92 protein-coding genes are annotated in these 115343 nt (G+C 38.3%); 57 read left to right on the top strand and 35 right to left on the bottom strand.

Going from position 1 to position 115343, the window contains the following annotated elements:
- Positions 1 to 149: 149 nt before the first annotated feature.
- The 5 genes from K5G00_RS02545 to K5G00_RS02525 form a co-directional block, all read right to left on the bottom strand.
- Positions 150 to 920 carry an SGNH/GDSL hydrolase family protein gene (locus K5G00_RS02545; RefSeq protein WP_238764061.1) on the bottom strand — a complete coding sequence of 257 codons (771 nt, stop codon included), beginning with the start codon at positions 918 to 920 and terminating at the stop codon, positions 150 to 152.
- Positions 921 to 1440: 520 nt separating this feature from the next.
- Positions 1441 to 3234 (bottom strand): cation:proton antiporter, encoded by a 1794-nt coding sequence (locus tag K5G00_RS02540; RefSeq protein WP_238764060.1) that lies wholly within the window; start codon positions 3232 to 3234, stop codon positions 1441 to 1443.
- 211 nt (positions 3235 to 3445) lie between these two features.
- Complete coding sequence (locus K5G00_RS02535; RefSeq protein WP_238764059.1) at positions 3446 to 4726, bottom strand: Gfo/Idh/MocA family protein; 1281 nt, start codon at positions 4724 to 4726, stop codon at positions 3446 to 3448.
- Between the two features lie 44 nt (positions 4727 to 4770).
- Positions 4771 to 6033, bottom strand: coding sequence for a 2-oxoglutarate dehydrogenase complex dihydrolipoyllysine-residue succinyltransferase (odhB, locus tag K5G00_RS02530; protein ID WP_238764058.1), 1263 nt, complete (start codon positions 6031 to 6033; stop codon positions 4771 to 4773).
- Positions 6034 to 6049: 16 nt separating this feature from the next.
- Positions 6050 to 8785, bottom strand: a complete 2736-nt coding sequence (locus K5G00_RS02525) for a 2-oxoglutarate dehydrogenase E1 component (protein ID WP_238764057.1) — start codon at positions 8783 to 8785, stop codon at positions 6050 to 6052.
- A 254-nt stretch (positions 8786 to 9039) separates the two neighbouring features.
- Between K5G00_RS02525 and K5G00_RS02520 the strand changes: the two genes are divergently transcribed.
- From K5G00_RS02520 to K5G00_RS02500, 5 genes are all read left to right on the top strand, one after another.
- Positions 9040 to 9657 (top strand): Crp/Fnr family transcriptional regulator, encoded by a 618-nt coding sequence (locus tag K5G00_RS02520; protein WP_238764056.1) that lies wholly within the window; start codon positions 9040 to 9042, stop codon positions 9655 to 9657.
- Positions 9658 to 9733: 76 nt separating this feature from the next.
- A complete protein-coding gene (locus K5G00_RS02515; protein ID WP_238764055.1) occupies positions 9734 to 9940 on the top strand; it encodes a YgaP family membrane protein in 207 nt (68 codons plus the stop codon).
- A 66-nt stretch (positions 9941 to 10006) separates the two neighbouring features.
- Entirely contained in the window at positions 10007 to 11611 is a 1605-nt protein-coding gene (locus tag K5G00_RS02510) for a T9SS type A sorting domain-containing protein (protein ID WP_238764053.1), read from the top strand.
- 8 nt (positions 11612 to 11619) lie between these two features.
- Entirely contained in the window at positions 11620 to 12450 is an 831-nt protein-coding gene (locus K5G00_RS02505) for a DUF5777 family beta-barrel protein (protein ID WP_238764052.1), read from the top strand.
- Between the two features lies 1 nt (position 12451).
- Entirely contained in the window at positions 12452 to 12877 is a 426-nt protein-coding gene (locus K5G00_RS02500) for a QcrA and Rieske domain-containing protein (protein ID WP_238764051.1), read from the top strand.
- Between the two features lie 128 nt (positions 12878 to 13005).
- Here the strand turns inward: K5G00_RS02500 and K5G00_RS02495 are convergent, their stop codons facing one another.
- Positions 13006 to 13272: a cupin domain-containing protein gene (locus tag K5G00_RS02495; RefSeq protein WP_238764050.1), complete on the bottom strand. Its 267-nt coding sequence runs from the start codon at positions 13270 to 13272 to the stop codon at positions 13006 to 13008.
- A gap of 155 nt (positions 13273 to 13427) precedes the next feature.
- On the opposite strand from K5G00_RS02495, the gene K5G00_RS02490 reads away from it, so the two are divergent.
- Positions 13428 to 14330: a metallophosphoesterase family protein gene (locus K5G00_RS02490; protein WP_238764049.1), complete on the top strand. Its 903-nt coding sequence runs from the start codon at positions 13428 to 13430 to the stop codon at positions 14328 to 14330.
- 93 nt (positions 14331 to 14423) lie between these two features.
- On the opposite strand, the gene K5G00_RS02485 is transcribed toward K5G00_RS02490, so the two are convergent.
- The 11 genes from K5G00_RS02485 to K5G00_RS02435 all read right to left on the bottom strand — a co-directional run bounded on the left by K5G00_RS02485 (position 14424) and on the right by K5G00_RS02435 (position 32621).
- Entirely contained in the window at positions 14424 to 14999 is a 576-nt protein-coding gene (locus tag K5G00_RS02485) for an indolepyruvate oxidoreductase subunit beta (RefSeq protein WP_238764048.1), read from the bottom strand.
- Between the two features lies 1 nt (position 15000).
- Positions 15001 to 16611, bottom strand: a complete 1611-nt coding sequence (locus tag K5G00_RS02480) for a thiamine pyrophosphate-dependent enzyme (RefSeq protein WP_238764045.1) — start codon at positions 16609 to 16611, stop codon at positions 15001 to 15003.
- 132 nt (positions 16612 to 16743) lie between these two features.
- Positions 16744 to 17154 carry a secondary thiamine-phosphate synthase enzyme YjbQ gene (locus K5G00_RS02475; RefSeq protein ID WP_238764042.1) on the bottom strand — a complete coding sequence of 137 codons (411 nt, stop codon included), beginning with the start codon at positions 17152 to 17154 and terminating at the stop codon, positions 16744 to 16746.
- Positions 17155 to 17477: 323 nt separating this feature from the next.
- Positions 17478 to 19061: a TlpA family protein disulfide reductase gene (locus K5G00_RS02470; RefSeq protein WP_238764041.1), complete on the bottom strand. Its 1584-nt coding sequence runs from the start codon at positions 19059 to 19061 to the stop codon at positions 17478 to 17480.
- Between the two features lie 263 nt (positions 19062 to 19324).
- Entirely contained in the window at positions 19325 to 21490 is a 2166-nt protein-coding gene (locus K5G00_RS02465) for a HEAT repeat domain-containing protein (RefSeq protein ID WP_238764040.1), read from the bottom strand.
- 213 nt (positions 21491 to 21703) lie between these two features.
- A complete protein-coding gene (locus K5G00_RS02460; protein ID WP_238764037.1) occupies positions 21704 to 23266 on the bottom strand; it encodes a DUF6850 family outer membrane beta-barrel protein in 1563 nt (520 codons plus the stop codon).
- Between the two features lie 76 nt (positions 23267 to 23342).
- Positions 23343 to 24542 (bottom strand): DUF4876 domain-containing protein, encoded by a 1200-nt coding sequence (locus K5G00_RS02455; RefSeq protein WP_238764036.1) that lies wholly within the window; start codon positions 24540 to 24542, stop codon positions 23343 to 23345.
- A 24-nt stretch (positions 24543 to 24566) separates the two neighbouring features.
- Positions 24567 to 27389 carry a TonB-dependent receptor gene (locus tag K5G00_RS02450; RefSeq protein ID WP_238764035.1) on the bottom strand — a complete coding sequence of 941 codons (2823 nt, stop codon included), beginning with the start codon at positions 27387 to 27389 and terminating at the stop codon, positions 24567 to 24569.
- A gap of 53 nt (positions 27390 to 27442) precedes the next feature.
- On the bottom strand, positions 27443 to 29707 hold the full coding sequence (locus tag K5G00_RS02445; RefSeq protein WP_238764034.1) for a HEAT repeat domain-containing protein: 2265 nt from the start codon (positions 29705 to 29707) through the stop codon (positions 27443 to 27445).
- 339 nt (positions 29708 to 30046) lie between these two features.
- Positions 30047 to 30688 carry a response regulator gene (locus K5G00_RS02440; RefSeq protein ID WP_238764033.1) on the bottom strand — a complete coding sequence of 214 codons (642 nt, stop codon included), beginning with the start codon at positions 30686 to 30688 and terminating at the stop codon, positions 30047 to 30049.
- Positions 30689 to 30779: 91 nt separating this feature from the next.
- Positions 30780 to 32621 (bottom strand): sensor histidine kinase, encoded by a 1842-nt coding sequence (locus K5G00_RS02435; RefSeq protein WP_238764032.1) that lies wholly within the window; start codon positions 32619 to 32621, stop codon positions 30780 to 30782.
- Positions 32622 to 32892: 271 nt separating this feature from the next.
- On the opposite strand from K5G00_RS02435, the gene K5G00_RS02430 reads away from it, so the two are divergent.
- From K5G00_RS02430 to K5G00_RS02415, 4 genes are all read left to right on the top strand, one after another.
- Positions 32893 to 33318, top strand: a complete 426-nt coding sequence (locus K5G00_RS02430; protein ID WP_238764031.1) for a hypothetical protein — start codon at positions 32893 to 32895, stop codon at positions 33316 to 33318.
- A gap of 1 nt (position 33319) precedes the next feature.
- The gene (locus K5G00_RS02425) at positions 33320 to 34327 is read left to right on the top strand and encodes a TolB-like translocation protein (RefSeq protein ID WP_238764030.1); all 1008 of its coding nucleotides are present in this window, start codon (positions 33320 to 33322) and stop codon (positions 34325 to 34327) included.
- Between the two features lies 1 nt (position 34328).
- Positions 34329 to 34697, top strand: a complete 369-nt coding sequence (locus K5G00_RS02420) for a YccF domain-containing protein (RefSeq protein WP_238764027.1) — start codon at positions 34329 to 34331, stop codon at positions 34695 to 34697.
- A 96-nt stretch (positions 34698 to 34793) separates the two neighbouring features.
- The gene (locus K5G00_RS02415) at positions 34794 to 36842 is read left to right on the top strand and encodes a S9 family peptidase (RefSeq protein ID WP_238764025.1); all 2049 of its coding nucleotides are present in this window, start codon (positions 34794 to 34796) and stop codon (positions 36840 to 36842) included.
- A 118-nt stretch (positions 36843 to 36960) separates the two neighbouring features.
- On the opposite strand, the gene K5G00_RS02410 is transcribed toward K5G00_RS02415, so the two are convergent.
- Complete coding sequence (locus tag K5G00_RS02410; RefSeq protein WP_238764023.1) at positions 36961 to 38322, bottom strand: MATE family efflux transporter; 1362 nt, start codon at positions 38320 to 38322, stop codon at positions 36961 to 36963.
- The gene (locus K5G00_RS02405) at positions 38306 to 38782 is read right to left on the bottom strand and encodes a MarR family winged helix-turn-helix transcriptional regulator (protein WP_238764022.1); all 477 of its coding nucleotides are present in this window, start codon (positions 38780 to 38782) and stop codon (positions 38306 to 38308) included. Before K5G00_RS02405 ends, K5G00_RS02410 begins: the two co-directional genes overlap by 17 nt.
- Positions 38783 to 38963: 181 nt before the next feature.
- Between K5G00_RS02405 and K5G00_RS02400 the strand changes: the two genes are divergently transcribed.
- The 4 genes from K5G00_RS02400 to K5G00_RS02385 all read left to right on the top strand — a co-directional run bounded on the left by K5G00_RS02400 (position 38964) and on the right by K5G00_RS02385 (position 44290).
- A complete protein-coding gene (locus tag K5G00_RS02400; protein WP_238764020.1) occupies positions 38964 to 39962 on the top strand; it encodes a DUF3500 domain-containing protein in 999 nt (332 codons plus the stop codon).
- Positions 39963 to 39978: 16 nt separating this feature from the next.
- The gene (locus K5G00_RS02395) at positions 39979 to 40431 is read left to right on the top strand and encodes a DUF4440 domain-containing protein (RefSeq protein ID WP_238764018.1); all 453 of its coding nucleotides are present in this window, start codon (positions 39979 to 39981) and stop codon (positions 40429 to 40431) included.
- Positions 40432 to 40520: 89 nt separating this feature from the next.
- On the top strand, positions 40521 to 43322 hold the full coding sequence (locus K5G00_RS02390; protein WP_238764016.1) for a M14 family zinc carboxypeptidase: 2802 nt from the start codon (positions 40521 to 40523) through the stop codon (positions 43320 to 43322).
- A 122-nt stretch (positions 43323 to 43444) separates the two neighbouring features.
- Entirely contained in the window at positions 43445 to 44290 is an 846-nt protein-coding gene (locus K5G00_RS02385) for a hypothetical protein (protein ID WP_238764015.1), read from the top strand.
- Positions 44291 to 44350: 60 nt separating this feature from the next.
- On the opposite strand, the gene K5G00_RS02380 is transcribed toward K5G00_RS02385, so the two are convergent.
- The 7 genes from K5G00_RS02380 to K5G00_RS02350 form a co-directional block, all read right to left on the bottom strand.
- Complete coding sequence (locus K5G00_RS02380) at positions 44351 to 46117, bottom strand: ABC transporter ATP-binding protein (protein ID WP_238764013.1); 1767 nt, start codon at positions 46115 to 46117, stop codon at positions 44351 to 44353.
- Complete coding sequence (locus tag K5G00_RS02375) at positions 46101 to 47855, bottom strand: ABC transporter ATP-binding protein (RefSeq protein ID WP_238764012.1); 1755 nt, start codon at positions 47853 to 47855, stop codon at positions 46101 to 46103. Before K5G00_RS02375 ends, K5G00_RS02380 begins: the two co-directional genes overlap by 17 nt.
- Before the next feature lie 194 nt (positions 47856 to 48049).
- A complete protein-coding gene (locus K5G00_RS02370) occupies positions 48050 to 49447 on the bottom strand; it encodes an RtcB family protein (RefSeq protein ID WP_238764011.1) in 1398 nt (465 codons plus the stop codon).
- Positions 49448 to 49574: 127 nt separating this feature from the next.
- Positions 49575 to 50612 carry a hypothetical protein gene (locus tag K5G00_RS02365; protein WP_238764010.1) on the bottom strand — a complete coding sequence of 346 codons (1038 nt, stop codon included), beginning with the start codon at positions 50610 to 50612 and terminating at the stop codon, positions 49575 to 49577.
- Positions 50613 to 50635: 23 nt separating this feature from the next.
- Positions 50636 to 53842, bottom strand: coding sequence for a FecR family protein (locus K5G00_RS02360; protein WP_238764009.1), 3207 nt, complete (start codon positions 53840 to 53842; stop codon positions 50636 to 50638).
- Positions 53839 to 54387, bottom strand: coding sequence for a hypothetical protein (locus K5G00_RS02355; protein WP_238764007.1), 549 nt, complete (start codon positions 54385 to 54387; stop codon positions 53839 to 53841). Before K5G00_RS02355 ends, K5G00_RS02360 begins: the two co-directional genes overlap by 4 nt.
- 33 nt (positions 54388 to 54420) lie before the next feature.
- A complete protein-coding gene (locus K5G00_RS02350) occupies positions 54421 to 55305 on the bottom strand; it encodes a hypothetical protein (protein ID WP_238764006.1) in 885 nt (294 codons plus the stop codon).
- Between the two features lie 156 nt (positions 55306 to 55461).
- Here K5G00_RS02350 and K5G00_RS02345 point away from each other — a divergent pair, with 156 nt between their 5' ends.
- From K5G00_RS02345 to K5G00_RS02310, 8 genes are all read left to right on the top strand, one after another.
- Entirely contained in the window at positions 55462 to 56319 is an 858-nt protein-coding gene (locus K5G00_RS02345) for a Nif3-like dinuclear metal center hexameric protein (protein WP_238764005.1), read from the top strand.
- A 36-nt stretch (positions 56320 to 56355) separates the two neighbouring features.
- The gene (locus K5G00_RS02340; RefSeq protein ID WP_238764003.1) at positions 56356 to 57561 is read left to right on the top strand and encodes an alginate lyase family protein; all 1206 of its coding nucleotides are present in this window, start codon (positions 56356 to 56358) and stop codon (positions 57559 to 57561) included.
- Positions 57562 to 57955: 394 nt separating this feature from the next.
- Complete coding sequence (locus K5G00_RS02335) at positions 57956 to 59683, top strand: helix-turn-helix domain-containing protein (RefSeq protein ID WP_238764002.1); 1728 nt, start codon at positions 57956 to 57958, stop codon at positions 59681 to 59683.
- Positions 59684 to 59858: 175 nt separating this feature from the next.
- Positions 59859 to 60509, top strand: a complete 651-nt coding sequence (locus K5G00_RS02330; protein ID WP_238764000.1) for a DUF3575 domain-containing protein — start codon at positions 59859 to 59861, stop codon at positions 60507 to 60509.
- A gap of 58 nt (positions 60510 to 60567) precedes the next feature.
- Positions 60568 to 60912 (top strand): heavy metal-binding domain-containing protein, encoded by a 345-nt coding sequence (locus K5G00_RS02325; protein ID WP_238763998.1) that lies wholly within the window; start codon positions 60568 to 60570, stop codon positions 60910 to 60912.
- A 24-nt stretch (positions 60913 to 60936) separates the two neighbouring features.
- Positions 60937 to 61275 carry a hypothetical protein gene (locus K5G00_RS02320; RefSeq protein ID WP_238763996.1) on the top strand — a complete coding sequence of 113 codons (339 nt, stop codon included), beginning with the start codon at positions 60937 to 60939 and terminating at the stop codon, positions 61273 to 61275.
- Positions 61276 to 61291: 16 nt separating this feature from the next.
- A complete protein-coding gene (locus tag K5G00_RS02315) occupies positions 61292 to 62482 on the top strand; it encodes a serine hydrolase domain-containing protein (RefSeq protein WP_238763994.1) in 1191 nt (396 codons plus the stop codon).
- The gene (locus K5G00_RS02310; protein ID WP_238763992.1) at positions 62482 to 63342 is read left to right on the top strand and encodes an alpha/beta fold hydrolase; all 861 of its coding nucleotides are present in this window, start codon (positions 62482 to 62484) and stop codon (positions 63340 to 63342) included. Before K5G00_RS02315 ends, K5G00_RS02310 begins: the two co-directional genes overlap by 1 nt.
- Positions 63343 to 63543: 201 nt before the next feature.
- Here the strand turns inward: K5G00_RS02310 and K5G00_RS02305 are convergent, their stop codons facing one another.
- Positions 63544 to 64206, bottom strand: coding sequence for a TonB-dependent receptor plug domain-containing protein (locus K5G00_RS02305; RefSeq protein WP_238763991.1), 663 nt, complete (start codon positions 64204 to 64206; stop codon positions 63544 to 63546).
- A gap of 239 nt (positions 64207 to 64445) precedes the next feature.
- On the opposite strand from K5G00_RS02305, the gene K5G00_RS02300 reads away from it, so the two are divergent.
- From K5G00_RS02300 to K5G00_RS02285, 4 genes are read left to right on the top strand one after another with little or no spacing between them, the layout of a single operon-like run.
- Positions 64446 to 64709, top strand: a complete 264-nt coding sequence (locus K5G00_RS02300) for a zinc ribbon domain-containing protein (RefSeq protein WP_238763989.1) — start codon at positions 64446 to 64448, stop codon at positions 64707 to 64709.
- 3 nt (positions 64710 to 64712) lie between these two features.
- On the top strand, positions 64713 to 65486 hold the full coding sequence (locus K5G00_RS02295) for an N-acetyltransferase (protein WP_238763988.1): 774 nt from the start codon (positions 64713 to 64715) through the stop codon (positions 65484 to 65486).
- A 35-nt stretch (positions 65487 to 65521) separates the two neighbouring features.
- A complete protein-coding gene (locus tag K5G00_RS02290; protein ID WP_238763987.1) occupies positions 65522 to 66196 on the top strand; it encodes a DUF4332 domain-containing protein in 675 nt (224 codons plus the stop codon).
- Positions 66197 to 66219: 23 nt separating this feature from the next.
- The gene (locus K5G00_RS02285) at positions 66220 to 67740 is read left to right on the top strand and encodes a glycosyltransferase family 39 protein (protein ID WP_238763986.1); all 1521 of its coding nucleotides are present in this window, start codon (positions 66220 to 66222) and stop codon (positions 67738 to 67740) included.
- Positions 67741 to 67751: 11 nt separating this feature from the next.
- On the opposite strand, the gene K5G00_RS02280 is transcribed toward K5G00_RS02285, so the two are convergent.
- The 7 genes from K5G00_RS02280 to K5G00_RS02250 all read right to left on the bottom strand — a co-directional run bounded on the left by K5G00_RS02280 (position 67752) and on the right by K5G00_RS02250 (position 77134).
- Positions 67752 to 68738: a glycoside hydrolase family protein gene (locus K5G00_RS02280; RefSeq protein ID WP_238763984.1), complete on the bottom strand. Its 987-nt coding sequence runs from the start codon at positions 68736 to 68738 to the stop codon at positions 67752 to 67754.
- Positions 68739 to 68753: 15 nt separating this feature from the next.
- Entirely contained in the window at positions 68754 to 70895 is a 2142-nt protein-coding gene (locus tag K5G00_RS02275) for an outer membrane protein assembly factor BamB family protein (protein ID WP_238763981.1), read from the bottom strand.
- Positions 70896 to 70905: 10 nt separating this feature from the next.
- Positions 70906 to 72735 carry a DUF5060 domain-containing protein gene (locus tag K5G00_RS02270; protein ID WP_238763979.1) on the bottom strand — a complete coding sequence of 610 codons (1830 nt, stop codon included), beginning with the start codon at positions 72733 to 72735 and terminating at the stop codon, positions 70906 to 70908.
- Positions 72736 to 72770: 35 nt separating this feature from the next.
- Complete coding sequence (locus K5G00_RS02265; protein ID WP_238763976.1) at positions 72771 to 73472, bottom strand: 3-keto-disaccharide hydrolase; 702 nt, start codon at positions 73470 to 73472, stop codon at positions 72771 to 72773.
- Positions 73473 to 73556: 84 nt separating this feature from the next.
- Positions 73557 to 74648, bottom strand: a complete 1092-nt coding sequence (locus K5G00_RS02260; protein ID WP_238763974.1) for a hypothetical protein — start codon at positions 74646 to 74648, stop codon at positions 73557 to 73559.
- 12 nt (positions 74649 to 74660) lie between these two features.
- The gene (locus K5G00_RS02255; RefSeq protein WP_238763973.1) at positions 74661 to 75929 is read right to left on the bottom strand and encodes a glucuronyl esterase domain-containing protein; all 1269 of its coding nucleotides are present in this window, start codon (positions 75927 to 75929) and stop codon (positions 74661 to 74663) included.
- 59 nt (positions 75930 to 75988) lie between these two features.
- Positions 75989 to 77134 (bottom strand): glycoside hydrolase family 5 protein, encoded by a 1146-nt coding sequence (locus K5G00_RS02250; RefSeq protein ID WP_238763971.1) that lies wholly within the window; start codon positions 77132 to 77134, stop codon positions 75989 to 75991.
- 592 nt (positions 77135 to 77726) lie between these two features.
- On the opposite strand from K5G00_RS02250, the gene K5G00_RS02245 reads away from it, so the two are divergent.
- The 27 genes from K5G00_RS02245 (at position 77727) to K5G00_RS02115 (ending at position 111949) form a co-directional block, all read left to right on the top strand.
- The gene (locus K5G00_RS02245; RefSeq protein WP_238763969.1) at positions 77727 to 80120 is read left to right on the top strand and encodes a carbohydrate binding family 9 domain-containing protein; all 2394 of its coding nucleotides are present in this window, start codon (positions 77727 to 77729) and stop codon (positions 80118 to 80120) included.
- Positions 80121 to 80380: 260 nt separating this feature from the next.
- Positions 80381 to 80959, top strand: a complete 579-nt coding sequence (locus tag K5G00_RS02240) for an RNA polymerase sigma factor (protein WP_238763967.1) — start codon at positions 80381 to 80383, stop codon at positions 80957 to 80959.
- Between the two features lie 151 nt (positions 80960 to 81110).
- A complete protein-coding gene (locus K5G00_RS02235; protein ID WP_238763966.1) occupies positions 81111 to 82115 on the top strand; it encodes a FecR family protein in 1005 nt (334 codons plus the stop codon).
- A gap of 108 nt (positions 82116 to 82223) precedes the next feature.
- Positions 82224 to 85598 carry a TonB-dependent receptor gene (locus K5G00_RS02230; protein ID WP_238763965.1) on the top strand — a complete coding sequence of 1125 codons (3375 nt, stop codon included), beginning with the start codon at positions 82224 to 82226 and terminating at the stop codon, positions 85596 to 85598.
- Positions 85599 to 85616: 18 nt separating this feature from the next.
- Complete coding sequence (locus K5G00_RS02225) at positions 85617 to 87263, top strand: RagB/SusD family nutrient uptake outer membrane protein (protein WP_238763964.1); 1647 nt, start codon at positions 85617 to 85619, stop codon at positions 87261 to 87263.
- Between the two features lie 71 nt (positions 87264 to 87334).
- Complete coding sequence (locus K5G00_RS02220) at positions 87335 to 88726, top strand: glycoside hydrolase family 140 protein (protein WP_238763962.1); 1392 nt, start codon at positions 87335 to 87337, stop codon at positions 88724 to 88726.
- 108 nt (positions 88727 to 88834) lie between these two features.
- Positions 88835 to 89515, top strand: coding sequence for a glucosidase family protein (locus tag K5G00_RS02215; RefSeq protein ID WP_238763960.1), 681 nt, complete (start codon positions 88835 to 88837; stop codon positions 89513 to 89515).
- The gene (locus tag K5G00_RS02210; protein WP_238763959.1) at positions 89401 to 90126 is read left to right on the top strand and encodes a glucosidase family protein; all 726 of its coding nucleotides are present in this window, start codon (positions 89401 to 89403) and stop codon (positions 90124 to 90126) included. The genes K5G00_RS02215 and K5G00_RS02210 overlap by 115 nt, the downstream gene beginning before the upstream one ends.
- A gap of 50 nt (positions 90127 to 90176) precedes the next feature.
- A complete protein-coding gene (locus K5G00_RS02205; RefSeq protein WP_238763957.1) occupies positions 90177 to 91919 on the top strand; it encodes a hypothetical protein in 1743 nt (580 codons plus the stop codon).
- A gap of 6 nt (positions 91920 to 91925) precedes the next feature.
- A complete protein-coding gene (locus tag K5G00_RS02200; protein ID WP_238763955.1) occupies positions 91926 to 93416 on the top strand; it encodes a glycoside hydrolase family 88 protein in 1491 nt (496 codons plus the stop codon).
- A gap of 116 nt (positions 93417 to 93532) precedes the next feature.
- Complete coding sequence (locus K5G00_RS02195) at positions 93533 to 94447, top strand: glycyl-radical enzyme activating protein (protein WP_238763953.1); 915 nt, start codon at positions 93533 to 93535, stop codon at positions 94445 to 94447.
- A 1-nt stretch (position 94448) separates the two neighbouring features.
- Positions 94449 to 96869 (top strand): glycyl radical protein, encoded by a 2421-nt coding sequence (locus K5G00_RS02190; RefSeq protein ID WP_238763952.1) that lies wholly within the window; start codon positions 94449 to 94451, stop codon positions 96867 to 96869.
- 4 nt (positions 96870 to 96873) lie between these two features.
- A complete protein-coding gene (locus tag K5G00_RS02185; protein WP_238763950.1) occupies positions 96874 to 97833 on the top strand; it encodes an ROK family protein in 960 nt (319 codons plus the stop codon).
- Positions 97834 to 98580, top strand: a complete 747-nt coding sequence (locus K5G00_RS02180) for a DeoR/GlpR family DNA-binding transcription regulator (RefSeq protein WP_238763948.1) — start codon at positions 97834 to 97836, stop codon at positions 98578 to 98580.
- Between the two features lie 168 nt (positions 98581 to 98748).
- Positions 98749 to 99333, top strand: a complete 585-nt coding sequence (locus K5G00_RS02175) for an RNA polymerase sigma factor (protein ID WP_238763946.1) — start codon at positions 98749 to 98751, stop codon at positions 99331 to 99333.
- Between the two features lie 245 nt (positions 99334 to 99578).
- Positions 99579 to 100622, top strand: a complete 1044-nt coding sequence (locus K5G00_RS02170; protein ID WP_238763945.1) for a FecR family protein — start codon at positions 99579 to 99581, stop codon at positions 100620 to 100622.
- Positions 100623 to 100712: 90 nt separating this feature from the next.
- Positions 100713 to 104261, top strand: a complete 3549-nt coding sequence (locus tag K5G00_RS02165) for a TonB-dependent receptor (RefSeq protein ID WP_238763942.1) — start codon at positions 100713 to 100715, stop codon at positions 104259 to 104261.
- A 13-nt stretch (positions 104262 to 104274) separates the two neighbouring features.
- Positions 104275 to 106041, top strand: a complete 1767-nt coding sequence (locus tag K5G00_RS02160; RefSeq protein ID WP_238763941.1) for a RagB/SusD family nutrient uptake outer membrane protein — start codon at positions 104275 to 104277, stop codon at positions 106039 to 106041.
- Between the two features lie 97 nt (positions 106042 to 106138).
- On the top strand, positions 106139 to 106870 hold the full coding sequence (locus K5G00_RS02155) for a 3-keto-disaccharide hydrolase (protein WP_238763940.1): 732 nt from the start codon (positions 106139 to 106141) through the stop codon (positions 106868 to 106870).
- A 197-nt stretch (positions 106871 to 107067) separates the two neighbouring features.
- Positions 107068 to 108300, top strand: a complete 1233-nt coding sequence (gene serA, locus K5G00_RS02150) for a phosphoglycerate dehydrogenase (RefSeq protein WP_238763939.1) — start codon at positions 107068 to 107070, stop codon at positions 108298 to 108300.
- Positions 108301 to 108394: 94 nt separating this feature from the next.
- Positions 108395 to 108607, top strand: coding sequence for a hypothetical protein (locus K5G00_RS02145; RefSeq protein WP_238763938.1), 213 nt, complete (start codon positions 108395 to 108397; stop codon positions 108605 to 108607).
- Positions 108608 to 108691: 84 nt separating this feature from the next.
- Complete coding sequence (locus K5G00_RS02140) at positions 108692 to 109207, top strand: DUF6265 family protein (protein ID WP_238763936.1); 516 nt, start codon at positions 108692 to 108694, stop codon at positions 109205 to 109207.
- 54 nt (positions 109208 to 109261) lie between these two features.
- On the top strand, positions 109262 to 109786 hold the full coding sequence (locus tag K5G00_RS02135) for a shikimate kinase (RefSeq protein ID WP_238763933.1): 525 nt from the start codon (positions 109262 to 109264) through the stop codon (positions 109784 to 109786).
- A gap of 20 nt (positions 109787 to 109806) precedes the next feature.
- The gene (locus K5G00_RS02130; RefSeq protein WP_238763929.1) at positions 109807 to 110292 is read left to right on the top strand and encodes a hypothetical protein; all 486 of its coding nucleotides are present in this window, start codon (positions 109807 to 109809) and stop codon (positions 110290 to 110292) included.
- A gap of 3 nt (positions 110293 to 110295) precedes the next feature.
- On the top strand, positions 110296 to 111096 hold the full coding sequence (locus K5G00_RS02125; protein ID WP_238763926.1) for a nucleotidyltransferase domain-containing protein: 801 nt from the start codon (positions 110296 to 110298) through the stop codon (positions 111094 to 111096).
- Positions 111086 to 111442, top strand: coding sequence for an iron chaperone (locus tag K5G00_RS02120; protein WP_238763925.1), 357 nt, complete (start codon positions 111086 to 111088; stop codon positions 111440 to 111442). The genes K5G00_RS02125 and K5G00_RS02120 overlap by 11 nt, the downstream gene beginning before the upstream one ends.
- A gap of 18 nt (positions 111443 to 111460) precedes the next feature.
- The gene (locus K5G00_RS02115; protein WP_238763923.1) at positions 111461 to 111949 is read left to right on the top strand and encodes a YdeI/OmpD-associated family protein; all 489 of its coding nucleotides are present in this window, start codon (positions 111461 to 111463) and stop codon (positions 111947 to 111949) included.
- Between the two features lie 11 nt (positions 111950 to 111960).
- On the opposite strand, the gene K5G00_RS02110 is transcribed toward K5G00_RS02115, so the two are convergent.
- Positions 111961 to 112953: a GlxA family transcriptional regulator gene (locus K5G00_RS02110; protein WP_238763921.1), complete on the bottom strand. Its 993-nt coding sequence runs from the start codon at positions 112951 to 112953 to the stop codon at positions 111961 to 111963.
- 129 nt (positions 112954 to 113082) lie between these two features.
- On the opposite strand from K5G00_RS02110, the gene K5G00_RS02105 reads away from it, so the two are divergent.
- Genes K5G00_RS02105 through K5G00_RS02090 form a run of 4 tightly spaced genes read left to right on the top strand, consistent with a single transcriptional unit; the run spans position 113083 to position 115260 of the window.
- A complete protein-coding gene (locus tag K5G00_RS02105) occupies positions 113083 to 113973 on the top strand; it encodes an SRPBCC family protein (protein ID WP_238763919.1) in 891 nt (296 codons plus the stop codon).
- Positions 113974 to 113985: 12 nt separating this feature from the next.
- Complete coding sequence (locus K5G00_RS02100) at positions 113986 to 114426, top strand: VOC family protein (RefSeq protein WP_238763917.1); 441 nt, start codon at positions 113986 to 113988, stop codon at positions 114424 to 114426.
- Positions 114426 to 114719, top strand: a complete 294-nt coding sequence (locus K5G00_RS02095) for an RNA polymerase alpha subunit C-terminal domain-containing protein (RefSeq protein ID WP_238763914.1) — start codon at positions 114426 to 114428, stop codon at positions 114717 to 114719. Before K5G00_RS02100 ends, K5G00_RS02095 begins: the two co-directional genes overlap by 1 nt.
- 4 nt (positions 114720 to 114723) lie before the next feature.
- Entirely contained in the window at positions 114724 to 115260 is a 537-nt protein-coding gene (locus tag K5G00_RS02090; RefSeq protein WP_238763912.1) for an SRPBCC domain-containing protein, read from the top strand.
- The last annotated feature ends 83 nt before the right edge of the window (positions 115261 to 115343 follow it).

The following is a 115343-nucleotide window of genomic DNA, read 5'->3' as shown; positions in this document are numbered from 1 at the left end:
TAAGATTTGTCCATTAAGATACAAAAAACAATTTATACCATTTATATTTAATACGCTTTATATAAATGTATAACATTGAAAAACAATCGGGAAGCCTGGGTAAGAATATATTTTAAAAGCTATTTTATACCTGCTTATACTATTTTAAGTCATTCTTCTATAAAATTGAGTCTCTTTTTCATCGCTTTTATCCAAAGGCGGGCAATCAACTCATGCCCTGCCGGCATAGGATGAATTCCATCCCAAACCCAATAACTTGCGGGAACTTTTTTACAGGCATCTTTAAAAGGCTGCTGCAATTCAATAAAAACAGCATTATATTTTTCAGCGAGTTGTTTGACAATCTTTTGCATTTTAGAAATAACTTCATGGAAAAGTTCTGTTTTTTCTTCGTCCCAATTGTATGGGAGTACAAAAGGCTCGCAAAGCGCGATTTGTGTATCAGGAAGAGCATCTTTTGTTTTTTCAAGAACGTTGATATAGGTTTTCTTCCAATTTTCTATTGAATTTTCATTTTTAATAATCTGGGACACATCGTTCACCCCGATTAAAATACTCAGCACATCAGGATGGAGATCAAGTGTATCTTCTTTCCAGCGGTCATCCAAATTCTTTATCTTATCTCCACTGACACCCCGGTTATAAAACATTAAATCTTCGCTGATATAATCGAACCAAAGACGGCTTGCAACAAGATAAGCATAGCCATGCCCCATTACATGATTCCAATCATTATTCCGTGTGCGGTTTCCATCAGTGATTGAGTCTCCCTGAAACAACACGGTTAAACCTTTACTCTTTTTCTCCTTTATGCCGGCATTTCCGGCATCGGCAGCCAATATTGTATAAGGGAAATTTACACCGCCTAAAAATCCGGTAATACTCAATGCCTTAATAAACCGTTTTCTCGATATTTTCATAGTTTAAAGCGTTTGTAATAATTCTTTTGTTTTTATTTTATTTCTGTATTACGCCATTTCTCGATAAGTTATAAACCTTTTGGGGAAATAATATACAAAAAAGTTCGCCCAGCCAATTTACGAATTATTGAACGCCGTTTTCCATATGAGTTATAAATTGAGTCTTTTTTTCAATATTCGCCAATGGTATCGATTGCTTTTTCCCACCATAAAAATTTCGAAAGTCGAAATTGCACCAATTCCTTTCAATTCGAGTTATCATATAAGGAACCAACCTTTACCGTTTTTGAACACCCAAATCTTTCAACTCTCCCCTGCTGCACTTTGTTTTCGAATTCTTTTTGTATACGAATCATACGAAATAATCATATCATCATTCGATAATGCAAAAATCACAGACCCTTCCCCTGTTATCATTTTTCTGATCAAATTGAAATATTGAATAGGATATACTTCTGTCAGAGCTTCAAATAATCGTCAAAATCTTTAAACCACCAGAGCGAAAAAGTTAATATATGACCTACTCCCCACTCCTGAGAAAAATAACTTTTTCGCCTGCCATTAATTGACCATCTGAATGAAACAGTCTTAGTGTTTCATCCTGAGTTTCTACAAGCAAAGGAAGTATATTATTATCTGCATACTTTTCAACCCAAAGACTACATGAAGTCTCTTTAACAACAACTTGAGATGTTTCCTTCACTTTTAGGTCTTCAATCAGATGAAACCAGGTATCGAGTCTAACGGGCTTTGCAAATAAAGTGCTTACACTAAATTTTTTCAAAACATCGATTCCAACTCCGGATTTTGTTGTTGCAACTGCTACATACATATTAGGTATTAAAAATGATTCATGCATAAGGCGGCCAACCAGCAAATTCACCTGGCTGTTTGGAGTTAGACCGACGAAAGTATCAATATTCTCCGGATTTGATTCGGCTATTATATCTTCATCCAAGGCATTTCCATAAATACATTTAAAGTTCATTTTCTCCGCAAGGGCAACCATTTCCCGATTATTGTCAACCAAGGTTACCGGCATTTTTTTTGAAATATATTTCGCCATAAGCAGACTCACCGGATTAACGCCCAAAATAAGCAAACCATTACGTTTTTCCAGGTAAACCAATTCACCGCGTCTTCTTAGCCATTTGCTTGTCCAGTTTAACAGAACCGGAACTGTAAGCGTTGTAAAAATGGCCATAAAAACCAAAATTGAAAATATTGTCTTATCTATAATGCCCATTTCAAGACCGATACCTGCAATAATAATTTCAACAGCACCACGCCCATTCATACCTGTTCCAATGGTTATTCCCTCTCGCCAACCATTTCCTGAGGGCAAATAAAATAGCGCTGTACCTGCTATTTTGCCTACTATGGCCAATGTTGTAATTATGAATAACAACAGTAAATCGGTTTTGAATACGGTAGGATCAACAAAAAAACCGGCTGAAACAAAAAAGATAGGTGCCATAAAACCAATGGAAACATCATAAAATGCTTTGTTCAGTTCTTTTGTAATATTTTTGGGAAACAGGTTATCTTTTAAAAATAAACCAGCCATAAATGCCCCCAAAATACTGTGCATTCCCGCGAGTTCAGCCAATTCACAATATCCGAAGGTTACAATTAAAATCATAGTAAAATAAGCGGTGCTATTGTTTAATGTCGATTTTACGAGGTACCGTCCAAGCCGTGGGAGAAGGAAAATACCTACTGATATGGTAACACCAAAAAACAAAATAATTTTTCCGCTTATGAGAAACAGTTCCCGAAGATTGACAGAACTTGACTCAGCAAAATTGGTAATTCCCGAAAAAATAACCAGGGCAAGTGTGTCGGAGATTAGAGCACCAGCCATCATAACCAAAGCAATCCGCGTGTTAAGCAGTTTCAAATCAATAAGAATTCGACTCTTGGTGGCCAATGAAGTTACTCCTATTGCAATTGCTACAAAAAGTCCGGACATGGGTGTACCACCATACCAAATAACAGTAAAATATCCTAAAACAAAAGGAACAAAGAAACCACCCAAAGCAGCCAGTAAACCAGGCCATGATGCCTTTTTTAAGTCGTGGAAGTCGATTTCCATCCCGATGTATACCATAAGAAGAACGATGCCAATCTCAGCCAAAACTTTAATCGACTCGGTATATTCCAGTAAACCAAAAACCGCAGGTCCAAGTACAATTCCAATGAGTAGTTCCCCAAGAATTGCAGGGTAACCGATTTTGCGAATCAATACGCCCCCCAGGTAAGCCGAAAGCAGAACGGCTGAAATATTCAATATGTTTATGTGGAATTCTTCCATAATTGTTTTAATTTTCTTTACTTCAATATAAAGAAATTTCAGCTAATAAAAGACATTAAAGTATTTAATAATTTGTTAATGCAGAGGGCAAAAAACAAACTGTTTCAGATTAACTAAAAGAAACAAGATTGGGATAACTCTTTCCATACAAAAAGAGTATTATCCACAATTAAAAAATTGCAGGAGGTTAGCATCAGCAGAAGATAGTCAACTATACTTCTGGTCTTTGGTAGTTTCCCCGATACTTTCGTGCAAGCAATTTAGCAGCCTGCTCGTTTCCTTTCACCTTCATCTCTGCAGCGTCCCACTGTAGTGGCGCACCTGAATAATACGAAGCCATTGCAAGTTGAACAGTTGCAGTAGATTGAAATGCATCTTCAATAGTGCACGCCAGTTGTCTCTTTTCCTTCGTCAACACCGCATTTACAAAACCGGCGACGTGATTATCCTGCATTTCCGGAGTGGGAATATCCATTACTTCCTGCTCTTTTTTATCTGTTGATGTGATGACCAGCTTATTGTCAGATGCAAATAAAGTACCTTCTTCACCATAAATAAAAATACCGTTGTTAAACTCTTTATTTAAATCGCCTGTTCCCCATAGACGGTGTTGCCAAATCACAGGACATTGTTCAAATTCCATGGTTGCAATCAAAGTATCAGGAGTAGTAATTTCACCCTTTAATATTTCCAAACTGCCTCTAGTATCAAAAACGCCCGGCATATCAAAATCCATAATTGTGCGGATAATATCGATGTGATGAATTCCCCAATCTACAAGATGTCCGTTTCCGTATTCTTTTTCCAGTCTCCACGCTTTATGTGCGATGCTTGGCCGATAATCGAGTTGAGGTGCAGGACCACACCAGGCGTCCCAATCGAGAGTTTCTGGTGGTGTTTGGATGGTTGTATCAGGTACTGACGGACTATAATGAATTTGTGCACCAATCTGGTGAATTTTCCCCAATCGACCATCGCGAATCAATTGTTTGGCTTTTTGAAAGGCTTTGCTTTGCCGACGTTGAAATCCTATTTGAACGATATTACCTGCCTTTTGAGCTGCTTTTACCATTGCCTGACCTTCACGCACATCGTAAGCAAGTGGTTTTTCACAATAAATATCCAATCCTTTTTCACAGGCAGCAATAAACTGTAACGCATGCCAGTGAGGTGGCGTGCCGATAAAAACTGCTTGCAATCCGGGAATATCAAGTAATTCCTGGTATTCCCTAAACTCCTTTGGACTGCTGCCTTGTATTTTGGCAATTTCACGGGAGCTTGTTTTTAAATGCGCAGAGTCAACGTCGCAAACAGCAATTACTTCGACGTTACCCGTTTTTAAAGCGGCTGTGGTTATTACCATACCATACCAACCGCAACCAATTAGTCCTATCTTTAGCTTTTGGTCTGCCTGAAATGCATGCAGGTGTGCCACAGTAGCCATACCTACTGTGGTTATAGACGATTTCCGGATAAAATTTCTTCGGTTCATTTGTTAGGTTTTAGGTTATAATGGTAGAAAATTAATTTAAAAATCTAAATATCCAGCAGTAACTTTTCCGGTTCATGCCCTCCGGTTAACATGCGCTCCGGATTTTCAATAAATTCTTTTACTTTCACCAAGAAACCAACGGAATCTTTTCCATCAATAATCCGGTGATCATATGAAAGCGCCACGTACATCATCGGACGGATAACTACTTGTCCGTTTACGGCAACTGGTCGTTCAACAATGTTATGCATACCCAATATAGCCGACTGAGGTGGATTAATAATTGGAGTCGACAACAGTGAGCCAAAAACTCCACCGTTAGTAATTGTAAACGTTCCTCCGGTAAGTTCTTCTACTGATATTTTCTTGTTGCGGGCTTTTGTTGCCAGCTCTTTTATTTCCAGCTCAATCTGAGGAATTGATTTACTTTCGGCATTTCGCACAATTGGTACCATCAGCCCTTTGGGGGTCGAAACCGCAATCCCCACATCGACATACTGAGGCGATAAAATTTCTTCTCCGTCTATTTGTGCGTTTACCATGGGGTGAAAATCCATAGCCTGAGCAACTGCTTTGGTAAAAAATGACATAAACCCAACTTTAAAACCATGTTTTTTTACAAACTGGTCCTGATACTTTTTACGCAAGTCCATCACAAAACTCATGTCAATCTCGTTGAAAGTTGTGAGCATTGCCGTTTCGTTTTTTACCGCAACGAGACGTTGGCTCAACTTCCGGCGCAGACTCGTCATTTTTTGCCGCTCTTCGTCACGAGACGCTTCTTTGGGTTGCGGCAAACTTGTTCTACTGTCTGATTTTGGCATACTGGCAACTGCCTCAACTTCTTTTTTTCCAATTCTTCTTAACCCTGTAACAATATCATCAACCGAGAGATCGAGGTCTTTCATCATCTCCCTGGCAACCGATGTTACTTTAACTTTATCATGCTCATCAGAGACTTTAACCTCTTTCGCCGGTTCCTGATTTTTCTCTTCTTCCTTTGGTTTTGCTTCTTCTTTTTTCTCAGGCTCCTTTGTTTCCTTTTCCTGCTTTTCGCCTTCAGCTGGAGCAACACTGGTATCAATAGTACACACAACCGTCCCCACTTCCAGCGTATCGCCTTCCTCGGCTTTGAATTCGATTTTACCACCTTCTTCGGCAACAACGGTTAATGTTGCTTTATCCGATTCTATTTCGGCAATTTCCTGATCTTTCGACACTACCGAACCATTCTCAACCAGCCAGGTTCCTACTTCAACTTCTGTTATCGATTCTCCCGGACTGGGAACTTTAATTTCTACTATCATTTTTGGTCTTTTTATTTCAAGCTATTACTTTTTTTTCCTGAAAAACCGTTTCCAACAATTTCTCCAGACTTTGTTTGTGGATTTCCATCAATCCAACTGCCGGGCTTCCACTTTCTTTTCGTGTTACCGGCGTAAGATTCAAATCTTTGAGCTTACGCTCGATGAAAGGCCACGCCCCCATGTTTTCAGGTTCATCCTGTGCCCAAATCAATTCCGAAGCCTTTTTATACTTTTTCAAAATCTCATCGATCTGCTTATGCGGAATCGGATGTATCTGCTCCATTCTTACTACTGCAACATTGCTGCTCCCTTTTTCCACTTTTGCTTTTGCCAAATCGTAATACAAACGACCAGTAGTAAACACCACCTTTTCAACCAAATCAGGTTCAGCCACCGGATCGTCAATTATTTCATCAAAAGCCCCCGTTGCTAAATCTTCAATTTTTGAAACCACCTGCGGATGACGTAATAAACTTTTAGGTGTAAAAACAATAAGAGGCACCCTTGTTTTCATTTTCACCTGCCGACGTAGCAAGTGAAACATGTTTGCAGGTGTTGTAGGAATTACAACTTGAATGTTATGATTTGCAGCCTGCTGAAGGAAACGTTCAATTCTGGCACTTGAATGTTCCGGCCCTTGTCCTTCGTAGCCATGTGGCAACAACAGAACCAATCCGTTCATCAACCCCCATTTTTCAAATGCTGAAGTAATGTACTGATCAACGATTACCTGCGCCACATTATGAAAATCGCCAAATTGAGCTTCCCAAATGGTTAAGCCATTGGGCTGTGCCAGCGAATACCCGTATTCAAATCCCATGGCTGCATACTCAGACAGTAAGGAATTATAAACGTGAAAAGGCGCCTGTTTTTCGGCTATATATTTTAGCGGAAAATACTTTTCATCTGTTCCTTCTACCACAAAAGCAGCGTGACGGTGGGCAAAAGTCCCACGCTCTGTATCCTGCCCTGATAAGCGAACCGGATGACCTTCGGAAACCAAAGTTCCGTATGCGAGCAATTCCCCCATTGCCCAATCGAGGCGATTATCTGAGAGCATCAGCTTCCGATCAGACAAAATGCGATCAACTTTTTTGAAGAACTTTGAACCTTTGGGCAACGAATTTATTTTTTGAGCTACCTCCAGTAAAACATCTTTTTTTATATCCGTAGCGGTCTTTTGCCCAAAAACTTCTTCTTTAGGCATTTTGTAAGGCTCATACTCATTGATTAAAAACTTCCTGATTTTCAGTTTATCAATCTGTTCTGATGCCTTGTATTTTTCCTCCAAAAACTGGTCAAATTCTTTTATTTTCTTTCTCGACTCTTCCTTCGACATAATTCCCAGTTTATCCAGCTTTTCTGAATAAATATCACGAGGGTTCGGATGTTTCGAAATTGCCTTATACAGCATGGGCTGCGTAAAACGAGGTTCATCTCCTTCATTATGTCCGTACTTGCGGTAACAAAGAATATCGATAAAAACATCGGTATAAAATTTCTGTCGAAATTCCAAGGCAAGTTTTATGGTAAAAATCAATGATTCAACATCATCGCCGTTAACATGAAAAACGGGTGAACGCGTAACTTTGGCCACATCGGTACAATACGTACTTGAACGGGCTTCGAGGTAAGGAGTTGTAAAACCAACCTGATTGTTAATAACCAAATGAATAGTGCCCCCCGTTTTATACCCGTTTAACTGCGACATTTGAATCGTTTCGTAAACAACACCCTGCGCAGCAATGGCAGCATCGCCATGTATAATAATCGGAGCGGCTTTTGAAAAATCTCCGTTATACACCGAATCAATCCGTGAGCGGGTCATTCCTTCCACAATCGGTCCAACCGTCTCCAGGTGCGATGGATTTGGCATTAGCTTTAACTTTACTTTTTTGCCAAAATCTGTCTCTACTTCATTTTCATAGCCCAAATGGTATTTTACATCACCTTGCGAAATATCATCCTCATATTCCTTCCCGTAAAATTCTTTGAAAATATTCTCGTATGGTTTTTCCAAAATATTTGACAAAACATTTAACCTTCCACGGTGTGCCATTCCCAATACAAATTCTTCAATTCCCAGTTCCGCTCCACGTTCAATAACAGCATCGAGCGAAGGAATTAAAGTCTCAGCACCTTCCAGCGAAAAACGCTTTTGACCAACAAATTTTTTGTGAATAAAATTCTCAAAACCAACCGCAAGTTTTAAATGGTAAAATATATGTCTTCTGTTTTCCTCAGTAAACTCCTGCGAATTCTTTGTGCTCTCCATCCTTTCCCTGAGCCACTGGATTACCTCGGGATTGCGCATATATACATACTCAACACCAATTGAGCGACAATAAGTGTCTTCCAAATGAGCAACAATATCTTTTAATTTGGCCGGACCAATGCCAATGTCGTTTCCTGCCTGAAAAGTTGTTTCAAGATCCTTCTCCTCCAATCCAAAATTCTTTATATCCAAGGTTGGTGAATAGGTTCTTCTTGCCCGAACCGGATTTGTCTTGGTAAACAAATGTCCCCGCTGACGATAACCATGAATCAAATTCAAAATGGCAAACTCCTTATTCATTTTTTCTGAAGGAATTGCTCCAGTTTTTTCTTCATAATTTTTCCGACCAAATTCAAAGCCTGAAAAAAACTGTTGCCAGCTTTTGTCTATTTCTTCCGGATTTCTAAGGTAAGTTTGATAGAGATCTTCTATAGCTTCCAACTCCTGATTCCCTAATGACGAAAATTTATCAATCATCTATATTTTCATTAACTAATTATCGATACTCAAAAAAACAAAACAAAATTTTTATTGTTTAGCCACATTCGTTGTTTTGCTCAACAAATTTACGCATTCATGAACGATTTTAAGCTTAAATATAATCGTTTAAATTCTTTCCGTAAACAAAGCGAATCCTAAATTACGAATTGAAAACCGAAAATCCTGTATGATTTGATTATTACTCTTGTTTGAAGTAAATTGCATAGACCGAATCGACATGTATTACGATTATGAAAACAGAAAATGAAATTTTTGCTCAACTGACTTCAAAACTGGTTTCTGAGATAAAAAATCACGGGATAAAAAAAGAAATTCCTGCAGAGCTGGAAGTAATGCGCGAAGGCCAGTATATCAAGGCTATTCCTTTTGTAATGAACGGATTGGTAAAAGTTTACACCCGATATGATGAAAAAGAATTACTGCTGTATTACATCAAACCGGGAGAAAGCTGTATTATGTCTTTTGATGCCTGTTTGCAAAACAACCCCAGCAAGGTTTATGCTTCAACCGAAGAAGAGTCAACCATTCTTTTACTACCTGTTGAAAAAGTTTTTCAATGGATGAAAGAATACCCCGAAATGAATACCCTGTTTTTTCTTCAATACAACACCAGGTACAGCGAACTAATAAATATGATCAACCAGGTTCTTTTTGAAAAACTGGACAAAAGGCTGATGGAATATTTGCGGGCAAAAATCAGTTTAACCAATAAAAATCAGATCAATATTTCGCACAGAAAAATAGCCAACGATTTGGGTACTGCGCGTGAAGTTGTAACCCGTATTTTGAAAAAAATGGAGAACGAAAACAAAATTTCACAAAATGCGGATGGAATAAAAATCATTTAATGGTGACCCCGGTCACTGCTTTCCTGTACTTCATTTAGTATATTTCGTTTAATTGATAACTCAAAATATAATAGTTATGAAAAAAAATATGGGAAATGCAGACAGAATTATCAGACTGGTAATTGCTGCAATAATTGTTGTTCTTTATACCACAAGCACCATTACAGGGACTTTGGGAATTGTATTGCTTGTGCTGGCCGGAATTTTTGTTTTTACAAGCTTGTTTCACGTATGTCCGCTTTATTTTCCTTTCGGAATTAAAACAAATAAAAAGCCGAAGTAAAAATTTTCCTTCCATAAAGGAATTATACATCTTAAATTATTTTATAATCATTAAATCTTATCGCACATGAAAACAATTTTTACTTTAATAAAACTTTTTACAACGATGAAAGAATCGTTTATACTTGTAGCGCTGTTGTTTTTATTTCAGCAGTCGATTGGACAACAAAAGCATGCAATTGAAGTTTCGAATAACAAATTTACACCCGACGAATTAACCATTGAGGTTGGAGACACAGTTGAATGGACAAATATCGAGGGGTATCACAATGTAAACGGAACGCAAGAGACTTATCCATCAAATCCCGAATCGTTTGGAAATAGTCCCGGAAACGGCTGGACATACAGCCATGTTTTTTCTACAGCCGGAACCTATGATTATCAATGCAACCCGCATGTCGGCCTGGGAATGATTGGTAAAATTATGGTAAATGACGGAATGATGAGTGATTCGACGAATTATATGCTTACCATGAATTTTTCGGCCATGACCCCACACGTTGGGCAAAACCTTTGGCTTGCTGTGATTGACAAAGAAACCGGAAAAGAAGTGGCCAGAACCATGGATACAGTCTCTGTTAGTTTTGATTTGAACGTTTCAGGATTGGAAATGTATCACTCTTATTATGTGAACTTCTATGCAGATCATAACGGGAACGGAATGTACGACGCACCGCCGGCTGACCACGCCTGGCAAATGGAACTGGATAGTGTAATGAGCGATACAGCACTAATGTTCACCCACAATACCAACTTTACCGACATCATGTGGATGAATAAGCTAATCGTACAATTTATGAATATGACACCACATGTTGGCCAAATGCTTTCGATGGCTGTGAAAGCAGCCGGTGCGGAGATGGAACTCGACAGAGTAACGACACTTATTGACACATCCGATTTTATGATTTATGTATACGGAATAGAGAATGGCATGTCTTACAATATTGATTTTTTCGCAGATTTTAATAAAAACAACATGTATGATGCGCCGCCTACTGATCATGCCTGGAGGATAGAACTAAATGATGTCGAAGGAGATACAACTGTGACGTTCACCCACAATACCAATTTTACTGACATTATGTGGATGAATAAATTAACCGTAAAGTTTATGGGCATGACTCCGCACGTTGGACAAGATTTGTGGCTTGGAGTGACAGAGAAAGATTCAGGTGAAGAAATTGCCTCAGCCAATGTAGTAGTGGAAGAAGATTTTGAGATTGAAATTTTGGGAATCAAAGACAGCATGTCGTACAACGTTGATTTTTATGCAGACTTTAATGAAAATGGCGAATACGATGTTCCACCAACCGATCATGCATGGAGGTTAGAATTAAATGATGTTATGGGCGACACAACTCTAGTGTTTACCCACAACACCAATTTCACCGATATTTTCCTGCCAACATCAACCAATAGCTTAAGTTTTACAGGTTCAAAAATGTATCCCAATCCCGCTCGTGATTTTGTAATACTCGAATTTGATAAAAGCAAAAGTTCGCCTACAGAGATTGCGCTTTACGATCTGAGCGGAAAAATTCAGCAAAAAACAATTACACATAATCTCAATGATATAAACCTGAATATTCAGAAGTTAACGAGAGGAATTTATTTTATTGAGGTCAAAACAAATTCAGACAAAAAAGTGTTTAAACTAGTAAAACAATAATTTTTTATATGAAACATTTGTTAACAACCACAATTTTGTTGTGCATTCTGGGAATCGGAGTAAGTTATGCCCAGGAAGAAGAGGAATCGCAAGATAATATTTTTAAGGGCACCAGGTTTGTCAATGCCCAGTCGGCAAATTTAGTTGAAAAAGGAAAACTAAATCTTTCTATCCAACACCGTTTTGGCGACATAAGTGGAGGTCTCTATGAGCTCTTTGGGCTCGACCTCGCTACAATGAGACTGGGTTTTGAATATGGTTTTGGAGAAAACTTTAACCTTGGAATAGGAAGGAGCACTTATTTAAAAACATACGATGGGTTTGCAAAATTCAGATTTGTGCAGCAAAGCAGCGATTTTCCTTTCACAATTACAGCCACCGCTGAGGGAGCAATTCCAACCCTAAAAAACTATTTTCCTGATTCTAATGATGATTTTTCAGACAAATTTTCAGGTGCTGTTCAGTTGCATTTAGCAAAAACAATACAAAATTTCGGACTACAAATTTCTCCCGGATATCTGAACACAGGGTACCTCAATTCTGAAAATACAAGTTATTCTCTTTTTACTCTCGGCCTCGGAGGTTCAGTTAAAGTTTCAAAAAAGGTGTCGGTTAACCTTGAATACCTGCATAGTTTTAACGACGATTATTCAAATACCAAACCTTTATCGTTAGGAGTAGATTTGGATACTGGTGGACATTTGTTTCAATTGATTGTTTCCAATTCACAGCAAATGTTTGGTCAGTATTTATATACACACACAAACGGAGACTGGGGAGACGGACATGTTTATTTTGGATTTAACCTGATTCGACAATTTAGAATTAAATACTACTAATATGGAAAGAAAAGAATTTATTAAGAAGTTTGCAGTTGGCGGCAGTGTTTTGCTGGCAGCGCCAGCCTTATTTAACGCTTGTAGCGATGGAAATGACGATGTTATCGACGACATGGATGACAAAGACAAAGGAACTACTATTGACTTAACCAGTAGTACTTATGCTGACCTGCAAAACGTTGGTGGATTTGCTTACAAAGGCGACATAATTGTTATCAGGGTCAGCAATACACAATATGTTGCTTTATCAAAAGTTTGTACACATCAGGGATGCACTGTTGAATATAATTCCACTGATACCGCAGTTGTTTGTCCGTGCCATGGCTCAGCATTTAGCACTACAGGAGCAGTAACCCAAGGGCCTGCGGCAACGAATCTGAAATCATATTCCGTTACTGTTGACGGCGATACACTGACAATAAAATAACTTTTCATGCTTTAGACAACCATATTTTCTTTTGAAAATGTGGTATCAACAGAATGGCTTGAAAAAAAATTCCGGATTTATAAAACTACAAATCCGGATTTTTTTTTGACCACCAAAGAATCATGTAATTACTCGAACGTATAATGTTTACTTACAGCTGAATGGATATCCCAAATACACTCCAGTCCTGCCGGAAATACAACAAAATCGCCCGATTTTATTGTAATATTCTCAAACTCGGAAATAATTGTTGCCTCACCTGATACAATATAACATGTTTCTGTTTTATCGTAGTACCATTCAAATTTTTCTTCTTCGTGTTCCCAAACCGGCCACGAAAAAACATCTATCTCCTCCAGTTCCTCCTGCTCCAATTGATCTACGGTTATTCTCATATCAAATTTTTAGATAAAAATACAAAAGAAATTATTTTGAAATTTCTTTTTCCTGACAAAAATTACATTATTATAACAGAATTTTTAATCGTATCTTAATTCTTTCTAAATCATAATTTATTGTATTCAATCTATTTTCACTCAAAATAAAAAACATGAAAAATTTAACTCTTATTTCAATCTTACTGATTACTGTAATTGCTTGTCAGCAACCAAAACCAAATTCAACAGAAGAAAAAAGCAACGATTTCACTTTTGTATTTGCAACCGATATTCATATAACTGAAGAGCGAAATGCAACAGAAGGATTTTTGCAGGCCATTGATTCCATCAATAAAATTGCACCTGATTTTGTTTTAACCGGCGGCGATAATATTATGGATGCATTGGGGCAAACTTATGGCAGAAGCGATACATTGTATAATTTGTATGAAAAAACCGCAGAAAAAATAGAAGCTCCGGTATACAATACAATGGGAAACCACGAAGTTTTTGGCCTTTATGAAAGAAGCGGAGTAGATCCTTCTCACGAAAAATACGGTAAAAAAATGTACGAAGACCGTATTGGAAAGAGATATTATTCCTTCGACCATAAAAACTGGCATTTTATTGTTCTCGATGGAATTGGCTTTACAGAAGACAGGCATTATTACGGACATATTGATTCGGTTCAGGTAGAATGGTTAAAACAGGATTTGGCTCAAACAGGAAAAGAAACGCCGGTTATTGTTAGTACACATATTCCTTTGTTAAGCGTTGGCAAACAAATTATGGCCGGTCCTACTGAAGCATTTGAAAAAGGCTCGGTTGTAACAAATGCACTTGAAATTATCAAAATCCTTGAGCAATATAATGTTAAATTGGTTCTGCAGGGACATCTGCATTTTCTCGAAGATATTAACTACAATGGAATTCATTACCTGACTGGTGGCGCTGTTTCATCAAATTGGTGGAGAGGACAACGGTATGGAATGGAGGAAGGATTCGTTAAAATAAACATTTCAGGCGAAGATTTCAATTGGCATTATGTTGATTTTGGCTGGGAAGTAAACGAATAATACCGACACAAAAAGATAGCCGTGCACCTTAATGCACGGCTAATTAACCCCCAAACACACTATTTTGAGCATGAAGCCCAAAACATTTTCCTTTTACTGACCTGTAAATTTCTTTCCAGCTTCAAATGCTTTCGTATTTAAACAAACAATATTTTCACCTTTTTGTTTAAAAATTGTTTGAATTCCTTCAACAATAATTTCATCGTGAATATTTATAAAAGGAGAAGCAGCACCCAACATCACCATATTCGAAGCTTTGGGATTACCAATGTCACGCGCTATTTTGTCGGCATCTATTTGTACAATCTTAAATTTCTTTCTTAACTCTTCAAATGTTTTATCCAACTCAGGATAATTTGGAATATTCTTAAATTCAGTTGTGTTGGTTACCAAACTTCCCCCTTGGGAAAGATAAGGCAAATAACGAAGCGATTCCAGTGGTTCAACTGACAAAATAATATCCGCCTCTCCCATTGGAATTAAATCGGAATATATGGGCTTATCCGAAATACGCAGGTGAGAAACCACTGCCCCGCCCCGTTGACTCATTCCGTGGGTTTCGGCCTGTTTTAAATAATAGTTTTCGTTTAATGCCGCTGCACCTAACGTAGCAGCAATAGATAATATTCCCTGGCCGCCAACTCCGGCCAAAATTATATCGGTTTTCATTTTATGCTTGTTTTTTGGCTTTGTTTATTTTTTTTGTCCTTGCAATTTTTTGAATACATTCTCTTCGTCCGATAATCACAGAAACTCCGTCATACTCCATTTCTTCTTTTATTATCTCAACAATTTCATCGTGATTCTTTTTCAGAGGAATAAATAAACGGATATGTTCCGGCTGAACTCCAATTCCTTCACATATTTTTTCAATTTTACCTTTTGCAGAAGAATCCTGTCCGCCAGTCATAGCAACAGCTTCGTTATCGACAATGATAATATTTACATTGGTATTTTCAACCACACAGTCGAGTAAACCGGTAATCCCTGAATGTGTAAACGTAGAATCGCCGATAACTGCAAAAACAGGTTTTAAACCGGCATCCGACGCTCCTTTTGCCATGGTTATTGAAGCCCCCATGTCAACACATGTATTAATCGTATTATAAGGTGGCAAAGCTCCGAGCGTATAACAACCAATATCAGAAAAAACACGGCCGTCTCCAATTTCTTCAATAACCTCATTCAAAGCAAAATATGTATCCTGATGCCCACATCCGGCACAAAGCGATGGCGGACGATTTGCAAGATTATCAGGCACTTTGAAAGTCTCAGCTTTTTCTTTCCCTAACGCTTTCGCCACATGATCAGGATTTAGCTCTCCTCTTCTTGGGAGCACTCCGCTCAAACGGCCGCAAACCTTTGTTCCTTTTTCAAAATAATCTTTTAAAAGTTCCTCGACCAGAGGATATCCTTCTTCAATTACCAATAATTCATCACATTCGTTTTCCAGTTTTTTTAACCATTTTTCCGGCACCGGGTACTGACTAATTTTTACTACGGGATATGGACACTTTCCTTCAGGGTAATTTTCCATCAGATAATTGTGTGCAATTCCGCATGTAACGATTCCAAGGCCTTTATCTTTGCCCTCTGTAAACGTATTAAATTCTGACTTCTCAGAAAGCTCCGTCAGCCAACCTTGTTTATCCAACAGATTCTGGTAATATTTCCTTCCGTAAGCAGGCAAAAGCATAAATTGCATTAAATTCTCAGGAAGCTTTAATTCATTCTCAGGCAAAATTTCCTTTTGAACAACACCGGCGCGTGAATGCGCCAGTCGGGTTGTTATGCGTATCATTACCGGCAATTTTGTTTTTTCTGAAAATTCAAAAGCTTCTCTGGTCATATCGTATGCTTCCTGTTGATTTGAAGGCTCAAAAACGGGAATCATTGCAAACTTCCCGTAAAAGCGGGAGTCCTGCTCATTTTGTGAAGAATGTTGCGACGGATCGTCGGCCACCGTAATCACCAAACCTCCGTGAATTCCTGTTATCGCTGCATTCATAAAAACATCGGCGGCCACATTCAAGCCTACATGTTTCATACATGCCATTGAACGCTTCCCGGCATACGACATTCCCAAAGCTTCTTCCAAAGCCGTTTTCTCATTTGCCGACCATTCTCGGTGAATATCTCTTTCAACAGCAACTTTATTGTTCTGAATATATTCGGTTATTTCAGTTGAAGGGGTGCCCGGGTAAGCATATATACCCGAAATTCCCGCGTCGATAGCAGCCTGACCTATGGCTTCAACTCCTAAAAATAAGTTACGTTGCATAAAATTATTTTGATTTTTTTGTTGGCATGAAATTAGGCTGTGTAAACCAGAGAAAAAATATCAAATCTCAGGAAAAAGCCTTTTCAATATTGTTTAAAAACAGTTTTACTATTTTGGATAATTAGTGGATTTTTAACTAAAAACGGTTAAAACCAATTTCCTTGAGCCACCATAATCTCTGAACTCGCAAAAGTATATTCCCTGCCAGGTACCAAGATTTAATCGGTTGTTGGTAATAGGAATAGTTATTTCAGCTCCAATAACCGACGATTTTAGATGCGCAGGCATATCATCCGCTCCCTCATAAGTGTGAACATAAGAAGGATCGTTTTCCGGGATCATTTTATTGATAAACCGCTCAAAATCTCCCCTGACTGTGGAATCGGCATTTTCATTTATGGTTATTCCTGCCGATGTGTGTTTTACTAAAATGTGTAAAAGCCCTTTTTCAGGAAGTTGTGGTAAATTCTTTTCAATTAGTGAAGTTATAAGATGATACCCTCTTTGGTAACCAGAGAGTGTTATTTCGTTTTGCTGAATCATTTTTCAGAAATTTTAGTTCAAAAAAAACGTCAACAAAATTAATATGAAAATAAAGAAATTCACTCTCCCAAAAGAAAAATAAGTAAGAGGAACCTAAGTACAGTGGCAGTGCTTCTCAGATTCTATTTTGGTCCAGACACTTAACAACCAAGGAAAAAAAGAGAGTTTCAAATAAATTTGTTTCCAATCAGGTTAATTATTGAATGCTTAAATGACTGTTTTGATTCTCAAAACTTTCGTTGATTATAAATTTAACGATTCGGGAGACGCTCACTGTCAATTAAAATAATCCTCAGAAGTACTTAATTTTGAACATTTATATTTTATAACTCCTTATCAATGGTATCAAAAATATTCTTAATCACGTTTTCTGAATATCCCTCTGATTTAAATACAGATTGCCCTTTTTTATCAAAAACAAGAAAACTAGGTGTTACGTCCCTCATTTCAAACTTTGAAAGAATATAATCGATTTGCTTTTTATTTAACCGATAATGAATCCCGTCAACCTGGAGCGCTTTATTCTCCCAGACCTGGTATAAAAAAGAATCATCAGTCAGATAAATAAAAGCCACATCTTTATTTTTATATTTCGTTTTTAATGGTTCAATAACATCTAATGCATTGAGAGCCCCCCAGCACCCAAGCGACCAATAGTTAACCATAATTGTTTTCCCTTCATACAAAGAAATTATGTCTTCAAAATAATTTTCTTTTGGCTTTGCTGAAACATCAAGAATAACAGAAGTTGATTTTTCGCGGATTTCCTGTAAACGAATTGATAATAACTCGTTTTTTCTGATTGAATAATCATAATACAAAGGGACTTTTAATTGTTTTAACCTTTCCATTTCCCATTCTTCCAATGTCAGTTGACTTTTTATTTTTGATGAAAAAGACATCACTTCCAGCAAATCGAATGCTGGGCCATTGTCTTCCTTTAAAACACGGGCCAAATAATCTTTTTGTCTTTTTATCATTTCGTAAGCCAGTGGTTTCGGAGGCATGTCGCTTTTATCCATTAATTCGTTTAAAGGCGTTAGAAACCTTTCTATTTGCCGGCAATTAGAAATTACATTAGAAAAAAAACGTCCGTAAAAAGAATAATTGGAATTTAAATTCATCTCTTCCAAAAATGTAAAGTAACCGGTGTCGACAGCAGATGTTGATAAATCCCCCTTATCGAAATGATTTCCCACTATAGTATTATTATTCAGTAAAAGAAGAATTACTGATTGCTGAAGATTTATTGTAATTAATTCTTTTGTTTGTTCTGATATGTTTGAGGTTAACAATTCTTCCAGCGATTTTTCCAAATCAGATAATATATCTGTTTTGTATTGAGTTGGATTTTGGTAGTCATTTTTATAGCGAAAAAATTTTATACTTTTTGACCAAAAACGTATATCATTCAACTCATTATTTACTGTTGCAAAAGCTCCATCAAAACGAACATATTTGTCATCGATGTTGCTTCTTTTTATAGCATCAAACCCATTTATATTTTCAATTTTATCTGCATGAATGTGAACAGAACACGTATCGCCGGGCGACAATAAAATATATTCTCTGTAATAATCCGACATAAAAAGGCAGGTAGCATTTGAAAGGAGCGGGACATTCATAAAAAACTCACCATTCTCTGAAATGTCAACATCAAATGTTTCACTTTCATTCATTATTGGATTCGAATACAATACTCTTACACTGTTGCCTGCAGCAGGGACATATCCAAATACTTTGCCTTTTACAAAAGCTTTACCTTCTTTTAAAGATATTGCGGGAAGAGAAGCTTCTTCAGCTTTTGTTACACCCGGCTGATGTTTTGAGTCGAAACTTTTTTTTGTGTCCGGTTGAGAATAAATATCATCGGTATAGATAAAAACAAATAAAATTACAATGAGCATTTTCATCGTAATTTTTGTTGTGAAAGATTTTATTCTTTTGAATTTAAATTGTGTTTGTTCTGGCATGTTTTGTTAGATAATTAATTTTATGTATAATCCATACATACAATAAACTGACCGATACTGCACATTTAGTTAAGTTGAATTAGGCATCAAAATAGGTTTATCACCTATTTATTTTATGCCTAATTCAAAATATTATTTATCCGAATCGTTGATTCTTCATAATTAAAAGATTATGTAATCTTTTAAAATTTGCATGTTTAACTTAGCCGCAGTACAGTCTTTTCGGCTTCTTGTCTCAACACATCAGGTTCGTTTTCATCAGCTGCCAATTTTTTGCAAAAATCAATAATTTTTTCCGCTTTCACAGAATGAGTAAACCATCCCAAAGCCTCGACCATCATCACCTTGTGTTCCAGGTTGTCGCTGTTTTCGATAAAAGAAAGGAAGGTGTCAACTCCTTGATGATAATTGTAATTGCGCAGGTTTCTTATAGTGTTATATGTTTTTCTCTCCGAGCTTTCCTTGCTGGTTAATGTTTCTTTGACACTATTAAAACGTCTCCCGGAGGCCTCAAAAAATTCCCTGATATGAGGAATTGCCTCATCATGTTTTACAAGAAAGCTTATATCACCGGCTTGTCTATCAAATTCAGCAAGCAATTTTTCATTATCGAAAAACAGAATAGCATTCTGATAGTTGAACTCGACCCTTGACGGAAAATTGATGAAAGCCAGTTTAATCATATCGGGAATAAGTTCATCACTCCCTGAATTTCCGGCAAATTTAACAGCAAAACGCTGGATAAATTCATAATCATCAAACAAGGCAAGTTTTAATAAACGCATAAAATTTTCGTCATTAAGCTTCGACGATAACATAAATGCTTCGGTCCTCACATTAAAAGAACCTGATGTTTTATAGGTATCAAGTAATAACTGCGAAATATCTTCATACTCGTTTTCATAAAGCATTCTTAATGCCAGACACTGGACATCGGGATATTGAGAAGACAACATCCGCTTCCAGAGTTGTACATTTTCGGCCTGATTATCCAATAAGTCCTGCACATCCAGCGAAGGATCAATTGATGTAAAACGAAAGGTTGGGTCGCCAATTAAGTGTGTTTCAAGAAAGCAGACCTGTTTATTCCACTCCCCAACGCGCAAGCCCAACGACAATAGCCCCAACATCTCGCTGGACCACTTATCCTGAATAACGTTGATGGAATTACCCTGTGCCGCAACGGTTTTTCCATCACCGAAAATATACGCTCCTGCCAGATATTTATCCTTGTTAAAAGAGCCGTTGTAGCAGGCATCAAAAATGGCAAACCGCACATTCGGATTGTAATTGTATATAGGAAAATCGTCCACCGTAAGATTCATGTCAGCAGAAAATATACTGTCTTCTTTAATGGTTTCAGGATCGAATGCCCCATCAAACCATGTTCCCGGTATGCCATCATGTTCTTTGAAGTAAGCTTTCAGTCCCTTAATGTCGTTATCCCCGTATTTCTGCTCATAATAAACTTCATCCCTCAAATGCTTCTTAAGCTGTTTTAGTTGCGCTCTGTAGGTGTCAACTAATACATCTCCGCTGAGGTATTCCGTTTCCTCTCCTCCGTGATGATGCAATAAACCGATATCCAAATCTTCGCGTTGCAGTTCTGCCATATACGGAAACTTCATGATAGGTTTCATGGTATGGTCGAGGTAAGAAACAGCCGGATTCCCCGGTAATTGTTCATAAAGGGCCGTTTGTTCATCGAGGCGTGCAACCAAAGATTCTGAAATGTATCCGTGTCCTGAGAAAAAGAAAAATTCATCAACCTTATTCTCTGCGGAATGCTGGGCAACCACTTTTTTCAAATATTTTTTTAGTAATTCATATTTATTCTTCCCCTCCGGCATCTTAATCCTTCCTGAATAAATATCAGGGGAAATGGATTGTGCTGATTGGTAATTTAACGAATAATAGTATTTTAAAGCATTGGCCGAATCTTGTTCTATGTAGTCAAAAACAAGATCAAAATCGTCATAAAACCGGTCGGTTGCAACACAGGCCTCATACATTCCGTATTTTTTCTGGTCCATTTTAAATGCACTGGTCATGTGCTGAGCATCCACCGACATAACAATAGGTATGTCGCCAATAAAAACAGCGCCTTCAATAGGTGTTGAGGATTGATAAAGCTTTATAAGCTCTTTTCTCAAGGTATCCGGACTGGAATAGTCTTTTATAAGCAACGTAGGAACCAATCCCTCGTTTTTCAGTACGTTAACATAGGCATCAATTTCGTCTTGCGCATTCACATAGCTTTTCGTATCTGTAACAATGGCAATCCCTTTTTTTTGCTCGTTGCAGGATGTAAAAAGAAAAATTAATAAAAATCCTGCAAATAAGTTTTTAAGATTTAATTTCATTATTTAATGTTTTATTCTCTGACACTTTAAAAATTTCATTTCTTTTTATTACTGTACCTCGCCACCCGGAAAAAGAAAAAAAGCGTACAATATGCCTTATTATGTAGTTGTTTTTATTCAATAATAGAAATATGCTTTGGGCGATAACGTATATTTAATTTCGGTTGTGCAAATTTATTCCCCCAGATATACTTTTTGTTAAAGCAGACACATTCAATAGTTTAAGCCAATTTTTAAACAATATTTTTCAAAATCTTTCGACTGGGGCCATAAATCATTATTTCCTGAACTGTAATTTACTCCTAATTCCAAATAAATTAAATTCTTCACATCTTTTACAATCGCCAAACTTTGTCCATACCGAATACTGGCTCCTAAGTCGTAAACGTTGCTTGTGGTCAAAATAAAATCCGGTTCAATAATGTTTTCCCAAATAGCTACTTCCTGAGAAGCGGTATACGTTCGAAGCTGTCTTAAAGAATTTTCGAGATTATAATTTAAGGTTCCGGAGGCTGAAAAAACCAGCATATTATTGTTAAAATAAAAGTATTTTGCCAAGTCGATACTTCCTTCAATATTTGTATAGGTCTCTTCTGCCTCAAGCAGATATTCTGCATTAAAATGATCCATTGAAACATCCAGACCTATTTCCCAACTGTTGGAATATTGATTATACGGTTTTGCCAAGGTATAGGAAAAAGAAGGAGTAATTTGCTGAAGCGAATAATTGGTTCGCTCAGCAATCGTACGATAATATGTCACATCGTTGACGGCATATTCTTCCTGTAAAAATTCAATACCTTCGGCATCTAAAAAATCGACTCGGACTAACGCAGAATGGAGTAACTTTCTGCCATAATTAACAACCGTATAAAAGCTGTACTTATTTTCATGAAAATCACCGGCATCAAATTTTCGGGGATTTGCAGAACCATCTTCCGATTCTTCAACCTGATTAAAATATCCCAAAGAAGAAAGGATTTTGATTTTCCCCAAAGAATATTGTGCCTGTAATTCTCCTCCAAGTCCAGTTAAATAATAGTTTCTGGTGTACGACCAACCGTTAACAGCCCTCGGTGCTTTGCCAAGCCCAAACATACGGAAAAACCGATACGTTGTACTGTTTCTTAACGTGGTATATTTAGTCTTTTCCCTTCCGGTAAGAAAGCGGAGGTTTGCCCCCAGTTTTAAGTTATCGAAAGCATAGATTACAGAAGGAAAAACTTCCAATTCAAAAACATGGTTTTGGGGTCTCGGATCCTTTATTCGTGCACCATTACCCACTGAGTAATCAGCATGAATGCCGGCAATCAAACGGTCGGAAATCTGATACCCAAAGCCACCTCCCAGAAAGACATAATCTTTTTTGTATAAACCGAAAAGGCTGTCGGCCAACATGTATGGATTCAACGTAACCGGATTCATTCTGGCTGTCCACCCAACTTCTTCCTGCTCTACATTTTGATAGCCAACATATCCTGAAAAAACAAAATCATTTAACCTAACCGATTTGTTTGTGTTAAAACTATAGATTTGCTCGTCGGGGGAAAGTTGTGACAACTTCAGGTCACCCTTCTTCGATGTATATCCCAAAACAAAATCGCCATCCGATGTAAACGGATTAAAAACCTGGCCTGCAGCATTATTTGTATTCAACCACTGATTTTCAAGCCTTAAGCGGTTGGCAGAATGAATAATGACAGTTGTGTCCTGAGCAGAAGATTTTCTGATGATGGCAACAACAAATAAAAGTACTATTAATGTTTTAAGACTCATCTCATTTTAAATCTATAGTTAAAACCATATAAACCATAGCAGGTAAGTTACCTGCCATGGTTATAAATTACGCTATTTAATTTACTCCAGGTTGACATTCCTGATCATTCAGGAAATCATCTGTTGAGTTATTTGTATCCTGATAAACTGGTCGTCCGTCAATAACTGTTTTTACTTTTCTGCGAACACATTTTCCGGTATAAGTACCATTCGGGTCAAAAGTAAAACCAGCGTCGATTGTAGCATGCAATTTAGGCATCGACGTTTCTGAATCATCACCATATGCCTGGAATCCATCAATCACCATCTCGTTGTCAATTAAAACATACTCGGTTGCAGACGTAGAGCCTGGTTTTGTAGCCTTGTTCGCTTCCACATAAGAATCAATGTCGCCATCAATACGGAAAATGACATAAGCACCTCCAAAAACCGATGTTAACCAGTCGAATCCCATATAGGTTGCATACCCAAGGGTTAAATTAGGAACACCAGGTGCATCAATGTCTCTGTTGTCGTCGCGGGCCACAAAAGTTTCCCAGTCCGCATTGCTCATATCAACTGGTGAATTTGGGTTTCCTAATTCATCTGTTTTATGGTTGATTCCGTCCTGGGCAATAATGATACTTTCCCCTGGATTAATTGGGTACTCTTCTCCGGCTCCGGGGATGTACCAAAAACTTTGAACAGCCGATTTGCTAGGATATTCTTCTAACCAGGGAGATATCGCAGGACTAAATGACCATCCGTCAACTACGCCAATACACAAATTATCGGCATAGATTACGTCTGTTGAGTTGTTGTAAATTTCGTAATACTGATCAGAGAAATAACTTCCGTCCTCAGGTGTTGAAGAACCGGCATAATAAACTTCTTTAAACACCAGGTCTCCGAGAACTGCTCCGGCCAGTGTTATTGTAACTTCGTCATCAGCTAAAACCGACACATTATTTTCAACCGCTGTTAATAACACTTCTTCTGAAATACCGGTTTCTGATTCAGTTTCAGAAGCGCTCATCGATTTTGTAGAAGAAACAGTATAAATACCTGTTCTCAAACCTGTAAAAACAGCCACCCCCGAGGCATCAGCCTGAACTGTATCGGCATTACTGCTGCCTTCTTCCGATAATGCAACCATAGCACCGTCGGCTCCCTCTGAATTATAATTATCCGGATAATTTACTGTAACCGTTAGCTGATAAAGAGGAACTTCTTCTTCGTCACAAGAAATAATAACTATTGCAAATAACAGCAATAAAAGCATTCCGATTTTTTTCATAGTAATAAATTTTTGAAATATGATTTATAATAAAAATGTTAACTCTAGTCCGAAATAAATTGGGATCTCCCGGTCATTTAAAACAATTGTTTCATTCGTTCTTTTAGATTTATATTTTGGATTGTGCATGGTAAGATTGTTAGCAAAAAAGGAGAATTTGGCTTTTGACCCAATTTCGCTGGTCACTTTCAGGTTTAACTGGTAGTGTACAGGTTGTTTTTCCGTATTAAAATACTGGTCATTGTATTTAGTCAAATAATAATCATATTCATATGCCAGGATTTCCTCTTTGGGTATCTCTGTTCGAACACCGTCTTTACTAATTAATGCAATCGGCGCTTTTACCAAATATTCATCGCCGGAAGGGTTTGTGTACTCCCAGGGTTGTGCGCCCCCCAAAAAATATTTCGTAGTATTTTTCCAGATAACCTGCAGAGTAGTTGTAAAAATCAGCCCGAGTTTTGGAATATGCGTAATTCCAATAAAATTTGTATTAAAGCGTTGGCGTTCGGTACCGTTCCCCGAAGGATAGACTGCCACATAAGGCAATTGTGTTGCTCCGTTACCATAAGGCAATAAATAACTTTCAGAGCCGCTATAGTTCTTAGTATATAAATAACCACCGTTAATATTTAACGAGGTTTTTATGTATTTCAACTCACCAAAATCAAGCCGATACTCCACCCCTTTTTTAATCATTACCTGGTTGTTTCGCGGACTTGAATAACTTGCAATAAACGTATCGACTTCTGTCGGGTTTGAAAAATCAACAATGGGTTGTTCTCCTTGATTAAAAATGATGTTGGGATCGGAAATATCCCAGAAATTAAACCTCAAAAATTCGGTTTGGTTCGTAAAATTTAAACCGTTGGTCGATTTCTCAGAATAGCCGGTAACATGAAAGTTGAAATTTTTTATTCTGCCTTCAAATCCGGCCTCAAATTTTGTCACATTTATGGGATCAACATTGTCATATTCTGTATCTAAAACCCTTGTGCTCACCAGCAATAAACGTTCATCGGGATTTTCTGCAAAGTAATTAAAGCTGTTTAGGTCGAAATAAGCTTTGTCCGGATAGAGGTAACCAATTGTGGGAGATTTTGACTGGATGCCATATCCACCAAAAACAGATAGATCTTTATCGGCCGAACGCATAAAATTGTACTTGACATTCACACGCGGTTCAACGGATGTTTTTATTTCACTTGTAAATAATCCATCCGGCTGATAATTGTTGTACCGGACACCAGCCTGGATAAATAACATACTTTTAGTGGTAACCGGAAGGGATAAATTATCTTCCAGAAACAAAGAATATTGCGTTAAAGCCGGAATTTCGTTGTAAGGTCTGGGTCGTGTTGCACTACTTCCACTTGCACGTGGAGGTTTTAATTCGTCGAAAATTTTCCCTTCACCATTATTGCCATTCGATTTATAATCGAAACCGTATGTTATACGGTTTAAGATATGATCCTTTTGAAAGACTGCATCGGCCACAATCTTTGCATAAACATCGAAAGGCCGGCCTTTGATGGTCATTTCCGAATAATACTCTGAGGCCGCATAAACACCTTCCATTAAAGTATCGGTACGGGCATTGGAAATGGGTTGAATGTATCCGAGTGTTACAATATCTTTGGAATAGGTTTCCTGTTTCCGGAGGTTTGTACTGAAATTATAATTCAGGTTCGAAATCAACTTCTTTTTAAGCGCCCATTTTCCAAACAAATTCAGTTTGTAGCCATACTCCGAAGCCTTATATTCCTCGTCGGAAGTAAGAAGGTCGGGATCGGTTTTTTCGGAATCAATGGTTTGGGTATATTTCCCTTTCACATTCAATGAAAAAGGCGTAGTAGCTTTCATAAACGTATTGGAATACCCTAATTGTCCGGACACCCGATCGAAACCTTTATAGGGAGTTATTTTGTCATCGATGGAACTGGTATAATCAATATCGAAATTAATTGCGCCCCGGTTCTTTTGCAGCCTGTAACCCTTTCCCAGGTAAACTTTTTTTATGTTAGGGTTTATCGTAACTTTTGCATTTATCGGAGTAGCACCCGATTTAGTCCTGACAATTACTGCTCCGGAGGTCATATCGCCATAGGCCACCGACGCAATGCCACGAATAACCTCTACCGATTCAATGTTATCGGTTGAAATTTGCCGGACATCCAGCCCGTACCTAATATTGTCTCTCGACTGCAATTCGGCATTGTTACTTACAGGTGCCCCATCAACAATAATGGCGGTTCCCAAAGAACTATTCTCATCATAATAACCATCATCATCCTCTATATCACGTATCGAAATCCTGGCCGGACCTGAAAGGTCGGGATTGGAACTGATTTGTCCCGGAAGAAGTTGCATAACATCTTTTAAAGAAGAAGGCTGCAAGTGTTCGATTGCCGTTTCACGGATGTTTGATGAACTTCCCAGTCCACTTTTTTCTTCGGCTAAAACATTTATATTTTCAAGTTGAATGCTGTTTTCATTCAATGAAATATCCAGTGTATAATCTTTGCTTTCGGTGAATGCAAATTTCTTTTCAAATTGTTCCATTCCAAGGCAGGAAGTAGTAATGGTATATTCTCCTCCGACCGGGATGTTATCAATTTTGTAAACCCCTTTGTCGTTTGCTACTGCCCATAAATTTAACTCGGGAATTACGACTGCACACCCCACTACATCTTCGTTGGTATTTGCATTTGTAATGTGTCCTAACAAACAGGAAGTCAGTTCTTTTTGGGAATAAGCCTTAAGCTGAAATAGATTCAGTATTATCAGTAAAGGAAATATCCGACGGAATAGCTTACTCCTTAAAGTGCTATAAAATTTATTTGCCACTGGTAATTGTTTTTATTTATATTGTTGAAACAAAGCGATAAAAAGCTGAATATTTATTGATAAACTTTTAACCTGCTGATTGTCCTTTTTGCTTCATTTTTTATGTCCGTTGAAAAATGTTCGGCGGCAATAAGCTCATTGCATTTTTCAATTATCAAATCATTGTATACCGAATTCACATACCATCCCAGGGCTTCAATCAAAGCAATTTTTAAACTGTCTTCGATATCTTCGTCCAGCAGGATAAGATAATCCGGGATCATATAGTGATAATGGTAATTTCGCAGGGTGGTAATATTCAACATCTTATACCTTGGTACTCCCTCTTCATCTTTAATATAATCAAACTCTTCTACTACCCCCTTCTGCTGCCTGTTGACACGTTTCAACAGTTCATCTTTCAATTCAGATGAATTGGACATGTACGAATATTTTAACGCGATCTCGGGCAACTGAACTTTGACTTCCTCCGGATCCATAAAATCGAGCGATCCGTAAGCATTGGTCATTGTTCTTTTCGAATATTTATCGTTAAAAATGGAATTTAAAAGCGGACCTACCATTTGGTTATCACCGGTATCTCCAATCATACTTGCCGCAATTCGCCTGATGTATTCATAAGGATCTTCAATGGCTTTTTTAAGTACGTCTTTAAAATTGGTATCGTTGTACTTGTACAATTGTTTCAGGCATTCCATCCTTACAACAAAGGAATTCGAATTCAGATAGATTTGCTTAAGCTGCGAAGCAAATTCCTGATCATCTGGGCTAAAAAGATTGCTGATAGCGAGGCATTGTAAATCAGGGTATTCGGATTGAATCAACTCCCGCCACACTTCCTCATTTTCATTTCCGGCCAGAATAACCTGGTTGTAGTTCAAATCGCTGCCCGACTTAAAATAATAAGTAGGATCTCCAATCAGGTGTGTTTCCAGCGTATTGATCTGCTTTGCCCAGTTTCCAACTCTGACTCCCAGTCCCAAAAGCCCCAACATTTCATCGGGCCATTTATCCTGAAGTGCATTCACAGTATTTGCATGGGCAACCATGGTTGAGCCGCTTCCAAAGACATATTCTCCCGCAATGTATCTTTCCTGGTGAAATGAACCGTTAAAACAGGCGTCGAACATAATAAATTTAGCTTCGGGCTTAATGTTATAAATGTCATCGAGATAAATGTCCATGTTGTAATTGTAAAGGGAATCTCTCTCTTCCATTTCTCTTGTAAAAGTTCCGTCGAACCAATCTTCAGGTACATCGTAGGTATCCATATACCGTTGTTTGGTTTCTTCAAGATCATTTCCTCTGCGTTTGGCATCACGGAGTTTACTCCGCAAATACATTTTTACATTTTCAATAGACAAGGGAACACTTGAAACATCCGGTGTTCCGCTAATTAACTGAAGGTCGTCTGCACCGTGTTCATGCAACAAAGCAATGTCCAGTTCAGGATCCTGTAAACGGTTCAGAAGAAAAGGTTTCATAAATTCATCCATTCCAAACTCCAGAAATTCAATTCTTCCCTGCGGAGTATAAAGTTTTGGGAACTGCTCCCGCAGGGCAATTTTTTCTCCGGTCCAGGCATTCATGTCTTCACTGTTGTAACCATGCCCCGTAAAACTCATCATAAAGTCGAGTTCGGTATTTCTAACCGCAACCACTTTTTCCAAATATTGCCGGATGAGATCATATTTATTTTCGCCTTCTTTTATGCTGGGTTTTATTCTTCCCGAGTAAATATCAGAGTGAATATATTGCGGAGAATCTGCCGAAAGGTTGTAATAATAATTATTGGTACGTATACTATCCTTTTCAATAAAATCAAATACCAGATCAAAATCATCGTAAAACCGGTCGGAAGGAACAGCCGCAATGTGAAGCGGATACCTCTCCTGATTTCTTTTATATGCAGTAGTAAGATGTTGGGCATTCATTATGTGGGGAATAGGCACATCACCAATAAACACAGCCCCTTCCAATTTAGGCTCCCCGTCGTATAAAGATTTGAGCTCTTTTCTTATGTCGTCCGCCGTCTCCCATTCATCGTTCAGTATAACTACATTCATTCCTTCGCCTTCCAGCATATTTTTATAAGCCTGCAAGGATGGTTCAACCTGATCATACGTTTCCTGATCGATAACAATTGCAAAACTGGATTTTAATGTCTGAGTCGACTCCAGGCTATCCTGACAAGAATAAATTATAAAAACGAACAACAAAGCTGAAATTATCCTTCCCCTGTATTTTAAAACATTTATCATACCTCTGTAATAATTATTAAAGACTACAAAAATACAGGAAATAAGAGCCTGAAACATCCCCTGTTATTGGGATATCGTAAAAAGGACGGATTTACGCCAGTGTGTTATTTTAATAATAAACAGACAAGCAAAAACACTAAAACACTTCCAACCAAACACTTAATATGTATACAAATGAAATCAAATTCACATCCAAAAGATGAACAACTAAAATTAAAACAGTGGAATTCCGTTATATGATTTTGTCAAATAGATAACAAACTTCATATAATTATATCAAAAAGAAATTCTTCCCCTCGAAAAAATAACGACAAATCACCAATAATGGGGAGTTAGAAAATTAATGCATCGAAAACAGCCTCAGTATAGATCCCCGGTTGGATGAAAAAGCTGCTTCTATTCAATCAATCCGTTTTTCAAAGCAAACATTACAAGGTTAGGGGTATTTTTAACTCCGGTTTTCTGAATAAGATTTCTTCTGTGCCCGTCAACCGTATGGGTACTTATGAAAAGTTTCTCCGCAATTTCATTATTACTGTCTCCGTCACAAATTAGCTTTAGCACTTCTTTTTCTCTTTCTGATAAATGAACCTGAACCAAAGGCTGCCCAACACTCTTTGTTTTTAGATTTAAATACCCCAGAAATTCTTTTGCAAAATAAGCTTCGCCGTTAAGTACATTTTTTATTGCTTTTTCCAGTTCCGGAATGTCTGTATTTTTCATTAGAAAACCATCGGCGCCTGCATCGCCCATCTTGTTAAAATATTCAATTTCTCCAAACATGGTAAGAGCAATGATTTTTACAGATGGATACTTTTGTTTGATGGTACGGGTTAAATCAATTCCGCTGTAATCGGGTAGTTTTATATCCATAAAAATCAAATCCGGCTGACTTATTTTTAATCCCTGCAACAATGATCCACCATCGGGAAAAGATCCTGTTATATTAAAGTTTGGAATACCATTTATTATTACTTCCATTCCCGTTCGAAAAATCTGGTGGTCATCAACAATGGCTATTTGTACATTTTTATTCATAGCTGTACATCAAATTACTAATGTTTATATTTATTGCCCAATTGTTAAGATAAAGGTCAAAATTAACCGGCTGAATGAAACAGCAGAAACATTATTCTAATTTCTTTTTATCAAGCCATATCTTAACAAGAACCCCTTCCTCGCTCTCAAAATGTATATTTCCACCAATATATTTTACCCGGTTGAATATATTTGTCAACCCAAGTTTGGTGGAGCTTTCTGATAAATTTTCTTTATCCATATAAAATCCTTTTCCATTATCTGAGTAGTTTATATGAAAAAAGTCTTTTTCAAAGTACATCGATATATAAATCTTATTTGCTCCTGAATGCTTAACTGTATTGTTCAACAATTCTTTCAAAACCCAAAAAAGCATTGTTTCAACTTTGCGATTAAAATTAGAAGAATAATCTTTTGATGAATAATCAATCTTAATATTTGTTACTTGCTGAATCTGGTCACAAAATGATTTCACCGCTACATCCAAACCAAAATCCGATAGTAAATTCGGCAAAAGATTATGTGCAACATTTTTTGCAGATAAAATTGCCTCCTCTATAATGTTTTCAGCATTGTTAATTAAATAAGTTCTTTTTTTATGGGAAACCAACGGATCTTTAAGTGCGTTAATAAACAGTTTTATGGTCGACAACAAAGGTCCCAAACTGTCGTGTAAATCCTGAGCCAGTCTTTTTCGTTCTGCTTCTTCGGTGTCAATAGAAACAGTCAACATTTTTCTTTCTACCCGTTGGAGATTATCCAAATTCTCTTTCAGCTTCACTCCCATATTTTCCAGTGATCTCGCCAGAATTCCGACTTCATCTTCATTTTCAATCTGTACTGTTACATTTAAATTGCCTGAAGCTATCTCCTCGGCAAATTTTACACTTTTTGCGAGCGGTACTGTTATCGAACTGGTAATGATGACGGAAAAAATAGTCGCTAAAATTAAAGCAATTACTAACCCTAAAACAAAAATCAATGTAAGGCGGTAAAAACCCAAATAATTTCTTTCAAATACGTCGCTCGACAAACGGATTCCGTCATCTCCCATTGCGCGTGCTTCATAAATAACCACATTGGCTGTTTCGGTTTGCCTTACTGAAAGTGCCTTATTTGCTTCCAGGTTTTTCTGTAAACTGTACAACTCATCTTGAAATGCCTTGTAATAATTCTTGAATTGTTGCATCGCTTCTATTTGATAAGCTTCAACAAAAAAAGTATCAACCGCCTCAATTAGATTAAAAATGTACTGAAATTCGTTGATCGTACTTTTTAAATGTTCAGTTTTTTTTGAAGAAATAGCCTCAAGAGCTGTAATCATACTACTATTTCCTTTTCGCACAAACAAATTTATCCGGCGAATTTCGCGGTGTTTCACTTCAAGGGTTTTGCGTGACACAGAATCATTTCGGATAAAAGTGTACATTAACATTTCCTCTTTCGATATTATATTTTCCGATTCTTCAGAAAGCTCCACTGATATTTCCTGTAGCACTTCCTTATTTCTTTGTAATTTTTCTTGTATTTCGGCTGTTTCATCAACAATTATGTCCAATTCATTTCGCCAATTTTTAATCCTCATAAGTCTCGATTTCAATTGCGAGAGTTCGGGCGACAAGTTTATAATCCGTTCGGTTTCTTCCAATGAATGGGAAAGTTCTGAAAGTGTGCTTTTACTTGTATTGTAATATTCGATGTCGTTGTAAGACATAAACCTCCATAAATAACTCATTGATTGATTGGTGAGTCGCTCGATCTTGTTGGTATTCTCAACCAAAGGGATGTATGCACTGGTGGTAAAAGAAAGTTCCTTTTTATAACGGTTTATTCCAATCCAGATAAAAAAGCCGGCAGCTAAGAATACCAAAATAATAAGAGAATAACTTATTACCAGTTTATGAACGATTAAAAGATTTTTCCACTTAATCATTAGTCTCCTCTAATTTTTTCTCCCTTCACTGAAAAAATAACAAAGTCTGTTTTCGTCTAAAAAAATGATGTCACTTGTCAAATCGAATTTGCTATTGTCTTCAATAAAAAATTGTATGAAGTAAAAATATAATAAAAAAGCACAGTTGAAGTTCAGAGGCGTATCTAAAAAATATTCGCATTAAAGATTAAATATTAAGATAATAAAAGAGATCCTACTTGTATCGATTTGTGTAATTATCCTTTGCAAATAGCTACTTATAAGAATAAAAATGGATCAGTCTTATCTTTTTGTTGGACTTGCAGTAGTTGCCTTTCTCCTGCTTTTTCTGATAATTATATTGATAAAGCAAAACCGGGCCGATGTATCGGAACCGGTGTTCCAAAGCCGGAGAAAAAACCGCGCCGGAAGGAAAAATATGGCTTCAGGAATCGCAGTCGGACTTGGAATAGGTGTAGCAATTGGCGTGTCGATGGATAACATCGCTATGGGAATTGCCATCGGAGTTGCGATTGGCTCTTCGCTGGGGTTGTCATTTGAAACGGCTGCCAGAAAAAAGGAAGCACAAAGCCGGTTTGGCAAAAATCAATCAATCACACATTCAGAAAGTTCAGGTAATAAAATCTTGCTTATTTTAATGGCTCTTATCCTGGGAGTTCTTTTTCTCGGACTAATGCTTTTTTTCAAATCAAAATAAAATGACGAGATTTATTTTATTCATTTCTGCAGCTGTGTTGTTTGGCTGCACTGAATCTTTTCAAAAACTCTCAGGCCCCTATCTGGGGCAGGAACTTCCGGATAAACAGCCCGAACTTTTTGCTCCTGGAATTATTAACACAGGCATTTCAGCACGTGATATTACTTTTACTCCCGACGGAAAAGAAATTTATTTTGGACTCAATATTGGAAATTCAGCTTACTCAACCATCTTTTACTGTAAGGAAACAGAGGAGGGATGGAGCAATCCGGAAGTTGTTCCTTTTGCCAGCGATCCCAGGTTTATTTTTATCGAACCTTTTATTTCTCCCGACGGGAAAAAACTGTTTTTTGTATCCAATAAAGGAAATGAATTTGACGAAACCAACCGTTTTATTACTGACATATGGGTGGCTGAACGCGCAAATGATTTCTGGGCCGAACCATACAAACTTGATTCGACAATAAATACCGAAAAGTCAGAGTTCTTCCCCTCTGTTTCTGAAAATGGTAATCTTTATTTCACGCGCGAAGACCCTAAAAACCAGCGTGGATTTATTTATAAATCGGAATTCAAAAACGGGAAATACCAAAACCATGAAAAGCTACCTGAACAAATTAATGCCGGAGTAGCCCGTTTCAACGCTACCATTGCAAAAGACGAAAGTTTTATTATTATCCCCGTTTTTGGAATGACTGATTCTTATGGTTCAACCGATTATTACATTAGCTTTTACGAAGCAGAAAAAGGCTGGAGTGAGCCGTTAAATATGGGTAAAAAAGTAAACACTTCAAGCAGGCTCGAATACTCCGCAAGTTTTTCGCCCGATGGCAACCATTTCTTTTTTATGTCAGCCCGTGTGGATTCTTCAATAAAAGAAAAACTTACATGGAATATATTTCAAAAGTTCCATAATTCACCTGAGAATGGAAATTCAAATATTTACTGGATGAAAGCAGACTTTATCCATGATTTAAAAGAAAAAGCTACATTTACAAAAAACGAATAAAATGAAAATTCTTGGAAACCTTATCTGGCTGATTTTTGGCGGTTTTGCCATTTTTATTGAATACATTGTAGCAGGTTTGTTGCTTTGTATTACCATTATTGGAATTCCTTTTGGATTACAATCATTTAAGCTGGGTATTCTGGCATTGTGGCCCTTCGGACAAAAGATTGAATATATGGATTACGCCCCCGGTTGCCTTTCAACCATTATGAATGTTCTTTGGCTTTTCATAGGTGGAATCTGGATTACCCTCACCCACTTCTTTTTTGGGATACTGTTAGGAATAACCATTATCGGAATTCCTTGGGCCAAACAACATTTTAAAATGGCATCACTCGCATTAACACCATTTGGAAGAAAAGTAATTTGAAAAATTCTTCCCGGGAATTTAATTATTGAGCTAATTTGAGCAATTTAACATGTTGTGTGTTATATTGTAAATTTAATAACTGCAACAATATTCCTTATGAAAAAAATTGCGCTTCCTCTCCTTGTTATTTTTACCCTTGTCTCATCCAGTGTGTTTTCCCAATCAGAGTCTCCGTTAAGCAGTAACCTTAAAATTACGGATGTTTTTGATATGGAATTTATCAGCGATCCACAAATATCGCCTGACGGTAACAAAATTATCTATGTCCGTAATTTTATGGATATCATGACGGATCAATACCACTCAAACCTCTGGATTATCAATAGAGACGGAAGCAATAACAGACCGCTGACACAGGGGAACCAATCGGATTACGCTCCCAAATGGTCGCACGACGGAAGTAAAATCGCTTTTCTTTCCAACCAACAGGACAAAAAAGTAAAGCTTTATGTGATGTATTTGGATACCAGGGAAATTGTTGCATTGACGAATACAAAATACGCACCCGGAGAAATTAACTGGTCGCCCGACGACTGGCAACTGGCTTTTACAAAATTTGTACCTGCAAAAAAAGATAACTTATTAAATATTCCGTCTAAGCCAGAGGGAGCAAAATGGAACGAACCGCCGGTTTATATCGATGATATAAATTACAGAGCCGATGGAAGAGGCTATTTAAAAAGTGGAAAAAAACAAATTTTCACCATTACCATGGACGGTGGAACTGCACGTCAGTGGACTTTTTCGGCACACAACCATTCGAGTCCGGTTTGGTCGGCAGATTCGAAGCAAATTTATTTCTCGGCCAATCTGCATAAAAACCATGAGCTGGAACCTTTGAATACAGAAATATATCAGCTTCATCTCGAAACCGGAGAAATAGTTGCACTGACCAGTCGATTTGGGCCGGATGATGCGCCTTCTGTTTCACCGGATGGCAAACAGATTGCTTATCTTGGTTTTGATGATTCATTTCAGGGTTACCAGGTAACCAATCTCTATGTAATGAAAGCTGACGGTTCCGGTTCGAAATTGTTGGCTCCCAAGCTGGATCGCGATATCAGCAATATCCACTGGAAAAATGATGGCAAAGGAATTTATTTTCAATATGCCGACAAGGGAGACGACAAAATTGGTTTTGTTGATTTGACAAACAGTAAAACAGAAACACTTGTGAACGGAATGGGAGGGCTTTCTCTTGGTCGTCCGTACAACGCCGGTTCATACAGTGTATCGAAAAATAACAGCTTTGCATTTACCATTGGCTCAACAGAACATCCGGCTGATTTGGGAATGTGGAAAGATGGAAAGAAAAGTCGTCTTACAAAATTAAATGACGATCTTTTCTCGTTTCGCAAAGTTGGAAACGTAGAAGAAATATGGTGGAATTCTTCTTTCGACAACAAAAAAATACAAGGATGGATTGTAACACCCCCCGATTTTGACCCCTCAAAAAAGTATCCGTTGATTCTGGAAATACACGGTGGTCCCTTTGCAATGTATGGAACATCATTCGCTGCCGAGATACAGTTATTTGCTGCTGCCGGTTATGTGGTACTTTATTCCAATCCGAGGGGAAGTACCGGCTATGGACAAGAATTTGGAAATGCCATTCACCACGATTACCCCAATCACGATTATGATGATTTAATGTCGGGAGTGGATGCTGTTATCGAAAAAGGGTTTATTGATAAAAACAATCTTTTTGTTACCGGCGGAAGTGGCGGTGGAATCTTAACGGCCTGGATTGTTGGAAAAACCGATCGGTTTAAAGCTGCCGTTTCAGCAAAACCAGTAATCAATTGGGTTAGTGAAGCACTGTATTCCGATATTCCTATTTGGGCAACTGACTACATGTTTGGAGGAAAACCCTGGGACGTTCCTGACGAATATTTTAGAAGGTCTCCGCTTTCGCTTGTGCCAAATGTAAAAACTCCTACCATGTTATTAACCGGTGAAAACGACCTCCGAACACCAATCGGGGAAGCTGAACAATTTTATACTGCCCTTAAACTTGAAGAAGTAGAAACAGCTTTGGTGCGCATTCCGGGAGCTTATCACGGAATAACAAGTAAACCGAGTGGTTTGGTTTATAAAGTTGCCTCTATTCTAAGTTGGTTTGATCATTATAAAAACAAAAAGTAAAAACATTACGGAAGTAGTATTATCTGCTTCTTCTCAAAAAAATTGCTTCAAATCCACTGCCGGAAACCGGGCTGCCCGGGATATGCGCAAGTCTTTAGAAAAATATAAGACTATCCTATTATTCTCTAGCTTTAGTTGCAAATTTCAATTTATGAACCGTTTTGTGCAAATAGCGAAATGACAGAACTCCTACAACGATATTAGCAATAAAACCGGCCCAGAAAACACCCGATATTCCTATAATTTTTGCGCCCACCCAAGCCAGCGGAGCGTACAATACAACCATTCTTACTATGGAAAAAATAGCCGACGGATAAGGTTTATTTATCCCGTTAAAACTACTCGCACTCAACATAAGTAAACCCTGAAATCCGTAACTGGAACCGACAATGTAGAAGTATTTTCTCGCAATATCAATCACCATCGGGTCATCAGTAAATACGGATGCAATTGGTTTTCCTAAAACAATAAACAATACAAATACCAACATTCCCCAAAGCATTGAAAACTTCATAGAATAATTAAGAGAATGGAAAATTCGTGCAAATTGATTTTTACTGATATTTTGTCCGATAAAAATAATAAGAACTGAACCCAACGAAACAATTACCATCAAAGCAAACATTTCAACACGTGATGCTACACCAAATGCAGCCACTGCTTCTTTCCCAAATCCGGCAATTATCTTGGTAATAAAACCAATTGAAACAGGCGTAATCAGCATTCCTATAGCAGCCGGCCCTGCGATATACAAAACATTTTTCCAGGTCTCCAATATCTCTTTTATTCTTCCAAACCTAACGGTAAGAAGGTTCTCTCTGCGAATAAGAACAAACAAAATAAAAACCAATCCAACGCTTCTTCCAATAACAGTTGCCAGCGCCGCCCCTTTTATTCCCATAGCCGGAATGGGACCAAAGCCAAAAATAAGCATTGGATCAAGAATAATATTTACAACAGCCGACGAAACCATTAACATTCCCGGCAGAAAGGTATCCCCGGTTGCCCTTACAATGTTATTTCCGATCATCGGAATAACAACAAAAGGAACACCAAAATACCACACGCCCATATAGTCTATTACATAATCGAGAATGGCATCACCTGCTCCCAACGAACTAAAAACCGGCCGCATGGTATTTAACCCGATAGTAACAAAAACAGCCACAACAATTACACCTAACAATACAGCGCGACTGGCCATACGTCTCACATTCCCGCGGCTTTCGCTGATAATATTTCGCGACACCAATGAACTTGTCCCAATTCCAATGCCCTGCGATAAACTGTTTACAAACATTACAATAGGGAAACTAAAACTCATCGCAGCTAGCTGATTCACGCCGAGTCTCCCTACAAAATAAGTATCAACCAAATTAAATATCACCATCCCCGTCATTCCAAATAACATGGGCCAGGTAAGTGTGTAAAGTTGCTTTTTTATATTGCCTTCAGTAAGATTTTTACTTCTCCTTCTCATTGGTGTTAAACTCCCCAAATGCTTTATTTGCGTTAGTAATCATTTTTCCTAAAAAGGAATAGATGGATTCAATCTCCTCCTTTGTAAATCCATCAAGCAAAATTTTGCTCCATTCAGAAAAACGTTCATAAAGTTCAGGTTGCAGTGCTTTGGTCTTTTCTGTAATAAATATTCTTCGTCCTCTGAAATCATTCTTATCGGGCTTTCGGATAACATAACCATTCTTCTCCAGAATATTTAGTTGTGAGGTTACTGAAGATTTGTCAAGATTTAAATAATGCCCCAATTCATTCTGGTTTAGCCCGTTATTTCTGCTAATAAAATGCAGGGTCAGTACTTGTGCATGCCCGATAGAATAATCTTTAAAACTATGTTTCAGGTATCGATGCGCAGCCCTCGACAAAAATCCGATATGCTTGCCGACCGACCTCCTGCTATTTTCTTCTTCAGAACCAAACATGTGGCAAAATTACCAAATTAGTTTGAATTCAAACTAATTTCATTTTATCCAAACATAAGTTTTAACAAAATGTTTATCCGCATAGTAAAGTTTCGAAACAAAACGCCATTCTAAACATAAGGGCAACTGCTTTGTTTTAAAAACATTGCACCGTCTGACAAAGAAGTAAAACACATAAGAAGTGAAAACAAAATTTATATTATTTATCATTTTATTCATTCTCATGTCTGCTTTCAAAACGAATTGTTCAGAACCAGCTTTATCCTTTCTGAATTCTTTAACCGGTGAACAGAAAGATAAACTACTGCACGCTTTCAATGATGATTCAAAAAGTGAATGGCACTATTTTCCCGCGACGATGTTTCCGCGGGCAGGAATTTCACTGGGAGAATTAAATCGGGACCAGAAACAATTATTTTTTGAATTCCTTCACTCTTCTCTCAGCGAAACCGGTTATTCCAAAACAAAACAAATCATTAGCCTTGAGGATGTGCTTGCTGAAATTTCAGGGAACTCGCATACCCGCGATCCGGAAAAATATTATATCGCATTTTACGGAAATCCGGAAAAGGACAGTTTGTGGTCCTGGTATTTTCAGGGGCACCATCTTTCGTTAAATTTTGCGGTTATAAATGGAAAAACAGAAATTGCACCTCGGTTTATGGGTGCTAATCCAGCTACTGTAAAAAGAGGAAAACGAAAAGGAACACGGACACTTTTTTTGGAAGAAGATTTGGGATTACAATTAATAAACTCCATTCAGGAAAAACAGAAAGCAATATTTAGTGAGCATCCGCCTTATGATATTGTTACCCGCAATGACGCAGAAGTGGAGCCCCTAAACCCGGTTGGAATTAAACTAAAAGAGCTAAAAAAAACCAACCAGGAATTGCTTTTGAATTTAATAAACGAATACCTGGCAATCCTTCCGGAAGAACTGGCAAAGGAACGAATGCAAAAGATACAAAGTGAAGAGCTGGGGGAAATCAGGTTTGGCTGGGCCGGAGGAACACAGTCCGGTAAACCTCATTATTACCGCGTTCAGGGAAAAACATTTTTAATTGAGTTTGACAATACACAAAATAACGCCAACCATATTCATTCGGTGTGGCGGGATTTTGACGGAGATTTCGGCCGTAATCTAATCAGGGAACATTACCAACATTCTCATCATCATTAAAACAAAACTGGCAGCAATGAAAAAATCTACGCTTTTTATCCTTTTTACACTCACATGTATAGTTTTAGGTACCGCTCAAAATGCCCAAAAAAACGATAAAGAACATGTAACAACAATTAATGCCTTAATTCAAAAATACACCTATTCAAGAGAAAACAAAGACACGAGTTTACTACAAAGTATTCTGACCGCAGATGTAGATCAACTGGTATCATCAGGAGAATGGAGAATTGGTGTTGACATGGCAACAAAAGGGATGATGCAAAGTTCGGGCGGCAATCCCGGAGAAAGAACGGTTGCAATTGACAAAATACGATTTTTAAACTCAGAGAGCGCCATCGTTGATACCCGTTATGAAATCAGGAATACTGACGGCACAAAACGAAAAATGTGGAGTACGTTTATTGTTGTTTTTGAGAATAACACCTGGAAAATTACTGCAATAAGAAATATGCTTCCGGCAAAATAGGCAACTACTTCATTTTTATTATGATAATTTTAATTGATAAGTAAACATCTTTCTATATTTAAAGTTTATATCGGTATAAAATTCAACTTATGAAAAGCAACAATTTCCTGGTCAACAGAATTCTTCCTTTGTTTATTTTTATGTGCAGCGTAATTGTGTTATCAGCGCAATCGTACGATACAAGCTACGAAAACAAAATAAAGGAATATACCACAGATGAGCGCTTTCTCCCTCCAATGCTGGCAAAGATGCCTTTACAAAAAGGGATTCCGTCACCGCTTGATCATTTTGGTTCTATCATCGGTGCGCCGGGCGTCATGCATCATTCCGAAGAAATCTACGGATATTTCAGAAAACTTTCGGAAGTGTCATCCAAAGTAAAGATGGAACAGATAGCAACCAGTGAGGAAGGAAGGCCGATAAATCTGATTACAATTTCAAGTGAAAAAAACATAAAAAAACTGAAGCGTTATAAAGATATAATGGCCAGGCTTGCAGATCCAAGAAACACCGATAGCAAAACAGCTGAAAAACTTATAAAAGAAGGAAAAACCATTTATTTTTTAAATGGCGCCATGCATTCGGGAGAAATGGGTTCTCCTGAAGCACTGATGGAACTGAGCTATCGTCTTATAGCAGATAAATCGGAAGACTACAGCAATATTCTTGAAAATTGTATTGTGCTTATAAATCCTGTTTCAGAACCCGATGGCCGCGACAAACAGGTGGACTGGTACTACCGTTATACCAAAGACAGAAAGGAATACGATGATGGTTTTAGAAGAGTTGCACCCTACTGGGGTAAATATGTTTACCACGATAATAATCGGGACGGATTACAGATTTCGCAGGAAATAACAAAAGCTATTTTTAAAATCTATTTTGATTGGCATCCGAATGTAATGCTCGATTTACACGAATCGGTTCCTTTACTTTACATTTCAACCGGAACTGGGCCATACAACGAGAATATTGATCCGATCACAGTAGGTGAATGGCAAACCATTGCCAATCATGAATTAACAATTTTTTCAGCCCAGGGATTACCGGGTGTTTTTGAATGGGCTTTTTACGACGGATGGTGGCCGGGCTACGGAATATGGGTGGCCAATAACCATAATTCTGTCGGACGTTTTTTTGAAACTTTCGGAAATGCAGGCGCGAACACCTATTTACGCGATATTTCGAAAGCTAAATTTGCGGGCGATCTGGTCACTTCGCGCGAGTGGTATCGACCGGATCCATCAACAGGAAAATTGTACTGGTCGGCCCGAAACAATATCAACTACACCGAAACCGGTGTTCTGGCTTCGCTACAATACGCTGCAAACAATAAAAACATGCTGCTCCGGAATTTCTATCAAAAAAGTGTAAACGGGACCAACTTCTCGAAAATCAATGAAACAAAGATGTTTGTGATTCCTGAGAAACAGCGCGATCCGGTTATGGCTGCCTATTTGGTCAATCAGCTCCGCAGACAGGGAATAGAAGTTCACAAAGTAAACAATTTGAAAAGAGAATATGTAGTTCTGCTTGATCAGCCATACAGTCGTTTTGCCTATGATTTGCTTACCGAACAAAAATACCGTGCCGATGCAAAATTTCCGCCTTATGATGCAATTGCCTGGACTTTAGGTTATATGTACGGTGTGGATCTTCAAAAATCTGATTCATTGAAATACTCAACAGATGAACTTTCGCTGTTGAACAAAAATATCGTTTATTCAGGAAAAGTTACGGGTGATGGTTCTGATTTTATTATAAATTATAAAGCCCAGGCTCCGGTGCTTTCCGGTCTTTATGCCGCCGCAAATCAATACAATGATTTTGAATCCGAAATTCTGGATTCTGTGACTATTGCCGGAACAGATACTTTACAGACCGGTTCTTTAATTTTGAAAGGACTCACCTCAAAACAGGCAAATGACTGGGCTGAAAAGTATGGCATCGATCTTCTTGCAAAAAATATAACCGGCGAAAATTCGAGAGGTATTCAGCTTCCCAAGATTGCCGTTTTCCACAGCTGGACAAATACACAGGCTGAAGGTTGGGTCCGCTTTACCATGGAACAAAAAGGGATTCCTTTCACTTCAATAGACAAAGATGACTTAAAAAATGGGAAATTAAAAAGTCGTTTCGATGTTATTATTATTCCACACCAGGGAGGTGATTTATCTTATTTTGTAAATGGGTTGGACGACCGGTTTGGTCCAATGCCCTACACAAAAACAGCAGAATTCCCTTCACACGGATACCCTGATTCGACGGAAGATATGACAGGCGGCCCCGGACTTGACGGGCTAAATAACCTAAAAACATTTGTAAGAGATGGTGGAATTTTGGTACCGCTGGCAAATTCTGCAGCCATTATCGCCGACGCAGGAATAGGAAAGGAAGTGAGCAGCTTTTCACCCGGTGGCTTGTTTCACCCGGGGTCGATTGTAAGCGCAAAAGCCCGAAATGCAAAAAGCCCGATTTTATATGGTTACCCGGATATTTTCCACCTTTTTAAAGGGAATGGGAAACTTTTAGCTACCGAAAAATATGATCGCGATTTAATGGTGCTTCAATACGGAACAAAACCGCTAAAAGATGAAGTGGAATATACAGGTAAAATATTGGGGCAAAAAAAGATGGAAGAAAAAGAACTGAATAAAACGAAAACTGAAAAAAGTGATACAACTGAGGTAAAAAAAGAGAAAGAGCCAAAGTATGTTTTATCGGGAATGGTAAAAAATGAAGACGCTATTGTCGGCCAGGGCGCTATTTTTAATGTCCCACTCGGAAAAGGAAATGTTGTGTTTTTTACTTTTAATCCGCTAAACCGATATTTAAATCATCACGATTCATCACTACTCTGGAACGTGTTAATCAACTGGGATCATTTGTAAAATAAATTACCTCTGCCGGAATGACACGCATAAGACGAAAGGGATTTGTATTCTTTCATTTAGTTTATTTTCCATTAAAAGCAACTTTCTCAAAACACAAAACGTCTGGTAAAAAAGACCAAATGAAATCAAAAACTTCGTTTTCACTTTTTATTGCTATTCTGCTTTTGGGGTGCGGAAAAGAAATAGATTTCAACAGAAATCTTTCGGATTCCGAGGGGCTGAGTTTGTATTGGGATCATCAGATTTTTGGTGAACAGGGAAGAGGATTTATTTTTGAATTCTATGAAGCACAGCGTCTGGAAAACCAATACGAACTGGTTTTTGACATAAAAGTTGACAACCGAAGAAAAAACATTGATATTTACCTCCGTGATAAAATAGATGAAGGGAAATGCCCATATTTTCCAACTCCAGACCAAACAGATAACCTGTGTATATCAAGCGGAGATTTCTTTATTCCAGAAGATCAATTAAAGGAGGGTGAGTACACATTCTTGGTTAAAACGGCAGATTTTACTATTCAATCTACCTTTTCAGTCAGTAAAGACCAGGTGAAACTAAGTATTCCGGAAAACGATTATTTCTCTTGTTCGATAGAAAATGTATATCCAACTCCCAAAAATTTGTTATACGGTAATGTAATTTTTAACGGTGAAGAAAATACGCAATATGCTGAAGCATTTTTCGCAAAATTAAAATCATTTGGTTTGAACGACACAATTGTCTCAAACTCGCCGTTTAATTTACCAGTCGATGATTCGGGTAAACCAGAGGACCGGCACTGGGACACGGACAAACACAGCCTCGCATTTCTTTACTCTTTAAACTCGGGTTTTCAATCTGTTGTGGATATATCCAAACAATTCTTTGATAATTACGACTTAAATATTTACCTGTTTACAACTAACGGTGACCAGGCGAGCCTGAGTAAGGCACATGGTATAACGGTGTTTTACGCAAAATAGAAATAATGTAAAACAACCTCCGGTATCATTCGATTTCAAAATTTCGGATTGACAAATTTTTCAGCTGGCCATTTTCCCCTTCATTAACATGTCAACAGCATCTTTCAGCGAGCCGGCGCGGGTAACATTACCTGTGTTTACAAAGTAAATTACATCGGCATTGGCAATGGTGTTTAACCGGTGTGCTATAATTACTTTTGTGGTTTCGGTGGGTAATTTCCGAATAATTTCATCCAGCAGTTGTTCAGTAACCGTATCGATGTTTGCAGTTGCCTCATCAAGAATAAGCAGATCGGGTTTTCGCAAAACAGCACGCATAAAAGCGATTAGCTGTTTTTGCCCGAGACTAATCCCATCGCCTGCATCATTTACTTTTGTATCAAGTCCCCTTTCAAAACGTTGTAACAAAGTCTCCAGCCCGGTGTCGTGGAAAATCTTTTCCAGTTCTTTGTTCCTGATGTTTTTGTATTCTTCATTTCCATACAAAATATTGTCGCGAATGGTTCCGCTAAAAAGATAAGGATCCTGTAAAATAAATCCGATTCGTTTCACCCTTTCGGCAGCAGAAAATGATCGGATATCTTTACCATCAAGCAAAACCGTACCTTTTGTCGGATCATACAAACGAGAAATTAGTGATGCGGTTGTTGTTTTTCCTCCACCGGTTGGCCCAACAAAAGCATAGGTTTTTCCTTTTCTCAGGTTGAAGTTAATATTATGCAAAACTTCGTTTCCATTTGGATAAGAAAATGAAACATCCCGGAAAGAAACCAGGGTTGCTGTATCATCAACACTTTTTGAACCAACCCTTGGCAAATTATTTTCCAGGTCAAGAATTCTTCGAATACGATCCCACGCAGCAAGTGCTGTTTGAAAATTTGCCCACAAGGAAGCAAGTTGCCTTAACGGATTATAAAAACTATTTACATAAGCCACAAAACTGATTAATAAGCCTACTGTAAACTGACCAACAGAGATAAAATAAATTCCTAACGTTAAAACGATCATTAAACCGAGGTTCGAAAACAAAGTGTAAACCGGCAAAAATATATTGTTTGCAATCCCCGCTCTCACGGCGGCAGAATAATTTTTTCGGTTTACAAAAGCAAAACGCTGCCGGAAGTAATCGCGCCGATTAAATGCCACAACAACTTTAAAGTTATTCAGACTCTCCTGAACTTCTGAACTCAGATTTCCGACACTTTTTAAACTTTCTGCATTTTTCTTTTTTACCCACGGCGATATCAGTTTGGTAAAAATCCAAATAATAATAGCCGGTGAAAGCGCTGCAAGTCCGAGCTTCCAAAAAATTGAAACCAGAAAAATACCTGCCCCGACCATAATAAGAATTACCCGTAAAAACTGCATCAGCGACTGCGAAAAAAACTGGTTAATTTTGTCCGTATCGTTATTTATCCTCGATATTAAATCGCCGGTTTTATTCTGGTTAAAAAAGTCGTAAGGTAAATCCTGTAATTTTTCAAAAACTGAATTTCGGAGTGTGTACAACATTCGCTGCCCCACTCCGCCCATCAAACGGGTTTGCAAATAACCGGCGACCAACGCAACAATATAGGTTCCCAGTAAAATACTGCCAAAAATTACCAATCCATGGTACTTTCCGGTTTGGATATAGTTGTCGACCGCATAGCCGATTAAAATTGGCCCGGCCAGATTAAGTAAAGCAGCAATAACCATAGCCACAAAAGCAACAAGCAAAATCTTCTTTTCCTCAACCATGTGCGCGACAAGGCTCTTTACCGATGCAAACCCCAGCCGCTTTTTTTCCTTTTTCTCCTCCTGCAGGGTATCAAGATTGTAACTCATAGTGGCTGGTACTTTTTTGTGATTCATAAATCTGCACATATTCAGGAGAAGTGGCCCGCAAGTTCTTGTGCTTTCCTGCTGCAACCAACTCTCCCTCCATCAAAAGAAGTATCTGGTCAAAATCTTTTACAGGACTAATTTTTTGTGTCACCGATATCAAAGTTAAATCCGGATAATTTTCCTGTACATTTTTGAGAATCTTTTGTTCTGTTTGTTGGTCTACACGTGCTGTAAAATCATCGAGCAACAATATCTTTGGATTCAAAGCCAGTGCCCGGGCCAGCATAATCCGCTGCTTTTGTCCGCCGGAAAGACTGGTTCCCCTTTCCGAAACAATTGTATCTAATCCTTTTGAAAGTGTTCCGATAAAATCCTTTAATTCTGCAGTTTCAATTGCCTTTTCCAGAGATTCATCAGTAACGATATCACTAAAAGCAATATTTTCGCGCAAACTCATATTAAACATTACACTATCCTGAAAAACAAACCCAACCTGACGGTGAAATGTCTCTTTCTTAAATTCCGTGATATCTATTCCGTCAAATTCAACTGTACCTTCCCGGGGCTGTATAAGACTTGTAAACAAATATAAAAGTTGTGATTTCCCCGCTGCCGTTGGCCCGATAATCGCTGTGCTCGATCCTGATTTTATTGAAAACGACACATTTTTTAAGGCGGGTTTACCATCATAAAAAACCGATACATTTTTAATTTCAATATTTCCTTCCAAAAATTTATCAACAGTTCCGGTGTCTGCTGTTTCTTCGGCTTTTAAAACCGATTCAATTCTTTCATACGAAGCAGAAGCCTGTGCAATCATGTTACTGATAAAGCCAATTACAATAATCGGGAAAATAAGAATCGCAACATAACTTGTAAAAGCAGCAAAATCGCCAAGCGACATATTTCCTGAAATAACCAGGTGCCCTCCAAGCACAAGAATGGTTAATGTAGCCAGGTTTCCAAAAAAATTTATCAGTGGAATTAATGTAGCAAAAAGTGTAACTATTGAAATTCCAATATCACGGGATTCGGCACTGGCTTTTAAAAATTTTCGGTATTCCAGTTGTTGCGAATTAATCACACGAATAATAGCCGCGCCCAGAATACTTTCATTAATTACTCTGTTCAGCCAATCGATAACTTCACGGCTCCGCACAAACAATACACGCACTTTTTTTAAAATGATAAAAAAGGTAATTCCTACCAAAGGAATGACAAAAAGCACCGGAATTGCCAGTCGCCAATTTATAATCAATAAAAAAACCGATGTGCCGATAATCATTACCGTTGAAGAAACAATGGACGAAACACCAACGGAAACAAACATTTTAACCGAATCCATGTCGGATGTAAGATTCGTAAGCAGTTTTGAGGGATTGGCATCCTGGATAAAAGCATAACTTTGCCTTGAAATCTTGTCGGACAAATTTTTTCTTAAATCAAAACCCACTTTTTCAGATGCAAATGTTTGAACTACTGTTTGCAGCATTGTAAAAAAGAAGATTATCCCTGCCGCAATCGAAAATTCAGTTAAAATAGTCTTCAAAACATAATTCCCCTCAGAGTAAGAATCAATACCATGTGAGATAATTCTTGGGATAACCAGATTCGCCGCATTACTTATTAAAGCAAAAACAATGAGCAGAAAAATCATTCCCTTGTAGGGTTTTAAAAGCTGTAGTAATCCGGCATTACTTTTTTTTGCTTTGTTTCCTCTTTTTCTGCTTTGTTTCATGAATTGTTTAAAAGTTCGCCATACAAAGTAAGTTAAAAACATGGATTGAAAATCAATATTTCCTAAAGTTTAAAGAAGCTGACATATAATTCTTGTTAATTTAAACTGAAGGAATTTGTATTTGAAATCCGGAAGTAAAACTATTCGAAACCCGAAAAGTTCAAAAGATTTTGTTATTATCAGGGAATCGACATTTATTCCATTCTGACAATTTTGGGATGAAAAGTCCCCAACACATTTACTAAATCCTTTTGGTTTTTCATAACTTCCCAGATGTCTTTATATGCAAATGGTGATTCGTCGGTACCACCCCCCAGTAATTCAACGCCTTTTTCCTGAAGGTATTTTTTCATTTGGCTCTCTGTAAAAGTTCTTTTTGCCTGGTTACGTGACATTAAACGCCCTGCACCGTGAGCAGCAGATTGTAATGCATCTTCATTTCCTTTGCCGGAGACAATAAAAGCAGGAGACGCCATTGTTCCGGGTATTATCCCAATATCACCAATTCCTGCTGGTGTTGCTCCTTTTCGATGAATAACAATCTCTTCGCCGGTCTCCAGTTTTTCTTTCCAGGCAAAATTGTGATGGTTTTCTATTAGGACTAGCGGTTTTTCACCCAAAGCTTTTGCCAGCCGTTTATGAATTATCCGATGGTTAGTATGTGAATAATCGCCTGCCAGTTGCATTGCTGCCCAATATTCCTGCCCTTCTTCAGAATCCAAATCCAACCACGCCAAATGCGCTGCTTCACCAGTGAGTTCCAGTTTATCTTTTGCAATGCGGGTGTAATGCTTACACACTTCCGAGCCAAAATTCCGGGAACCTGAATGGCTTAAAACGGCAAAGTAACTGCCGGGTTGCAGCTTTACTTCTTGAGAAAAATCCGAGATTTCTACAAAGCCCACGTCTACAAAATGGTTCCCATGCCCCGACGTGCCCAGTTGAGCTGCAAACTTTTTTTGAAGGGTTTTCAGAAACTTTATCTCTTTAAATTCTTTCCGTTCAAGGATTTCTACATCTTCCAAATCGTTAAATTCTGCCAATCCAAACCGGGTTTCGTTCAGCAATATTTTTTTGATTCTGTCACGTTCACTATCAATCTTTTTGGAAGAAAACGGAGAAACCGACAAACACATCCGGCAACCGATGTCCATTCCAACACCATAGGGAATTACCGAATTATAAGTGGCCAGCACTCCGCCAATGGGCAATCCGTAACCGACGTGAGCATCGGGCATTAATGCGCCTTTTATGGTAACGGGGAGTTTCATAGCCGTTGTCATCTGATCCAGCGCTGCCGGATCGATATTCTCCTCGCCGTAAACCTTAAATTCCAGCGCAGCTTTATTCAATTTTGGTTTCTTCTTTTTGACAGAAGTTCTTTTTGCAAGCAAACTGGCAAGCTCTCCAAATTGAGGCTCATCTAAATATTTTTCCGGCGATAAATTTATCTTCTTGAGCAAATCCAGCACCTCCACTTTATCAGAACGTTTGCAGTGCTTGCTGACCAGATTTATCGCCAATGCAATGACCTGATCGCTAACATATCCAATACGTTTGAGCTCTTTCCCCCGAAGTTTAATCCTCTTCATTATATCAACGAATTTAGCTCAAATTACAAAAAACACGCTTTTATTGTTTATCTGGGCTAAATTTATCGTTGATATTTCACCATCTTTTTTAAAATCGGGCAATATAATTTACAGAATAGAACCGGATTTACCGTTCCCCGCAGGGTAAAACTTTTAATGAATTCTGTGCAATTTGAGCGTGTTTATTTATACGACTTTGTTTTAGTTTATCACCCACAAATCCAAGTAAATAAAACACATCGTTCCCCTCAACTGCTACATAATTAAAAAGTGTACTGTTGTATTCGTAGTCATAATCATAGATTCGGTTTCCATTCACCGTAGTAAATTGCTTTTTTAAAACATCGGCTCCCTGTTCGCTGATAGTTTGGGTATGCGATTGCATGAAACTTTCAAAAGAGCCTTGTTTAAAAATGGTTTGAACAATCATTTTTACGCCTGAGCCATCTTCCCAAATCGATTGTCCTGCCTCCGCCGAAGTTTTTACATAATTTTCCGGGAAAAGGTGTTCCACACAAGCATCATCAGAGACCAACTCAACATATCCGGCAACTTTTGAAGACGACGCAATGGGTGTTGTTGTAACTTCATGCTGAGCTTCTGCTTTATCAGATTCCCTGTTGGCTAAACCGCTCAACAAACCGCCTCCTCTGTTTTTACTCTGTGGATCCAATAACTCAAAACTATCAATAATTCCATCTGCTTCGGCTGAACGCTGGCTGACCAGATTCCGGGGTACGGCAGTCCAGATAATGTAAGCAAAACCATTTTGAACGATATAATAAGTCCCCAGAACAGCTTCATCTCTATCCACCTTCCATGTATAGGCCGAAGCACGGGCTGGAATTCCGTGTAAATCCCCATCTTCATTCATAATCCGTTGTGCTCCCTGAATGATGTTTTGTTCAAAAACACGTTGTAAGATTTCGGTTGTAAACTGGTCGGTTGCCGGCATGGCACGCACACGAACCATCACATTTTCATCCGGGCTCATCAATGTTAAAACTTTGTCGGTGCCATCAAACACCTGATTTTGCCGGTAATTTGAAGGAACCTTAATTTTAAATTGCATCTCTGCATCTTCAAACCATGCGTTTTGAGCGACCAGATTTCCAGTAATAAGTAAAATGCAGGCCATTGAGAATAGACGTTTAAAGCTTTTCATTTTATTTAATATTAGGTTACATACTATTTCCCGCCAACAATTTTTCCTCCTCCACTTACATTCGCAAAAGGATTTGAAAATTGTTGCTGATTGATTTTTATTTCAATTTGATTCCAGTTTTTTTGTTTGTGCTGCTGAATATTAAAACCCCGGGTTGTTATTTCAGCAGCCTCTGAATTTATGCTGGCAGTTTCTCCGGGAACCAAATACGATATTTCCAAACTGTTTCTGAGTTCAATCGCTCCGTCATACAAATGCACATTAGTTTCTCCGGAAGAGGATACATTAACGGTAAATTCGGTACCTCTGGGTCCTGTTACTGCGGTGGGCGTTATAACCAGAAATTTGTCTCCCCTTTTACTTACATTTACATAAACATCGCCTTTTTGAATACACAATTGCTCTTCGTAAATGGTAACTACAGCGCCCGGTTTAATCGCTACATACGAATTATCGTGGCTGTAGGTAAATGATACATTTTGCACATTTTCGCCGGTTTTTATTTTATCGCCCGGATAAACAACCACCGAATTATCTGTTATTTTCTGCCATTCACCTGTTCCGGAAACCATAATCCATACGTCGCCGGAGCCAACATTTAGTTTTAATATTCCAACCTCAAGATAATTGGGTTGCTCCTCCTTTAAAATGGCTTCATCGATATCGGTACCTGCCATTACATTTCTCATGTTTTCGGCTACCGACCATTTCTCTTCAGGAATAGCCGGGGTTTGAGCTACTTTAGCCGGGATGGATTTTTGAGGCGCATTAATTTTTTCAACGGTTTTCTGAAGCTGTGTATTATTTCTGTCCTCACGCAAAGCATAATCGTAATATTTTTTTGATTCTTTGTCGCAATACATTTTATTATACTGATGTTCGCCCCAGGTTGCTGCCTGTGCTAAACTGCGCCAGCCTTCAGCAACTGTTTTATATGCATTCGATTTTAATTTTGAATCCTTTTCCGAATTCACCTGACTTCCGTATTTTGACAATAAACCTCCGCCAAGTTGTAAAAAGTCAGCTTTTGCTGTATACGCAAAAACTCTTTTGGCGTACTCAGCATATTTTCCCGAAAGCATTTTAACCATCGTAAATTTGGTATTGAAATTGCTTTCGCGTGCGATAATCGGTTCACATTTCCGAAGAAAATCAAGGGATTCCTGTTTGGGATTTGAGCTCGCACGAGCACCATTACTTTCATTCCAGTATTTCCGGTTAAAAGCCTCATCGGCCTTTTTTATCAAATCATAAAAATTATTTGAATTGGTTGCTGCCGTCGAAGAATTGGTGTTATCTGTTATATTCCAGTCGGCAGGAATGGGCACGCCACCGGGTAAAACCCAAGCTTCCATGTAACAATGCACATCGGAATACTGGTTTACCTGAAAATCGAGAAACATCGCTTTTTCTGGCCGTTTAGCCATAAGTTCTGCAGTTGAATAAACAATTTGTTTGGTTTCTTCAAACAAAACTTCGCCAAAACTAACACCAACCCAACGCACATAAAACTTAAAAAATGAACCCCCGGTTTGTTTAAAAACAAGCTTGTCGTTTTCCATCAATTTATACACCGGAATTCGTGCTTTTGAACTGGCCCCCGTTACCGGCATTTTATTCACCGCTGAACTTACTTTTTCGGGTATATTTGAAGTGTTTGCTGCTGTGTTTGAAGAAGTAGTATTTGCCTTCCGGGGGCTTGTTGTTTGAGCCGCTCCCGAATTTCCTTCTGATGTTTTGGAAGTTTTACCTGCCCCGGCGAAAAGATCAACGGAGGATGCTTTTGCTGCGCCGGAACTTTTTCCCGACTGCTGTTCACCTCCAACATCACCCGTACTTTTAACAATTTGTGCTGGCTCCCCGTCTATGTATCCGTGTAATACATTTAACATCTCATCAGAGAAATTTTGCCATGCTACAGAAGCGTCATCTGCCTTCTCTCTGGTTTTAAAAGCTCCTGCAAAAAGCTGGCATTCGGAATTATAATCATGTAAAATATTTCTCCATTTTGTTTTAACAAATTCGGTTTGTGATATTTCTCCATTTTGAAATTCTGTTCCGGCTTGACGTAACCTGTTTAAATATTTATTTTTATCAATCCCGTAAATATCTGCAGGCGAACTATTCCCTGTATTAGTAGTTGATATCTGTGGCTCATTTGCCCTTTGCTCCTCTTGTCTGTTTTGAGCAAACAAATAACATTCATCCAAAATATCAATCGACAAATTGTAAAAATCATTAAACTCATTTTCCAGTTTGTTCCCACGCTCAAAAGCATCGTTTACACCTGAATTATGAATATTTTGGTACACCTTATTTTTTTCTGTTTCAGCCTTCTCATTAACACTTTCAATTTTTTGTTTTAGTGCTGAATAATCCAGGTTACCGGCTTTAAAATCCTGTGCAAAGCCATTTATCTTACTTAACCAGGTTTGTTTATTCCATGAGTATCCGGGGCTTGACCAATCAACAACTACCTCGTTTTGGATTTGATTTACTTTTTGATTGAAACGCTGGACAAGAGAATAAAAATCAGTAACATCCTGTTCGTAGGCACGCATAAAACTGGCAAACTGCCAACTGCGTTCTTCCATTATTTTACCTCGTCTTATTAGCCCCCGAACCTGCGTTTCGTATAATTCAGTATTAATAATTTGTAAACGGGCATTTTCAATTTCGGTATAATTCTCTATAAAATCGTCAATTCCTTCTTTGGCACTTTTTACTGCATCGTAAAGTTCCATGGTCTGAACATTTTCATACACGTCCTTAATTGTTTTTCCTACGCCGTAAACTGTTTTCAGATATGACCAAACCTGGTCTTGCGCATCCAGTGTTCGCTGATGGTTTCTTTCTGAAAAAGCCTCTTCTGCAAGATTGATTGAACGCTGCGCCTGCTCTACACGGCTTTCCCAATACGATGCCGTTAATACCGAACTAAACTGAATATTCAGTTGAGGACTAAACCCGGAACTTTCCGCCTTCGCTGCACGCATTTCATTTTCAAAATAATAATTCAGATAGGTATCAAAATCACGGCGTGTTTCATTCAGTAAATTCATGGCCTCAATAACCTGCTTGGCGTTCGCCATTTGATTTACCCGGTTTGCCTTGTCATTCAGCTGTGTTATATACTCATTTACGTTTTTTGCCTGGCCGGTTACCATTTCAAAAGCCAGCAACGCAAACAACAGAAAAACAAGTTTTTTTAGGTTTTGAGTGGCAGTCATTTTATTCTCTTTTTCGATGATTTAATTTTGGCGTTAGCAGCTGTGTTTCGCGCTTTTAGAAAAAGTATCAGCCCTGTTATAAATACAACTATAAACAAAACCGGAAACCAATAGATTTTTTCAGGCAGGTTTTCGTACACCTCGATATCAAAATAGTCACCCTCAGACAACGAGGCATTAATGATTATGTCTTCGGATCGATGTGCAGTATACTGCACATCGTCGCCATTGCCTGCCCTGCGAATGCCTCCTTTCTCCTCTGATTCGCTTGCAGAAATTGCCTTTTCTTCAACCAACATCCCTGACTGCGTTTCAATTCTGTATTCGAGTTGCATTTCAGCCCATTGCTGCAAACCGGTCTCTTCATCATTTCCCCAAAAAGAAAATAAATATTCATTCCCGGTCTGCGCATTTATTTTCCGGATAACGGGATTGTGATTTGAAATTCGTTCCTCCAGAATACAGTATTTCTTTTTTTGATTTTGCGACCAGACAAATCCGATTATTCCTGCCAGAATTAAAAACAGTGCGATATTTTTCTTCATTATCATTTGATTTGTATAAGTTCGAAAGAACCTTTATCGTATTATAAAATCCTGTGAATTCAGCATTTTTCCATCATGCCAGATTTCCACATAATAGTCTCCTTTTAGCCAGGGTGCTCCGTTGTTTGTGATAAATGCATTACCATGGCCACCATTTTCATTTGGCGTATTTAAGGACGATTCATTCATCAGTTGCTGAAGTGAACGGCTGTACCATTTTACTAACAAAGGATTGGAAAAAGCATTTCCCGAGTAGGAAAACCCAATATAAATTTTTTCACAGCCGGTAGTAAAGTTTGTACTATAGAACAAAACCCGGTAATTTTGGTCGACCTGTGTTCCCATTTTGCAGTCAAGCAAGGTTACCCGACTACTTTTTTCTGCACTGCTTAAGCCTGCAAAGGCATTTGAAGAAGGGGTACTTAAAAGCTCGAAGCTATCAATAATACCATCAGCAGTATCGGAATATTCATGAGCCAGGTTTTCGGGTACTGCAGCCCAGACAACATAGGCAAAACCATTTTGAATGATATAATATACCGCCAGTATTGCATCACTTTCATCAATTTTCCAAGTATATGCCGAAGCGCGGGCCGGGATGCCGTGTAAATCTCCGTCTTTATTCATAATACGTTGTGCACCCCTGATCATATTCTGTTCGAAAACCTTTTGCAGTAAATCCGACGTTAACTGACTTTCTGCTTTTAAAGCACGTACACGTATAAAAACATTTTCGTCTGGACTCATTAAAGTAAAAACCTTGTCGGTTCCATCGCGCGTTTGTTTTTGTGTAAAAGTTTCGGGGATTTTGATTTTAAACTGCGTTTCGGCGTCAGTAATCCATTTTTCTTGTGCCTGCGTTGAAGAAAATAAAAAACAAAACGATAGCACAATTGTAACAAAAGGGCTTGGTTTCATCAAAATCCGGTTTTTGTGTTAAATTTATCAAAAATTTGTTGTTTATGAGATAGTTAAGTACATTTTTTTAAAATAAAAACATGCACTTAAAATCTCTACCGTTCTTTTGATGTCGTTCAAAAAACCACTATTTTTAAAAAATCAAACCGTAAACGAATGAAAATAAAAGCGACTTTAGCACTTTTACTGCTTGCACCCTTATTTTTGGGAGCCCAAAACCATACACCAAAAACACCGGATGATGTTGTATCTCTGATAAAGAAAAATGTTACCTGCGACTGGCTTAGTGAAACTGTGGATGTGTATAAGGTCGGGAACCCGCAAACACCACTAAAAGGTATTATTACCTGTATGTTTGCCGATATGAATACCCTGAAAAAAGCAGTAGATTTAGGTTATAATTTTATCATCACTCATGAACCCATATTTTACAGCCACCTTGATGGGACAGAAACTTTACAGGATGATCCTGTTTTTAAGGAGAAAATGGACTATATCCAAAAAAATAAGCTGGTTATTTTTCGCTTTCACGATCATATTCACATGACTCAGCCCGATGGCATTTCTGTAGGAATGATTAACAAACTGGGACTAAGACCTCATTCCGTTGATGGATCACTCACCTTTTTCAAATTGCCGGAGCAAACCGTAAAAGATTATGCACAGTCGTTAAAAAGTATTTTCGGGATGCAATCGATTCGCGTGATTGGAAACCCGGAATTAAAATTTACCAATCTGGCTTTTTTGGCAGGGGCTCCTGGTGGACAACGTCAAATTCAAATGATGAGAAACCCCGAAGTTGAAGTAATTTTGGCTGGTGAGGCGACTGAATGGGAAACCTATTTATATGCTAACGATGCCAAAGAACTAGGCAAAAATAAAGCTGTAATTTTTTTGGGACACATAAAATCGGAAGAAGCCGGAATGGAATATTGCGCGGAGTGGCTGAAAACTTTTGTATCAGGTATTCCCATTCATTTTATCGAAAATGAAGCAAATTTTGTTACCTTCTAAAAAAATCTCAGCAAATAATAACTAAACCAACTGATAATGAAAATCTACTCTCTTTTATCTATTTTTTTAATAATAATTTTCCTTTCCTGTCAAAAAGAAGTTCAAATCAACGGGATTTATGTTGATTTTGACAAGATTGAAAAAGTTAAAAATGATTTAAAAAAAGGAGAACAAAAGTATACAAGAGCTTACAATATTTTAATTCAAAAAGCGGAAAGTGCCTTGAACGAAGGCCCTTTTTCGGTGATGGACAAAAAGCGTACACCTCCCAGCGGAGACAAACACGATTACCTGAGTATGGGGCCGTATTGGTGGCCCGATCCGAAAAAAACTGACGGACTGCCCTACATCAGACGCGACGGCGAAGTAAACCCGGAAACCCGGGGAGATAATGTGGACAGAACTTCTGCGGCAAAATTATTTTCAAATATAGAAACACTGGGATGGGCATTTTATTTTTCCGATGAAAAGAAATATGCCGAAAAAGCGATAAAGTTGATTGAAACATGGTTTATAAATCCGGAAACTTTAATGAATCCCAATCTCGAATATGCACAGGGAATTCCAGGCAGAACAGAAGGTCGTGGTATTGGAATCATCGACTGGTCAGGAATAAACCGGCTGATTACTCCTTTTCAAATTTTGGAAGCAACCGGTTATTTACAAAATGAAACAAAAACACAACTGCACAATTGGTTCGAAGAGTACCACAATTGGTTGGTATCCAGCAAAAAAGGAATTGATGAAGACGACTATTTTAATAACCACGGAACCTGGTACGATGTGCAGGTGGTTGGAATAGAATTGATGTTGGGCAAAACCAAGTTGGCAAAAACCCGATTAGAACAGGTAAAAAATAAACGAATAGCACTACAAATTGAACCCGACGGAAGCCAACCACACGAACTGGAAAGAACAAAATCGCTGGGATACAGCACAATGAATTTGCGTGGCTTTATTCACCTGGCCAAAATGGGAGAAAAAAAGAATGTTGATTTATGGAATTTTGAAACCCAGGATGGCAGAAGTATTAAAAAGGCACTCAACTTTTTGTTGCCTGTAGCTCAAAGCAAAAATAAATGGACTTATCAACAACTGGGACATCTTGATGATGCCATTGAAACATTAAAAATTAACTTTCAAATGGCAGGAAGTTTATTTAACGAACCGGATTATGTTACCGTAGCAAAATCAATAAAAAATACGGAAAACAATATCGAAACTCTACTTTATCCTTTTTAACAAAATAAACTGTCTTTCTGAAATTTAGAACTCAGAAAAATTAAGTGGAATAAAAGGCCCCCGGGGCACCTTAAATATTTCTTTGAGTATTTTTGAATTGGAAATAAAAGAAATGTCAAAAACTATTAAATTTCGGCGATTAAATGTACTCTTTCAATAATATCAGGAAAGACATAACTCTGCCAGGCTTAATCGGTTTTGCCTTTCGGTATCACAAAAAATTTGCTGTTTTTAATATTTATCAAAGCAAATGATAAAAACATTCAACCGAAAAGAAAGTAATTTTGTTATATTGTTTATTGCAAATTTATTTATCAATAAATAGAAGAATTTGGAACCTGGCTATACTAAAGTTCATACCGGTAAATCAATAGCGGTACTTCCCTTTGTAAACATGAGTACTGATAATGAGAATGAATATTTTAGCGACGGTATTACGGAGGAAATAATTAATGCACTCACAAAAATTGAGGGGCTGAAGGTGATTGCACGAACATCGTCGTTTGCCTTCAAAGGACGAAATGATGACGTGCGTGAGATCGCCAGTCAACTTGGTGTTTCTTCGGTGTTGGAGGGCAGTGTGCGAAAGTTTAAAAACCGGGTACGCATAACGGCACAGTTAATTAATGCAAAAGACGGTACCCATTTTTGGTCGAAGAATTTTGACCGTGAAATGGAAGATATTTTTGCGCTTCAGGATGAAATTAGTTTACTTATTGCCAATCGAATACGCGAAAATTTTGGCCATTTTGACATTCAGGAACAACTGGTAAGCCAACCCACAAAAAACATGCTGGCTTACGAATTATACCTGAAAGGCCATTTTCACCAGCTAAAATGGGATGCCGATTCCATTCGGGAAGCAACCAAATATTATGAAGCGTCGGTTGCTCAGGATCCTCAATTTGCCCGTGCCTATTATGGATTGGTTCAAAGTTATGGTTTGCTGGCTGCGTGGGGATATATGCCTGCCGAAGAAGGCTTTTCAAAAGCCATTCAGAATTTTATGATTGCTGCTGACCTCGATAAGTCACTTCCTGAATATGGTATGTCGTTCGTGGGTAGGACATTTTGGATGGACTGGGATTTTCAGGCAACTTACAATCAATTGGTGGAAACCCTGGCTCAACACCCCAAATATACCGATGGGTTGGAGGCTATGGCAGAACTCTTTATTGCCCACGGAAACTGGCCTCAAGCTGAAAAATATATAAAACGGGCCATGGATGTCGACCCCATTTCGGCCAACCATTATTACACACTGGCGCATATTAACTATTACCGAAAAAAATTCGGGGAAGCACTTGAACTGGTTGAAAAAGCACTCTATATAAACCCTGATTTTGTATTAGCCTATGAGTTAAAAACATTGTGCCTGATATGGCTAAATCGTCGTGAATCTTTTGACCAGTTTATTGCCGGACATGAGAATGCTCCAATAAAAACATTGTATTTTGAGGTTTTAAATAAAGAAAAAAACAGCTTTCCGGAGGAAACATTAAAAAGCTGGGAAAAAGTAGCGGAAGACAAAAGCCAGATGGTTCCCTATGAACTTTTTGTTCTTGCCAATTCAAATCACAAAAAAGAAGCGTTTGAGCTGCTCAAAAAATATATTGCTCAAAAACGCGGGCAGATCATTAACTTTAGACAAGATCCATCATTAGAAAAACTGCGGGGGTTTGATGAGTTTCACCAACTTCACTTCTCCAATTTTAATTTTCAGGAAGAAACAGAAAATCCCGTAAAAAAATCAGCTGAAACCAAAACCAGTTGGGCAGAACTTGAGAGCCAGATGAAAATGGTGTTAAATTTTATGGAAACAGAAAAACCATATCTCGATGCACAACTTAGTTTAGGCAGCATGGCTGAAAACTTGCAGTTGCATCCCAATAAATTGTCTTATTTAATCAACGAAAAAACAGGAATGAATTTTAACGAATTCGTTAACCAGTTTCGCCTTTCACATTTCAAACAAATTGCCGTTGATAAAAAAAATTCGCACCTCACCATTTTGGGAATGGCATACGAGAGCGGGTTTAATTCAAAAACCGTTTTTAACGCTTACTTTAAAAAAATAGAAGGTACCACACCAGGAGGTTGGCTAAAACAGTCGAAACAGTGATCTCTAATTACTGAATTCCCAAAATCTTATATCTCACCAAGTACGGAATTTCACCAACACGTTCGGATTTACAATTTCGGACGATTTACTCTTCTTTGCTTCACATCTTTGTATCATCAAAACAATTGAACAACAAAACAGAAAACGACAATTTAAATTTTAAAAATTAAACAAAATGAAAACAGAAGCAAAAACAAAAACAGTGTTCAGAAAAATAAAAAAGTTAGCTTTTTTAACCGTTGCTACTATGTTGCTTTTATTTATCGGAACTGCAAGCGCCCAAAGCCATGAGAAAAAAGATTCAGAAAAATGGAAAAGTCCGGCTCGAACCGCTCTTAATGTTTGTCCGGGTGGTGTTGCATTTGGATTTTATTCGGCCAATGTTGAGCATTTATTTGGCGAAAACCACGGACTGGTTTTAAGGGGAGATTTAGAAACCATCCCTAAAACATATTCCGACGCCAGCATCGACGCCAACGGGAAAGCAGTTATTTTGAATTACCGCTATCACTTTGGTGGAGGGCTTAATTCATTTTATGCAGGCGCATTTGGTCGCTACCGTAAAATTAACGGTGACGGAACACTGGAAACAGGTAAATTCGACTTTTCCCTGCCGGAATGCACGGTTGGTTTGAATGTTGGAAAACGCTGGATATGGAAAAGTGGTTTTACCCTAAACTTTGCTCTGGGCTACGGTTATGCATACGACGAGTTAAAAGTAAACAATTCAAGTCAGGCCGCCATAGATGCCATCAATGTATTCCGCGATGATTATGCTTTTATGAATGGTTTTCTCGGAGAATTTTCCATCGGTTATGCTTTCTAAAAAAATGGATATACTGAAAACGAACGTTTTAGTGGCAAACAAAAATCTAAAAAAAGTAATGAAAACAAAAACTTTAATCATATTAATTATTGGCGTAATGCTCGCCAGTTGTTCAGCTACTCATATTCTGACGAATGATAACTCTCAACAATATCTGCCAAACGAAACCAAAAATATAGAAGTTTTCTCCACCTCTAAGATAGGAAGAGAATATGTAATTATCGGTGATGTTGTTTCGAGGGTGGAAGATTTTAATGGTGCAAATGCCTCTGTTAAATACCTAAAAAAAGAGGCGGCTAAAATTGGAGCAGACGGAATTATCAACCTTCGGCTCTCAATCGAGCAGGGATATATTGGAAACGGTGTTGAAGCTAAAGGAACAGCCGTAAAATACATCAATTAATATTCACTTTAAAAATTAAGAATCATGAAAAAATTAATAATATCATTCGCTTATATTTTACTTTTGATGTCAACACCGGGATGTTACTATGCATTCTACCCTCAAACTGGAAGTCAGTTATACATTGAAACACAGCCTGAAACAATTGAAATATATTCAGATGAACCGGAACAAAAGTATGAAATTTTAGGGCCAATTGCTGCAGAAGTGCCCGGTGATGTTGAAGCGGCTACGAAATATTTGAAAAAGAAAGCCGCAAAACTTGGAGCATCCGCCGTAATGAAAATAAATTTGTCGAAACCTACCTCTTTCCCGGGAAGTACCAGTATATCGGGTATTGCTGTAAAAATAAAAGAGAGCTAATTTTAAATGTTCAAAAATGAATCCAACAAGATACAAATCAACATTTTATCCAATTGTGTTTATTATTATTGTCTTTTTAAGTAAGGGTTGTTCCTCTGAACTTAGATTAGATGAAGCGCACGATAAAACGGAAAAACTTTTTCAAAAGGAGCTAAAAAAAGATAATGTGCAAAATACATTTTTGTCGGTATACTCACCGTCACTGAAGATCGACTGGAATTTTGCCGGTGGTAAATTTCAAAACGGAGAAGCTGTTTCGGATACAAACCCGTTTTATACGGCGAGTATTGGAAAGACATTTACCGCAACAGCCATTTCGGTTTTGGTTGAACAGGGAAAACTTAAATTTGGAGATAAAATTTCCGTTTATTTACCGGATTCAATACTGAAAAACATTCACATTTTTGAAGGAAAAGACTATTCCAGCGAAATCACCATTGCTCAATTGTTACAGCACACTTCAGGTTTACCCGATTACTTTGAAGGCGAAACTGCCGATGGAACTCCAAATATAATGGAACAGATGTTTGCCGACACGGGTAAATTCTGGGAACCTGCAGAAACCATTGATTTTGTAAAAAAGAAGATGCAACCCCTGTTTGCTCCCGGAACCGACTATCGTTACACCGATACGGAATATGTGCTATTGGGACTAATCATTCAGAATATCAGCGAAATGCCACTGCACGATTTTTTCCAAAAACATTTTTTTGAACCGTTGAAAATGCAGAACACATACATGAATTTACGCTCTAAACCAATAAAAGCAACCGGAAAAATATCGGAATTATATGCCGGCGATTTTGAGGCAAGCACATTAACCAGCCTCAGTGCAGACTGGGCCGGTGGTGGTTTAGTTTCAACATCAAATGATCTGAATATATTTCAACATGCGTTGTTTACAGGAAAAATAGTTTCAGCAAAAACCATGGAAACGATGCAAAACTGGGTACCCGAAACTCGTGGAATGGAGTATGGTTTAGGATTGCGAAAAGTCTCTTTCAAAAAACTGTTTCCTACTTTGCCCGATTTAACAATCATCGGGCATTCCGGCAGCACAAGCTCATTTATGTACTATTGCCCCAAACTGGATGTTTACCTGGCCGGAACACTCAACCAAACCGACGAGGTGAAAAATTCGCTAGTGTTAATGGTAAAGATACTTTCCGTTATCAACAAAACGAGGAGCCTTGAAAAGCAGAGCTGATGAATACATTTTTTAGCAATCCGGAAGCAAAAGAAGAAAACCAAAAACTTTATCACCAGAAACTGGACGAACTGCCTATCCGATATGAATTTATGCAAATAGAAACCTCTTACGGCGACACCAATATAGTAATTACCGGGCCAAAAGGAGAACAACCGTTGGTTTTACTGCACGACTCTAACAGTTGCGCCCCGGCAGCTATTGAGACAATGATTGATTTGACTCAAAATTTTCGGATTTATGCGGTTGATATTCCCGGTCAACCAAATTTAAGTGAAGAGTTCCGGTTAAATATGAATGACAACTCTTATGGAAAATGGATGTATGAAATTCTTTCGAGATTAGGTGTTAAAAATGCCTTTTTAGTGGGAATTTCTTTTGGTGGTTTTGTTGTATGGCAAACACTCATTTTTGAAGAAAAGAGAATAGCCAAAGCTTTTTTAATCTCTCCCTCAGGAATCATTAAAGGAAATCCTCTGAAAATTTTTTTTAAAGTATTTCGTCCAGTGAAACGATACAAAAAGCAGAAAAAGATAAAATATTTGGAACAATTTTCAGGTGAACAGTTTTCGGAAAAACGTGATTTTGCCGAAACTTTTTTATCAAATCTATTTTTACATTACACAATGGATTTTTCACCGATCCCTTTGATTTCCAAAAATAAAGCTCAACGAATTAAAACCCCCATTCACATTTTCACAGCTGAGAATGACTTGCTCTTTCCGGGGAAAAAAATAATAAAGAGAGCAAAAAAAATATTCACACAATCCAATGAATTTGTTTTGCTAAAAAACTCCAAACATGTACTATCTGGTACAAACAATGTATACATCTCAAAATATATCTTGAATAAACGATAAGAAATAGTAAAGTATTGAACAGTAAAGCCAACCTCAAATATTATGATTCCCTTTCCCGTAAAAAAAATCTATAAAAACAATAAAACAGAAAACATATACAGCTTATTTTTGCAAAAATATTTTGCGGTTAGACAAACCAGAAAAATACAGCTTTTAGCCAGCTGAAAAATTTTTCCGCATCGCCCGAATCAATACCAAAGATTATTTTCCATCTAACGTTTTAATCACTACGACACCGTTTGCTCCTCTGGAACCATAGACGGCCGAAGCTCCATCTCTTATTATATCTATACTTTTCACATAAATGGGTTTAATGGTTTTTAGAAAGTCATAATCTACAATCACTCCATCCACAACCACAAGTGCAGCATTACTTCCCTGGAAGCTTTTATCTCCCCGGATACGAATTTCCCCATTCGAAACATCAACCCCCATGCTTCTTATCACATCAAAAATATCATTAAACCGGGCAAATCGGGCATCGTTTTTATTTAAATTGGTTATTGCACTGGTAAGCTCCTCCTCTGAAACATGACCATAACCAACGGCGTACTCTCTTTGCTTATCTCCTGGCTTTAACTTCAGGTTTACAGCTAAGAATTTAGCCTTACCATCCAACTTTACAGTCGTAGAATAGAAACCATTAGCTTTGAATTTAAGTTTGTCTTTCATGTCTGCTGCAACTGAAAAATTTCCGAGAGAATCAGTTAGAACAGTTTGTCCGGTGGTTCTTACATCAATTTCAACACCAATTAAAGGTATGCTGTCTAATGTAGTTACAATACCATGTATAACCCTTTCCTGTGCATAAATGCTTCCCGAAATAAACAGCACAAATAAACATGTATACAATATTTTTTTCATAGAAATAAATTTAATAGTTGTTATTTTTGGCTTAGTAAATAAACTAAATTAATGAAAACCGGTCTCTTACAAAAATAATTAATTAATATTTAGATTTCTACCTTGCAGAAAGAAATAGCACCGAATTGAAACACCGTGGATAGTTGACTTATAAATACTTAATCCGGCTTACTGCCTAATGATGTTTTAAAGCTGTAATTTTAATTCACCAATCAGAACGAATAATAAAACGAAACATTATGGAAAAACAATACAAAATGTGCCAGAGTTGCGGGATGCCACTCAGCAAAGATCCCAATGGAGGGGGAACTGAAAAAGACGAATCAAAAAGCCCGAAATATTGTAGCTATTGTTACCTGAGCGGTGAATTTACTTTTACAGGAACGGTTCATGAATTCCAGGCCCACTGTAAACAAAAAATGGTTGAAGGAGGACATTCTAAATTTATTTCATGGATATTTACCCGTGGTCTTAAACGGCTGGAACGTTGGGAAAACAACTAACCAATGGAGAAAATCATTCAACTCACAACCGAAAATATTGCAGAAGAACACATTTGTTGTGCTTTTTCGGACAAAAAATGCAGTGAAAGTTACCATGCAAAAAAAGAATGGCTAAAAAAAGAATTTGCAAACGCTTATGTTTTCCGCAGAATTGACGCCCGCGCAAAAGTGTTTATAGAATATGGTCCGGCAGAAAATGGTTGGGCACCGGTTTATGCGCCAAATTACCTGCTGGTGAATTGTTTTTGGGTATCGGGAAAATATAAAGGCAACGGTTACGGGAAAGAACTGCTTCGTTTAGCAATGGAAGATGCCAGCAGCCAAAACAAAGAAGGACTGGTAACCATTGTTGGAACTAAAAAATTTCACTTTATGAGCGACACCAAATGGCTGTTAAAACAAGGCTTTGAGACAGTTGAAAAATTGCCCTACGGATTCAGTTTGCTGGTTAAAAAGTTAAATAGCAAAGCCCAAAATCCAAAATTTAATAATACAGCTGTTAAAGGAGAAACAGAACACAAGCAGGGATTGGTTGCCTATTACTCTAACCGATGTCCGTTTTCAGAATATCATGTAAAAACATCGCTAACAGAAACAGCAGAAAAAAGAAATATTCCTCTTAAAATAATAAAACTGGAAACAATGGAACAGGCACAGAATGCACCAACTCCGGCTACAATTTTCAGCCTGTTCTTTGACGGAAAGTTTATAACTACCGATATTAGCGTTTGTATGAATAGCCGGTTTGATAAGATCATACAAAAAGCAGTAGGTTGACTAAAAGACATTAAAAAAAATTTCATCTGTTACAAATGGGATATTACATTAACCTTCAAAATATTGACCTGAATAAATACATGACTATTTTAAAATCTGCGGACTTACTTCCAAGCCGATTGGTACTAAAACACGATATCGATAAGCATTTTGAAAGAATAAAAAGTTCCGGTGTCGTAAATCTTGAAGAGTACCTTGAAAGGACAAAAACCAAAAGGAAATTACAGGATTTTTCAAAACAATACGAAGTAGATGAAAACTACCTGACTATTCTTACACGAGAGATAAAAAGTTACCTGAAGCCACCTTGTAAACTAAAAGACTTTCCCGGAATACCAGCAAAAATAGTTTTAACATTGAAGGAAAAGGGGCTAAATAACACTTTGCAATTTTTTGAATACAGTTTAACCCCCGCAAAGAGAAAAAAGCTGAGTATGGAAACCGGAGTTTCAGAGGAGTGGATTTTAAAACTGGCGCGTTTTACTGACCTTTGCCGTATTCGCTGGGTAAATCACACCTTTGCTTTTATACTAATTGGAACAGGCTACGACTCAGCTCAAAACATCGCCAGTACCAATGTTTCTGAACTTCACGAAAAAGTAAACCGGTTTATCGAAGAAAACGGATTGTTTAAAGTTCGCATCGGACTACACGACATAAAACTTTGCATTGAGGCGGCGAAAAATTTATCTTTCGATATGATATTTTAAGCGGCAACAAAATTTGGTTCTCAATGAAGAAACAACATCTTATTTTACTTGGTTTTATCTTACTTAAATTTATATTACAGTACTTCGCCATCAATCCGGTTTATGAACTCCACCGGGATGAATTTCTGCACATCGATCTGGGAAAACACTTGGCCTGGGGTTACACCTCTGTTCCTCCGCTTACAGGATTGCTTTCAAAAATCATCCTTTTGTTTGGGGAAAGTGTATTCTGGGTGAAGTTCTTCCCGGCTCTTTTTGGCGCAATGGTTATTTGGGTTGTATGGAAAATTGTGGAGGAACTGGACGGAGGAATTTTTGCTCAGATATTAGCTACCGTAAGTATCCTGTTCTCAGTTTTTATCCGAATTAATACATTATACCAGCCGAACTCACTCGACTTTCTTTGCTGGACATTACTGTTTTATACTTTATTAAAATATTTTAAAACCGATAAAAACCGATGGCTCTATTTTTCAGCGTTAGTATTTGCTATCGGATTTCTGAATAAATATAACATCGGATTTTTATTGCTTGGATTATTGCCTGCACTATTATTGACAAAACAACGGACCATTTTCAAAAATAAACACCTCTGGTTTGCAGCTCTGCTTGCTTTGTTGCTCATTTCACCTAATATTATCTGGCAATTTCAAAACGGGATGCCTGTTGTTAAGCACATGCGAACTTTAGCCGAAACTCAACTGGTAAATGTAAACCGAAGTGACTTTCTGTTAGAACAACTTTATTTTTTCCCGGGCGCGCTTTTAGTTATACTGCTTGCTTTTGTCTCTTTTTTTACTTTAAAAAAACACAGAATATACAGAGTGTTTTTTTACTCTTTTATATTTACACTACTCATTTTTACCTACCTTAAAGCAAAAGGATATTACGCCATCGGTTTATACCCGGTTTTCATCGGTTTTGGTGCGGTATACTTTGAATACCTGATGTCAGTTGGATGGAAGCGCTATCTCCGGATTCCGGTTGTCCTGTTGCCGGCACTCATTTTTATACCAGTTGCCCCGCTTATGCTGCCTGTTTATTCTCCGAAACAAATTATGGAAAAAAAAGAACTGTTCGACAAATACGGAACGACCAGGTGGGAGGACGGTAAAATTCATAATTTGCCACAGGACTATGCTGACATGCTTGGCTGGAAAGAGCTTGCCCATATTGTGGATTCAACTTTTATGCTTATCGAAGATAAGGACCGCACCATTATTCATTGCGACAATTACGGGCAAGCCGGAGCCATAAACTACTATTCTTCTCAAAAAAACACCGAGGCTCTTTCCCTAAGTGCAGATTATATAAACTGGTACCCTTTTGATGAATTTGAAATTGTAAATGTTATTCTGGTTCAGATAAAAACAGACGATGATCCGGAAAGAAAACGCGAAAGAGAATTTTTTGAAGAGGTTAAGCTTATTGGAAAAATAAGCACCAAAAATGCGCGAGAGGAAGGTACGAGTGTATACTTACTACGCGGAGCTACAGTTTCAATAAACGATATCTTGCGAGAAGAAATCAGAAGCCGGCGTTAAGTAAGTGTTTTTTACTGTTCACTTGAAATCATTTCAAATTCCAGTCTGGCAGCCCTGATTCCGTCAAGAGTTTCTTTCAGTGCAAAAATAAAATAGTCGTCTCCAAGCTTTACAATTTCAGGGGCTGCAATCGGAAGCCGGCTAAGCATTAAACTATCCGTATCGATTCCAAACTCCAGGGGATTTTCGGAACAATACTGCACATTTAAATTGTTTCGCCCGTATTCAACATTCCGGAATAAAACAAACTTGTCATCTATGGGAACAACAAACGGACATTCGGCATCACCGCCTCCCCAGGAATCCATGTCTTTTACGCTTCCCCCGGCCGAAACCATAGTTGGTTCGCTCCAGGAAATCAGATCGGCAGATGTACGACAAAAAATTGCCGCTGAAATTTCATCGGGTTTGGCATCAAGTAAATGCCCGGTATAATAGCAATAATATTTGTCGCTAATTTTAACGGTCATTGCATCCCTTGTGTTGATAAAAGGCCCGGAGAATATTTCAGTAGTTCCCGAATCATTGATCACCCGTTCAAATGTTTTTCCATCTGAACTTTTTGCCAGGCAAATCTGTGCCCATCCGCCATACAACATATAATACATTCCATCTTTCTGAATGACATGAGGCGCCTGTAAACCGCCTTTTTGCACACCTACGGTTGTATCGGCCTCCATTACAATACCTAGTGGTGTCCACATTGTATCAGTAAGACTTTTTCCTTCCCAGCCATAAAACAAACGGGTGCGACCGCCACAATTGGTTTTCCGGATGCATGACCACAATTGCCAGGTTCCGTCTTCTGCCTGCCATACACCAAAATCTACAGGCTCCTGATTTTCACTTGTATATTCACCTAAATCAGGATTTCCGGTAATTTCCCACCAATCGCCAACAATCACCGGTTTATATTTATAATCCTTTTCTTTTTTATCTGAACAGGAAATCAAAAAGATTCCCCCAATGCTTATCAGAAGAAAAAAAATCTTCATCATATTGAACCTATTATATCAGTTGTCTTTTTTTAATCCAAAGGCAATATAACTATCACCCGACTTTGTTCCCATTTTTCCTCCGCCACATGCAATTACCACATATTGGGTTCCTTCAATTTCGTACACACTTGGAGTAGCGTAACCTCCTGCCGGCAATTTATACTTCCAGATTTCATCACCAGTCTTTTTATCAAAGGCTCTGAAATATTCATCTTTTGAAGCGGCAATAAAAATTACTCCTCCCGCAGTAACAACAGGCCCACCGTAATTTTCCGTACCCGTTTTGGGAATTCCTTTTTGAGTTAACTCTTCAAATTCGCCAAGTGGAACCTGCCACAAAATCTCTCCGCTGTTTAAATCAATTGCTGAAAGATTTCCCCACGGAGGTTTTACAGCCGGATAACCGTCGGGATCTAAAAACCGGTTATAACCGGTGTGGGTGTATGGAACTTTGTCTTTATTATTTTCTAAACCCAACAAATGCGAATCATCATGTGGTTCGGGTTCTTTTAATAGATAAGCAACAAGTGCTTCTTTTTCCTCTTCGGATAAATGTTTGTAAGAAGGCATAAATCCCTTTCCGGTATTTATCAATGTCAAAATAGAATCTCTTTTTAGCTTGCTTCCGACATCAATTAACGAAGGATAATTGGCGGCTTGTTTTCCTTCCATGTTTTGTCCGTGACACATGGCACAATTAACCTGATAAGTTCTTGCGCCCGGATGATCGTTTGTTTGTTTCGAATCCGATTCGATCATTGTCAAAATCCATGGCATTATACTGCCATTTACATATAAAACCGACGATTCAGGATCAAAAGCAGCTCCCCCCCATTCGCCGCCGCCATCGAAGCCGGGAAAAATAACCGTTCCTTCTTTACTTGGCGGGATAAATTGCTTTCCTGTTCGCAAATTCTTTACAATGTTTTCTGCAAAAGTATATGACTCCGGAGAGATATCGGTAATGTTATCCAACGTTAACGATTGTGGCGAAAAAGCTGGAGGTTTGGTTGGAACTGGCTGTGTTGGCCATGTTTCTTCTCCTTTCAAATCAGACGAAGGAAAAGGTTGTTCCTCTACCGGAAACAGTGGCGTTCCGTTTCTCCGGTCAAGCAAAAATACAAAACCAGACTTGGTTATTTGTGCCACCGCATCGATTGCTTTCCCATTGTGATTTACTGTTACCAGATTAGGTGGAGCCGGCAAATCGCGATCCCAAACATCGTGATGAACCGTTTGGAAGTGCCATATTCGCTTTCCGCTGGCAGCATCAAGTGCGAGCACACAATTGGCAAACAGATTTTCGCCTTTCCTGTTTCCACCCCAAAAGTCAAAGGCAGCGGAGCCCGTTGGAACATACACAATACCGCGCTTTTCATCCAGACTCATTCCCGCCCAGGAGTTTGCACCTCCGGCTTCTTTCCAGGCTTCTTCCGGCCAGGTTTCATAACCAAACTCACCCGGTTGCGGAATCGTGTTAAAAACCCATTCCAAATTCCCTGTTTTCACATTAAACGCACGAATAAACCCCGGGGCGGCTCCGGTATTTTCTGACACACGGGAACCAATTATCAATAAATCCTTATAAATTATTCCGGGAGATGTGGCAACTACATATTTATCTTCCGTATTTTTACCCAACCCTGTTTTTATTGAAACAACGCCGTTCTCTCCAAAAGAGGAAACAGGTTTACCGTTTTCAGCATTCAGCGCATAAAGATTCGAGCCTGCTGTAAACAGAATCCTTTTGTCCGGACCATCAGTCCAAAAAGTTACACCGCGATTTACATTACTCGAAAAACCTTCGTCGCCGGCTGCATCAAAAGTCCAAAGTTCTTCTCCTGTTGCGGCGTTTAAAGCAAACACCTTTAACTTTGGCGAAGTAGCAAACAAAATACCATCAATAACAATAGGATTACACTGAATCTGAGTATTTTCACCAGGACGGCCTTTTTCTGAATGATATTCCCATACCGGATAAAGATTTTTTACATTTTGGGGAGTGATTTGTTTTAATGGCGAAAACTGACTGCTGTTATTTCCACCAAGATAGACGGGCCAATTTGTCCCGTTCGGATTAAAATTTAATTTATTCTCTTTTTTGCACTGAGTAAATAACAATACCACACAAACCAACAACAGAACTTTTTCACTCATAATTATTACTCTATTTTTGAACAATCACTATCCAGTCTTTTTCTGCATCTTCCGGTGGATTTCCCAAATCATGAAAACCGCTTCCGGCAACTTTATCAACACTGCCATTTTTTAGCCTTCCACCTTCCCTCGGATTAAACCACTGAACTTTAAAATTTCCATCACTTTGAAAATTAACTTTAGTTGTTTTTCCTGCTATCGGGAGATAAATGATATACAACTCACCGGGTTGAGCCAAACAATAAGCACCATCAACATCTATTAACGCATCGTTTTCCACCATCTCCTCCAGCGGAAATTGTTGTACAAACTGTGTTGCAACAGTTGACTGCTTCCACCACTGCTCACGACTCCGAAAATCTTCACAGCTTAAGTCGGTATGCGGATAACGATAGCCAAAGTACCACTCTACACCGGCTCCTCCGGCAAGCAAAGTTCCCCATAAACAGCTTTGCCGAATTGTATCGTGCGCTAAATCGTAAGAATCAGGCATCACACCTTTCCAGTGCTGACCAATCTCATCAAGATTTACCAGCCAGCGTTTACCTGATTTTTCCGATTCCTGCACCCATTTAAGGATTCTTTCGTGAACACGAAGCGGATCCCCAATCTGCATAGAGGGCCCGTCGAGATTTTCAAATCCCAGCATCGGTGTTAAATACTCATCTTGTTTGGCATCGTTTGAATGGGTATGCAAAACAACTACTGAAGGATAGGGATTTATTTTCTTCAGATAATTTACCATGTCTTTTTTCTGCGCATCTGTTTGTCCGATCGGAGAAAACCCTGCAGGGCCATTTTCTTCACCAATATTCCAGGTTATTCCTAAATGATGACCAAAACGCGCCGTCAACTCCCTTATGTATAGCTTTCTTTGTACATCGGTATAACCGGCATCAAGCAAAACCTCATTTTCAGTTTCCTGTAAGACAAAATGCATCATCATGCCAAGGCTATCCATGTGGTCGAAAACCATTTCCCACTGGTCGAGTTTGCTGCAATCAAAACGATATCTTCCATTATGGTTGTTGTACGGCCAAACATCCTTCCCATCACCCAGAATGTTCATCGTTAACATATATACAGAATTAACGCCTTTAGCATGCAAATAATTCAAAGCTCCAATAATGCCTTTTCCTTTGCCGTTTTGCCATGAAGGATCTCCTTCATTCCAATCGCGAATATGCGGTTCATATTTATGTAAATCTTTTTTGGGATCCGCTTCCCCTTCGCGGGTTTCAGTTTTCAGACTATAACGATAGGTTTGATCAAAGTCGGCATAGGCAAGGAAATTTTCAGGACTGTCTGCACCATTTTTTATCCATATCTCCTCCGAATCCTGAAACCTGAAATATCCTTTTCCTCCATTCACAATTCTGCCTTTTTTTCTAAAATCGTCTGCTGATTTATCTGATTCTGCTATTACAAAAGCTCCATCTACTCCATCAGCAGCAAGCGACTCTCCATCATTTTGTTCCTCTAAAACAACAATATCTTTACCTTTCCTGAAGGAAATTTTATAACTCCACTCACCTGTAAAATCCGGTCTGAAACATACTTTCCAGATATTTCCTCTTTCAGCCGAGGTTTCGGCGGCATTTCCATCAGCAGCAAAAAAACCGGGGACTTTGTATGAAACAGATCCATTTGAAAATGTAACATCGAGTTTATAATCCAGAAAAGGATTTTCTCGGTTCCATTCCGAGGTTTCAGGCCCGGGAACAAATAATGTTATTTTGTGCCACTGTTTTAATTCACCTTTGATTTCGACTTCACTTTTTGTTTTTGTCTCACATGAAATCAATAAAAAAAAGGCACTCAAATAAAGCAGAAATTTCATATGATTTGGTTAGAATGGGTTACGTTTTATCCGAATTATTCTGATTTTGTTAATTCTGAAATGGGTGTAATTTCCAGCTTTCTGAATTCCACTTCAGAACCTTCTGCCTGAACTGCGATCTGCCCCTTTGTGGCGGTACAGTCAAAACCATAATTTACAAGATCATCGTTTACCCAAACTTTTATTTCATCACCAACACATTCAATAACCATTGTATTCCACTCTCCCAGTGGTTTTTCAGAGCCGTCTGTCAGATTTAATATCCGGCGTTTTTTTCCCTCAGTAATTCCCCACTCTTCTTTTGGACCACGGCGTTCTTCCGTATCCGGAGTGCTAATGTCTTCAACAATACACCAGAAATCACCGGCATTTTCATGCATACCCTGAACTTCGAGGGATTTTGGAAACATTCCATACAACGCACGCGGTGTTGAAGCGTGAACCAAAACACCACAGTTGCCCGGCTCTCCGGCAAACCGATATTCCACTACCAAACGATAGTTTTGAAAGACAGAATCGGTAATCAGATGTCCGCCCGGTGTTCCCAAACTTACAAGCAAACCATCACGGATTATAAACGGGTTTATAGTATCCGGATTTTCATCCATAGCTGGCACATCTACATGCCAACCTGTCAAATCCTTTCCGTTAAAAAGTGATTTGGTTTTGGATTCGGGTGTGGTGATGCACGAATAAAGCGCAAAAACTACAAAAAAGACAATACCTAGTTGTTTCATTCTATTATGATTTAATTTTGTTTCGCCTTCAATTTAAAACAATTGTTTGAGGTTTCAAATTGGTTGTATTTCTATGAGGTTTATTTAGTCGATAAAAATCTCTTTTACCTTGTTAAAAAAAGCGGTCTTTCGCTCCGAGCTGATGCTCCAATTCACCGGCACACTTTGGTAACCCTCATCAAAACCTTCTCCTTTCATTCTAAAATCGAAATATCCCCAGGAGGCATGGGCTTTTGTAGCCGCGGCAAAATTATTTTCGGCCCGGTCAAAATCAAAATGATCATCTTCGTTAAAAACAATTGGCATCGGATGGTAGGATGGCAAATTTCGAACTTCTTCCACCATTTTTGTAATTCCGGAAGGTGAATGCACTCCGTTCCCGTGAATAAGCACAAAATCGCACACTTTAACCACTTCGTCGGGTGGAATCGTATTTCCGTTAAAACTAGTTGAAACAAGCAATTCAGGAGCTTTTTCCTTAATCAGAAGTATCAATTCCGAAATTCGATCCTGTTTTATAATGTCATGGTCGTATTTCCGGTTGTTACATTCATTGGCCACCTCAATCAAAACATTTGTAAAAGCCTTATTTTGAATCCATTCAACAACATTCCCCACAGCATTTTTAACGGCATTTTCATCCTGTAAACGTTCGTCCTGACCAAAATAAAAAATTCCCAGAATAACCACCATTCCCAGTTCATCGGCCTTTTCCACAATTTTTTCCATTCGTTGGGCAAAGTCTGTCCGCAAAGTTCCATCTGGTTCAAAAGCATTGTTTTCCCAGGGTTGAACACTTGAATATCCTTCCGGGCTTCCTCCCTGAAAATTAATTGTAAAAGCAATTAAACCATGTTTTCTCCAATCAGGCATAGCCATAATAAATTCATCGGTATTTCTGTCGGGATCCCATTCTTTTGTATCAGGATATTTCCATTTATTTAACGTTTCAGGATTCAAATCGTCAAATACACCCTGAACCATTCGCGAATTTGGCAGTAATCCTTCCACAGAAACTCCATTCCATGTACGCCCTTTAAAAGTTGGCTTTCCGTTAATATAGAACTGCTCCCCTTTTGTTGAGACATTTACAGTTGGCTGAAAAGCTTCTTCTGAACCACAGCCCATTATAAACAGAATCAAAAATGCGATGCCTATTTTTAAACCGCTCTCCATCAAAAAACTGTTTTATTTAAGAACCTGTTCCTTTGCCCAATTGATGTATTGTTCCCAGTCAAAATCCGTCACATCGTGTTTCCCTGTTCGAATGTGATAGGAAACGGTATTTTGGATGGGCTCATTAACAGCGGGCATTTTATCTGATGGGATTCCTTTTTTGTCAAACAAATCATAAACCTTCGAGGCATAAAATGCAGACAAAAATTCGCCTTTTGGATCCGCCCACTGGTCTTCTTCAGCACTGGCAACATATAAGGGGCGTGGTGCTATTAATGCCAGAAGTTCATGCTGATCAACAGGAAGGGCTTCTTCGTTGTTATTGAAATTTCTAAAATTCTTGCAAAACCAGTGCGGGAAACTGGAATTTATCCGGCCAACGGTTTCTCCAAACTTCCGCTTCGCAAGAGCCGCTCCTCCGCACCCCGAACAATTTGAAATAACACCGGCAAAACGTTCGTCGCTGGCACCTGCCCACAACGACGTTTTTCCCAATCGGGAATGGCCAAATACAATCACTTTATTTTCATCTACTTCGCTGTATGTTTCAAAATAATCCAATGCCCGGCTCAGTCCCCACGACCACGCCGAAATACTCCCCCACTCCGATGCAGCAGGTTGCTGCTGATTGTCGACATAAAAAAACGGATGAACCCCGTCTGAAAAATCATCTTTATCGGGATCCACTTCCCCGTAATAAATGGTTGCAAGACCAATTCCGGCATCTATCATCTTGTCAATAGCCCATCGGTTTGTGCGTACACCACGCGATTGTTCCGTTAACTGGTTATTGATAATTCCAAAAGAAGGATTATCCCGGCTCCAGGCTTCGGAAATAATTACATTTACATCTTCGGTAACTGTATGATTTCCATAAAAATTGTATCCTAAAAATACGGGAGCTTTTTCAATATTTTTGGGAAGATACATCAAAATAAAAAAATGTAAGTTTCGATTTCCTTTTTGAAATGTCAGTTCCACCTGCCGGCGTTTTGCTTTCCCATTCAAAGCATTTTCACTCTGTTCTACAATTTGGGCTGAAGCAATCTTTAACTCATCCGGAACTTCACCATAAACATTTTCAGTAAAAAAATCGAGCAGTTCCTGACGCCCTTTTTTTATCCATTTTTTTGAATTCCTGATTTTTTTCCCGTTAAAAGTTTTCAGAGGGTCGGGCAATTCAAAATCCGGCACTTTGCTTTCATCATAATTTGCTTCTTCCTGTGACCAGGCAACCTGCATCACCATTGCAAATATTATGAGTAAGGCTATTTTTTTCATTTTTTACAGATTTATATTAAGTGAAACCAATACATCTTGTTTTAGTAGAATACAAAAATTTAATATTTCATCAACAAATTCAGCATTTTACGATCAAGCTTATGTCCGAACCAATCTTCATAGTTGACATCTTTTCTTCCGGAATTTAATAATCCAAAAGTCCCGTTAAATTCCCAAAGTGCATACCCAATTCCATTTTCTGTTAGCACATCAAGAACATCTCCAAACCATGCCAGGAAAACATCGTGCGGAGTTTCCTGCCAGCAGCCACACTCTCCGCAGTGAACACCAACCCCGTTTTTTACAGCATCAATCCAGGGCGCATAAAACTCCTTCAGTTTTTTTCTGCTAAATTGCTTTCCGTCAATTTCTCCGGGCCAAACCGGTTTTGGAGCATCATCAGGATTTTCAAATACCCAGGGTGCCCTATAATGAGAAATATAATGAGGATAATACCCCCTGCAACTTTGGCCAATATCCAAATCAAAAAGCTCGGGAATTACATCACTTCCAACATTGTTACCATCGGCAATTACCCGATGATTTGGATTGTGACTTCGAATAATCTTTAAGGCTTTCAGAGCCACTTCCCGATAGAGCTGCCCGGGAATGGCGCCACGTTTCGAGAATTGGTTATTCATATCTTCGCGGGTACATGGCTCATTTACCAAATCAAAACTAATCTGGTCGGTTGTTTTTGAAGCAAAACGTTTGGCCCACATTCCCCAATGAAAGTAAAACGCCTCCTGTGCTTCCTTGTCTTCCCACAAATTATAAGGTTCATTAAAACCAGCATTTACGCAAAAACCAGGAGCCCGATGTAAATTTAAACTTACATGTAAACCATTTCTATTTGCAGCATCTACCAATGCGTCCACATTGTCCACCTCTTTTTCATTGATATTCAAAATGTCTTCGGGAGTAATGTCCCTACTTTGATCAAAATTCAGAAAGCGTGGATAAGCCATCGGCAAACGCACAAAATCAAATCCCCAATCAGACATCCATTTAAAATATTCTTCGGTAGTTTTAGGTCTCCCTCCTCCGTTCATATTGGGTGAAAAATAATCCAGCAGATTAAATCCTTTCCAACGGGGTAATTTATTTTTCACAGGAAGATTTTTTTGCGAAAAAGCCGGCGCACCAGCCACTCCAATGGCTGTAGTTGCCAGGCTTGTGGTTTTTATAAAATCTCTTCGTTGCATTTTCACCAGGTTTCATTGGTTTCTGTAAATATAGACAAATTGCATAAAACAAGTTAAGCGCAACATCTAATCTTGTTGAATTTGTTTGCTTTCCTGACTTGCCTTAATAAAACAACAGCCCTGATTAAATTATCGTGTACAGTGATATTCCGGCAAAATCAGGCACATTGTTTTTAAACGTGTTAATTTTTAAAACAGGAAAAAGAGATTTATACATTTATCTTTATATTTTAGTAAGATTGAATATGTTATACTAAAAAATTTAGTAAACAGACTAAACCATAATAATAAACAACAGAATGTCATTAATGAAAATAATGAACCATAATGTGGCTTATCAAGAGTTGAAAACTGGTTTTCACACAAAAACCATAGGCAAGCTGAATCGAATAAAAAATTACTGCTTAGTTCAAGTCCCTCCATGTATAAATTCCTTTTCATATTGCGAGAAAGGAAGACAACAAAACTCAGAATTTAGCACATGAACGGTCTGTCTTCAGGACAAATAATGACTAAAATTTAAAATATTCCTGTGAAAAAATAATTCAAACAAAAACAACAAATAATTTTAAAACCTGACTAATTTCTTTTTATGCGCATTACCGTTTTCTTTTTAACAAAGAATAAAAATCCTCTGGCCTTTTTATTCTTTTGGCTGTCCGGGATTCTCTTTTCATCTCAAGATTTACCGGCCCAGCGTGTAGTTGATATAAGCCAATACCCGCCAGAATATTTCGATTCGATTCGGGCAACTGTTTACGACACAACCAATGTTAATTATACTATCCGGGCGTATCGGCTGAGTTCTGAAGATAATATTATGATTGATGGAAATCTGGATGAACCAGCCTGGAAAACCGCCGAACATAAAACGAACTTTATTGAAAAAGATCCCTATCCTTTGATTCCCACAAGCGATGAAACAGAATTTGCCATTTTATATGACGATGAAAATTTATATGTTGGGGTATGGTGCTGGGATGCTGTGCCTGATAAAATTGTTGCCTACCTGGCTCCTCGGGGTACATACGGAGCAGACAACCTTCAACTTTTTATCGATAGCTACAACGATGACAGAACCGGGTATAAATTTGTTATTTCGCCTACTGGTGTTCAGGGCGACGAACTTCGTTACGACGATGTAAAACGCGATCGCAACTGGAACGGTATTTGGTATTCAGAAGGAAAAGTCGATGACAAAGGTTGGTATGTTGAAGTAAAAATTCCCTTCTTTAACATGCGATATTCTTCAAGAGAACAGCAAACCTGGGGTTTTAACATTATGCGCACTATGGCCAGGGAGGCATCACGCAGCCAATGGAAACCACATTTACCCGAATGGGAAAACAATACACGCATGTCGCAACTGGGGCAAATAGTAGGAATAAAAAATATCAGTTCAGGAAGAACTTTTGAATTACGACCATATGGAACAGTAAGTTCAACAGAAGCCTTAAATGTTTCACCGTTTAAAACATTAAATTTAGGTGGTGATATCCGCTTTAGTCCAACTCCCAACCTTACTGCCGATTTTACCTTTAACCCCGACTTTGCACAGGTCGATGCTGATGTTTTTGAAATTAACCTTACACGGTTTCCCACCCGGTTTGCTGAACTTCGTCCGTTTTTTACTGAACGCATAAATGTATTTAATACTCCGCTTGAGCTTTTTTACAGTCGCCGAATAGGCGCAAAAGGTGATATTCTGGGTGGAGTAAAAATGACCGGAAAACTAGATCACGGAGTTGAATTTGGAGTTTTGGGAAATGTAACCGGGCAATCGGTGTTTAAAAGTGCACTTCAAAATTCAGAAAAAGCCACTTTTGGTGTAATGCGGGTGAAGAAAGACATTTTAGGTTCAAGCAATATTGGTATTCTGGCAGCAACAAAAGAAGAAGCAGATAATTACAACCGTATTTTTGGCGTTGACGGCAGTTTTGTTCTCAGCGGAAACGATTTTGTCGATTTTCAGGTGGCCACCGGACAAACCGAAAAACAAACAAAACAAAACATGGCTTACAACCTCAATTACACCAGAACAGGCGATTTAATGGGACTAATCTTTATTGGAGAAAGAATCGAACCCGATTTTGAAATAAATCGTGTAGGATATATTCAGAAAGAAACATACCGTGGTTGGGATAAAGTAACGGGAACGTACAAGTTAAGTCCGAGAATAAATAAATACAACCTGAGAAGAATAACTGCCAACGCCACTCTTGAATTTGACAGGGATTTATTTACTTCGGAATACATCAACAATGTACTAGAAAATTTTCCTGATTTTGTTCCCGATGTAATGTTTGGCTCCGTTACAACAAACAACGAAGGGAATCCGGTAATTTCAGATGGAAGCCGTACTTCAAACAACTACAAAGTTGGAGGCGACCTTACTATAAACATGATCAATGAAATGATTATTGTGGCAGACTACAAACGTTTTACAGCTACCGAACTTACGGGTCAATATTCCGGGAATCTGCTAACGCTGAGTTATTCTACACGCCCGATAAATAAAGGTGCCAGCTTTGCCGGTGTATTTGGCTTTACAAATGACACTTATTACAATTTTAATCAAAAATACGTGGCCCGGCAAAGAAAATTAACACTTGAGGGAGAAGGCCGTTTAACCCGGAATTTTCTTACAACGTTAATTGGAGATTACACTGAAACTTTCACAACAAGCGACCACAAAGACGGACGTTATTTTAAACTTTCCTCCAACTCAACATGGATGTTCACCAAAGATTTTTACCTGAGAGTACATGCCCAGGGAATTCTGGGAACAACATTCTACCAGCAAAAAGAAATTTACAACGAATATTTGCTAAGCTGCCTGATGAGTTGGGAATACCGGCCCGGCAGTTTCCTGTACCTAGCTTACAACGAAGGACGATTTGATACTTCAGGAAACTCCGGTTGGAGAAACATGAGTTTAAACAATCGCACCGTCATTTTAAAAATTTCTTATTTTTTTAGTATTTAGAAAAAAGAAAATCTTTAAAGTTGTGCGGAAACCCCGCGATAAGTCACAAGAAATTGGTTGAATAAATTACCGGGAATAATCCCAAACATACGATTCAGTTACAAAACAGTGATTGGTATAGTTTTCTTTATTTACATAATTTCAACTAAAAAAGTTAAACGACGCTCTATTCCATGGAAAAGAATTAAACTGATTCTTTTTAAAACCAACTTTCCTTTTAGCATCAAAGCGTTATATTTGCCGGAACATTTGCATAAACTTTGGAAGATAAACACCTCTGGGAACATATAAAACAAGGTGATAAAAAGGCACTAAAAAAACTGCACGACAAATATTTCAAACAGATGTGTCTTTATACGCAAAAATCTGCAGCGAATATAAGTGTTGCAGAAGAATTGGTCTCGGATTGTTTTATAAAGATCTGGGAAAACCGTGCAAAAATCAACATAAATTCATCCGTAAAACACTATATCTTTTTTATACTTCGAAACAGTATTGTTGATTATTACCGCAAAAAAAGACCAATTACTGAATCAATTGAAAATATACCGGAACCTGCAAACGAAGAGTATTTTGATGAGCAAAAACAGTATGTAAAGCTGTATGATTTAATTCAAGAACTTCCTGATCAACGAAAAAAAATAATTGAACTTGCTGTTTTTGATTCGTTAACATACAACGAAATTGCAAAAAAACTAAACATCACAAAAAACACCGTAAAAACTCAAATCAGAAGAGCTTACCGTTTTTTTAAAGAAAACCTCGATCCTAAAGATTTTTACTTTTTCTATTTTCTCCACACATCTGAAAAAGAAATTCTTAGCAAAGAAAAAATATGAATAGTTAAAAAAAATAAATAATTGCGTCACCCTCTTTTTCACTTTTCCCGTCCTTTTAATAGATAGCAAAAAATAGTTTATTCATAGTTCTGGGTTGGCAATGGGATGGCATAAAGCTCCATCCCGTTAATTCAGCAACTAAAAAAACAGGATGAAAGAACAGGATAAATTTTGGGAACTTTCCACCGGAAAAATATTTGAAGAACTCAGCCCTGAAGAGGAAAAAGTTTTGAATCAGCTCCTTAAAGAAAAAGAAAATCAAAAAACTTTTGCTGAAATTGAAAAAATTCATCGGGGATTAAAAAAAAGTCTTCCGTTGCAAGGTGTTTCTCAAAGTCGCTCATGGGAAAAAGTCTCCGGGCATTTTACACTTCGGAAAGTACATTTATTAAAATCGGTACTTAAATATGCAGCCATTTTAATTGTTGCATTTTTGGCCGGTGTATTAATCAAAACCAACTTAACCTCACAACCTATCCCCCTGGTTTATGCGGAATTAAAAGTTCCTCTCGGACAAATGTCGGAAATAACTTTATACGATGGCACCCATGTTTGGCTAAATTCCGGCACCACTTTAAAATATCCGAATTCTTTTGGCGCAGAAAGCCGTGAGGTATTTCTTAACGGCGAAGCTTTTTTTAATGTTAAACCCAGCGATATACCTTTCAAGGTAAAGCTAAAAAAAAGTGAAATTGAAGTTTTGGGGACTTCATTTAATGTGGTCTCATACGCAGAAGAACGTTCCAGTCAGATAACATTGATTGAAGGGGCTGTAAAAATTAACAGTCATACGGGAAAAGAGATAACCCGGATTAAACCCAAAGAACAAATTACGATTCCCGATGATTTAGATAACATAAAAATTAAAAAAGTTAATACCGATTTCTATACGAGTTGGCCCGAAGGAAAAATTGAATTTGACGAGGAACGGCTGTTTGATATTGCTTTCAGATTGGAGCGCTGGTACAATGTGAAAATAAATTTCACAAGTGCCGAAGCTGAAGATTTACGTTTTTCGGGTACGGTGCTAAAAAATAAACCCTTTGACCAAATCATCAAAGCCATCGGAATTCTTTTACCTGTAAAAATAAAATATCAGAATAAACTGGGAGAAAAAGATATAATAACCATTTCAATAAATGATAAGCCTATGTGAATCCGAAAAAACCAATAAATAAATCAAAAAAAACGGCGGATATGCCCCACATACCCACCGCTTAGCGATTAAAACAAGTTGTAATAATCATTTAAAACATTCAAATTTATGAAAAAACGATCAAACCGGGCTGTTTTTGAACGGCCTTTAAAAAAACTTTTATTAAAAATGAAATTGACTTTTGCGATATTTCTTCTTGGCCTGGTGAGTGTGAGTGCCTCCACGTATTCACAAAATACCAGATTGGATATCTCATTCAACAATAATAACATCGTCGACTTATTTAAAGAGATAGAAAATAAAAGCGAATTTTACTTCTTTTATCAGCGGGAAGATTTAAAAAAAATAGAAAATGTTTCTGTAAACGTTGAGGATGCAACTGTTATGGAAATCCTTGACCAGGTTCTGAGCGGCACCTCACTGGACTATAAAATTGTTGACCGCTATATAATCGTACGTCAAAAAGAAAGTAATTTTGGTGATGCTATTATTAGAGGCGAACAACAAAAACCTGTTAACGGGACAGTAAAAGACAAAAATGGAATGCCGCTTCCGGGGGTTACCGTTTTAGAAAAAGGAACCGGCAACGGAACAGTTACGAACACGAACGGAGAATATTCACTTTCAGTAAATGCCAATGATGCCATATTGTTGTTTTCTTTTGTTGGAATGCAAAGTCAGGAAATTCCGGTTGAAGGAAAGCGACAAATTGACGTTGTTTTGGAAGAAGGAGTAATCGGTCTTGAAGAAGTAGTTGCCATAGGTTATGGAACCATGAAAAAAAGGGATGTTACCGGGTCTGTTTCTTCTGCTGACGGCAGTGAATTGGTAAAAGTAAACTCATCAAGTGTGAGCACCGCTATTTCGGGCCGTTTACCCGGATTACATGTTTCACAATCATCAGGAAGTGCCGGAGCGGGATCTGTCCTAAGAATCCGTGGAGTAGGTTCAGTTTATTCAGGTGTTGACCCATTGGTAATTATCGATGGATTCCAGGGCGATATCAACCAGGTATCTCCCAACGATGTGGAAACCATTACCGTGTTAAAAGATGCAGCTTCTGCTTCAATTTACGGAGCCAGAGCAGCAAACGGTGTTATTCTTATTACCACAAAAACCGGAAAAAGAAACCAGGAATTGAAGGTAAATGTAAATGTAAAATACGGAACACAGCAAGCAACAAATATTCCAAAGTTACTCGACTCGGAAGACTGGTGCAGAAAAATGAATGAATCAACCCTGGCAAGAACAGGAACACAATATTGGGTTGGCGATCAGGCTCCTGAATTGCAAACCACAAATACAGATTGGTTTGATTATATTTTCAGAAGTGCTCCGGTACAGGATTATAACCTGTCGGCAACGGGTGGCTCAAAAAATCTTCAGTACGCTGTAAATATCAACTACTACAATCAGGACGGCATCATGATAGGGGAAAACTATCAGAGAGCAAGTGCCCGAAGTAACATTGAGTTTGTAACAGAAAGATTTAGCGCCGGTCTGAGAACCTATCATTACAAAACCTGGTCAAGCAATCATTCTGCTGATATCAACGGAGCAATGTTTACTCCACCGACAATACCGTTGTACAATGAGGATGGATTACCCGGGACACCGAGGGAAGGTACAGGTGAAGATCAACTCCAAAATAATACCCCGGTAATGTCGTACAACAGTGTCGACAATAGTGCAAAAGCCAATTCAACAACTGTAAATTTATATTCTGAACTAAAACTGTGGGACGGGTTAAAGTTTAAAACCGTATTTAATATTTCCGGTTATGACAGTTACCGGGAAGATTTCCGCCCGGAATGGTTTACCTACCGCCCGGAGGACACCGATCATTCTGCACCGTACAGGCATCAAAGCCCGGCATCCTTAACTGTTTACGATAATACAAGTTCAATATGGGAATGGCAAAATCTTCTCACTTATGTAAAAGATTACAAAAAACACCATTTTGATATTTTGGCAGGTATTTCGGCCCAAAAGTCAGAATCAGCTTATATGAGCGCATACAGAAATACCTTCCCCCGAAATAGTCTTGTTGCTATCAACGCAGGAAGTGAAGACTACAACAACTCCGGCTCTTCAGGTGAAGGATCCCTTTCCTCTCAATTCGGAAGAATTAACTATTCCTTCGACAACAAATACCTGCTTCAAATGAACGTGAGAAGGGACGGCTCTTCCGTTTTTGCGCCTAAAAACCGATGGGGAGTTTTTCCGTCGGCATCTTTTGGATGGAGAATCTCTGAAGAAAGCTTTTTAAAAGATAATTCAGTCATCAGCAATATGAAATTAAGAGCCGGTATTGGTTCGTTGGGGAATTCAAATATTCCATCCTACAAATGGTTAAGTTCTATTTCGTTTGGTGCTGGTTATGTGTTTGGCGAAGAACAGGCGCTAAATTCCGGTGCCACTGTCAGCGGCGCATACAACGAAGATATTACATGGGAAAAGACAACCACAACAAATATTGCCCTCGACTTAGGTTTGTTCAACAATCAGTTTAATATGACTTTGGACGTATTTAAAAGGAAGACAACGGATATGCTTTTAATTCTTCCGCTTCCTTCAACCACCGGTTACAGCAGCGATCCTTATGTAAATATTGGAGGAGTAGACAACTCAGGATGGGAATTCACAGCCCAATACATCAACAGATCGCATGAATTGAAATACGATATTTCGTTCAACATTACGCATGTAAAAAATAAGGTAGTCGACATGGGAGATGTTGCCCCCATCATCGACTTATACACCAGAACGGAAGAGGGGCAGTCCATAAACTCCTATTACGGTTATGTTGTTGAAGGCATTTATCAGTCGGAAGCAGATATAGCCGCCAGCCCGACACTTGATGGAGCGCGACCCGGCGATTTTAAGTATAAAGACCTGGATAACAGTGGAACAATTGACGAAGATGACAGAAAGTTTCTGGGTAATTCTATCCCTGAATTTTACTATGGAGGAAATGTCAATCTCGAATGGAAGAACCTGGATATGAGCATTCAGCTTCAGGGTGAATTTGGTAAAAATATAATGGTGACACCTGAATTCGCGATGGATTTCGGAACACTCTATGATTACACAAATATGTATCAGGAAGTATACGATAACAGATGGACACAAGAGGGAGACGACAGTTATTATCCGGCGATAGGCAGTGGAATCCGGGGAATTAACAATGTTTGTAATACCCGCTGGCTCATGGATGCAAGTTACCTGAGGGTTAAAAACCTGCAAATTGGATATACGCTTCCCAACCAACTTCTTTCGGGAATCCCGATCAATAAAATCAGGGTATTTCTCTCCGGAACAAACCTGTTAACGTTTACTGATTATGTTGGATTTGACCCGGAAATAGGAGTCAGACAAAAGCGATCCGACAGCACCGGATACATTGACATGGTTTACACCAGAGGAGGCTCCAATACTCCCCAGGCTCGAACATTCCAGGCAGGTGTAACCATAACTTTCTAACCTAAAAAATTTGAAACGATGAAGACAAAAATTTTATATTTCGCATTATTTGCTCTGTTGCTTCTGAATTCAACCGGCTGCAAAGAGAGTTTTCTCGAAACATTGCCTAAAGATCAGCTCACAACAGAGACATTCTATAAAAGTGAAGACGATTTTATTCAATCCATAAATGGAGTGTACGGAATTAATAATATCTGGCGGCAAAAAATGGAATTTTTTCCAATGGTTGATATCGCTACTCCTGTTGCAACCCGTGGAAGTGGTAGGTTTGGTCAATTCGACTGGGGTGGCAATGGCTATACTCCCGACGGTGTTCCCGGCGATGTTCGTGCCTGGTTCAGCTATTGGTGGATAGGCATAGCGCGGGCAAATGAAGTGTTGTACCGACTTGAAGAAGCAGAAGATGGAATATTTACCACTGCCGGGCTAAAAGACCAGATAAAAGGCGAAGCTTTGTTCCTGAGAGCTATTTACTACTTTTATTTAAGTGATATTTGGGGAGGTATGCCTCTTATTACCGAGCCGGTTACAACAGAAACATATTACCCAGAGCGTGATACCAAAACTGCCATTACGGAACAAATGATAAGCGATTTAAAAGAAGCCCAGAATCTTCTACCTTCTATTACAAAGTATCGCAACTCACCAGCAGAAATGGGAAGGGCAAGTAAGGAAGCAGCACAATCCTTACTCGGTAAAATTTATTGTGCTGAAGAACAATGGGAAAATGCCTCTACCGAGTTAAAAAAAGTTATCGACTCTAATAATTTCGAATTAACACCCGGAGCAACCGGTTTTATTGATCAGTTTTGGCCGGAAGGTGAAAATGGTATTGAATCTATTTTTGAGTGGCAGTATATGAGCGGAATCGGCGATCAGTACGGAAATTCTTTTGTTTCATACTGCGCCACCGGTGCTGCCGGACTGGATGTTGGAGGAAATGGATGGAATTATATCGAACCAACCGATTATCTGGTTGACTTATACGAAACAAAAAATGGCTACAAAGTAACAAGCACATGGACAGGAAGTGGTGAAAGTCAGGACTATTTTACATTCTCGTCCGACGACCCTGAATTTGATCCGGAAGACGCCTTTGCACACCGCGACCCGCGCTTAAAATGGACCGTTGCATACGAGGGCAATCCCTATGTAGATGAAAAATGGCCGGAAAATACCTTTACCGCTGCAAGTCCAATGGAATCAAATTACGGCAACCTGAAAATGATTGTTTACGAAGAAGGATTTGCACAAAGTGACATGAACATGGTTGTTTTACGTTTTGCTGATGTATTATTGCTTTACGCTGAGGCTCAAATGGAACTAAATAATTTGGATGAAGCAACAAAATATGTAAATAGGGTCCGTAGCAGGCCATCCGTTTCAATGCCCGATGTACCGGCTGGTATAGCTGGTTCACAAAGCGACCTGAGACAGTATATCCGCGAAGAACGAATCAGGGAACTGGCAACTGAATACGGTCATGTATTTTACGATATGCGACGTTGGGGAATTTATGTTGACGAAATGGAAAATTACTGGACAGCCAACAAATTTGGACGCGAAAACCCGGCAGTCCAAATTGACGAACACAATGTACTGTGGCCAATTCCAACACAAGAGCTTGACTTAAACCCCAACATGGTTCAAAATCCGGGCTATTAATTCTTATTTAAACAGATTGAAAAGACATAACACCCGGTTAAACCGGGTGTTTTCCTTTTATTTCTTTCAACATGAAGCACATCTACAAATTTCTCCTTCTGTTCCTCATTCAAATTATCTTTCTTCCCAACAATCTTTTTGCACAAAATAAACTTCAAAAATTAAAGGTTGCAGACAATAACAGATATTTATGTTATGATGACGGAACCCCGTTTTTTTGGCTGGCAGATACGGCATGGGAAATATTCCTTAAACTAAACACAGAAGAAGCATCGCTGTATTTTGAAGACAGAAGTTCAAAAGGATTTAATGTAATTCAGTGTACCATTCTGTCTGAAAATGATTTTCATACCATTGATGCAACCAACCAGTATGGACAAAAGCCGCTTATAAACGGCGATCCGGAAAAACCTGACACCATTCCGGGAAAAAATAATGATTACTGGGACTATATAGATAAAACAATTAAACTTGCTGAATCAAAAGGACTTTATATTGGCTTGTTACCAACCTGGGGCGAATATGTCACAACAGAATTTCGCGATGGTATTGTAAATTCAATCTTTGATGTTGATAACGCATTTATTTACGGAAAATTTGTTGGAGAGCGTTACAAGAATTATACAAATATAATTTGGATTTTAGGAGGCGATCGTTCGGCTTGCACGAAAGAAGCTAAAGCAATCTGGCGTTCGCTGGCAAAAGGTCTGGCAACGGGTTTAACCGGAAGTGAGGACTACAGCAAAATGCTGATGACTTTCCATCCGGTAGGGAAACGTCATTCAACAGATGATTTTCCTGGTGAAAAGTGGATCGATTTTAACGCAATTCAATCCGGGCACGGAACAAATATTTTAAATTGGAAGATGATTCAGAACGATTATAACAACTATAAAAACACGCCTGTAATTGATTTGGAATCAAGCTATCCGTTTCTTGGAGAAAATAACAACAAAGAGAAAACTGATTTTTATGCACGCCGGGCAGCATACTGGTCTGTTTTTTCCGGTAGTTTTGGACACACCTACGGACATCACGGAATTTGGAATTTTGTAAAAGAGAATGAAAACAAAAATATTATCTGGAAAAATGCAATTCAGGCGGTTAGTTCAACTCAAATGGGCTATCTGAAAAATTTGATAAAATCGTTTCCTTTTTTTGAGCGTATTCCCGATCAGAATATGATTGCATCAAACCCGGGTTTGGACACAGATCACATCGCTGCAACCCGCGGAAACAACTATGCGCTGATATATATTCCCACTGGCCGGCCGGTAGCAATCAGGATGGGGCATATAAAAGGAGAATCGGTTAAAGCAAAATGGTTTAATCCCGGAAACAACAAATATTCTCAAACCGAAACCAAACCAAATTCCGGATTGATAACGTTTATTCCACCCAATTCCCCTTCTTCTCAACAAGAAACCGACTGGGTATTGATATTGGAGTCAGTGGAAAACTAATACGACCTGTCTATTTTTTAACTATTTTGAAAAATCATGTTTCTGTCTCAATAAATTAAAAAATGTATTTTAGTAGATGCAACAGCCTAAAACAATAAATACTACAGTATGAAAAGCTACTTCGCATTCCTGTTATTTGTCCTCACTTTATTATCCTGTAACGCAAAACAATCTTCCGAAAGGAAAAAACTGGCTGATAAAATAAACGCTACAGCATCGATTTCTTATACAAAATCCAAAGCTCTTGAAATCATTAAAACCGGATTTAATGCGGGAGATGGGTACAGCGAAGTCTGGATTCGCGACTACAATACATTTATTGAACTGGCTTCGGAAGTATATTCTTCCGAAGATTTAAAAGAAAACTTACTGGTATTCTTCAAAATGCAGGGAGATGACGGAAATATTATCGATGGATTTGTTCCAAAGGAAAAGGCGTATGTTGACTACGATTATATTACTTCTGAACTGGAGTCGCGTTATGTAGGGCATAAAAATACGGTAGAAACCGATCAGGAATCTTCTCTGATTCAGGCTGTTTATAAATATATAAAAGTTACAGGCGATTCATCTGTTCTTTCTGAAAAGATAGGAAACAAAACCGTTCTGGAAAGAATAGATTGGGCCATTGAATTTTTATTAAATCACCGTTTCTCTGAAGAATACGGTTTAATTTGGGGAGCCACAACGGCCGACTGGGAGATGTGCAGCCCGAACACGGATGGGGTGTTGATATTGACGAAAACACCCACCGAGCCATCGATATCTACGATAATGCCATGTTGTTAATTGCCTTGGACAACCTTCTGGAAATCCAAGCTCAGAAAGAGAAAAAATGGGGACAACTAAAAAAAGAACTGACACAAAATTGCAGAAAATATCTATGGGACAAAAAGAAACAAAAATTCAAGCCTCATATTTATCTTAACAAATCGCCTTTCCCGGATGATTTTAACGAAGATGAAATATACTATTTTGGAGGAACTGCCACAGCAATTGAAGCAGGTTTACTTTCAAAAAATGAAATTAAAAGTTCATTAAAACAAATGGTTGCCCTGGTAAAAAAAGCAGGTGCAGTATCGATTGGATTAACACTTTATCCGGCATATCCCGAAGGATTTTTTGCCAACAAAATTATGAATCCGGAATACAGTTATCAAAATGGTGGCGACTGGACCTGGTTTGGTGGAAGAATGATTCAGCAACTGATTAAATACGGTTTTTTTAGTGAAGCCTTCGAACAGTTGGTTCCGATGACCGACCGGGTGATGAAAAATGACGGTTTTTACGAATGGTACACCATTGATAATCAACCCCGTGGATCGGGAACATTTAGAGGTTCCGCCGGCGTGCTTTTTGTTGCAATTCAACTATTGGAAAAAGAAATCATAAGAAACTAAAACTTATATGTGTCCAAAAAATAAATTTTATCCTTTTTAATGTGAATTCTATGAAAAAAACAGTCATTATAATAAGCCTTTTATTTTGTGTTTCAACAATTCTCAGTCAACCAATTCAAATAAAAAAATCATTAATTCGTTCATTCAAACCTGATTTTACGTCAGCGCCTCAAAGAATAGATTTAGATAACGATGGCGACCCCGATTTGATAAAATCAACTGTTTTTGATACCATTCCTGTTTTCTGGATCGACGATGATGACGACATGCAGCCAAGCGACTGGGAAGGAGATTTAGACAGTGATTGCCTGATAATTGACAGGAACAACGACGGCATTTTTGCCGGCCCCGGCGACATCAGCCTTGACTGGGTGGATAACAATTCCGACGGAGTTGCAGACATGCAGGTGGTAGTAGAAAACAGTAATCCACATATAAAAAATTACTGGGAATGGAGCAGCAATTACATGTGGATTATCGATCCGGAACAAGACGAAACCTTCAATTATGTAAATTGGAAAGAAATGGTACTGCGTTGCTGGGAGCATTATGGGGCAGCCAACTTTTACGAAGATTACCACGGACAAACGCTTTTCCAAAAAGCTCACGTTCACAGTTACCGTTTCAGCGATTTGCGTTACAGTTGGGAAAACCCTTTTCTGTTTTACGATATTGATGATGATGGCTTGACTGAAATGGCGATTCGACTGGAAGACAGTTGCGAGTTCAAAAAAGAAAATGAAGACGACGAAATTGACACCTACCCTACCGGTAAAATAGATCATGTTTATATGTCGTTTGATTTGGATAACGACAATGGTCCGTCCAACGAATTTGATTTTGATCTGAGTATCCGGTTTAACGGCGAAGGTTTTTCTTACACCGAGCAAATTCACCAGTTTGACAAAATGCGCGGCTTGCCTGCTGCCGATTTATTATTTTATGATGTTCGCTGGCGAAAAATGAACGAACTGGTTTATACCGACCACGACTCAGCCTGGAACAAGGTTTACAATGAAGGAATATGGGAACAATGCTGGTTTACATTTGATGAAGACGACGATTGTGAACGATGGGAACGCGTTGAATTTTATCAGCCGGGGAATCCCTTCAAAATCGGAATGCAAAAAGGAGGAATCGATAATAATCCGCAAGCCGACGCCACTGGCGACCGCGGAGAATGGGACACCGATAATTCCGGACAGGGAAAATTATATATAGGGTTTGATAACCGGATTCATTTATACGGTGCAGAAAACGGATACTGGCGAATCGATCAGGATGCTGATTCCTATCAGGGATGGGGAGGATTATATGCAGGCCAATACAAAAGAGACCAGAAAATACCAGAAAAATTTGCTACCGTTGGATACGAAGATACCAACAATGACGGATTTCTCGACTTTGTGAAATATGATTTGAATGGCGATACTATTTTTGAAAAATCATTCAACTTAAATGAACTGGGAGTAAAAACTTCATTTGAGATTTATAACCCGGCGGAAGTCAAACCCGAAAATCTAAATCAACTTTTTGAAAAGGCAGCCAGCCAAATGTGGCAACAGGCTGAATTGGCAATCGAAGCAGCCAGGGTTTCCAATATTAATTATAAATGGTACGCCCAACTGATGCACCCAAAAAGTTTAAACGAGAAATACAGGTTTGGTTACTGGCTGCAGTTCTACATTTTCACCGATTTATATAATCGCGCCGAGGAAACCAACAACAAGCAACTCAGAAACAAAACCTTAAAAGCTTATTTCGGACAAAATTGGGAAAGTTTTAATAAGTAAAAAAACATGAAACGACGAGACTTTATACATACAGCGCAATTAGGCAGTTTTGGAATTTTACTTTCACCCTTGCCGGCGATGTCAATGTTTTCTCAAAATAAAGAGACTACGCGGATTGTTCTTAAACAATTAAATTTTAAGTCTCCCGAACTTCCCGACGGACAGAGAATCCCATTTGGATGGTCGGCTGCCGGTTTGCTTCCCGGTGATTCTGTTATCGTAAAGCCGGATAAAAAAATACCTGACGGAAACTTGTGGTTCCGGGTTTCAGTAGCACAGGAAATCTGGGATAAAAAACAGCTTCACCTCCAACTTGCCAATTCCAAAGAAAAACTGGGAACGGTTGACATTCAGTTTTCCTCTGTTCTTGTTCCGTATGAAGTAAAAATCAATAAAAAATATATTCCTGAAATAAACAGGCAGGGAATAAAAATTACCCTTGAAAGTTCTACTCCGTTTTGGTATTTTAACCAACCCGATTCAAAAGTGAACAACACAGCTTTTCTGCCTCATTTGCTTTCTTCACAAAACAATACAGGAACCATCGACGACTTTTTGAACTGTTTTCTTTCAATAAATTCGACTCAGGCTTTTGGCTGGCGCGAAGGCACCGTACTCGATGGATTATGGCAAATTTTCAGCAAAAAAAATAATAAAAGGGCGCTCAAAGCAATTCAGCAACATCTCGATTTATATTTTGATAAAAAGCAAAACCTGGTATACGAAAACGCCCGAAGTAAACCCAACGACAACCGTGTTAATGGTATTGAATCAACCATTCCATTTGCTACTTTGGCCCGTTTGCATCCGGAACACCCAATTTTAAAAACGGTTGTAAAAGGGTGGCAGGAAATGAAAAAAGAAAACGGAATGGTCATCGATGGAACAATGGTTTCGGCCGAAGGTTGTTACACCGTTGCCTATCCGATGGCCGTAATTGGAAAAATCTGGCAGAATAAAGCCTTAAAGGAAAATGCATTGGAACAATTAAAACACCGGTATGTATTGATAAATGATAATAAACTGAATTTGCGATACTACACCGAAGGAAGATACACTTACCCCAACTGGGCGCGGGGTGCAGCCTGGACTCTGCTGGGATTTTCACGCACAATATCAGAACTGATGGATGAAATGAAAGTGGACGAAATTATCGATAAATTTGAAGAAGCTGTAAAAATTGCTGTTTCCATGCAGCGCAAAGACGGACTGTGGAACTGTTTTATGCACGAGCCAAACAGCTTGCCCGACACCTCAGGTTCTGCAGGAATTTCCGCTGCAATTCTCACCGGGATAAACAACGGATTTTTATCTGAATCATACCGCTCGATTGCCGAAAAATGTTGGAAAACCCTGGAGAACTACCTTACTCCTGATGGATTCCTTAAAGGTGTTGCTCAGGATAATCGCGGTGGTGTAGAACTCCAGCAAAGCGATTACCGGGTGATTGCACAGATGGGAATGGGCATGATGGCACAGTTGTATGCAGAACGATAAGAATTAATTCGCCCCCACAGGTTTCCCCTTTTGCCACCTGAAAAATCATGTTATTCAACAATATTTTATTTTTAAACGAAAGTAAATAAACTTTCATTTGAAAATAATTTATAATTTTGAAACAAATTAATATACAACTAACCATGATTTTTAATGTTCAGCGATTTTCTACCCACGACGGGAATGGCATCCGGACTGTCATCTTTTACAAAGGTTGTCCGCTGAGTTGCTGGTGGTGTAGTAATCCTGAAAGTCAGTCCTTTGATTACAGCGTTTTGTATAAAAAAAAATTCTGCAAAAATTTTGGTGATTGTATTCTGGCGGAAAAAAAAGCCATTTCAAAAACAAAGGATGGAATTCAGATTAACCGCGATTTAATCGAAAATCCTGAAAAACTTAAAAACACCTGCCTTTCAAAAGCGCTAACCATTTCCGGCGAAAACAAAACAGCAGCCGAAATTCTTGTTGAAATAGAAAAAGACATTCTTTTTTTCGGTAAAAATGGCGGTGTAACGCTTTCCGGAGGTGAACCATTTGCACAGGGAGAAAGTTTGACCAATCTTTTACAATTACTGAAAGAGAAAAAAATTAATGTGAATGTAGAAACCACATTGCATGTAAAATGGGACAAAATAGAGCGACATCTGACTCTGGTTGACACATTTTTAGCAGACTTAAAGCACACAAACAAAGAAAAATTTAAAAAATACACGGGAGGTAATGTTTCTCTGGTAATGACCAACATGTTAAAACTGGACAACTCAGGAGCAAAATACATTATCCGTATTCCGGTAATTCCGGGCTTTAATCATTCAGAAAAAGAAATGACTAAAATGATAGATTTTGTTTCATCGTTAAAAAATGCCAGGGAGATAAACTTTCTGCCCTATCACACTTTTGGTGTCGAAAAATACAAGATGCTTGGCATTCCCTATCTAATGAAAAATACAAAAAAGACAGAAGATGACGAACTGGAATCATATATGAAATACGCAGAATCAAAAGGGTTTCGGACAAAAATTGGAGGTTAAAATGCAAACAGAAATTAAATCAACTCAGGTAACCCAAAGGATTGCAAATCTTCGCGAAAAAGTGATAAGCTCAAAACCATCGGTTTGTACCGAACGGGCAAAGTTTTATACCCAGATTTATCAGGATAACGAAGACCAGCCGGTAATAATTAAACGTGCATTGGCTTTAGAAAAAACGCTGAAAGAAATGACAATTTTTATCGACGACGGAGAGTTGATTGTGGGAAATCAGTCGTCGCAACACCGCGCAGCTCCCATTTTTCCGGAATATGCTGTCGACTGGCTTCCAAACGAAATGGATGAGCTGGACAAACGTCCGGGCGATGCATTTTTTATCACAGATGAACATAAAAAGGAACTAAACGAAATTGCAAAGTGGTGGAAAGGGAAAGTACTTTGGGACCGGGGACGTGCACTCATGTCGCAGGAATTACGCGATTTGCAGGATTCAGCTATCATAAAAGCGACGGGAAACCTTACTTCGGGCGATGCACACATTGCTGTTGACTTCTACAAAATACTAAAGATAGGATTAAAAGGCTATCTTGAAGAAATAAGACATTATCATAAAAAAACAGACCGTACAAAATTGGAAGGCGTTAAAAAAGATCATTTTTATAATGCTCTCTCAATTTCAATAAAAGCCTTTCAGTCATTTATAAAAAGATTCCATTATTTAGCCACTTCAATGTTTTTGCTTGAGGCAGATGAAAAAAAATCGGAAGAACTAAAAAAGATAGCGGAAAACTGTGCTGCTATTACAGAAAATCCACCGACAGATTTTTATCAGGCATTGCAGCTCGCCTATTTTGTGCAGTTGGTTTTACAAATTGAAAGTAACGGCCACAGTGTATCGCTGGGACGAATGGATCAATACCTGTTCCCTTTCTATTACCACGATAAAATAACCGGAAAAATTACAGAAGAATTTGCTTCGGAGTTGTTGGAAAACACCTGGATAAAATTGCTGTCAATCAATAAAATCCGCCCATGGTCGCATACACGATTTTCGGCTGGTGGCCCGCTTTACCAGAATGTAACCATCGGCGGACAGACAACTGAAGGAAAAGATGCGGTCAACGAACTTAGCTTTTTAATTCTTGACTCGGTTGGAAAAATGAAACTAACGCAGCCCAACCTTTCGGTTCGTTTTCATAAAAATATCAACCAGATATTTATGATGGAATGCATGCGGATCATTGAAAAAGGTTTTGGTATGCCTTCCTTTAACAACGATGAAATTGTGATTCCCGGTCTTCTAAATCTCGGTGTTGAAGAAGAAGATGCCATGAATTACTCCGCAATTGGTTGTATTGAAATTGCTGTTCCCGGCAAATGGGGTTACCGTTGCACCGGCATGAGTTTTTTAAATTTCATGCGCGTTTTCCTGGCTTCAATGTATGATGGTCTGGATAAACAAACGGGAAAAACCTTCTGTAAGGGAACCGGAAATTTTCTGGATTTTGAAACATTCGATGACCTGTATAAAGCCTGGCAACACCAGATAAAATTTTACGCAAAAAAAACGATTGAAATTGATGCTGCTGTGGATACGGCGCTGGAAGAAAATGTGCCGGATATTTTGTGCTCGGCCTTTGTTGACCGTTGTATTCCGCGTGGAAAAACAATTAAGGAAGGCGGCTCGAAATACGATTTTGTTTCCGGATTACAAGTAGGGATTGCCAACCTCGGAAATTCGCTGGCTGCCATCAAAAAACTGGTTTTTGAGGAAAAACGGATTTCAAAAGAGCAATTATTACATACCATTGAAACCAACTTCGAAGGTATTGAAGGAGAAAAGACACGACAACTTCTGTTAAATTTTGCGCCCAAATACGGAAACGACGACGATTATGTAGATATTTTACTTAAAGATGCTTACCTCGAATTTATTGAAGAAATTGAAAAATACCATACCACGCGCTACAACCGGGGTCCCATTGGATGTCGTTATTATGCAGGCACATCAAGCATTTCAGCGAATGTTCCAAACGGAGCAGTTGTTCCGGCAACACCCGACGGAAGAAAAGCATTTACACCGGTAGCTGAAGGAAGTTCGCCCTCGTCAGGAACCGATATTCTCGGACCAACAGCAGTTTTTAAATCGGTAGCGAAACTTCCGACTAAAAAAATTATGGGAGGTGTATTGTTAAATCAGAAATTATCTCCGGCAACTATCCAAAAAGATACTGACAAAGAAAAACTGATTTCGGTAATCAGAACTTTTTTTACCGATTTAAAAGGATGGCATGTGCAGTATAATATTGTTTCCAGGGAAACACTTTTGGCAGCCAAAAAGAATCCCGAAAAATACCGCGACCTGATTGTACGTGTGGCGGGTTATTCTGCTTTTTTTACTACATTATCACCGGATACTCAAGATGATATAATCGCACGAACTGAACATTCACTAAACTTTTAAACCAATGGAAAAACTGCTTTGCGGAGTTGATATTGGCGGTACAAAATGCGCCATCGCCCTGGTAAACACCAAAGGAAAAATTATTGACAAAATCAATACCTGTGCACATGTCAATTTAAAGGAAGACGGTCTTGTAAAGCTCGTAGCCCAACAAATCAAAGAACTCATTCAGCGAAACCAACTTCAGGAAACCGATTTGGTGGGAATCGGGATGGGTTGCGCAGGACACATTCGTTTTCGCGACGGTGTAATTATTACCACTTCCAATCTGAAAGGATTTAAAAATTACCCCTTACGAGACGCGATGCAGAAGTATTTTAAAATTCCGGTGATTTTGGACAACGATGCCAATGCGCAGGCTTTTGGAGCTTATAAATTTGGTGCCGGAAAAGGATACGATGATATGGTGTTTCTTACCATAAGCACTGGAATTGGTGCCGGAATAGTAATCAATAAAAAACTGTTCCGCGGGGCTACCGGGACAGCAGGTGAGGTTGGGCACACCATTGTTGAGCCACACACCGAACTCACTTGCACTTGCGGAAACAAAGGTTGCCTTATGGCCCTGGCTTGCGGAATGGCACTGCCCTTCCTTTATCATAAAAAAATAAAAGAAGGGAAAAAAAGCAAACTCAATATTCCTCCCCATTTTGATATTTCAAAGTTAAGCGGACAATATCTGAAGAAAGGCCTGGATATGGACGATCCGGTTTCAAAAGAAATAATTTCCGATAGTGCATATTATGTAGGTTTGGGAATTTATAATATTTTTCAGACTTTAAATCCGCCACTTATTGTTCTGGGGGGAGGATTGACTAATTGGGGCGACTTTTATCTTCACAAAATAAAAGCAACGTTCTATGAACTTGCCCGAGATATGATTTTTGATCCGATAAAAATAGTTATTTCCAACATTGGTGCCGACGCAGGTGTAATTGGCGCGGCTGCACTAACATTAGAATAAATGCTTAACGAACGACAAAACAAAATACTAAAAATACTGGGGAAAAATGACCAGACTTCAGTAAACGAACTGACTGAAAAATTAAAAGTTTCATCGGTTACCATCCGGCAGGATTTAAATTACCTGGAGGCTGAAGGTTTGTTAAAACGCGTGCACGGTGGTGCAGTTTTAAAAGACGCTGACGATTTAACCAACCGGCTGGGAGTAAACTACGAGAAAAAACTTCGTATTGCCAAAAAAGTTGCTTCTTATGTAAGCGAAGGTGAAACGATTTTAATTGAATCAGGCTCTGTAAATGTACTGCTGGCGCGAGAACTTCTAAAAATAAAAAGAGTAACCATAATAACCACCAATGTTTATATTGCTCGTCAATTTCGCAAAAATGAACAGGCCAATATAATTATATTGGGCGGGGTTTACCAACACGACAGCGAAACGCTTGTTGGAAAAATTACAAAAGCATGTATCGACCAGATAAATATTGATAAAGCATTTATTGGAATTGATGGATATTCCAATGATGCAGGTTTTACCATTCGCGACTTATTCAGGGCTGAAATTTCGAGTTACATCATTCAAAAAGCCAGAGATGTTTTTATTGTTTCTGATTCAAGCAAATTTGGTCAAACCGAACTAACCAATATTTGCTTTCCAAAAGATATTCAACATGTCGCCACCAACAATGAGCTGGATTCTGCTTTTCAAAAAGAACTAAAAAATGCCGGAGTAGATATGATATTGGCATAAAAACAGAATCAATACCATTCCGTCAGATAAAAGAAAAAATGCTAAATCGTTTCAATCCCATCTGAAAACAATATTATTTTTTGGTTCTCTAATAATTTTGATGATTCATTTTTACAAAAAGTAATTTAAATTTGGTTTCTTTTAACATTTCAAAAGCCATATTACAAATTGAAGATTCAGGATGAAAAGGATGTAGATAAATTGGTTAAGGCCTTAAAACATGGTGCTCCTACTGCCTTCGATGAGCTTTTTTCCATTTACGGGAACAGGCTTTATGGCTTTGTTTTCGGTTATTTAAAAATGAAAGAAGAGGCAGAAGAAATTGTGCAGGAGGTATTTCTGACAGTATGGCGAACGCGAAAAAATCTAAAACCTGAATTATCCTTTAAGGCCTATCTTTTCAAAATTGCTTACCACCAAATACTCGAGCATTTTGAACGTACCACAAAACAGCAGGAATACAAACATCATATTATCGAAGAAGCTATTGATTTTACAAATGATGTGGACGAGCGGCTTAATTATCAGATGCTGCTCGATAAAGTAGAAACTGTTATCAATCAACTTCCCCCACGGCAGAAAGAAATATTGATTAAAAAGAAAAAAGAGGATCTTTCTCTAAAGGAAATTGCCAGACAATTAAAAATTTCCCCAAAAACCGTTGAAAATCATTTAAGCGAAGCACTTAAAAATATAAAAAAAGAACTCGGCATAGAGAATATTTCAGCAATATTGCTTTTTATCTTGAACTAATTTTTTTGCCATCAGAGAAAAGAGTGTCTCAGCACAGCAATTTCAAAATATCAATAAAAAAACTCATAATCAAACAATTAACAAAAACAATTTTCTTAAAAAGCCCCCAGAGAGCAGCTACTCATTGTCAAAATTACTCCTGCTAAATTCACAAAAAGTTACATTTTTTTACATTTTTTTTCTTTTTGACTAGGGGATTTTCAATCATCTGCCCTATTACATCTTATAAATGATAAAACGAACAAATGGATTTTAATCCTGAAATATTACATCGTTACTTTAAAGGAACCTATTCAAAAAAGGATTACAGAAATGTAAAGACTGTTTTTGAAGATAAATCCTACAGGCCAAAACTTAAAGAACATCTTGAAGAACATTGGAACAGCTATTTTAACGAGCCATTACCGGAAAATAATATAGACCACCTGCTATACAAGCTAAAAAGACAAATTCAACTAGAAGAAAAAACAAAACAAAAAAGCAGATTTACAACTGTTTTTCAACGTATTGCTGCCATCCTTGTTATTCCGCTGGTACTTTCAGTTTTAACGTTATTATATCTTCAGAAAAACAAAAATGGCGCAGATACTGCTTATGCTGAAATTCAGTGCCCATTAGGCGTTCGCACAAAATTTGAGTTACCTGATGGTTCAACCGGTTTTCTGAACAGTGGCTCAAATTTAAGATTTCCGGTTTCGTTTTCTGGAGAACGACACGTTTCCGTGACAGGTGAAGCTTTTTTTAACATCGTTCCCGACCAATCAAATCCTTTTATTGTTCGCACACAAAACTTAAATATTAAAGTTTTAGGAACCAGGTTTAATGTAATTGCTTATCGAGAAGATAAAAAAGAAGAGGTGATTCTAAACAGCGGCAAAGTGGAAATTCTTTCCCCCGAGGGGAAGGTATACGACACCCTAAAACCAAACCAGATTTTTACATTAAATACGCAAAACAAAACGGTTCAAAAGAACAATGCAGAAGCGTTACAATATATAGGGTGGACAGAAGGAAAACTGATATTCCGCCATGAGAAAATGAGGCAGGTTTCAGAAAGATTGGGACGTTGGTACAATGCTGAGATTATAATAGAGGATCCGGAAATTCTCGACTATGTACTTCGGGCAACTTTTATCGACGAACCTCTTGATGAAGTTCTAAAGTTACTAAGCCTTACGGCACCAATAACATTCGAGGAAAAACCACGGGAAACCACGAACGACAATACTTATAAAAAGAGAAAAGTAATATTAAAACTCGATAAAAAAAGGCAGTCTGCCTTTAAATAAAAAAAGCAAAAGAGTGCCGCAAACACTCTCTTGCAAAATTTAAGCAGTGTAGTAATAATAAGTTGTTTAACTACTTAAAGTTTCAAATTTATGAAAAAAAAATGGATTCGGGATGCCATCCATAACGGCGTCAAAACTAAAATGTGGAAAATCATGAGACTTAGTATCTTTTTTTTGTTTTTAGGTCTTACCCAGGTATGGGCTGTTTCTGCTTACTCGCAACGAACGCGGCTAACGCTAAAAATGGACAATGCAAAAATTATTGATGTACTGGATGAAATTGAAAACAACAGTGAATTCTATTTCCTGTTTAACCACAAAATGGTGAATGTTGAACGAAAAGTGAACATCAATGTAAGAGAGAAAACCATCGACAATATATTAGGTGATCTTTTCTCTGAAACCGATGTAAATTACCTCATCAAAGATCGTCAGATTGTACTTACCACATTCCAGGGCGAAAATTTCTCAGAACAATCAAAAACCGTGAGCGGGAAAGTTACTGACCCGCAAATGTTTCCACTTCCCGGGGTTACGGTGTTTTTAAAAGGAACATCTCAGGGAACTGTTACCAATGCAGATGGTGTTTATACACTTACAAATGTACCGGATAACGCTGTCCTTCTTTTTTCATTTGTAGGAATGAAATCAAAAGAAATTGCAGTTGAAGGACAAAGCCAGATTGATGTAGTTCTTGAAGAAGAAACAATCGGGATCGACGAAGTTGTGGCTATCGGGTATGGTACACAAAAGAAGGTAAATATGACCGGTGCAATTACTGCGGTAAAAATGGAAGAATTGAGTAATATTTCTACTACTAATGTTTCCAATACGCTGGCAGGTCGAGCTCCTGGTGTAAATATCACAGGGAACTCAGGGTTGATGGGAGCAACTTCCAACATACGTATTCGGGGTGGTTTTGGTGAACCCCTTTTTGTTATTGATGGAATTGTCCGCGATAAGGAAGCATTTGATGCTCTTGAAGTAAATGAAATCGATCAACTAAGTTTCCTTAAAGATGCTGCAACCGCATCAATTTATGGTTCGCAGGCAGGCAACGGTGTTGTTCTGGTCGTAACCAAAAGTGGAACAAAACAAAAACCAATGTTCAACTATCAGGGATCTTATACTTTTATGACTCCTACCCAGGAACTTTTCTCGGATAAAACAACTGCCACCGACGAGTTAATCTACCAAAACAGGGTCGCCGAATACCAGGGACTCCCTCTGCCCAATGGAGATAAAGAGTTCGCCTATTTCGAAAATAAAAACTACAATGTAAACGATTACATTTGGCAAACACCATGGAACCAAAAACACTCAATGAGTGTATCGGGAGGAAGTGACAAAGTTACTTACTACGCATTGGGAAGCTACATTGGAGAGGAAGGCTCGTATAAAAATCTGGAAAACGATAAATTTAATTTGCGTTCAAACGTTACAGCACAAATTACTGATAAGATCAAAATGAATATGAATCTGTCAGCAAACCTGCAAAACCAAAAACGATTTTACTGGCCCTTCTCCGGGGATGACGAACAAACCATTGGAGACCTTTACCGCTGTACATTTAACTGGCCAAAAACATATCCGTTTTATCTGTATGAAGATGGGACACCAGCCAATGAAGTAACAAACTTTCCGGTACAAACCCCTATGGGGAGCTGGCAGGCATGGAACGTAATTGATCAGGTAATTGGAGATCGTTACATAAAAACAAGAAAGCGGGAAGTCAATGCCATCCTCTCTTTTGATATTGATTTAAGCGACTTTATTCCCGGCTTAAGTACCAAAGTAGTTGGGAACTACATTAGCAATGATTACATGCGGAAGAAATACTTAACCTATCAGCACAACTATGTGTGGGGAGCTGCGTCTCCTGATGACAACCGCTTTATTCCGGCAGCACCAGACCCCGAAAATATGAATATATTCACTTTCTCACAAAACCAGGAATTTTTAAGTTATAATGTTCGCACGTTATGGAGTGAACAACTTAACTGGTTTTTAAACTACAACAATACATTTGGGAAACACGACATTGCTGCAACCGTAGTTTGGGAGCAGGCATCAAACGGAGGTGAATTGGTTGAGGCAAAAGGTGAGAGTCCCTTAACTACAGGAGGGGACGATCCAACAACTAGCTATGATCAAATGTTTGTTTATTCCACCGATGCAGAAAGAAGATGGGGAGATGCATCGGAAATTACCGACGGACGTTTGTCATGGATAGGACGCTTCAATTACACCTACGACCAAAAATATATTGGTGAATTCTCCTTTCGTTACGATGGGAATACATTATTCCCTGATGGAAAAAGATGGGGTTTCTTTCCCTCAGTATCAGCAGGATGGCGAATTAGTGAAGAATCATTCATGGATAATTTTTCCGGATGGCTGGACAACCTGAAAATAAGAGCATCGTATGGAACCACAGGAAATGACTTGAACGACAAGAACGAAGAAATAAGTCCTTTCTCATACATGTATGTTTACCAATCAGGAAATTCTTATATATGGGGTGATAACTTAAATCTGGGAATAGCACCGAGCCCAACCCCTAATCCATACCTTACATGGGCTACTTCGACTACTTACAATGGAGGTATTGATTTTACTGTTTTGAATAATAAGTTATCCGGGTCAATCGAAGCTTTCTACAAAAAGGAAGAAGATATTTTGGGATCCCGTATTGTTACCATCCCTGACACTTATGGCCGGGATTTAGCCCCTGAAAATTACGCAGCAAGATCGTGGAGAGGTTTTGAGATTAATGCGATGTGGAGAAACAAAACATTGGGAGGTAAACTGGATTACACAATCTATGGGAATGTTGGCTTTTCCAAAGACCAGTGGGATGTGCTAGACCAAACGGCTTTACGCTCTCCGGGAGGAAATCTGGAAGAATTTTCAGCCATTGGAAAACCATTAAACAGACTTACAGGATATAAAACAATTGGAATTATCCGTACGCAAGAGCAATTGGATGAGCTCCTGGGAGCAGGGTTCACCCAGTTTGGAAGAGATCCTTACCTTGGAAGTTTGTACTTTGAAGATGTAAGAGGCGACGGTTATTCTCCCGGCCCTGATGGAAAAATCGACAGCAACGATATCCAGGTTTTATCAGACAATGGAGCACCAAGAATTAACTATGGTTTTGGAGGAAGTGTTACCTGGAAAGGAATTACAGTAGATGCGCACTTTCAGGGCGTTGGAATGTATGACCGGATGATCAGTAACCTTGGTGGTTACGAGGCAGGAATGGGTGGTATCCGTCAGTATGGAGGAACTGTTAGGCCTTACTACCCAATCTGGGCAGATGATGTTTGGACTCCTGATAACCCGGATGCAAAATATCCCCGTGTTATCGGAAGTAGTTGGTATGAATCGGGAACAGGAAACCAATCATTCTGGATTAAAAACGGGGCCTACTTACGTTTAAAAAACCTGAATATTGGTTATGCTATTCCGCAAAGCTGGATTTCCGGATTCAAAATTAGTTCAGCCCAGGTATTTTTTAACGGCACCAACCTGTTTGTACTTTCAGCAATGACTGAATTCCATGATCCGGAACAGGATACTTACGACTCTTACCCGTTAATGAAATCATTCACTTTTGGTCTTGATATTAAATTTTAAAAAAGATACTAAAATGAAAAAATTAAAATATTTAATATTTAGCGTATTAACACTGTTTATTATAAGCAGTTGTGACACACTCGATATTGAGAACATAGATGACTACAAAGCAGATCTTGTATGGGACGATGAATCGTTAGTAGAAGCATACATGGCAAATGTGTATGCTGAAGTTTTTGGAAACTGGGACCCTGAGCTTGATGAAAAAACGCAACAACTCTCGGGAATTCATTTTTATCCTGACAGGGTTACCATCACTAATGGAGAATACAAATCATGGGATTATACAACCATTCGTTTAATTAATGAAGCTATTCTAAATGTAACAGATAGTGAGCTTTCACAGGAAGTAAAAGACAATGTGATTGGCCAGGCTAAATTCCTACGGGCTTATGTATATTTTCAAATGGTAATGTATCATGGAGGGGTTCCATATATAACTATTCCACAGGATAAAGACACAGACGATTTATATGTAGAAAGAAATTCAACCAGCGAATGCTTCGGGTTTATAACCGAAGATTTAGATGATGCAATTAGTCTTCTTCCTGAGAAAATTTCGGCCTCATCTACCGACTATGGAAAAATTGACGGCTGTTTTGCCTCTGCGTTTAAAGCCAAAGTTCTTCTCTACAAAGCATCACCACAGTTTAACCCGGGTAATCCATGGGACAACAGTTATTGGGACGACGCTTACACTGCCAGTGAAGCAGCATACACCAAACTTAAAAACCTTGGATACGCGTTAACACAGAATTATGAAGATATCTTTCTGGTAGAGCGTGGCCCGGAGGTCGTATTCTCTGTAATAAATACATATCCCAATAAAACAACCAACTGGGATTATGGTGTTCGCCCCGGTTCAGAAAGCCGTGGAAATGCGTGGGCTTGTCCAACATGGGAGTTTATTCAGGAATTCCCGATGAAAGACGGAAAGCGATATAACGATCCCACTGGAGAATACTACAAAACCACCGAGGAATTCTTACAGAACTACTGGGAGAACCGTGACCCCAGATTTGATAAATCTGTTGTTTGGAATGGTTCCATTTATGAAGTTTCAAACAAAACCGGAAACAGACAATACACGGCTCTGGGCGTTGCCGATGTTTTAGATGACTTTGGAACAAACCCCGCAGCAAATACAAATTCCACCAACCTCAATTCCTACAGTGGATTCTTTATTCGTAAAGCCAGCGACCTGTCCTTATTACAATCAGAAGTACAACAATACGACATAGATTTTATTGTAATGCGTTTTGCCGAGGTAATGTTGAACTATGCAGAAACAGCTAACGAAACAGGGCATCAGGATGTTGCTCTTACAATTCTGAAAGAAATTCGTGAAAGAGCAGGAATAGAACCTGGGGATGATGGTAATTACGGAATTACAGCAACAACACGCGAGGAAATAAGAGAAGCAATTCTTACTGAAAGAAACATTGAATTCTGTTTTGAAGGAAAATATTTCTGGGATTTACGCCGATTGAGAATGCTTGACCGTTTGGATGGAAAAACCAAACATGGTGTAGAAGCTATTGCTATTAATGAAGATGGTTCAGAAATGCCAATTGCAACAGCAAAAACGCTCGCCGACAACAATGAACTCACCGAAACTGATTTTAAATATATCACATGGCAAATACCTTTTACAGGGGTAAAGGTGACTTCACTTCCGGAAAAATATTATTTCTTTCCGATTCAACAATCGGTTATTGATCTGAATAGTAACATCGAACAAAATGCAGAATGGGGAGGAACCTTTGATCCAACCCTTTAGTTAATTAAACAGCAAGGGAACTGACAGACAAAACGATAAACCGTTTATAATACAAATAATGTCAGTTCCTATTTTTCAATTGAAAGACTAAAATACAATGAGAGATTTATGGAGTTGGGTCTTGATTCTTACTGTTGCAACTGCATTTTCCTGTTCTTCCACTGCTAAAAAAACAAACGAACAGGAACAGAGTGGTGTAACACAGAACGAGCCAAAGACTGATGAAGAATGGGAGATGCTTTTTGATGGAAAAAGTATTGTCAAATGGGAGAAGTTTAACGGTGGCGAAGTGACCGGTTGGAAAATTATCGATGGAGAGTTACACAATTCGGGTGTTGGCTCCGATCATGGCGGAGATATCATTACAAAAAAAGAATATGAAAATTTTGAGCTTTATGTTGAATGGAAGATTTCACCTCAAAGCAATTCAGGAATTTTCTACCACGTTAAAAAAGGTGTCACCGAAAAGATTTACGAGTCGGGACCGGAATACCAGCTAATTGATGGAAAGGGCTGGCCAACCAAAATTGCGGACCACCAATATACTGCTTCCAACTATTCAATGCAGGCGGCTGAAGGAGCAGAAGTAAAACCTGTTGGAGAATGGAACACAACACGAATTGTTGTTCAAAATCCACATGTTGAACACTGGCTGAATGGGAAAAAAGTAGTGGAATACGAGCTGTGGAGCGATGAATGGAAAGCACAAAAAGCAGCCGGAAAGTGGAAAGATGCAGAACATTACGGAATGGCTAAAAAAGGCCATATCGGGTTACAGGATCATGGCGGACTAACAATATTCCGTGTTATAAAAATAAAAGAGTTATAGTCTGGTTTTTTAAAAGTTAAGCAAGGGGTAATCTCAACAGAGGTTACTCCTTTTCTGTTTTAATAGAATTTCCCTCCGTGCCCACGTCAGACCAACACGCTTAAAACGTGGATAAAACAACTTCAAATATCAAAATAAAATAGATAAATCTGTTGAAATCCATTATTCCAATTGTATTTTTGAGAAAAAATCAAACCATGGCAAAAAAGTTTTCGCTCGACAAAAAATACATCAAAGTTCTTTTGCTCGAAGGCATCCACAGTTCTTCGGTAGAAAGTTTAAAAGCGTCTGGTTATTCTAACGTGGAATACCAGAAAACAGCGCTCGACGAAGAGGAATTGATTCAGAAAATTAAGGATGTACACATGATTGGCATTCGTTCGAGAACCCAACTTTCAGAAAAAATCCTAAAAAAAGCCAAAAAACTTTTTGCCATAGGTTGTTTTAGCATTGGCACCAACCAGGTGAACTTACCGGCGGCAAAAAAACTGGGAATTCCGGTTTTCAACGCTCCGTTTTCAAACACTCGTTCAGTTGCTGAACTGGTAATTGCCGAGGCCATTTTATTAATGCGTGGTATTCCGGAAAAAAATGCTGCTGCACACCGGGGCGAATGGCAAAAAACAGCAAAAAATGCCTACGAAGTGCGCGATAAAAATCTGGGGATTGTAGGTTACGGACACATTGGTTCACAAGTTTCTATTTTGGCCGAATCGCTGGGAATGAATGTGTATTATTACGATATTGAAAAAAAGCTGAGTCTTGGAAAAGCGGCTGCCTGTTCATCTTTAAACGAACTCCTGCAAATTTCGGATGTGCTCACCCTCCACGTTCCGCAAACCGAAAACACACGGAAAATGATTTCAACTGTCCAGATCGCAAAAATGAAAAAAGGAGCGCTGCTTATCAATGCTTCCCGCGGAACAGTTATTGACTACCCCGCGCTGGCGGAAGCGTTAAAATCAGGTCATCTTTCAGGTGCCGCTGCCGATGTTTTTCCAAAAGAACCGGCTTCGAACAACGAAAAATTTGTTTCTGAGTTGCAGAAATTCGACAATGTAATTTTAACGCCACATATTGGAGGAAGCACATCAGAAGCCCAGGAAAACATTGGAATGGAAGTTACAGAAAAACTAATCCGCTACAGCGATAATGGCTCAACTATTGGGGCAGTTAATTTTCCGCAGGTCTCGCTGCTTCCAAACCGGGAAAAACAGCGCTTCCTGCATATTCATAAAAATGTACCCGGAATTTTAAAAGAAATAAACGATGTTTTTACATCAAAAGAGATAAATATTGCGTCCCAATATCTGCAAACCGATGCCGACATTGGTTATGTAATTATTGATACGGAGAGTAAAATAAGTGATACCATTTTAAAAGAACTAAAAAAGATACCAAATACAATAAAAGCTAGAATGTTGTATTAATCCTGCTAAGTTAAATCTATTTTTGTTGGGTGTTAAATTGAACAAAATCCTGCAGATAGTTCTTCTACTTAAAAGCACATTTAAACAATTTAACATGATTAAAAAAATTCTGTTAGCCATAAATTTTATAGTCCTTTGGGCAACGGTATATTCACAGGGTCCAACCACTTTACCCGGAGCAAACCCCGAACCCGTTGAACTTAACCTTCTGAATATCATTCTATTTATTGTGGTTCCGGTTTTATTGATTATTGTTTATATCATTTATCGGCAAAACAAGAAGAACAGGAAAAAAGAAAATAAGTAGTATCTCATAAATTTTTCCCACTTTTTATAAATTTGAGCAAAAACCAAATCACTGATTTTAATGTTTGATTAGAAAAATTTCCGAATGAAAAAAATATACTTTTTTTTGTTTTCCTTCGCCTTTTTTGTACTCCAAATTAATGCACAGGAAAAATTTCCAAATACCATGTTTTACGATACTTCTGTTGGTTCTCCAAATGCAACACTCCATGATGTCGCCTGGATTCAGGGACACTGGAAAGGAGAAGCTTTTGGCGGGATTGCGGAAGAAATATGGTCTCCCCCTCTTGGCGGTTCAATGATGTGCGTTTTCCGGCTGCTTGTAAACGATAAGGTGAATTTCTATGAAATTTGTACACTTGTTGAAGAAAAGGAAACACTTGTTCTTCGGTTAAAACACTTTCATTCCGATTTAAAAGGCTGGGAAGAAAAAGATGAAACCGTTGATTTTAAACTGGTAAAAGTTAATCCGGGCAAAGTTTTTTTTGATGGTTTTACTTTTGAACGAATTAGTGACGATGAAATAAACATGTATGTGGTGATTGATAGTCACGGAGAAAAATCAGAAGTTAAATTCAATTATCACCGGGTTGTAAAATAAATTTTTTACTTTTAAACCTGAAATCAACAAAGCTCTTTTTAACATTCAGACACAATGCCCGAAAAAACCATTTTTCTTCTTATTGGCCAAAAAGGAAGCGGCAAATCTTTTATTGGAAATCTGTTTGACAAGCATTTTCATATTCCTTTTATACGCGTGGAAGATTGGGCAAAAAATATAATCAGGAAAAGAAAACCGGATGATGATGCTTATATTCAGGAAGTTTTTTTAGCTATCGAAAATGGCATTCGCAAAGAAATGCAGAAAAAACAAAAATTGGTATTTGAATCTCTTGGATTAAGTGCCGCTTTTGAAACCATGCTAAACAAATTAAAAGTTGATTTTGAGGTAATAACAATAAAAATTAAGGCTGATCCTCAAATTTGCCTTACCAGAGTGAAAACCCGCGACCAATCCATTCATGTAAATATTTCCGACAAACAAATGGAAAAAATTAACAAACAATTTCTGGATAAAAATTTTAACACTGACTTTGTTATTGAAAACACTTCAAGAAATAACTTTGAAATCATAAATGAAATCGAATCCATCTTGAACTCATTGAAATCAAAACAATAAAATCCAAAACCTGAACAGTTATGAAAATTACGTGGAGCAAAAATTTATTTTCGTGTACCTATAAACTTTTTGAGAGCGGAAAACCAATAGGATATCTTATAAACCGGACGTTTTCCAACGCTTATGAAGCAACTATTTTAGGTGAAAAATATACATTTCTTTCACAAGGATTTTTTAAACAGAATACAAAAATTATTGATCGGGAAAAAAATACAGTCGTCGGAAAAATTGTATACAATACCTGGATGAACCGGGCAACCATTACTATAGACGATAACAAATTCCTATGGAAATTTGACAATATATGGAACACAAAATGGAGTCTGGTGAATAAACAGGGCGAACGAATAATTTTTCAGGGGTCTTCGGGTCACGGGAAAATAATATCTGAATTAGAAAATCCTTTATATTTGATGTGTGGCTTATATGTTACCAACTACAACTGGCAAACTGCTTCAGTTGCAATTGCTGCTATGATACCCATTTGGATAACACTTTTTAGTTAAAAAATGATACAAAAACAATTTGCCGAAAAAGCGGTCGAAAAACTAAAAACCGATTCTCAGGTTTTAGGGCTTGCAGCCGGCGGTTCATACATCACCAACGAACTGGATGAATTTTCAGATTTGGATCTGGTTTTAGTTACCAAAGAAAAAATTTCGGGGCAGAAGGAAAAAATGCTTGAATATGCATCAAAAATGGGCCAGTTTATCGACGGATTTACAGGTGAACATGTTGGGGAACCACGGGTATTGATTTGTCTGTTTGAGACCCCTCTTTTGCATGTTGATATTAAATTTGTTACCGCCGAAGAATTCAAAGAACGCGTTGAAAATCCGGTCATACTCTGGGAAAGAGGGAATATTCTTTCCGAAATAATAAAAACCACAGAAGCCAGCTGGCCCAAACTCGATTTTCAATGGATTGAAGATCGTTTCTGGATTTGGGTTCATTACATCACATTAAAAATTGGCCGGGGTGAATATTTTGAAGCACTCGATTCCATTTCTTATTTGAGAATGAATGTAATATCTCCTTTGTTACAAATAAAAAACAGCCAGCTTCCAAAAGGTCTGCGAAAGATTGAATTTAACTTTGACACAACCGATTTCGAGAGTCTGAAAAAAACGGTTCCGGAATATGAAGTTTCCTCGATAATACGCTCTTTGGAAAAAGAAATTGAACTTTACAACGAGTTTCGGAAAAAGCTATATCCGGGAGATGTTGTTCTAAAAAATGAACTTCAAAAGAAGGTGATGGAATACTTCACAAAAATTAAAACAAAAGTGCAGTCGACCGATGAAGAATAAATCTGAAAGTGTTGACGATTATATTTCGGAATTTCCTGAAGATATTCAGAAAATACTAAAAAGGCTGCGGAAAACGATCCTCGAAATTGCCCCGAAAGCAGAAGAAAGTATAAGCTACGGAATGCCGGCATACAAAACATCTGGCAAGCCGCTTGTTTATTTTGCGGGCTACAAAAAACATGTAGGTTTTTATGCAACTCCAAGCGGACATGCAAAATTTGCCCGGGAACTTTCGCAGTACAAACAAGGAAAAGGTTCGGTGCAGTTTCCTTTGAATCAGCCAATACCATTTAATTTGATTACCAGAATAGTAAAGTTAAGAGTTGAAGAAAACAAAATCCGATAAAGCTCGGTTATTACTTTTATGAATTCGGTTGAAAGCCCACTGGTTGACAAAGAATATCTCCTGCAAAAGTATCCAGGCAAAGGCGGCTGGACTTATGCGGAAATTCCGGAAATACTACAAAACAAAAACAATCCGTTTGGCTGGGTAAAAGTAAAGGGTTCAATCGATGGCTTTGAACTGAAAAACTACAAACTTATGCCCATGGGAAACGGTAAACTTTTTTTACCGGTAAAAGCGCAAATCAGAAAAGAAATCAAAAAAGAAGCGGGTAATTTTGTGCATATCATTCTCTTTGCCGATGATCTTCCATATAAAATACCCCATGAGATTCAGGAATGTTTGCTGAATGAACCAAAAGAAATTGCAGAACGTTTTTTCAACTTTTCTGAAGGAGAACAAAAAGCCTACATCGACTGGATTTATGCTGCCAAAACCATAAAAACCAAAACACAACGAATTGTTACCATGATGGAGCGTTTGCAACAAAACCTGAAATTCTATGATTAAAACTTAATAAATTACTCCACCTGAATGCTTTCTGTTTCAATTTTATTATATCTGTTCCGGTATTCAACAGGTGTGATTCCCGTAATCTTCTTAAAGGTTGTTCGAAATGCCTTTGTATCCGTGTAGCCCACTTCAAACATCACCTCATTGATATTTTTACGGCTGGTTTCCATATTTCGTTTGGCGGCTTCAATTTTTACCCGCTGAATATATTCGTGCACAGAATTGTTTGTCGCCTTTTTAAATCTCCGTTCAAGACTTCGGCGGCCAACAGCTAGTTTTTCAGCAAGCTCTTCAACCGTAATTTTCTCTTCAATATTTCTCTCAATAAATTCCTGTGCTTTTTTAATGTCCTCGTCGTTGTGCTGTTTCTGGCCTTTAAACATGGCAAAAAACGACTGGCTGCTCCTACCAATTTCAATGGCAAAATATTTTGAAATCAGCAGTGCCGTTTCACGATTGGTATATTTCTCCACCAGGTGCAATAAAAGATTCCAGTATGAATTTGCACCTCCGCTGGTATAAATTCCGCTCTCTTCGGTAATAATACTCCCGGGTTGCACATTCACATCGGGAAACATTTTACTAAAGTCATCTATAAATCCCCAATGTGTTGAACATTTTTTGCCTTTAAGCAACCCTGTTGACGCCAGTAAAAATGCCCCTACGCACAACGAAGCGACTTCTGCTCCCGATTTGTATTGTTTTACAATCCACGGAATAAAATTTTTATTTGATTCCAAAGCCTCATTTATGTCGCCAAACAAAGCAGGAATAATAATTAAATCTGTTTTGTAAACCTCATCAATCAATTTATCAGGATGGATGCTGTAGCGTCCTTTATTTAAGCGAATACCGTTGGATACTCCAACCAACTGAACATCAAACATCGAAGGTTTTCCTTTTACATTTAAAAAATAGTTTACGGTTTCAAAACAGTATTGCGGATCAGCAATAGACTGAATGACTGTATTTTCAGCTACTAAAATTGATATTTTTTTCATTTCAAAACATTAAAAGACTAAATTGTCGTAATTTACCTAAAATTTGTCGTTTTTACACATCTATAATTTTTTTGAACGAAAGTAATTTTGTTTTAATAAAAGAGAAACGACGATTAGAAAAAAATAGCAATGCAGAAAAAAGAAAAAACATTCATCACAGTTTCAACAAAAATTGAAGCACCTGTTCAGAAAGTATGGGATTTTTGGACACAGCCAAATCACATTATTAACTGGAATTTTGCATCAGATGACTGGTTCTGTCCGTGGGCAAAAAATGACATTCGCGAAGGAGGAAAATTTGTTTGGCGAATGGAAGCAAAAGACGGAAGTTTTGGTTTCGATTTTAGTGGCACATATAATTTTGTTAAGGAAAAAGAACAAATTGAAGAAACACTTGATGATGAACGGAAAGTTAAAATAACTTTCAGGGGAGAAGGCGACGAAACCCATGTTAAAGAGGTTTTTGAGGCGGAAAATGAAAATCCAATTGAAATGCAAAAAAAAGGGTGGCAGGCCATTCTGAATAATTTTAAAAAATATGTAGAAGCATCGGGAACAATGGAGAATATACATTTTGAAATATTAATTGACGCTAAACCCGAAAAGGTTTACAAAATTATGCTGGCGCATAAAACTTACCGTGAATGGACGAAAATATTCAACCCTACTTCACATTATAAAGGTTCATGGGAAAAGGAATCGAAAATTCTTTTTATCGGGATCGATGAAAATGGAAATGAAGGAGGTATGGTAAGCCGGATAAAAGAAAACATCCCGAACCAGTTTGTTAGCATTGAACACCTCGGTTTATTGGAAAATGGAGTAGAAAAAACGTCCGGCCCGGAAGTGGAACCATGGAGTGGCGGACTGGAAAACTATACTTTCACTGATCAAAATGGCAAAACGCTTCTGAAAGTTGATATGATAACCAAAACCAAACTGGATGAAAATATGAGTTCCTATTTTACGGAAACATGGCCTAAAGCGCTGGAAAAACTAAAAACAATCTGCGAACAATAAAAATTTATAATTATGGCAACAGTAAATGTTTATCTCAATTTTCCCGGAAACACCGAGGAAGCATTTTTATTTTACAAATCGGTTTTTGGAACTGAATTCGACGGACAAGGAATTATGCGTTTTAAAGATGTCCCCCCTGCGGACGGCATGCCTCCCATACCCGATGGGGTTGAAAACATGGTTATGCATGTGAGTTTGCCGATTTTAGGCGGACATATGTTAATGGGTTCTGATGCACCGGAGCAAATGGGTTTCAAAGTTATTATGGGAACCAACATTTATATAAACCTTCAACCGGACACCCGCGAGGAAACGCGGAAGTTATTTAAAGCACTTTCGGCAGGAGGCGCTGTGGAACAAGAACTTCAGGACATGTTCTGGGGCGATTATTATGGCGCCTGCACTGATAAATTTGGTGTGAAGTGGATGTTTAATTGCGCTGAAAAGGCATAATGCAAAATGTTGATAAAACGTTGCGGATTTGTGAAAAAGGGCATCGCTATTACAAAAGCAGCGATTGTCCTACTTGCCCGCAATGCGAAAAAGAACGGAAACCCAAAGTTGGATTTTTGTCTCATCTCTCAGCTCCCGCCCGGCGGGCTCTGGAAAAGCACGATATTACTTCGGTTGAAGAATTAAGTAATTTTTCTGAAAATGAAATTCTGGAACTTCATGGCGTTGGGAAAAACGTGATTTCAAAACTGAGAGATATTCTAAAAGAAAACGGACTACAATTCAAAAAATAAAAACATGAATTCAAATCAACTTGAGATAACAGCACGCATTCAAATTCAAAAACCGGCAAACGATGTTTTTGAAGCTATTGTAAATCCGGAAAAGATGAGTAACTATTTTATCTCCAAAGGCTCTGGAAGAATGGAGGAAGGGAAAACAATAACCTGGTATTTCCCCGAATTTGAGGAAGGTTTCCCGGTTGACGTTGGCAAAACTGAAACGGACAAATCAATCACTTTTTTCTGGGACAGTGGCTCGGAAAAAACAGAAGTAAATATTGAACTTTCAGAAAAATCGGAAAACAACACCCTGGTAACCGCAACCGAGAAAGGGAAAGAGAAAGAGAACACTCCTGAAGGAATTAACTGGTTAAAAGGAAATACCGAAGGATGGGCAAATTTTCTGGCCTGCCTCAAAGCCTACCTGGAATATGGAATTAATCTGCGGAAAGGAGCTTTTGACTTTTTAAAGGAGGAAATTCTTTCAAATGAAATTCTACAAGTTTCTTCGGAATGTGAAATTCTTACTACCCGTGTTGTAATACCAATTTGAGTATATAGTGTCGCTTTATTATCTTTGAAGCATGGGAAGACAAAGCAAATTCAATATAAAAGAGGATTTAAAAGAACTTGAGA

Source organism: Maribellus maritimus (assembly GCF_022267315.1).
GTDB classification, from domain to species: domain Bacteria; phylum Bacteroidota; class Bacteroidia; order Bacteroidales; family Prolixibacteraceae; genus Draconibacterium; species Draconibacterium maritimum.
Note: the sequence above shows the minus strand (reverse complement) of the source record. Positions and strands in the feature narration are given on the sequence as shown.

What these genes read in the sequence shown, in the direction of transcription:
- K5G00_RS02510 (WP_238764053.1), top strand. Translation starts at nt 10,007, where the DNA reads ATGAAAACAATTTTTACTTTAATAAAACTTTTTACAACGATGAAAGAA.
- K5G00_RS02120 (WP_238763925.1), top strand. Translation starts at nt 111,086, where the DNA reads ATGAAGAATAAATCTGAAAGTGTTGACGATTATATTTCGGAATTTCCT.
- K5G00_RS02410 (WP_238764023.1), bottom strand. Translation starts at nt 38,322, where the DNA reads ATGAGAAGGAGAAGTAAAAATCTTACTGAAGGCAATATAAAAAAGCAA.
- K5G00_RS02160 (WP_238763941.1), top strand. Translation starts at nt 104,275, where the DNA reads ATGAAAAAATTAAAATATTTAATATTTAGCGTATTAACACTGTTTATT.
- K5G00_RS02390 (WP_238764016.1), top strand. Translation starts at nt 40,521, where the DNA reads ATGAAAAGCAACAATTTCCTGGTCAACAGAATTCTTCCTTTGTTTATT.
- K5G00_RS02370 (WP_238764011.1), bottom strand. Translation starts at nt 49,447, where the DNA reads ATGAAGAGGATTAAACTTCGGGGGAAAGAGCTCAAACGTATTGGATAT.
- K5G00_RS02105 (WP_238763919.1), top strand. Translation starts at nt 113,083, where the DNA reads ATGCAGAAAAAAGAAAAAACATTCATCACAGTTTCAACAAAAATTGAA.
- K5G00_RS02140 (WP_238763936.1), top strand. Translation starts at nt 108,692, where the DNA reads ATGAAAAAAATATACTTTTTTTTGTTTTCCTTCGCCTTTTTTGTACTC.
- K5G00_RS02515 (WP_238764055.1), top strand. Translation starts at nt 9,734, where the DNA reads ATGAAAAAAAATATGGGAAATGCAGACAGAATTATCAGACTGGTAATT.
- K5G00_RS02505 (WP_238764052.1), top strand. Translation starts at nt 11,620, where the DNA reads ATGAAACATTTGTTAACAACCACAATTTTGTTGTGCATTCTGGGAATC.
- K5G00_RS02300 (WP_238763989.1), top strand. Translation starts at nt 64,446, where the DNA reads ATGGAAAAACAATACAAAATGTGCCAGAGTTGCGGGATGCCACTCAGC.
- K5G00_RS02260 (WP_238763974.1), bottom strand. Translation starts at nt 74,648, where the DNA reads ATGGAGAGCGGTTTAAAAATAGGCATCGCATTTTTGATTCTGTTTATA.
- K5G00_RS02405 (WP_238764022.1), bottom strand. Translation starts at nt 38,782, where the DNA reads ATGTTTGGTTCTGAAGAAGAAAATAGCAGGAGGTCGGTCGGCAAGCAT.
- K5G00_RS02255 (WP_238763973.1), bottom strand. Translation starts at nt 75,929, where the DNA reads ATGAAAAAAATAGCCTTACTCATAATATTTGCAATGGTGATGCAGGTT.
- K5G00_RS02500 (WP_238764051.1), top strand. Translation starts at nt 12,452, where the DNA reads ATGGAAAGAAAAGAATTTATTAAGAAGTTTGCAGTTGGCGGCAGTGTT.
- odhB (WP_238764058.1), bottom strand. Translation starts at nt 6,033, where the DNA reads ATGATAGTAGAAATTAAAGTTCCCAGTCCGGGAGAATCGATAACAGAA.
- K5G00_RS02130 (WP_238763929.1), top strand. Translation starts at nt 109,807, where the DNA reads ATGAAAATTACGTGGAGCAAAAATTTATTTTCGTGTACCTATAAACTT.
- K5G00_RS02250 (WP_238763971.1), bottom strand. Translation starts at nt 77,134, where the DNA reads ATGCAACGAAGAGATTTTATAAAAACCACAAGCCTGGCAACTACAGCC.
- K5G00_RS02445 (WP_238764034.1), bottom strand. Translation starts at nt 29,707, where the DNA reads ATGTTTCAGGCTCTTATTTCCTGTATTTTTGTAGTCTTTAATAATTAT.
- K5G00_RS02095 (WP_238763914.1), top strand. Translation starts at nt 114,426, where the DNA reads ATGCAAAATGTTGATAAAACGTTGCGGATTTGTGAAAAAGGGCATCGC.
- K5G00_RS02305 (WP_238763991.1), bottom strand. Translation starts at nt 64,206, where the DNA reads ATGAAAAAAATATTGTATACATGTTTATTTGTGCTGTTTATTTCGGGA.
- K5G00_RS02375 (WP_238764012.1), bottom strand. Translation starts at nt 47,855, where the DNA reads ATGAAACAAAGCAGAAAAAGAGGAAACAAAGCAAAAAAAAGTAATGCC.
- K5G00_RS02485 (WP_238764048.1), bottom strand. Translation starts at nt 14,999, where the DNA reads ATGAAAACCGATATAATTTTGGCCGGAGTTGGCGGCCAGGGAATATTA.
- K5G00_RS02350 (WP_238764006.1), bottom strand. Translation starts at nt 55,305, where the DNA reads ATGAAACCAAGCCCTTTTGTTACAATTGTGCTATCGTTTTGTTTTTTA.
- K5G00_RS02180 (WP_238763948.1), top strand. Translation starts at nt 97,834, where the DNA reads ATGCTTAACGAACGACAAAACAAAATACTAAAAATACTGGGGAAAAAT.
- K5G00_RS02345 (WP_238764005.1), top strand. Translation starts at nt 55,462, where the DNA reads ATGAAAATAAAAGCGACTTTAGCACTTTTACTGCTTGCACCCTTATTT.
- K5G00_RS02430 (WP_238764031.1), top strand. Translation starts at nt 32,893, where the DNA reads ATGGATCAGTCTTATCTTTTTGTTGGACTTGCAGTAGTTGCCTTTCTC.
- K5G00_RS02435 (WP_238764032.1), bottom strand. Translation starts at nt 32,621, where the DNA reads ATGATTAAGTGGAAAAATCTTTTAATCGTTCATAAACTGGTAATAAGT.
- K5G00_RS02220 (WP_238763962.1), top strand. Translation starts at nt 87,335, where the DNA reads ATGAAGCACATCTACAAATTTCTCCTTCTGTTCCTCATTCAAATTATC.
- K5G00_RS02280 (WP_238763984.1), bottom strand. Translation starts at nt 68,738, where the DNA reads ATGATGAAGATTTTTTTTCTTCTGATAAGCATTGGGGGAATCTTTTTG.
- K5G00_RS02355 (WP_238764007.1), bottom strand. Translation starts at nt 54,387, where the DNA reads ATGAAGAAAAATATCGCACTGTTTTTAATTCTGGCAGGAATAATCGGA.
- K5G00_RS02245 (WP_238763969.1), top strand. Translation starts at nt 77,727, where the DNA reads ATGCGCATTACCGTTTTCTTTTTAACAAAGAATAAAAATCCTCTGGCC.
- K5G00_RS02135 (WP_238763933.1), top strand. Translation starts at nt 109,262, where the DNA reads ATGCCCGAAAAAACCATTTTTCTTCTTATTGGCCAAAAAGGAAGCGGC.
- K5G00_RS02270 (WP_238763979.1), bottom strand. Translation starts at nt 72,735, where the DNA reads ATGAAATTTCTGCTTTATTTGAGTGCCTTTTTTTTATTGATTTCATGT.
- K5G00_RS02100 (WP_238763917.1), top strand. Translation starts at nt 113,986, where the DNA reads ATGGCAACAGTAAATGTTTATCTCAATTTTCCCGGAAACACCGAGGAA.
- K5G00_RS02360 (WP_238764009.1), bottom strand. Translation starts at nt 53,842, where the DNA reads ATGACTGCCACTCAAAACCTAAAAAAACTTGTTTTTCTGTTGTTTGCG.
- K5G00_RS02185 (WP_238763950.1), top strand. Translation starts at nt 96,874, where the DNA reads ATGGAAAAACTGCTTTGCGGAGTTGATATTGGCGGTACAAAATGCGCC.
- K5G00_RS02460 (WP_238764037.1), bottom strand. Translation starts at nt 23,266, where the DNA reads ATGAGTCTTAAAACATTAATAGTACTTTTATTTGTTGTTGCCATCATC.
- K5G00_RS02420 (WP_238764027.1), top strand. Translation starts at nt 34,329, where the DNA reads ATGAAAATTCTTGGAAACCTTATCTGGCTGATTTTTGGCGGTTTTGCC.
- K5G00_RS02200 (WP_238763955.1), top strand. Translation starts at nt 91,926, where the DNA reads ATGAAACGACGAGACTTTATACATACAGCGCAATTAGGCAGTTTTGGA.
- K5G00_RS02520 (WP_238764056.1), top strand. Translation starts at nt 9,040, where the DNA reads ATGAAAACAGAAAATGAAATTTTTGCTCAACTGACTTCAAAACTGGTT.
- K5G00_RS02215 (WP_238763960.1), top strand. Translation starts at nt 88,835, where the DNA reads ATGAAAAGCTACTTCGCATTCCTGTTATTTGTCCTCACTTTATTATCC.
- K5G00_RS02295 (WP_238763988.1), top strand. Translation starts at nt 64,713, where the DNA reads ATGGAGAAAATCATTCAACTCACAACCGAAAATATTGCAGAAGAACAC.
- K5G00_RS02235 (WP_238763966.1), top strand. Translation starts at nt 81,111, where the DNA reads ATGAAAGAACAGGATAAATTTTGGGAACTTTCCACCGGAAAAATATTT.
- K5G00_RS02265 (WP_238763976.1), bottom strand. Translation starts at nt 73,472, where the DNA reads ATGAAACAACTAGGTATTGTCTTTTTTGTAGTTTTTGCGCTTTATTCG.
- K5G00_RS02480 (WP_238764045.1), bottom strand. Translation starts at nt 16,611, where the DNA reads ATGCAACGTAACTTATTTTTAGGAGTTGAAGCCATAGGTCAGGCTGCT.
- K5G00_RS02170 (WP_238763945.1), top strand. Translation starts at nt 99,579, where the DNA reads ATGGATTTTAATCCTGAAATATTACATCGTTACTTTAAAGGAACCTAT.
- K5G00_RS02225 (WP_238763964.1), top strand. Translation starts at nt 85,617, where the DNA reads ATGAAGACAAAAATTTTATATTTCGCATTATTTGCTCTGTTGCTTCTG.
- K5G00_RS02425 (WP_238764030.1), top strand. Translation starts at nt 33,320, where the DNA reads ATGACGAGATTTATTTTATTCATTTCTGCAGCTGTGTTGTTTGGCTGC.
- K5G00_RS02275 (WP_238763981.1), bottom strand. Translation starts at nt 70,895, where the DNA reads ATGAGTGAAAAAGTTCTGTTGTTGGTTTGTGTGGTATTGTTATTTACT.
- K5G00_RS02395 (WP_238764018.1), top strand. Translation starts at nt 39,979, where the DNA reads ATGAAAAAATCTACGCTTTTTATCCTTTTTACACTCACATGTATAGTT.
- K5G00_RS02385 (WP_238764015.1), top strand. Translation starts at nt 43,445, where the DNA reads ATGAAATCAAAAACTTCGTTTTCACTTTTTATTGCTATTCTGCTTTTG.
- K5G00_RS02190 (WP_238763952.1), top strand. Translation starts at nt 94,449, where the DNA reads ATGCAAACAGAAATTAAATCAACTCAGGTAACCCAAAGGATTGCAAAT.
- K5G00_RS02330 (WP_238764000.1), top strand. Translation starts at nt 59,859, where the DNA reads ATGAAAACAGAAGCAAAAACAAAAACAGTGTTCAGAAAAATAAAAAAG.
- K5G00_RS02320 (WP_238763996.1), top strand. Translation starts at nt 60,937, where the DNA reads ATGAAAAAATTAATAATATCATTCGCTTATATTTTACTTTTGATGTCA.
- K5G00_RS02455 (WP_238764036.1), bottom strand. Translation starts at nt 24,542, where the DNA reads ATGAAAAAAATCGGAATGCTTTTATTGCTGTTATTTGCAATAGTTATT.
- serA (WP_238763939.1), top strand. Translation starts at nt 107,068, where the DNA reads ATGGCAAAAAAGTTTTCGCTCGACAAAAAATACATCAAAGTTCTTTTG.
- K5G00_RS02145 (WP_238763938.1), top strand. Translation starts at nt 108,395, where the DNA reads ATGATTAAAAAAATTCTGTTAGCCATAAATTTTATAGTCCTTTGGGCA.
- K5G00_RS02315 (WP_238763994.1), top strand. Translation starts at nt 61,292, where the DNA reads ATGAATCCAACAAGATACAAATCAACATTTTATCCAATTGTGTTTATT.
- K5G00_RS02470 (WP_238764041.1), bottom strand. Translation starts at nt 19,061, where the DNA reads ATGCTCATTGTAATTTTATTTGTTTTTATCTATACCGATGATATTTAT.
- K5G00_RS02415 (WP_238764025.1), top strand. Translation starts at nt 34,794, where the DNA reads ATGAAAAAAATTGCGCTTCCTCTCCTTGTTATTTTTACCCTTGTCTCA.
- K5G00_RS02535 (WP_238764059.1), bottom strand. Translation starts at nt 4,726, where the DNA reads ATGAACCGAAGAAATTTTATCCGGAAATCGTCTATAACCACAGTAGGT.
- K5G00_RS02495 (WP_238764050.1), bottom strand. Translation starts at nt 13,272, where the DNA reads ATGAGAATAACCGTAGATCAATTGGAGCAGGAGGAACTGGAGGAGATA.
- K5G00_RS02230 (WP_238763965.1), top strand. Translation starts at nt 82,224, where the DNA reads ATGAAAAAACGATCAAACCGGGCTGTTTTTGAACGGCCTTTAAAAAAA.
- K5G00_RS02490 (WP_238764049.1), top strand. Translation starts at nt 13,428, where the DNA reads ATGAAAAATTTAACTCTTATTTCAATCTTACTGATTACTGTAATTGCT.
- K5G00_RS02335 (WP_238764002.1), top strand. Translation starts at nt 57,956, where the DNA reads ATGAGTACTGATAATGAGAATGAATATTTTAGCGACGGTATTACGGAG.
- K5G00_RS02465 (WP_238764040.1), bottom strand. Translation starts at nt 21,490, where the DNA reads ATGAAATTAAATCTTAAAAACTTATTTGCAGGATTTTTATTAATTTTT.
- K5G00_RS02285 (WP_238763986.1), top strand. Translation starts at nt 66,220, where the DNA reads ATGAAGAAACAACATCTTATTTTACTTGGTTTTATCTTACTTAAATTT.
- K5G00_RS02365 (WP_238764010.1), bottom strand. Translation starts at nt 50,612, where the DNA reads ATGAAAAGCTTTAAACGTCTATTCTCAATGGCCTGCATTTTACTTATT.
- K5G00_RS02325 (WP_238763998.1), top strand. Translation starts at nt 60,568, where the DNA reads ATGAAAACAAAAACTTTAATCATATTAATTATTGGCGTAATGCTCGCC.
- K5G00_RS02540 (WP_238764060.1), bottom strand. Translation starts at nt 3,234, where the DNA reads ATGGAAGAATTCCACATAAACATATTGAATATTTCAGCCGTTCTGCTT.
- K5G00_RS02475 (WP_238764042.1), bottom strand. Translation starts at nt 17,154, where the DNA reads ATGATTCAGCAAAACGAAATAACACTCTCTGGTTACCAAAGAGGGTAT.
- K5G00_RS02155 (WP_238763940.1), top strand. Translation starts at nt 106,139, where the DNA reads ATGAGAGATTTATGGAGTTGGGTCTTGATTCTTACTGTTGCAACTGCA.
- K5G00_RS02115 (WP_238763923.1), top strand. Translation starts at nt 111,461, where the DNA reads ATGAATTCGGTTGAAAGCCCACTGGTTGACAAAGAATATCTCCTGCAA.
- K5G00_RS02205 (WP_238763957.1), top strand. Translation starts at nt 90,177, where the DNA reads ATGAAAAAAACAGTCATTATAATAAGCCTTTTATTTTGTGTTTCAACA.
- K5G00_RS02340 (WP_238764003.1), top strand. Translation starts at nt 56,356, where the DNA reads ATGAAAATCTACTCTCTTTTATCTATTTTTTTAATAATAATTTTCCTT.
- K5G00_RS02290 (WP_238763987.1), top strand. Translation starts at nt 65,522, where the DNA reads ATGGGATATTACATTAACCTTCAAAATATTGACCTGAATAAATACATG.
- K5G00_RS02090 (WP_238763912.1), top strand. Translation starts at nt 114,724, where the DNA reads ATGAATTCAAATCAACTTGAGATAACAGCACGCATTCAAATTCAAAAA.
- K5G00_RS02525 (WP_238764057.1), bottom strand. Translation starts at nt 8,785, where the DNA reads ATGATTGATAAATTTTCGTCATTAGGGAATCAGGAGTTGGAAGCTATA.
- K5G00_RS02545 (WP_238764061.1), bottom strand. Translation starts at nt 920, where the DNA reads ATGAAAATATCGAGAAAACGGTTTATTAAGGCATTGAGTATTACCGGA.
- K5G00_RS02310 (WP_238763992.1), top strand. Translation starts at nt 62,482, where the DNA reads ATGAATACATTTTTTAGCAATCCGGAAGCAAAAGAAGAAAACCAAAAA.
- K5G00_RS02110 (WP_238763921.1), bottom strand. Translation starts at nt 112,953, where the DNA reads ATGAAAAAAATATCAATTTTAGTAGCTGAAAATACAGTCATTCAGTCT.
- K5G00_RS02125 (WP_238763926.1), top strand. Translation starts at nt 110,296, where the DNA reads ATGATACAAAAACAATTTGCCGAAAAAGCGGTCGAAAAACTAAAAACC.
- K5G00_RS02380 (WP_238764013.1), bottom strand. Translation starts at nt 46,117, where the DNA reads ATGAGTTACAATCTTGATACCCTGCAGGAGGAGAAAAAGGAAAAAAAG.
- K5G00_RS02165 (WP_238763942.1), top strand. Translation starts at nt 100,713, where the DNA reads ATGAAAAAAAAATGGATTCGGGATGCCATCCATAACGGCGTCAAAACT.
- K5G00_RS02440 (WP_238764033.1), bottom strand. Translation starts at nt 30,688, where the DNA reads ATGAATAAAAATGTACAAATAGCCATTGTTGATGACCACCAGATTTTT.